Source organism: Metabacillus rhizolycopersici (genome assembly GCF_020075705.1).
The window spans coordinates 57672-173014 of the sequence record NZ_JAIQUM010000001.1 but is presented as its reverse complement, the minus strand read 5'-3'; the positions used below and the strand labels follow the sequence as shown (position 1 = coordinate 173014).

Sequence of the window (115343 nt, the reverse complement as noted above, 5' to 3'; positions counted from 1 at the left end):
TACGACATTTATCGGGACTGTAAGAGAATTTACCTATGGGAAGAGAACCCTATTACTGGAGTATCAAGCATATGAAAAAATGGCTGTGAAAATGCTAGAGCAGATAGGGTATGAAATAAATGAAAAATGGAATGATGCAAAAGTTGCCATCACTCATCGGATCGGTAAATTAGAAATCACGGAAATAGCTGTTGTGATCGCAGTTTCTACGCCACATCGGAAAGATGCATATGAAGCGAACGAATATGCGATTGAACGTATCAAACAAATTGTCCCAATCTGGAAAAAAGAAATATGGGAAGATGGTGAATCGTGGATTGGGGATCAACTGGAAAAAACATCATATCCAGAAGGGAAACCATTAGGAGTTGAAGAGAATGATTAAAGTATTATTATTTGCTCACTTACAAGAAAAGGTAGGGAAAGAGATAATAGAAATTGAACATTCACCGCTTACTGTGAAAGAGTTAAAGAACGAAGTTGCAACCAAATACGAGCTAGGATCATTGGAGCATGTGATGATCGCGGTAAATGAAGAATATGCACTTGAGGGGGATCTTGTTCAACCGGGTGATGTTGTAGCGTTTATACCACCTGTAAGTGGAGGTTAATCACGTTGCGGTCCTATTAACGGGCCGCATGTGTACTGAATTCTACAAGTAGAGAATCATAAATTAGTAAAAAGTATTTCGCGAAGATGTTCGTAGGGAAACAAGTAATAGGAAAATGCCGAAATTTTCGGGAGTGGAAAAAGAAGCCAAGGTAATATGGTAAATGCGAATTTAGTGACGTTTTTACAAAAAATGTGTTTGTAATTGACAATTGATGACAAATAATCTATAATAATAAAAGTGCTTATTAACGACTTCACTAATTATAGTGTAATGTGAATGAAATGTTTTCTGGATGTGACCTGAAAAAGGTCTTAAATAAAATCACAGACACGTTAAATCAATTCACACTGGCACGGACTAGGAGCCGTAAGGACGAAAGAGAGGTAGGGCTTTCGTTGTTTTGAGTTTTTGCAATTTCAATAATAGAATGAATGGAAAATAAATAGATAAGAAGTTTATCATGCATGAACAAGTAGTAAAACCCTAGCTACTAGCTCTTTGTAAATATTAAGAAGAGAAGGCTCGGGGATAACTGAATGTGAAAGCTGTGGTGACTCTCGCTATCTATCAGTAGGGGATAGAGAATCTCTCTACTGATGGGGAGTTTCACTTTATTTTTTATTAATAAATATGGAGCTAAGTAATTCACGTATTATAAAGATTATTCACTCCATACTTAGATATTCTCTATAATATGTGGATTCTTATTTACTAAATGTAAGTAACATATTAAAAAATCTTTGGAGGTTTCACTCATGAAAACTACTGGTACTGTTAAATGGTTTAATTCAGAAAAAGGTTTCGGATTTATCGAAGTTGCAGAAGGAAACGATGTATTTGTTCACTTCAGTGCTATTACTGGTGAAGGTTTCAAAACGTTAGAAGAAGGGCAAAAAGTTGAATTCAACATCGTTGAAGGAAACCGTGGCCCTCAAGCTGAAGACGTTGTAAAATTATAATAAGTATAGAAGACTGACTATTTTAAGCTAATAGTCAGTCTTTTTTTATTACTTAAGAAATAACTAGATTTTGTCCTATAGAGTAGATATAGCTTACTCCATTCTTATAGGTCAGTAAAACTCTACTAACAGTTGGTTATGCATTACTGCTCGCGTAGATTTTCAATCGGTACTTCTATTTCTGAAGCGGGATTATTGAGTGGGTAAATTCTAGCAGTTTTTAAATCTTCGTTAATGGATTGTATGTAAATTGCTTCATCTTGATAGCGAACGTTTGCTAGTTCACCTGATTGTGAAATTTCCTTCGCTCGATTTATGTCCATATCCCTAAGTGTCTCCTTTCTTAAAAAAGTGTTCTGGGCTGAGCCTACTTATTTACGATGTCCGTTATTGTGAATAATATACAAAAATGATTGTAAAAAATAGGAGGTGAAAAAGGACTAACTGCGAAAGTTAGTCCTTTTTGTGAAAGATAAGAAAGTATAAAATTTTTGACTTAGTTTTCGTGTCTAGCGCAAGCGTCCAGCCCCTCTTGGGTCTAAGCCACTCAGGAATTGAAGGTAAAGAACACCTTCTATTCCTGAGTGGCTTATGCTTGTGGGGTCCGAACAAGGCGCTTGCGCTTTTCTTATGAGAGTGATTTGTTCGTTAAAGTTGATTATTTTCAACGAGTTGATGACAATATTGTTCGATTTCCTTTACTTCATCTTCTTCCAATGCAAAGTCTAAGAATCGCCCAGTTGTTATTTCGATGAAATCATATTGGGCAATCTTTTCTTGTTCATTTTCTATTGCGTAAATTAGCTTAAGTGAGATACCGTGCTCACTAAATAGTTCGTCTTCTTCGTCGATTTCTAATGTTAGGAATATTTCATATCGATCACCGGAAAGAATGCCGAATGGATCCTCAAGTTTTTCAATTGTTGCTTCAATAATATTCATAATACAGTTACCTCTTTCTATAGAAAGCTATTAAATGATGACATGTTAACGAAGTGATGGGATCTATTTTGAACATGTCTGATTGATTGTGAATCAAAATCATTTAATTAGTATTATAGCGTTTTAAGGAAGACAAGCCAAATTTAATGAGGGTTTGTTGATCTTTGTTGGGAGTAATGGAATGAAAATGGGCACGGTACTTCAAAAATGACTGAAAGATCAATGGTTGTCTTTAAGGATTCTTGGGTAAATGATATACTCTTTTGGTGTTTATGATGAAGGATAAAATAAGTGTAGAATTATGTTTTGATTACACAGCTTGGCGAGCTATTTTTAATATCGTTATTAGGGCTTAATCAAGAGTGATTGGAGAGGTAGATATGATCAGAAAAGCGGAATTAAGGGATATTCAAGAAATTATTGAGATTGTTTTGGGAACGATACCGATCATGAGAGAAGAAGGGAGTGATCAATGGGACGATACATATCCATTAAGAAAGGATTTTGAACGAGATTTGCAGAATGGAAGCTTGTTCGTTTTTGAACATAATCAGGAAGTCGTTGGATCGATTACAGTTGATCAGATTCAACCGAAAGAATACGAAACGATTACTTGGACTCGAAATGAACCGGCTTATGTTTTTCATCGTTTAGCTGTAAAACTAGGTGCTAGAAAGCTTGGGGTAGCAAGTCAACTAATTGATTTTGCGGAAAAATATGCATTGTTAAAAGGTGTGAAGTACATGAGGATTGATACGTATTCTGTAAATCAAAAAGCGCAACAACTTTTTCTGAAAAAGGGGTACAAAAAAATCGGAGCGATGGAATTTCACGGAAAAGCATTTCCTTTTTACTGTTTTGACAAGGAATTAAGTGTCAATGATCGGCAAAAACCTGCTGATTTGCAGGGGATAGAAAGGAATTGAATCAGAAAACTAAAAAATAATAAGAAAAGCATAAGCGGCTTATTCGGCCTCGGGCAAATAAGCCGCTCAGGATCTTTGCCTTCAATTCCTGAGCGGCTTAGACTTAAGGGGGCTGGACGCTTGCGTTAGACACGGAAGCTAAGTTAAAAAAATTTATATTTTCTTATCTTTTAAAAAAGCAGGTATTCTCATGTGGTGAGGTGCCTTTTTTGTGTTGGGAAGCATGGGAATCGTACATGTTAGAAAAGTTATGTTAGATTATCTGACATAAAATAATCAGAAGTTTCATAAAATATGTTGACACATTAAAAATATCGTATAGAATAGTAAATAAATAAAGGGTGTTACATTTCCTCACATTCAACGTGAGAAAATAACGAAAGGGAGGAATTATGATGGATGCAATGTTTTTAATGAATAGTCTTTGGGTCATGTTAGGTGCAATTTTAGTTATTTTTATGCAAGGAGGATTTATTTTACTTGAGGCAGGATCTACTCGGATGAAAAATGCAGGCCATATTGCGGGGAAAACAATTTTTACTTTCGGTCTTGCATCATTAGTTTTCTGGGCAGTTGGATATGGCTTTATTTTTGGAGAAAATGCAAATTTCTTTATAGGATTATCAGATTTCTTCTATTCAGGAGCACAGGCTGAAGGAATGGGATTGTCAACATCCGTATTCTTTTTATTCCAATTAGCATTTGCAGGTATATCAATCACAATTGCGTTAGGTGGATTTGCAGAAAGGGCTAAACTGTCAGTTTATTTAATCTTCACTGTTTTATTCTCGGCTGTTGTCTATCCAGTAGTTGCACATTGGATTTGGGGTGGCGGTTGGTTAGCTGAACATGGAAAGCAAGACTTTGCTGGTTCTACAGTTGTTCATTTAACAGGTGCAATGGCAGCATTAGCGGCAACTATTCTATTAAAACCGCGTATTGGAAAATTTAATAAAGACGGTTCGGCAAATAGTATTCAAGGTCATAACCAAGTATTTACAGCTTTAGGGGTCATCGTTTTATGGATTGGTTGGTTTGGATTTAATGCAGGTAGTACTGTTGCAGTAGATGATGGTTTCTTCGGTTTTGTTGCCTTAAATACAAATCTAGCAGCAGGAGCAGGAGCGGTTGCGGCACTTATTATTTCATGGATGGTATTAGGTAAATCAGATATTCCAACAATGTTGAATGGTGCTTTAGCTGGGCTTGTAGCGATTACTGCATCATGTGCGTTTGTAGAAACTTGGGCATCGGTTGTTATTGGCTTCATTGCAGGAATTCTTGTATTCTACAGTGCTAGATTCTTTGAAAAGAGAAAAATTGATGATCCAATCTACGCATTATCTGTTCATGGTGTAGCTGGAGTTTGGGGAACATTATCAACAGGTTTCTTTGCAACACCTGAGCTTGCGACAGTGGGCTTACCAGGATTGTTTTACGGTGGTGGTTTCACACAACTCGGCGTACAATTAATGGGAGTCGTAACATCTGGTGCATTCGCATTTGTTGTATCTTTTGTGATTTTAGCAATTATGAAAAAGTTTATGAGCGGGCTACGTGTAACAGAAGAAGAAGAGGTTATGGGTTTAGATATCAGTGAACATGGAAGCTACGGATATCCTGAGGTATTTGCATCAAAAGATCAAAATGTTAGCTTATAAGAAAATGACTTGGCCAGATACACTCATTATGACAAAAGGTGAGGAAGTGTCTCACATGCATGGTGAATTTGATTCATATGAATCGATAAAAAAGTGGAAAGATGAGCATATCCACCAATTTGCATTAGATACAAAAGGGTTAAATGATTTTCATGATGAGATGATGAGGAGTGCTAGTAAGTTAGCACTCTTTCAGCTTGAAAAAGAGTTTGGTTTACCGCCATGTAAATACACATGGTTCGTTACGGGTAGTGGGGGCCGTATTGAACAAGGGATTATTAGTGATCAAGACCACGGGCTTATTTATGAGGAACATACAGAAAAAGCAAACCACTATTTTAAAAAGCTAGGTGAAGAGCTGTCAAAGGGGCTATATCATATTGGCTATCCGTATTGTGAGGGAAAGATCATGAGTTCAAACCCCATATGGTGTAAATCAATGGTTGATTGGAAGAGTCAACTTTTTCATTGGATGGAAGAAAAAAGTTGGGAATCGATTCGTTATTTGCAAATTTTTTATGATGCTCGTTGCGTTGTTGGTGAAAGAGATTATGTGAAAGAGCTAAAACGAACTATTTTTCATTATCAGAAACAAAATCATCAGCTATTACAGCGGTTTATGGATAATATTCAGCGTATTAAGCATTCTGTTGGTCCACTTGGTCAAATATACGTTGAGCAAAGTGGAAAGTATGAGGGGTGCATTGATATAAAAAAAGCTGCATTTTTACCCTATGTAAACTCGATAAGGTTTTTAGCGATAAAAGAGGGGTTAGTTGAGACGTCAACACTTGAACGAATCGATTGTCTTTGCGGAATTGACGCTTATAGGAAAGAGTTACTTCTTTATAAACGTAATTTTGAAATGCTTCTTGACTATAGATGTTATTTGTTTAAAAATGCAGCATCTTATGATGATGTCCATTACCTTGATATTAGAAATTTGTCAAAAAACGATCGAAGAAAAATCAAAAGTATATTAAGGGATGGAAAAAAACTACATCAATATGTTCAAGGAATCATGGTAAAGGGTGTTGATAAATGACATTTGACCCGTTTTTCTTTATGAAAGGTATTCAAGGGAGAATTGGTTCATCACAAAGCGGGCAAAGTCAGCAGCAAGTTGCATATTTACGACAATTACAACGTGAAATGAGAGTGGAAGAAACTCTTCACATTCCACTTACTGAATTAAACGTGATCATTTTTGACATTGAAACAACTGGTTTTTATCCAGATAAAGGAGATCAAATCATATCAATCGGAGCGATTGAAGTAAAAGGTGATGTAATAAATGAGAAAGAAACTTTTTATTCGCTTGTACGCACAGAAAAAATGCTTTCAGAAGAGATCAGTCAATTAACAGGTCTGACAGATCAACAATTACAAAATGCCCCGCAATTATCAGAGGTATTATTTCAATTTTTTCAATTCGCTCAAGACTATACGTTGGTCGCACATCATGCAAATCATGAAAAGATTTTTTTACAGCATGCATTATGGAAACAATTTCGTTCACCATTTAAGCATCGCTTAGTTGATATGTCCCTTTTATATCGAATTGCTGAACCGAATGTTAAGCTTATTACCCTTGAAGAGTGCTGTGAGCATTGTGGAATCCCTATTGTTGGTCGACATCATGCACTTTATGATGCGATGTTAACAGCGCAACTTTGGAGCACGTATGTAAAAAAGCTTCATGAAAAAGGTTGTGAAACACTAAAGGATCTTTATGAGCTTTTTACGAATGGTTAATAGGAAACTGAAAAAATCGTTTTTATTAAGGCTGACAAAATGAAGTGATTGAGATACATCACATTATTTTGTCAGTCTTTTGTGCTTGTTTAAGAAATGATAAAATTCTGTTTTTGTGACCAATTTCTTGAAAGTGAGACCTGAAGAATAAAGCGGATAATTGCAGGTGTGAGAACTAACTTATCTTTCGTTCCTGGTCATGCGAATGATTAGTCGCGAATGTATTGAAGTAAAAAACACATTCTATTCTTTACCGTCATATTCCCTCATCTTAATCAATGTTCATGAGCTTTTGTAACAATAATTTACACCATTTTACAATAATAGAACAATTTCTTGCAAAATCCTTTACATTCAATTTGTACAATTAAATAAGAGAAAAGCAATAGAGAAAAATTGGGAAGGTGGAAAAATATTGAGGAGAAAATTTAGGCGTTTAATGAAACGGAAATTATTTCACGGTGCTTTAGCAACAACTATAGTAGTTAGTGTAGTACCATTACCAGTACTTACTGATATAGTAAATGCTGAAGAGACACCTGTTACAATGGACGTAAGACTTTTGGGAACAACAGATATTCATGCTCATATTATGGATTATGATTATTATGCAGACAAACCGGTTAAGAACTTTGGTCTTGTTCGAACTTCCGCTTTATTAAAACAGCGTCAGGCAGAAGTGCAAAATAGCATTTTAGTCGATAATGGCGATTTAATTCAAGGTAATCCATTGGGGGAATATGTATTTAAACGAGGGTTAAGTGATGGACAAGTACATCCAATTATTACGGCATTAAATCTGTTAGATTATGACGCAGCAACTTTAGGAAATCATGAATTTAACTATGGACTGGACTTTTTAAACGAAACGATGGATGATGCTGAATTTCCGGTTGTAAACGCGAATGTTTTCCATGCTACTGATCAAGAGGATTATTATTTCGACCCTTATAAAATCGTTGAAAAAGAATTTGTTGATAATAAAGGTGAAGTCCATAAGCTAAAGGTCGGATTTACGGGATTTGTCCCACCACAAATTAATGTATGGGATAAAAAGCATTTAGATGGAAAGGTTGTTACGAAAGATATTTTAGAATCTGCTAAAAAAGTAATCCCTGAAATGAAGAAACAGGGAGCAGATTTAATTATTGTAATTGCTCATACTGGTGTTGATTCGAATGAAGGTGTTACTGGATCAGAAAATGCTGTTTTTGATTTAACAAAGCAGATTGCTGATATTGATGCGATTGTCTCCGGACACCAACACAATCTTTTTCCTGGTGATGCAAGATTTAATGGGCATGCAACAATCGATAATATTAAGGGTACAGTGAACGGTGTTCCGGTTGTTATGCCGAAAAACTGGGGTAGTCATTTAGGGATGATTGACCTTGAGCTAGAGTTAACAGATGTAATTGATGGCGATGAGGAATGGGATGTCGTTGATTCTCAATCGAAAGCAGAGCCGATTACAGGCGTGACTGAGTCTAATCAAGAAATGGTAGCAGCAGTAAAATCTGCACACGATTCAACATTGGAATATGTAAGAAAAAGTGTTGGAACAACAACTTCTCCAATCAATAGTTTCTTTGCGCTTGTTCAAGATGATCCTTCTATTCAAATTGTGACAGATGCTCAAAAATGGTATGCAGAAGAAAAATTAAAGGGTACTGAATATGAAGGGATGCCAATGTTATCTGTAGGTGCTCCATTTAAAGCAGGTGGACGAAACGGAGCAGACTATTATACAAACATCGCTCAAGGAGACTTGGCTATTAAAAACGTCGGTGACCTATATCTCTATGATAATACGGTTCAAATCGTTAAAATAACAGGTGCAGATGTAAAAGAATGGTTAGAAATGTCAGCAGGTCAATTTAATCAAATTGATCCAACAACAGCAGAAGAACAAAACTTAATTAATGCTGATTTTCCAACTTTTAATTATGACGTAATTGATGGAGTTACATATGAAATTGATGTAACAAAGCCAGCGAAATATGATGCAAATGGTAACGTTGTGAATAATGAAACTTCACGGATCAAAAACTTAATGTACGATGGGAGACCGATCGACGTAGACCAAGAGTTTTTAATTGTAACGAATAACTATCGAGCTTCTGGAGGTGGGAATTTCCCTGGGAAACTGTCTTCAAAGATCGTTGAACAGTATCCTGATGAAAGTCGCCAGGCAGTGATGAACTATATTCTTGAAAAAGGTGAGGTTAATCCTTCAGCGGATAACAACTGGCGAATTGCACAAATTTTCGGGGATGTAAATATCACATTTGAATCGTCACCATCTGCGCAATCATTTGCTGAGCAGTCTGAAAATATCGATTTTATCGAAACGTTAGACTCCGGATTTAGTAAATATTCATTGAATCTAAGCAAAGATGAATGGAATCTTACAATAATGCATACGAATGACACACACGCACATTTAGAGAATGTCCCAAGACGTGTAACAGCTGTTGAACAGGTTCGCTCAGCAACTGAAAACTCCATCCTTCTAGATGCAGGTGATGTATTCTCAGGTACTTTATACTTTAATCAATATTTAGGACAAGCTGATTTAGAGTTTATGAACTTAATGAAATACGATGCAATGGTACCTGGTAATCATGAATTTGATAAAGGTCCGAGTATATTTGCTGACTTTATTAAAAAAGCAGAATTCCCTATTGTAAGTGCTAATATTGATTATTCCAAAGACTCAAAGTTAAAGACCTTGTATAAAGATGAGGTGGGAAAACCTGGTGAAGGCGGTTCTATTTATCCAGCGACAATTTTAGAAGTAAATGGTGAAGAGGTTGGTATTTTCGGTCTAACGACTGAAGATACAGCAATCTTAGCGGATCCAGGTAAGGATATTGCTTTTGAGAACCATATCGAAAAAGCGGAAGAAACAGTTAAAATGCTTGAAAATGAAGGTATTAATAAAATCATTGCGTTAACACATATTGGCTATAATTATGATAAAGTTCTTGCCGAAGAGGTAGCGGGTATTGATGTGATTGTTGGTGGTCACAGTCATACATTACTGGAAGAACCTATTGTCTATAATGAGGAAACTGAACCAACAATTATTTTATCAGCTCAAGAAAACAGCTACTTCTTAGGTAATGCTGGTGTAACGTTTAATAAAGATGGTGTGTTGCAATCATGGGACCAGAATCTTATCGATCTTGATGCACAAGATGAAAATGGTCAGTATGTAATTGGTGATCATCCAGGAGCTTCTGCTCGTTTAGCTCAACTAGCTAAGCCGATTGAAGAATTGAAAAATAAAATCGTTGGTGAAACATCTGTCTTTCTGAATGGTGAGCGTGAAGATGTTCGAACAAAAGAAACAAACTTAGGTAACTTAATTGCAGACGGAATGCTTTGGCGAGCTCAGCAACAAAATACAGGGGCAACAATTGCAATTCAAAATGGTGGCGGTATACGTGCTTCCATCGAAAAGGGGAATATAACGCTAGGTGATGTCTTAACTGTATTACCGTATGCCAATACGATCGTTACGCTTGATTTAACAGGAAAAGAGATCATTGAAGCATTGGAGAATGGAGTTAGTCAAATTGAGGACATTGCCGGTCGTTTTCCGCAAGTAGCTGGATTGAAATTTGGCTTTGACCCGAATCAACCTGCTGGTAGTCGGGTGCACAGTGTTCAAGTACAAACCGAATCGGGATATGAAAAAATTGATTTAGATGAACAATACACTGTGGTAACAAATGCATTCATTGCAGATGGTGGAGATGGTTTTGCTTCGTTTAAAGCAGCTAAAGATGATGGACGCATGACCGAATTATTTATTCCAGATTATGATGTTTTCCAAGAATACTTAATTGAACTAGGGACTGTAGAACCTGAAGTTGAGGGGAGAATTACAATAGGGGCTGAACCAGTAGAGTCACCGGACGATAAAGATCAAGACAAGGATGCAGGTAATCTGAAACCTAATGAAGATCAAGAGAAAGATGATGAAAATAAAGAACCGATTGAAAATAGTTCTGATACGAATAATGGGTCAAATGATGATTCTAGTTCAATGGCGGATGGAAATGAATTACCAAGTACTGCTACAAATATGTTTAACATGATAACGGTAGGTTTTATCCTTGTCGCAAGCGGTGGTGTACTATATTTAGTAAGACGCAAACAAAAGCAGACTCAATCTTAAAGTAGATATCATAATTCTTGACAGCTTTGTAGACACAGCTTTAACTAGAATTGCTATCTCGAAAATGGTAAAAATGGTAGGTTAAAAGATTATCGAAAAGAGGCTAACAAAGCTGTTATCCTCTTTTCTTTTTTTAGGAATAGAAGCAAAATCCATTCTTTTTACTTAAGACTTTGGTATAATTTTCAATTGAGGGTAAAATGAATCATAGTCTGGGCTGATATGTGTAGGTACAATATCTGAGTAAGTTTTAAAAAAATGAACATCTTTGTGGGGGAAACGATCATGAAAAATAAAAAAAGAGTAATTTTGTCCACTTTAATCATCTTATTTATTGCTTTAGCTGGATGGGGTGGGAGTATCCTCTATACAAAAGGAGATTCAGCTGGAGTTAGAAATTCTACACTCACTCCTAATGTAGAGCAAACGAATGAAGAGAAAGATGGGGGCACTTCATCCAAAGTTATACATGAACCGACATCTAAAGATATCATTGTCTTTTCAACAAATGAATTTGAAAACGGTCATGTTTTTATTGAGGAATTTCATGGGTTTTATAATGATACATTAGGCTGGGGGAAAGCTAACACAGCCGATTACGATAAGCAACAAGCTACAGCGGTAAGGATTGTTGAACTGATAAAAAGTGCTGAAATTCAAAATGAACAATTAAATGGTGATTTTAAGCTCATTGAAAGCTATGCAAACCAAGTAATTGAATCTGATGACCCTGACTCGATGCTTAAGTTACACCGATTATTCCATGATTTAGATATTTATTTGAACGGGTATTCACGGGCCGATTCTTTTGGTGTAACAGAATTTAAGGGGATTTAACGTAGCAGGTTCTAGGGATTATCTCCAACTACATTTCGATAAATAAAGATAGGAGCAAGAAATGAACAAAATTCAAAGAGCTGATATTGAAGATGCGTATGAAATACTAGCTTTGCAAAAATTAGCATACATCAGTGAAGCAGAGATTCTTGGTGATTATACGATTCAGCCATTAACACAAACGTTAGATAGTTTAGCAAATGAATTTGATCGTAATCTAATTTTGAAGTATGTATCTGAAGGTAAAATTATTGGATCAATAAGGGCGAATGAGAAAAAGGGAACGTGCTACATAAGCAAATTAATGGTTCATCCAGATCATCAAAATAAAGGAATCGGGAAAGCGTTAGTGAGAGAAATTGAGCATGTCTTTGGTAATGTCCGCTACGAATTATTTACTAGTAGTCAGAGTAATAAAAACGTCTCTTTTTATGAAAAGCTAGGGTTTACAGGATACAAAACAGAAAAGCTTGCCACAGAAGAGACAATCTTTGTTTTTATGGAGAAATAGGCATAGAGAAAAATGAAAGAATTGGAGGCTGACGATGATGCGTCTGCCTCTATTTTATGCTCCAGGTAACACTTAAGACAAGTTTTGCGTTTAGGATTTACATAGATAAGCCTGCTAACATAATATCTAGACTTTCCTGATAAATTTCATCAAATTGTGAAAGTGGAAGAGGGTTAACGCCTTTGTCTAATTCTACTGTGTAGCCAGGACTTCTCCATTCTTGAAGGTAATAAAGTAGTTTGTTCATCACATAAAATTTATTTTTAAAACACTTGGATGACATGTCAACCAAGTGTTTTTTTGAAGTATATCCATTTATTATGATTTGGCTTATTCCGTATTGTTTGATTGTTGCTTAACCCCCATCACGCGCGTATTTCCCATCAACAGGACAACAATGGCAGCAATGGCGATTGGGAATAAAGCAATGAAAAAGGTAGTGGTAATCGAATCTGACATTGCATTTACGATTTTATCGAGGATGATACCTGGGATTTTTTCTCGTTCCCCTGATTGGAAAATCTGCTGTGGATCCTCAAGATTAAATGGCGATTGTCCAGTCGTTCCTTGCATCCCTTTAAAAGCGGTTGTAATTTTTTCAGTAAAGATATTATTTTGAATGACTCCAAAAATCGTAATCCCTAATGTCATCCCGAAGGAACGTAGAAAAGAGTTGGTAGAACTTGCTGTTCCCCGGTATCTTGGTTCTAAACCGTGAATCGATGCTGTTGGCAATAAAGAAAATGAAAATCCCACTCCAAATCCAACGATGACTAGATAAATCGTTAACAAGATACGACTTGTATCAGGAGTTAACGTGCCAAGCAGTAACATTCCAATGAAATAGGCTATGACTGAAATGATCATTAGGTTTCGGAAGCTTGTTTTCGTTTGGAAAATCCCACCGATTCCGCTCCCTACAACAGAACCGAGCATCATTGGCATCAAAATGTAGCCTGCATTTGTTGCTGAACCACCGTATATTGCTTGAACAAAAATCGGTATAAATACCGTTAAGATAATAAATGTACTACCATAAAGAAAGGCTAATATTTGGGAAGTGGCAAATAGTCTCTTTTTGAAAAGCCAAAATGGAAGTATTGGATCCTTCGCAAATTTTTCGGCAATGAAAAAGGCAATAATACAGGTTACAAAGACACTAATTAAACCTAAAATCTGTATGGAATCCCAAGCAAATTCACTGCCAGCTAACTCGAGAGCGAACATAAGACTTACGACAGCTAGAACAAGGGTAATTGCTCCCCACCAATCTATCTTCTGTTTCATATGGTTAGGAGATTCCTTGTAGTAGTGAAAAATCAAGTAGAAGGACACTAATCCGATGGGGATATTTACATAGAATATCCAGTGCCAGCTAATAAAATCGGTAATAAATGCGCCTAATAATGGTCCAAACACACTTGACGCACCAAACACGGCTCCAATGAGACCTGTCATTTTCCCTCGGTTTTCAGGTGGGAAAATATCAAATATAATCGTGAAGGCAATTGGCATTAAAGCACCACCGCCAATTCCTTGTATGGCACGGTAAATACTTAATTGCTCAATACTTTGGGCAATCCCACAAAGAGCGGAGCCGACTAAGAAAATGACCAGCCCGAAAATAAAGAACTGTTTGCGCCCGTACATATCGGAAAGCTTGCCAAAAATAGGCATTCCCGCCATTGTTGTGACCATGTAAGCAGATGTAACCCAGACAAATTTGTCAAAGCCCCCTAAGTCAGAGACGATTGTCCCCATTGCAGTTGCTACGATCGTATTATCCATCGCTGCCATTAAAATCGCCAACAATAATCCAGCAACAATGAAGCGTTGATTGGTAATCTGATTAATCATTTGTACTCTCCCTTCATTGAGGTTTATTTTTCATTAATTCTTGATCCTGCACTAGGGAGTTTTACCCCACTGATGGAAGCTTTGCTATATGTAATGGAAATTTGAAAGATTATTACTATATTGCTAATTTCCTAAATATAGAGACAATTTCAAGTGTAGGAGGGGAACTAGATCTTGTCAAGCGATAATAGATGTTAAGTACATAAGTGTGTTTCCGCTATTTATGAAGTAAAATAATCCTATCCATACAAAGCACAAATTGACAGGAACGAAGGAAGCTTCAATGGTAAAATTTCATTGAGGGGTTGAGCGATATGGCATTGGTTGAATCATTGCAAAAGGCGATAAACTATATGGAAGAACATTTACTAGACCAAATAACAATTGAAGATATAGCTAAACGGGCAGATGTAACATCGTTTCACTTTCAACGTGTATTTATGATTTTGACAGATTTATCAGTAGGGGAATATCTTCGTCGTCGCCGATTAACACTTGCAGCGCAGGAGTTGACTAGTACAACATGCAAAATTATTGACCTTGCTTATAAATATGGCTATGACACTCCTGAATCTTTCTCAAAAGCTTTTCGTAAACAACATGGCATATCTCCGACTGGGGCACGAAAAGGAATGGGAAAGATACAATCTTATAATCGGATATCGATACAGGTAAAGCTGAAAGGAGTAGAACCAATGAAATATCACATTATTGAAAGAGATAGTTTCCAAGTAATCGGAATAAAACGAGAATTTTCATGTGGTGCAGAGGATGCAGGTATCCCAGGAATTCCAGAATTTTGGGGTGAAGCAACTGAAAATGGTATAGTAAATCAATTGGTTCAATTAACCAACGGACAAATCAAAGGTCTATTAGGCATTACTGAAAATTTTAACGCTGAGAAGAATGTAGTCGACTATTGGATAGCGACAGAATATAGTGGGGACGTACCTGATGGGTTTATGAGTTATGACATACCCGCAGCAAAATGGGTCGTTTTTGAAGTGAAAGGTAAGGTCCCCTCCGCTATTATAAATGCATGGAAACAAATTTATTCAGAATGGTTCCCGTCTAACGGCTATGAACCAGCTAAAATCGCACCGATCGAGGCGTATATCGATTCTGATCTTGATAGCCCGAATTCATATAATGAAATTTGGGTTGCGATTAAATAATCTATGTAAATGCAGTGCTAGCTAAGTCACTTTTGCGTCTTGGTAGCATCACAATTTTGACCCGTAGTAAAGGAATTTTCATTATATTAGAGTAGATAGAAAAACGTAAACGATAAGTATGTATTAAAAATCACTGCTTAATGGTAGATCTATATAGTACCCTGTAAGGAGAAGAATAAGAAATAGAGGTGTTTATAAGTGAAAACAGTTCTAGTCATTGGCGGTGGTGTTACTGGTTTATCCGCCATGTTTGAATTACATAAATGGAGAAAAGCTACCCAATCAGATATGAGGCTTATTCTTGCAGAAGAGTCTGCTGAACTCGGTGGGAAAATTTGTACCGTAAAGGCAAGTGATTTTGTAGTAGAAGCAGGTGCAGATTCAATTGTAGCTCGTAAAGCGAATAAGATGACATTTATAGAGGAACTTGGTTTAGAGAATGAAGTCGTCTATAATGCCACTGGACGGTCGTTTATCTATACCGAGGGAGAATTAAAGTCAATACCGGTAGATTCAGTTTTCGGAATTCCCGCAAGTGTTGAATCCTTAGCAAAAAGTACGCTCATATCTGCTGAAGGTAAGGTGGAAGCGTTAAAGGATTTTTATACAAAAAATGAAACATTCACGAAAAACGATTCAGTCGGGTCGTTTCTCGAGCATTTTCTCGGTAAAGAATTAGTTGAAAAACAAATTGGTCCCGTTCTTTCTGGTGTTTACTCTGGAAAACTTAGCGATTTAACAATAGCTTCTACATTACCATATTTGCTTGATTATAAAGAAAAATACGGCAGTATAATAAAAGGGTTTGAAGTAAATAAGGAGAAATTTCAAAGCGGTGGCGATAAGAAGTTTCTTTCTTTCAAAGGTGGTTTAAAAACACTTATCGATGCTTTTGAAGAAAAGCTAGAAGAAGTTGAAATTTTAAAGAATAGAAAAGTAAGCAAAATTGAAAAGATGAACAATCGATATAACGTAACGTATATCAATGGAGAAATCGTAGAAGTGGATCATGTCGTCCTAAGTATTCCACATACAGCTGCGGAAAAATTACTAAATGATCAAGAATTAAGCAATGAATTTGCAAAATTGAAAAGCAGCTCACTAATTAGCGTATATGTTGGTTTTCGCATTCCTGATCGAATGCTCCCGAAGGAAGGGACAGGTTTTATAACGGCAAATAACGATGAATTGTCATGCAATGCCTGTACATGGACAAGTCGAAAATGGGAGCATACGTCAGAAAATCGAAACCTACTTGTAAGGCTGTTTTATAAAAGTAGTCACCCATCATTTGCAGCATTAAGAAAATTGGACGAAGAAGAACTGCTTCAAGTTGCACTTGACGATATTAGCAAAAGCCTTGGAATTACAGCTAAACCGATTGTCAGTGAAATAACAAATTGGTCTGATAGCATGCCTAATTATTTAATCAACCATCCTAAAAGCGTGGAAAAGCTTGAAAAAAAATTGGCAGAAACGTATCCAGAGGTTTTCCTTGCGGGCTGTTCATATTACGGCGTTGGTATCCCTGACTGTATTGAAAACGGTAAAATGACAGCGGAAAGAATCATTCAGAACTTAAAATAAAACAGGACATTTCAATTAGTGTTGTCCTGTTTTATGATGCATTATCCAGCGCGATTTTATTAAGTATATAAAACCAGAGAATCTAAAAAAACCTGCACGAAGATTAAAATCGTCGTGCAGGTTTTTGTATGTCAGTTTTTTTCTTAAGGTGTCTATGCAAACTGACTTTCGTCAGATATAATGAGTTGAGTATCTTTCAGGATATTACTATATATAGTGGGGGTTTAATATGAGTTCATTTTCACAACAAGCTTCAAAAGCAAATTTATGGAGCAGTTCTTTCGTTTTTGTCATGCTTGCGAATGCTTTATTATTTCTGTCATTTGAAATGTTACTTCCGACCTTGCCGCTTTTTGTTTCTAGTATCGGAGGGGAAGCAACACAAATCGGTCTAGTGACAGGAATATTTATGTTTTCTGCTATTTTAATTCGACCATTTGCTGGTGTTCTGGCAACACGAATTGATAAAAAATATCTGTTGCTTATTGGAGTTGCTATCTGCGCACTATCAACCGGAGCTTACTACCTGTCGTCAGGTGTATGGCCAATACTCCTTGTTCGAATGATTCATGGTATTGGTTTTGGTCTAGCTACAACGTATTTTACAACGATCGCAGCTGAAAATATTCCTAAGGAACGCCGTGGGGAAGGAATGGGCTATTTCGGTGTTGGTGAAACAGTGGCAATATCAGTAGGACCATTAATCGGTGTTAGCCTATTACAAGCATATCATTTCACAAGTGTATTTATGAGTGGTATGGCAATATTGCTTCTTGGGCTGTTGTTGGCTGTGTTTATTTCAAGAAAGCCTAGAATAACAAATGAGAGTAGCTTGAAAAAGGATGTAGCTATTTCATTTAAACTGATAGAAAAACGAGTACTGTTTCCATCGCTTCTAATCTTGATGACGGGAATTAGCGCAGGTGGAATTTTGTCTTTTAGCGCGTTATATGCGATTGAAAAAGGTTTCCAGAATGTTGCATGGTTTTTCTTCATCATAGCCGCCTCTAGTTTTCTGGTTCGATTGATTTCAGGGAAAATGTTTGACAAAATGGGACCTGGTCCAGTGTTAATTCCTTCCGCATTCATTACGATTGGAGGGCTTATCGTGTTAATTGTAGCTCAAAATGAGTTACAGTTTATTCTCGCTGGGTTCCTGTATGGATTTGGTTTTGGTGCAATTTTCCCTGCTCTTCAAACATGGTGCTTGAACTCGGTAGAGGAACATGAACATGAAAACGCCATTGCATCCTTTTTTAATTTTTTTGATTTAGGTATTGGTGGCGGTTCATTACTACTTGGTGTTGTTGCAGGGGCATTTTCCTATCAGGCCATATATTTTGTAGCAATAGGGGCCTACGTACTGTATTTACTTTTATATTTAGGTTACAGTGTCAGAAGAATGCGGATTATGAAAAATAGTGTGAGAAATAAAAATAAGTACAGTGCCTAAAATTTCCATTTTCTCAAGAAAGCAGGTAAACAATGAGCAAAGAAAAGATAAAAAAAATAGCGATTAAACACTTTAACCAGTATGGATATGAAGGAACAAAAATGGCCCAAATAGCGGAAGAAGTTGGGATGCGCAAGCAATCTCTTTCCTATCATTATCAGACTAAAAAGGAACTACTTCTTGAAGTGTTCAAAGAAGTCATTCAAGAAGAGCAAACGTTTGTCCGTAACTATTTCGATTCTACTCAAGATCTATCACTAGAAACCCAGTTATATACCTTTTTAAACGAACATAAAAACCGTTTTCTGACAAACCCTAATGTGGCGTTTTTGTATAATTTGTCATTCATTACGCCATTGGAAGTTCGTGATTACATTCTCTCTCATTTCCGATTGTACCTAGGAACTCTTAAAGAAGTGATCGGTGATTGTTTTGCCAAGTATGAGTTTCGCCTAAGCCCTGAAGAATGTACAATTGCATTCGTTACGCTACTAGACGGTCTAGACATTCAGTTAGTGTATGAGTCCAGTCAAACCTACGAGAAAGTCCAACAGATTGCTTGGGATATCTTCTGGAATGGGATTCAGGTATAGGAGAGTTATTGTACTTAAAGTAGCTGTTAAAATTGAATTACATTATTTAAAACGGTAGCATGACTTAACTAAGTTATGCTGCTTTTTACTGTTGAATAATCTTAGTCATCATTTTAACAGATAGAAACAATGCTTTTGGGATCAATGACTACACGATGCAAAGGTAGTTTTTTGTCGATTTACCTGCAATGCTAAGTAGAAAATACAATGACTTGTTCATTAATGTGGTATTATTTTTTTTATATGGGTAAATTCATTTAAAATTTGTTAAGGATTTGGTTATAGTAATTGTAGATTACTTAAGAATGAGGTTAGATGATGTCAACTAAAACAAAAGAGTCAAAAAAAATCGCTACGTATTCACTAATGTTAATGGGAGCAGGCTTTATTGCAACTATCCCATTTCAAGGTTCATTTTGGGTCGATTTAGTACAAGGTGGTTTTGAGGCCGGACTTGTTGGGGGATTAGCAGATTGGTTTGCAGTTACTGCATTATTTCGCCATCCACTTGGATTACGAATCCCACATACTGCACTACTGCCCAATAATCGTCAAAGAGTGACAAATGCACTTGTGAAAATGCTGAAAAATGACTGGCTTTCTAAAGAAAGTATTCAAGAAAAAGTAAAAAAGGTCCAATTTACAAATATGTTGATCCCGCTTGTAGAAAAAGAAATACAAAAGAGTGCTTTTAGAAAAGGTCTTATTGAATTGCTTCAGCAACTAATTCGGACGATTGATGTAGAAAAGATGACACCTTTCGTTAAAAATCAATTAAAATCGAATCTTTCTAAGATTGAAATGAGCAAACTTCTTGGATTAATCAGTTCACAGCTGCTAAATGAACAGTTCGATAAGAAAGCACTAGATTTTCTATTGAAAAAAGCTGAGAATTGGTTAAGCAAAGAACAAACGAGTCATCAATTAGGTACTGTTTCCATGAATATATTGGGGAAGATTGAAGTAGAAGGTATACTTCAGTTTGCACTCAAATCCATTCAAAGTATCCTTAATGAGGAAAAACTGGGGAATATTATCAAAAATCTATTATTAAGCGTTTTAAATAGTTTGAAACATGAAGAAGATCCTAATAGAAAAGCCTTAATTCAATACATACAGAAAGAAATACAAGGAATGAATGATAACAGGGAACTATTAGAGGGAGTTGAAAAATGGAAAGCTCAATTTCTTGATAATTGGGAGCCTGATCAAACAATAAAGGAAAGTCTACAACAAATTCAATTAAGTGTGTTAGAGCTCGTAGAAGATGAAACCTTTATTGATACGTACCTTATGCCATTAATTAATCACATTCTCGATAACCTAAAAGGAAGGAATGACCAGATTGATGAATGGATACGGAAACAAATAGCAGTGCTCGTTGAGAAAAATCATTCACAAATTGGCGATTTGGTACAAGAAAATTTAGATAAACTAGACAATGAAACCTTGACAAAGATGGTTGAAAATAATGTTGGAAAAGATCTACAATGGATTCGAGTTAACGGCGCTGTTTGTGGTTTTATCATAGGTATTTTCCTTACAGGGATACAAGCTCTATTTAGGATGGTATAATACTCTTTTAAATCGAACGTAAAATGGAGTGGTATTTTGAGTAAAGCTAAAAGTAAGGGTGGAACAGGTAGAGGAACAGACAAGAAGGGCTGGAATCGCTGGAAAGCAAGTGCAAATAGAGCAAAGAGTTTCAAACCATATAAAAGCAAAGGTACTAAAAATCGCGATGATAATACCACAAGTAATAATGAAAAGTGATGTCTCGGAATGAAAGTGAATGTAAGGAAGAAAAAGTAGAGTCCGTACACTTCAAGTATCATGCTTGGATTTTTCTAAGAAGTAAAGGTACAATATAATACGTCAATAATACGATTGATGAAAAAATATAATGAGTAGGGATAAATATGATTGCTAAGACAGAAGAAGATTTTAATGGATTGAAAGAAATTGGCAAGATTTGTGCAGCCATTAGAGATGAATTGGTACAAAGAACGATACCCGGAATAACGACGAAAGAACTTGATGATATAGCTGGCGAACTTTTTGAGAAGGCAGGCGCAGTTTCAGCTCCTAAAGGTGAATACGATTTTCCAGGTTATACTTGCATAAGTGTTAATGATGAAGTGGCACATGGAATTCCAGGAAAGCGTGTTATTCAAGAAGGAGATTTGGTTAATATAGATGTTTCTGGTTCCAAGAACGGTTACTTTGCAGATACAGGCATCTCTTTCGTAGTAGGCGAAGGAGAAGAAGTTTTAACGAAAATATGTGACGTTGCCAAAAAAGCGTTTGAAGCAGGACTGAAAAAAGCAAAACCAGGTTCCAAAAAAAGTGGAATTGGCAAAGCTGTATCTCAAACTGCAAGACAGCATGGCTTAACTGTAATTAAAAATCTTACAGGCCATGGTATTGGACGCACGATCCACGAAGCACCTGATCATATATACAATTATAATGATACATGGGATGATGAATTATTAAAAGATGGAATGGTTATCGCCTTCGAACCATTTATCTCAACACTAGAAGAGGAAGTCTACCAAAAAGATGACGGATGGACTTATGCTACAGATAAAAGTTATGTTGCTCAATACGAACATACGATAATTCTTACAAAAAATGGACCGATTATTGTAACAGAGTAATTGAATTGGATTGTAGTATAGAAAAACAATTAGCTGTAAAAAAGGGGTGCAAATTGCACCTCTTTTCATTATCTATTGGATACATCTGGTTTCTTCAATCTATATATTATTTCTGATACAAAAGTAGCTTTTGGAATCAAGGACCAAATTGATCATTATGATGATGGGCAACCAGTAGTAACTCGAAATGAAGCAGCATTAAACTTATATAAAAAATGCGATTTACAATTGATAGAGGACAAAAAGAACATTTGCTTTTCATTAACGGTGAATTTGTTGATGAATTCTATAGGTCAAACTTTTATCACAGATTAACTCGTTATAAAACCCTACATCAAGACTTCGAGGAGATGCTGAAGGAGGATAAGTGGTGGATATACAGCCCGTAAAAGCTAAGATAAGTCTAGTCTTATGAAAATAATCAAAACCCGAACCGTAGAAATTTGTAATGATATCCAGATTCGGGTGAAAATCCTAAAAAATATTTGTACGTGTAACGATCTCTATGCTATGCTTTCGAATATTTTTCAGCAATTCCTCTTCATTAATATGAACTAATTGGCGGTTCTTCATAATCCATTCACCGTTACACATTGACGACTCTACATTTTTTGACTGCATGCTGTAAACTAGATTAATTCGTTTTCCTTTGTTTGCAGTATTTATTTTCGTAAGCAATGGGCTATCTATAATTGTATACTGTATGACTACTTTTTATTTTTTAATTTAATTTTTATTTAAGTAGCTTTTAGTGGTAGTTCTGAACTCAACGAGAAAGAACAGAAAATACAGATAAATGGTTTCAATGATGCAAGAAGTATTCTTATTTAAATTATTTAAATTATTTGAAAATATTTTCATGTTGAACAATCCCTTCTTATCTGATTTATACTACCATCATACTTAGGGTTTCTTATAATGTCTTCTTTTGTGTTAGAATATCTTACATCGTTTTTGGAATTGGTTATTTACAATTGTAATTAGGTGAAAGACAGATTGATGGAAAAAAATAGTAGTTCCTCTAATTCTAAGACATTCACATTCACCACCTATAAGATTTTCAATTCATTCCGCCTTTGATTTTTCAAGCGATACTATCATCAAGTAGGAGTGAATGTCTGGAATGGGATAGATGCTCTAATACTTTCAGAAAACAGTGTCGAATTAATAAGGTACTATTTAGTTTTAAGTGTGGAAGAAAGAAAGTGCTGGTAGAAAGGTTAAGAGGTTTAGGTTATGAGGTAAGTGACGAAAGTGGGATCTTCAATACAATAAGTGATCAAAAAAGTGAGCTTTTAAGAATTGACGATTTTAAACAAAAGTGGTGATTGATATTGGTAAAATGGTGCTACTGGTCAGTTAGGTGGAATAGTCGTTCCTCGTAAAGTCATATCATCTAGACTAGTTTTGCTTTTACTAAGAAGGCTTTGTTCGGATTAGAAAATGTTCATCTTGCTACCGAGCATGCTGTAGCTGTTCAACAAGTGATCGGATAACTATGCAAACAAAAGAGCTAACGTCTCATAATGGAGTTGGATCTTCTTCCTGTAACATGATGAATTCAATCCTTTATTTAACCACAAAGAGCAATTATTCCTAATGCAGTGGGGGGATGACCTCATAAACTAAGTTACACTTAATTATTCATATTTTTGTTGTAGGTCTTTTAACCTTTTTATTTTGTAAAAAAATGAACCAAATAAAGAGGTTGTATTACCTTTTAAGAGAGAATAAATTTAAGAAAGGCTGCATTTTCTTATCAATAGTTGCTTTTGCCATTGCTATGAGGCGTAGATCGGATCCTTTCCGTCATCCCAAAGGAAAAATAATGATCGGTTAATCAAAATGTAAGGAGTGTAGCTCGAGGATTACACGAGGCTGGACAAGAGGTTTTGGGAATCGATATTAATGAAGAACGAGTTGAAGATGCTGAATTATTCGTTACTCGTGCAGTCGTGGCAGATACGACAGAAGAGAAAGCACTTATTTCAGTCGTGATTCGCAATCGAACATATTGACAGTGCTGCTACTAAAGGGACTAGGAGTGAAAAAAGTAATCGCGAAGGCATTAGGTAAGAATCATGGACAGGTTTTAGAAAAGGTAGGGGCTGATTGGATAATCTATCCTGAAAGAGATATGGGGGAACGTGTTGCAAATCAGCTCCTATCACCCAATATGCTGAACTATATCGAACTCTCAAAAGATTACAATATAGAGGAAATCATAATCCCTTCAAGAATGGCTGAAAAGAGTTTGCGGGAACTTGATATTCGTGCCAAATACAATGTCAGTGCCATTGTTAGAGAAGGGGATATCATCATTTCTCCTTCTCCAGATCAGAGTATTCATAAAGGCGATTTATTAGTCATGATTGGGAACAGAGAGGATTTAGCTGAATTTTCAAATTTAGAATAACAGTGTCCTGGAATAACACTTGATGATGTTGCCGGTAGAAAACATAATACCAATAGTAGGTTGCTTATTTCAGTTACGGATGAAATTATTTTAAATAATGATAACTCATTCATTAGTGAACAAGTGCTGCTGTAAATAGAGGCGGCTGAAGGAATTCTTAAATACCTTAAGCAAGGTTCACTCGTATAAATCGAAATGCCTGTTTAGAAATGATATGTCATTTTGTGAATCAGAACGATGTTAGCTATCAGTTCCTCAAAATACCGGGGAACTGATAGCTTTTTTGATGGAGATGAAAAATTATTACAAGCGAAAAAAAGAGAGTGTAGTAGTAAGTATAAGCTACTCAATATGAAATTGTCCTTTTAGATTATGGTTACATTACTAAGGTCAACTTTAGAACCTTTTAAAAAGTTATAAGTTAGTTTATCCATTGTCGCTCCATCAAAGGATATTTTCTTTAAATCGGAAGTTCGAAATTGAACGTTTAAGAGTCTTGAATTGCGAAATGACGCTTTATTTAATGTAGAGCTCTCAAAAATTGTTTGATTAAATGTTTCCCCGTCAAATATAAGACCAGCTAAATTACAGGTTTTAAAGTGGGTTTTGTCGTAAATACATTTATTAAAGGTGGCAGCTTTTAAGTTTGCTCCTTTGAATAAAGTACGAGTTAAATTAACGTTTTCAAAGATACAATTGTGTAAGTTACTGCTTTTAAAGGTACTATTCGTCAAATCGGAATGGCTAAGATCAGATCCCCTTAAATCACTGGAGTCAAATTTACTGTCGTGAACGGATACGGAGCGAAAGTCGCAATCCAGTAAGCGTTGCCTTGAGTAGTCCATTTGGACAGCCTGTTCTAGTTCAGTATATTGGAGATTAATTGACTCAACTAGTTCTGAAACTTCTCCTATGGAATCAATCGTTAGTCTGTAGGCTTCTTGATTGTTCAAACCATTTTGTTTATGATCATTGTATTTTTCCAATAAATTTTGCAATAGCTCTTCTTCAAGCTCCTTTGCAGTCTTCACATTTTTGTATGGTGCAAAAATAGTGTGGACATGTGCTTTTAGTTGTTCATTCATTTTATTATTCTCCTTCTCAAAGCAAACAATCTAATAGACGTTTTGCCTGCTCCCAATTTTTTTTGTTTTGATTGTAGGTGCTTTCTCCAATGGGTGTAATTTTATAATATTTCCTTCTACCGCCCTGATTTGCATCACCCCAATAGGAACTAATACATCCTTCTTTTTCCAGACGCTTGAGGCTTGAATACATCGTCGCTTCTTTTAATTCATATTGTTCACCGGAACTTGTGAAAATCAATTTACTAATTTGATATCCATATTTATCTCCATTAAGTAGTAGCTTTAAAATCATCGTATCGGCATGTCCGCGTAGTAGATCTGAGGATAGTTTTGATTCAACCAATACCTCACCTCCTTATGTATAATACAAAACACATTACTATGACAGTCAATGTAATATGGTGTGTAAGTAAGTTCTTATAGACAGTGTTGAGGGTATTGTTAGAGGATTGGGGGAAATCAGAACCTTGAAATAAGCGATAGTAAGTGATCTTTTTGTAGATAAAATGAAAATTTAGAAGATAAGCTTCCCTAGGATTGATAAAATAAAAAAACGCTGACCAATTGTTAGTCAGCGTTTTCCTTCAATGCTTATTAAGTAAGTAAAATTCCAAGTGGGCTTGTATCGTGGATCATATCTTGGAAATGAAAACTTGGAATAGGGAACATTGGGAAACCAACATATCCCGGGGATATGTCATACATATCAAAATAAATGATGAGCGTTTTATCTGCAATGTAATATTTTTGATTAGGCCCAATCCCTTTGAATGTACCTAAAAGTTGAATATTGCGTTCCTTTATTTGTGCTGTTATTAATTCATTTATTCGTTGCCGATATTGGCTGTTTGGTTTGAATAACTCATTTAGTTGATAGATTATACCTGTCTGAGTGTTTGTTGTGATGGAATCTAAAAACGTGACTGGATGAGCCAATGTGGGCATCGTAGCAAAGTTACTTAACGTAAGACTAACGATCCCACATTGATTATTTTTAACCTCATAGTCCCCAATCATTTCAGTTATGCCTGGTTGATAATATCCTTGTTGATTAACTTTGGAGAATAAATGGTACACTTTTTGATAAATCCGCTTATTTATCTTTTGTTGATAGGTCTTATTTGATAGCAAAAGTTGAGGATAATAAATGGATAGTTTAGGAGCGGGAATTGCTTTCGTCTTAATCGTTACAGGTAAACGCTCTTGTTCCATGATGATCAAATCCCTTTTTGTGAATATTATATTGTATTCAAAAAATGGGCGTTTGTTTCTTAATTTAAGGAAATAAAATGAGGGATATGTAAAACGAATTCGAGTATGAGTAGGATTATTTTGCAGTAATAAAGCATTTGATAAAAGTCATTGCTTTTCTTGCCTTTCAACGATATGGTTTGAGAGGAAGAATAATTTGCTGCTGTAAAGGATGGGAATAGATTGAATAATCAGAACGGGATGCCGGGATTTATATATACGTATGCATGTAGCGAGGAGGAGCGTTCGTTATGTCACATGGAAATGCGCATGCTTTTTGGCATTGAATCTCGCTTAAACATCATAAAAAGCTCAACGGAAATTGACCCGAGCAGAAGTCCCTTTATTAAGGAACGGCTTGAAGTGCTGTACGAAGGGGACAACTTATCAGATATTATGGAACAAGTTGAACAAATTCAATTAGGTGAAACGACATTTAGAGTCGTTTTCGTTAAGACGAATGATTTGGAAGGAACTGAAAAAGTAGAATATAAAGAAAGACTGAAGATTGAAAGAGATATTGGCTGGCGCATCAATGGAGAAGCCGATTTACATCATCCAGACCTAATATTTGGCATTACTCTTTTGGGCGGACGATGGTATTTTGGGAAGTATCGTAAAAGCGAAGCAATTTGGCTACGTCACTTGAAAAAACCACGCGAATATTCAACAGCACTAAGCACGCGCGTAGCAAGAGCAGTTGCCAATATCGCTGTTCCGAATCCTGATGGAGTCCGCGCGATTGATCCATGTTGTGGAATTGGGACGGTGCTGGTAGAAGCACTCTCTATGGGTATTAACATTGTCGGTCGTGATATAAATTATCACGTCACAAGCGGCGCGAGGGAGAACATTGCTCATTTCGGATTAGAAGGAGAAGTCACTCTAGGACCTATATCAGAAGTTTCGAAAAGCTATGATGTAGCGATTATTGATCTTCCATACAATCTGTATACACACGCAACACCAGAGGAACAATTTTCAATTCTAAAACATGCTAGACGCATTGCCAACAAAGTAGTAGTGATAACGATTGAAACGATCGATGATATGATTAGAGATGCAGGTTTTGAAATTACTGATCGTTGCGTCGCGAAAAAACAATTATTTTCTAGGCAAATACTTATTTGTGAATAGTACTTAGAGGGATTATAGTAATAAGCTAATAATCCATTCAAAAATAGAACACCTGATCGATGTACAAATACATTAATCAGGTGTTCCTTCACTTTAATGAATACCAAACTGTACGACCACGATAGTTCTTATTTCAACTTTGGTTTAAACGTTTTACAACACGTATCTGCAGAAAAATTCGCTTTTTCCTTTTGACTTTCAAAGCCAAATTCCTGAGAAAACTCTGTATCATATTTTGACTTATAATCCATGTCTATCGTGATTTTATTAGCTCCGCATATATTGCCTTCTGCATGAAAAGTACAATTTGATATAGAACAGCTAACTTCTACATTCGGCATAATAATCCTCCCAGTTATAACGAAAGATAAGAAAAGGAATGAAAGAGCCTGAGCCCTTCCTTTTTAAAAATTTTAGGAAGTCCTTCCCTACATAATTAGCTTGCCTCATATCGCTTGTCATTATTATGTCTTACATGTAATGTCAGGATTTTAGATGCAAAAAATAAAGGTATAAAAAATTTTATCACTGATTATCACTTTAAATAATGTTAGTAGGAAGGAAAGTATATCTTATTTGATATAACCTGGTAGTGAAAATATAATAACTTACATAAAGTAACTAAAAGGAGAATTCTTTTAGTGAAAAATCTGATTATTAAAACATAATGGGAGTTTTAAGAGTGGCCCTAATTGCTTCAATACGTAAATCCAATCATAAAAATCACACGAAATGGATTCAGTATGCTAGTGAACAAACAGTCGTATTTTCGATTTCAGATAGAAATATTAGCAATCAGTTTAATGCCCTTAGTTTAACTTTAGAAGAAATGAAAATAGCTAAAACGGTACAAAGTCTGATCAAAGAGAATGCACAAAATATCGCGAACAAATTTTATCAAGCGATGTGTAATATTCCTGAATACGAAGCAATTGTAACCACCTATTCAAATCAAGAGCGTTGGATTCAACATCATGGCCACTTCTTAGGGATGATGCTTGAAGGTCATTTTGATGACGCGTATATTGAAAAACTTCAACAATTAGCAAAAGCGCATCATGGAATCGGCGTTTTGCCACAATGGTATGTTGCTAGTTTTCAAATCTTGTTTCAACATATCCAAAGTTGTATATACGATTCAACGTCAAATGTAGAAGAGTTTTTTACGCTATCTAATAGTGTGTCTAAAATTTTGAATTTCCATCAACAAGTGATTCTAGAAGCATTGGAGAAAGTACATATAGAATCTAAGCAAGAGGAATTCAAAAAAATCAAAGAGGAATTAAAAGAGAGAATTTTTACAACGAGTGAGTCACTCGTTTCTATTACAGAAGAAACAAATGCTAGTGTAGAAGAATTACTTCAAAATAGTAAAAAAGTGAGTGAACAAGGACAGCAGACGGCCGAAAAATCAAAGACTAGCCAATTGCTTGCTGAAGATGGTCAGGAACAACTACATTTATTGGAGGAACAAATTCGAACAATTTATGAAAGTACAAAAGGAATGAAAAAGACGGTTGAAGCTCTTAACCAATTATCGTCTCAAATTATAGAGGTAGTTGGGGTTGTTGAGGGGATTTCAAGTCAAACGAATTTGCTTTCCCTCAATGCATCGATTGAAGCGGCCCGTGCAGGTGAGCATGGAGTAGGTTTTGCCGTTGTGGCAAATGAAGTAAGGAAGCTTTCTGAACAGACGAAAGAATCTGTTGAGTCAATCAAAGAATTCACAAAACAAATCACGGTGCAAAAGGATAATGTTAGCGCAAGTGTTCAAGAAGTAGAACGATTAACTGAAGATGGTAAACATAAATCAGCAATGACAAGGCAAGCTTTTGATCGAATTGTAAAAGCAGCAAATGAAAATCTGGTTACTGTTCAACAAACAGAATCTGATATTCAAAATCTTGTTAAAATTATTACAGAAATCGGGACAGCCACACAAAAAATTGTTCATTCTACTGAAAAATTAAACGAGGCTGCCCACCTTGCTTAGAAAATAGAGAAATAATCATGAATAGTTAAAAAGACAGTAGAAACAAACGACGGCACCGAAATAAATTGATTAATGGGAAAAAGAAGCTAATCACCTACTATATCTAGGTGACTAGCTTCTTTGTTTGTCTATGAAACAAGTGCACATCAAAATATTATAGGATTATATTTAAATAGATGTGATTAGTTAGGTATTACAAACCGTTATAGGCCATGCTATTATTCTAGTATTCAAGTTGAACGGTGCCTGATATTATTGGGATATAGGTATGATAAGTTGTAATGGAGATGATCGTATGGACATCACGACAGGTTTACTTTTATTGTTAATTGGTCTATTGTCAGGAGGGTATGGTGTCATAGTTGGTGCTGGCGGGGGATTTGTCTTTGTACCAGCATTGCTTATTATCTTTCAATATGACCCAAAAATTGCAGCAGGTACGGGCTTAGTCGTTGTATTATTAAATTCTTTATCTGGTATCGCTGGATATATCAAGCATAAAAGAATTGATTATAAAATTGGTTTGACACTTTCAATCGGTGCGATTCCGGGAACCTTTTTAGGGACATGGATTTTACAATATACCTCCTCAGATATGTATTATATACTGTTTGCAGGGGTGTTACTTGCCTTAGGAGTTTTCCTGCTGATAAAAAAGGCTCCTACTAATAAGGGAATTTTGGAAGTTACTACGAAACAAAAGGATAAATCGCTTGCTTATATTTTGATTGGATTGATTCTAGGGACCATTTCAAGCTTTTTTGGAATTGGTGGAGGCTGGCTACTCGTGCCAATTCTAATTTATGTTTTCAACATTGCTCCTCATAAAGCAACTGCTACATCACTTTTTTCACTATCACTTTATTCAAGCGTTGGTGTCATATCCCAAATTAGTTATGGGAATATCGATTGGAGCGTCGTATTTTGGGGCGGAGCTGGTGTAATAATTGGAGCGCAATTTGGTGTGCTTCTATCAAATCGTATTTCTGGAAGATTCATTATTCAAATGCTATCTATGTTATTAATAGCTGTTAGCATCAAGTTGTTTTTCATTTAATAAGGTATATGTGAACGGGCGTTTTTCCCTTACTTTGATATAATGAAATACTGAATCCGGTTAAAGGTGAGGATTATTCTGTGAATATAGAAAATTTAAGGGTTTTTTGTTTGGTTGTTGAAGAGGGAAGTATCAGTCAGGCTGCCCGCCTCAGCTTTGTTTCGCAACCAGCTGTTACAAGACAAATTCATCAGTTAGAAAATGTGTATGGAACACTGCTATTCGACCGTACAGACGGAAAGTTAAAATTAACGAAGGCAGGAAACGTACTCTATCCTTTTGCAAAAGAAATTGTAAAGGATTTTAACCTATCGAAGGAAACAATTAAACAAATCACCGGGAACTATGAGATGAAGCTTAGCGTTGGTGCTTCATTAACAATTGGTGAATATTTTTTACCTGAAGTGTTGGGTAGTTATAAAAAAAAGCATCCTGAAACAAAACTAATGTTGAATATCGGTAATACTCAAAATATTCTTGAGAAGCTATCAAATGACGTGATTGATATAGCACTTGTTGAAGGTGTAGTTGAAAATACAAGTTTTCAAACACAGAAATTTGCTGACGATGAATTGATTTTAGTATGCCCAATTGATCACCCTTGGAAAAATCGAACAGAAATTGATGTTCAAGAAATAACGAAAGAACATATGATTTGGAGGGAATCAACATCTGGCACAAGATTAATCGTCGAGGCCTCCTTAAAGAAATACGGTGTTTTAGACAAAATGGAAAGCTATATGGAACTCGGGAGTACCCAAGCGATTAAAAGTGCAGTTGAAGCCGGTTTGGGAATAAGTATTCTCCCAAGATTAACAGTTGCAAAGGAGTTAAAGCATAGGGAGCTTGCCGGAGTAAAAATTAGTGACGTTCAAATGAACAGAGATTTGTGGCTAGTACAAAAACCTCAGCGTTTTCGTAGAAGCAATGTTGATACATTTGTAGATTTCATTCAAGGAATGTCATAAAGTGAGACTCATCGGATGATTATGGGTAGTTACCTCCCACCTATCTTCGTTTTTGTTCTTGAATCTTGAGGCAGAGATCATACTGTCTGTTCAGAATGAGTTAACATTTTACAGTATAAAATACATAAAGGGACCAAAAGGAACATTTCTTTTTGGTCCTTTTTTCATATAAACTTTAAAAAAATTTGTGAAACTATTCCGAATTTCACTCGTATAAGTATATGAATACATAATTTGGAGGTTATTAACAATGGAACAAGAAACAGTTCAAGTGCAAAAGCCGTCATTATTTGGAATGATTTTTAGTCCCGGCGAACAGTTTGAGAGAATGAGAGAAAGGCCGGTTATTTGGTGGCCGTTAATTTTGGTGACAATCTTAATGACTGCCGTCGCTGTCCTCACTGCACTAGGTACGGATTATTCAGCTGTACCTGGGATGGAAATGTCTGCTGAAGATCAGGAAATGATGAAAATATTTGGAGCTGTCGGTGCAGGTGTAGCTGGATTTTTTGGTACGCCAATTAGTTTCCTTATTTTTGGGCTGATTTTATGGGGGATAGCAAAGATTGCAAAATCGAATGTCACGTTTAAACAAATGTTCTCATTAATGATTTTTATTAGTTTTATTACTATGATTGGTCAATTACTAAATCAGTTAATTATTTTGGCGATTGCTGGAGACCCAACAATTCTACTGACAAGTCTGAATAGCTTTGTTGGTGCCACTGGTATATTAGGAGCAGTATTAGGAACGATTGAAGTATTCTCTATTTGGTATTATATTCTTTTAGCATTAGGTCTTATTAAAGTAGCAATGTTATCGAAACCAGTAGCACTAACTATTACCATCATTTTCTTTGCCATTGGCATTGGCATTGCTGCCATTACTGGTGCTTTTGAAGGGTTGACGCAATTGTAATGAAGAAAAAGATATGGATATCAATAGGTGTAGTAGTTCTAATCCTTGTATTAGTCGGAGTAAATGTTTTTAGAACAATGGGGAAAGAAAATCTTACTGTAGAAACAGCGAAGGTTGAAGAACGTGAAATTACCGGGAATGTTATGGTTCCCGGGACACTTTCTTTAAGTCAGGAAGATTTTCTCTACTTAGAGCCTGAAAATGGAGAGATTTCTGAAGTGCTTGTTAAAGAAGGAGATCAAGTAGAAAAAGGTACTCCTTTATTACAATACGAAAACGAGCAGCTTCAATTAGAAAAAGAGCAAAACGCTCTATCTCTGGAATCAGCGTATTTACGAATAAATCAGATTAAAGATCAAATTGATGCCCTTGATGATAAGGAAAAGGATTTAGAAGATCAGGTTGGTGAAAAGGAAGCGGAAGAAACGGTTGAAGCTGAAAGAAATCAGTTAAATACTGATTTGAAAGTAGCTGATTTAGAGGCACGACAGGTCCAGCTCCAAAAAGAAACGATTGATGAGAAAATAGGGCAATTAGAAGTGAAAAGCAAAATTGTTGGAACAGTGCTTTCGGTTGATGAGGATGCACTCGCTGGTAGAGCACAAACACCAATTCTCCACATTGGAAAAGCGGATGAATTTGTTGTAAAAGCGACAATTTCAGAATATGACTCATTAAAAATAAAAGAAGAACAACCAGTTACACTTAAATCTGACGTTATTCTAGATAAAGAATGGAAGGGAACCGTTTCAAAGGTTAGCCTTTTGCCTGTGCAAACTGAAAATCTCATGGGGAATGAAGATACAGCTGTGCAATATCCGATTGAAGTAACCTTAGATAATCAAGATATTGAGGCAAAGCCAGGCTTTAAGTTAATCATGGATATTGAAACAGAAAAACGCAAGGTACAAGCGATTCCAGTGGAAGCTGTGAAGCAAGATGGTGAAGACTACTTTGTGTTTATTGTCGAAGAAGGAAAAGCTATTCGTAAAGACGTAAAGTTGGGTGCCACGAGTGATGAATTTATGGAGCTTACATCAGGATTAGAAAATGGACAAGAAGTGATTATCAATCCACCAGACAGCCTTCAGAATGGGATGGAAGTGAGTGTGAAATGATTGAGCTTACAGCAATCACAAAAAGCTATAAAGTTGGAGCGGAAACATTAGATGTATTACAAGACATCAATCTCACAATAAATGAAGGTGAGTTTGTGGCTATAATGGGTCCTTCTGGTTCTGGTAAATCGACATTAATGAATGTGATTGGTTGCTTAGATAATCCTACGTCTGGAATGTACTTACTAGATAAAGAGGATATTTCAGCTTACAAAGATGAAGAACTTGCAAAGGTGCGAAATCTATCGATAGGATTTGTCTTTCAGCAGTTCCAACTTCTGCCCCGTCTAACAGCATTAAAAAACGTAGAGCTCCCGATGATCTATGCGGGTGTAGGGAAAAAGGAAAGGGAAGAGCGGGCAAGACAAGCGCTCGAAAAAGTAGGTTTAAGTGAGCGGGTCAATCATTTACCAAATGAGTTATCAGGTGGTCAGAAGCAGCGTGTGGCGATTGCTAGATCGATTGTAAATGAACCGAAACTAATCCTAGCTGATGAACCAACGGGAGCGCTTGATAGTAAAACGAGCGTTTCAATCATGGAGCAATTTACAGCGTTAAATAAGGAAGGTACAACTGTTATTCTTGTCACACATGAACAAGAAGTAGCGGATTATGCCAAACGAATAATTACGGTTAGGGATGGGTTTATTCTCTCCGATGAAGAGCAGGTGAGATGAAAAAATGAGTTTACTAGAAAACATGAAAATGGCCTTAAGCTCTGTTCTTGCCCACAAATTGCGTTCGATATTAACGATGTTAGGGATTATTATTGGTGTCGCATCCGTTATTTTAGTTGTTGCTATCGGTCAAGGTGGGGAACAATTATTAAAATCGGCTATTACAGGTCCTGGTAATACAATAGAAGTTTATTATGAACCAAGTGAAGAAGAAATGATGTCAAATCCGAATGCATTTATGAACGCTGCTTTTACACAGGATGATGTCAATGCCTTAAAGGACATACCAGAAGTAAATAAGGTTGTTGCATCATCAACAGAATATTTTACAACAAGATTTCGTGAAGAAACCGCCGATACTAGTGTGTATGGGGTGAACGAAGCTTACATAGAAGTGAATAATTTACAAGTTCAGTCGGGTAGAAACCTTGTTGAGGCTGATTTTATCGGTGGGGCGCGGATTGGAGTGATAAGTGATAATCTAAAAACCGAAATGTTTGATGGTGATAATCCAATTGGAGAGGTCATTTGGGTAAAAGGACAGCCAATTGAAATTGTTGGTGTACTGGAAAAGCCAACAGGCCTATTTGCTTTTGGTGCCATGGAAGTTTACATACCTTGGAACACGTTTCGAGCATCATTCGGTAAAAATGATTACAATCAAATAACACTTCAAGCAATCAATTCTGACGTTATGCAAGAAGCTGGCGATAAAGCAACTAGTATGTTAAATGCAACACATAACACGGAAGACTCGTATAAAGTATTTAATATGGAAGAAATGGCCGCAGGGGTCGGACAGGTTACGACAATTATGACGTTAATCATCGGTTCTATTGCAGGTATATCATTAATCGTTGGTGGAATCGGTGTTATGAATATCATGCTTGTTTCTGTGACGGAACGAACGAGGGAAATTGGTATTAGAAAAGCATTAGGTGCAACGAAGAGGCAAATTTTGACCCAGTTTTTGATCGAATCTGTTACACTCACATTAATAGGTGGGATTGTCGGTATTATCTTCGGTGCAATTGCAGCAAATATCGTGTCTGTTTTTGCTGGATGGCCACCGCTTATTTCATGGCAAGTAGTTGTTGGTGGATTATTATTCTCAATGCTAATTGGAATCGTATTTGGGATGTTGCCAGCAAATAAAGCAGCACGCTTGAGTCCAATTGAATCACTAAGATATGAATGACAATAAAAGCTCCTTATTAGAGTACTACGATGATAGTAGTAACTTTGATAGGAGTTTTTTATTGCCAGAAATTTACAAAATTCTTGTACTGTGGATAAGCGCACGACATCCAGCGTAAGCGTCCAGTCCCTCTTGGGTCTACAGCCACTTTTGAATAGAAGGCAAAGTACGCCTTCTATTCAAAAGCGTCTTATTTACCCGAGGCTGATCAAGGCGCTTTCGCTTTTGTTCTTTTAAAATTTAGGAGTGATTCATTACATTTAAAAACATCTTACATCTAAATTGTGCGCTTGTTTTTTTAAAAAAAAAGAAATCCCAGAGAATAGGAAAAAGCTGATTTGATCGATAATAAATGATAATGAAATGAATCATGGTTGGTTATGATAGATTTTGATATTTTTTGATTGATTTTGAAGAGGAATGAAAGTATAATAATCAAGGAAGGGATGTTGTATTCGCTTACAATTTTCTTGGAGGTGTTTATTCTTGTTAACTTCTGAACGTCATCAACTTATTTTAGAACAACTTAAAGTAAAATATACGGTAAAAATTCAAGAGCTTGTCGATTTAACAAACTCTTCCGAATCAACAATACGACGTGATTTATCTCAATTAGAGGATGAAAAATATTTAAAAAGAATACATGGAGGTGCGTCCCTCCTACAAGGAAAACTTAGTGAGCCAACTATTAGTGAAAAATCAGCCAAAAACCATCATGAAAAGACAATGATTGCAAAGGAAGCTGCATCCTTGGTTGAGGAAGGTGAGTGCATCTATTTAGATGCTGGGTCAACAACACTACTGATGGTTGAGTTTCTTCCAGTAAATAAGGAGCTTGTCGTCGTTACAAATGGGTTAACGATTATTGATCCGCTTATGAAAAAGGGAATCAAAACCTATTTAATTGGTGGATATCTCAAACCAATAACTGGTGCTATGATCGGTCGTGGTGCGTTAGCTGCAATCGAGCAATACCGATTTGATAAGTGTTTTTTAGGAGTAAACGGAATTCATATTGAATTAGGGTATACTACACCAGATCCGGAAGAAGCTGCATTGAAGATGGCAGCTCTTCAGTTATCCAGGGAAAAATACGTTCTGGCTGATCATACAAAATTTGGAGAAATTTCATTTTCAAAAATTGCTGATTTATCGGAGGCAAAAATCATAACGGATGAAACTGAAGATAACGTTCTCCATCCCTATACACAAAATACAGCAATAAAGGTCGTGAATATATGATTTATACGGTGACATTAAATCCGTCAGTTGATTACATCGCAGAAGTTGCACAATTTGAATTAGGTTCCCTGAATCGTACAACTGCAGATGCAAAATTTCCTGGAGGAAAAGGGATTAATGTATCACGCGTGATGAAACGATTAGGTGTTGAATCTCATGCATTAGGATTTATTGGAGGCTTTACTGGTAAATTTGTTGAGGACTTTTTAAGGAATGAAAACATTCATACAAATTTTGTAAAGGTTTCTGAAGATACACGAATTAACATTAAATTAAAGACCGAAGTAGAAACAGAAATAAATGGACAAGGTCCTCGTATATCTGAAAATCAATTAGAAGAATTCCTTAAGGTTTTTTATAAGTTAGAAAAGGAAGACATTGTTGTGTTAGCTGGGAGTATTCCAGGAACATTACCAGCTTTAATTTATAAAAAAATAATGACGGTTTGTAAAGAGAATCAGATTAAAGTTGTTGCGGATGTTTCTGGAGATGCGTTAAAAGAAGTGATTGCCGAAAAGCCGTATCTTATTAAACCAAACCATCATGAGCTTGGGGAATTGTTTCAAACTGAAATTAAAACGACAGATGAAGCGCTTGAATATGGCAAGAAATTAGTTGAACAAGGTGTAAAGCATGTTATTGTTTCGCTTGCAGAAAAAGGTGCTCTGCTTATTACAGAGGATGATTGCTATGTTGCAAATGTACCACAAGGTAAAGTTTTAAATTCTGTAGGTGCAGGAGATTCAGTAGTCGGTGGTTTTATTAGTGCTATTGCAAAAAATAAAACAATGGAAGAAGCGTTTAAAATTGGTGTAGCAGCTGGTAGTGCAACAGCGTTTTCAATGGAACTTTGCACAACGGAAAAAATAGAAGAGCTATTACCTCATGTTCAGGTGAATAAGGTATAAGGGGGAAGAAAGTTGAGAATTACAGAACTATTAACAAAAGAAACGATTAAACTAGACGTAAAAGCAACCTCTAAAAACGATGTGATTCCAGAACTAGTTGAAGTATTGGATAAAGCCGGAAAACTTAATGATAAAGAAGAATACACACGTGCACTATTCGCTCGTGAACAGCAAAGCACAACAGGTATTGGTGATGGAATCGCAATCCCACATGCTAAGACTAATGCGGTTAAATATCCAGCTATTGTTTTCGGTCGTTCCCAAAGTGGTGTTGAATATGAAGCTCTAGATGGTCAACCAAGCTATTTATTCTTTATGATTGCTGCTTCAGAAGGGGCAAATAATACACACTTAGAAGCATTATCAAAACTTTCTTCCATCCTAATGAAACAGGAAGCAAGAGAACAACTCTTATCAGTCAATTCTGCAGAAGAAGTTTTAGCTATTATTGATCAATATGATGAAAAAGATGAAGAAGATGAAGACGTTGAAATAACAGGAACAAACAGCGGAAAAATCTTAGCTGTTACTGCATGTCCAACAGGCATTGCTCATACGTATATGGCAGCCGATGCGTTAAAGGAAAAAGCCAAAGAATTAAACCTAGCACTAAAAGTTGAAACAAATGGTTCAGGTGGTGTGAAAAATGCCCTAACTGCTGATGAGATTGAAGAAGCTACAGCCATTATTGTTGCAGCTGATAAGCAAGTAGAAATGGATCGATTTAAAGGGAAACACGTGATTATTGTTCCTGTGGCTGATGGTATTCGAAAAACAAAAGAGCTGCTAGACCGTGCTGTAAATCAAGATGCACCTATTTATCACGGTAGTGGCGAGGTGAAAAAGGAAGATCAGCGAAGTGGTGAACGAGCAGGGTTTTATAAGCATTTAATGAATGGTGTTTCAAATATGCTACCATTTGTTGTTGGTGGCGGTATCTTAATTGCCATTTCATTTTTATTCGGTATATATTCGGCAGATCCAAATCATGAATCGTATAATGCATTTGCTGCAGCGCTAAATACGATTGGCGGTGGAAATGCATTTGGGCTTATGATTCCAGTTTTAGCCGGATTTATCGCTTTAAGTATTGCTGACCGTCCAGGACTTGCACCAGGGATGGTCGGCGGATTTTTAGCTGCACAAGGTGGAGCAGGGTTTTTAGGTGGATTAATTGCAGGGTTTTTAGCAGGCTATATTGTTTTACTATTGAAAAAACTTTTATCAGGTATGCCTGCTTCATTGGAAGGGATTAAGCCAGTTCTTTTATATCCGGTGTTTAGTATTTTTACAGTTGGTATGATTATGTTCTTTGTTATTAATAAACCAGTAAGTGCTTTAAACGGACTTATTACGGATCTTTTAGGTTCGTTAGGAACTGGTAATTTAGTACTTCTTGGATTGTTACTTGGGGGAATGATGGCAATTGATATGGGGGGACCGATTAACAAAGCGGCCTTTACCTTTGGGATTGCGATGATTGATGCGGGTAACTTCGCACCACATGCTGCTGTAATGGCAGGAGGGATGGTTCCACCATTAGGAATAGCTCTTGCCACAACATTATTCCGTAATAAATTCACAAAACGTGAACGTGAAGCAGGTATTACTTGCTATGTGATGGGGGCATCATTTATTACAGAGGGGGCAATTCCATTTGCTGCGTCTGACCCAGGTAGAGTTATTCCTTCTGTTGCTGTGGGCTCAGCTATTGCAGGAGCATTAGCAATGTACTTTGGTAATGGATTACGTGCACCACACGGAGGAGCATTTGTTATACCTCTAGTAGAAGGAAACCCACTGCTCTATTTACTAGCAATTGTCATTGGTACAATTATTACAGCATTAATGTTAGGATTGCTAAAAAAACCAGTAAGTGAATAATTAGATTGTGTAATATAAAAGCTGACTTACGGCGATGGTGATTTCTCTCAAATGAGATCATGATTCGTTGAAGTCAGCTTTTTTGATCGAATTTGACTTTTACAGATATCGTTTGAAAAGATAGATTACACGCGTAAATTTTTAGGCTTGTTAAATTTTCTATTATAATAAATTCCTAATCCAATGATTAAAGGGGTAATGACGATTGTAGGTAAAAACCACAAAATAATACTAACAGATTCAACGTTTAAAAGCCTAGGAGCACCGAAGACAATAAAAGCGGTTAACGTTGAGATACAGCATGCAAGCATACCTGCAAAATGTTCAAACCACCAATGCATTTTTCTTTTGGGCTTTTGTAACCAATAGAATAAATGAGTAATGCCTAATACAATTCCCAAAATAGGAAACCATGATAACAATGGTATATGTTGAACAAATCCATAGATACTAATGCCAATTCCAGAAGTAAGTAACAATCCTGGGTAGGCAAGATCCAGAGGGTTTGTATGTGACTTTTTACGATTTTTAAACCGCAAAACCCTCAAACCATAGTAAGCAGATGCTGAGCTTAAAATACTAATAAAGATAAGAAACCAGGAAAATGATATAACCTCATCTGTTGCTAACGGATCGATAAAAATTCGAAAGAACCCCATATAAAAGGCACTTATGGCCACAACAATCATCCCATACACATAAATCCATCCAAACAAATGATGAAGCTTTCCACCTTTTTTTGTAAAAATTGGCACCCAAAATACAAAAAGAGCAACAAATCCTCCGAGAATATGTAAAACTCGTAAAATATTGAAAAGTAATTCCATTGCTATATTCACCTCCATTTCTCATATCATCTTTTTCTATACATTACCATTTTGTAGTATCATTTAAAAAAATTAAAGGGTTTTTATAAAAATTTAGCAAATAAACGGAATTATATAGGTATAATGAAAGAAGAGCATTAAAATAGGAGGACTATTATGTCACAAACTGAAGCAGAAACACCAAAATCAAAGATATGGGAATGGATAAAAGCAATTATTCTTGCGGTTGGGCTTGCAATGATTATTCGTATTTTTTTATTCGAGCCTTATCTAGTAGAGGGTTCTTCGATGGATCCAACATTAAAAGATGGTGATCGTCTTTTTGTTAATAAAACATTACACTTTATTGGAAAAGTTGAGGAAGGTGATATCGTTATCATTGATGGCGAAGAGGAAAAAATTCGCTACGTAAAACGAATTATCGGTCTACCAGGAGACACAGTAAGCGCCGAGGATGGTAGAGTATATGTAAATGGTGAAGAATTGGAAGAAACATATTTGAACAGTAATAAAGAAGAAGCGGAACAAATAGGAATGCTGTTAACTAGTGATTTTGAAGAGATTGTTGTTCCAGAAGGTAGTTATTTTGTAATGGGCGATAATCGACTAAATAGTATGGATAGTCGTAATGGTCTTGGATTAATTGATGATGATCGAATATTAGGGAAATCAGAATTTATTTTCTATCCATTTAGTCATTTCAGTAGAACCGAATAAGAACAAGGAAGCCGACTGTTTAAAATGGTCGGTTTTTAATTGCTTAGCGGAATTTATAAAATTCTTGTACTGTGGATAAGCGCCCGGTCCCTCTTGGGTCTAAGCCACTTTTGAATTGAAGGCAAAGTACGCCTTATTCAAAAGCGTCTTATTTGACCGAGGCTGATCAAGGAACCTACGCTTTTGTGACGTTCAGAGAAAAAAGTTTTACGATTTCTTTATAATTTCTTTATAATTTCTTTATCTTAGCTTTACACTCCAATGCTACTATTGAACTAGTTATTAAATACTACTCATTTCAAATGAGTTAGCTAGGAGAATATTTATGTCAAATAAAAAATGGCCAACGAATTTATCAATATCAGATAGCAACCCAATGCTATCTGAACAAAATAGATCGATTTTACGCCAAAGCATTGAGCCTTTTAATACAGACGGTCAGGTTGTTGCTTATTGGAAATTTTCAAAAGAATATGTGAAATCAGGCACAATTGAAACTGGCGATTTAGTTTTACAGGATGCCAGTGGAAATGGAAATGATCTTGTCATGCAAACATTTGGTGACTCTCGTTCAGTTGAAACAGAAAATATCTTGAAATGGTCCAATTCTACATATGGAAATGCTTCAAATGGTCAAAGTTTAGAGTTTGTTAATGATAAGCATGCTCCAGTTGGCTGTTACTTCAGTACGAGTGATAATGCGATGATTAATAAAGAAAAATTCAAAGAGGGTTTTACGATAGAGGCAATTGTAAAATTACCACCAAACTTTGAACCTAATAAGCATAGTTGGATGGGAATTCTGACTCGACAAGGACAGGCTTCAGCAATTAATAAATTAGCGGGAGAAAAAGAAATTCTTTCAACATTATCTATCTCAAATCTACGAGAAGTACAGTGGACAAGTCATCCAACAAATTTGAACGTTAATGAAACAAACTGGTCCTTTTCATTAGAAAGCAAGGAAGAGTGGTATTATATTTCGGTCGTTAATGATGGAAACCAAACAAAACTCTATGTTAATGGCATTACCGATTTTCGAAATACAGAAGCACAGGTAGTTGGGATCGACGCTGTTGAAGGATTTGGTTGGAATGTTGGTGCTTCTATGTGGTCAAATGAAATTGATACATTATTCTCGGGTAAAATTCAAGAAATCAGAATTACAAATAGAGCAATTAAGAGAGAAGGTTGGTTAATGAAAAGTAGTCAAGAGGGATATACGGCCAATGGTACAAATGAACAATTAGCGCTCATAACAGCTAGCAAGAATTATAATTTTCTTTTTTTACCTGATCCTCAAAAAACAGTTCGTTATCAGCCGGAAATTTTCTTTACGCAGATGGAATGGATAGCTGATCAAAAAGATAGTCATAACATTGCAATGACTGCCTTTCTTGGTGATATGGTGGACCAAAGTCATGCCCCAGAAGAGTGGATTGTTTCAGATTTAGGGGTAGAGATACTTGATAAACAGAATATCCCATATCTAGTGATAGCGGGGAATCATGACTACGGAATAGGCGACCCATATCTGATTTATTATGGACCAGATCGCTACTCAGAAAAGGAGTATTATAAAGGATCTTCTCCATCAGGCTTTAGTTCATATGGTATCATTGAAGCTGGAAGCTATCATTATTTATTCTTAATGGTTGATATGCAACATATGATGGAAGACATAACATGGGCAAAGCAGATCGTAAAGAACCATCCAAATCTCCCAACTATTTTGGTATCACATGAAATCCTTGCTATTGCAGGTGATGGAATTTCACCGCAGGATACGGATCGAGGAAATATGCTATGGAATGAACTTGTTAATGAATATGATCAAATCTTTATGACAGTAAGCGGTCATAATCACGGTTCTGTTCATCGTATAATGAAAAATGCAAACGGAAATAAAGTCATTCAAATGCTTGTCGACTATCAATCTAGTTTTGCTGGTGGAAATGGCTGGATGCGATTTGCTGAGTTTGATGAGGAAATGAATAAAATTAACTTTCGATCATACTCTCCTTGGGTAGAAAATCTACCAGAGGAAGAACGTACCTATTTTGATGTAAAACACTTGACATCTCCAAACGATCAATTTGAAATTGAAATTAATTTTAAAGAACGCTTTTCCTTCTATATTCAATCGTTAAGCTAATTTTCTTTGGGATGTAACATTTTATTTTTTTTATCGACTACTCTTTTGATAAGCAAAATTATAAAGGATGTGTCGAGATGAAAAAATTAACGCTTGTTGTATTAGCGCTACTACTTTCAGTGGTAGTAAGCGGATGTAGTAGCTCTACCGAAGACATCCAAACGGACAATTCAGTGCAAGAGTTGAAAGATCAAAGCGGTATGGAAGAAAGTAATGTCCAAAGCGCAGAATTAGAAAAAGAAGATGCGATACAAACTGAGAATTATGCTGAACAAGTCACTGATGACGTTGCAAAAGAGCAAACGGCTATGAAATCGAGCAAAGATGATCGAATGGTCATCTATACAGCAAATCTCTCGATACTTGTTAAAAGTTATCAAGATACACTAAATCTTGTTCAGCAGCAGCTTTCATCAATGAATGGATATATAGTTGAGTCAAATTCTTACGCAGCTGGTGAGGGAAATGCTCTCGAAGGGACAATCACCGTACGAATTCCACAAAATAAATTTGCTTCCTTTTTACAATCCGTTGAAAAAGGAAGTACAAAAATCGTAGATCGTTCAATTTCTGGTCAGGATGTCACAGAAGAATATGTGGACCTTGAATCGAGGTTAAAATCAAAGCAAGTCGTTGAAAAACGATTATTGGAATTTATGGAAAAGGCAGAAAAGACGGAGGATCTGTTAAAAGTTTCAACAAATTTGGCAGCTGTTCAGGAAGAAATTGAACAATTAAAAGGTAAAATGAACTACATAAATAATAAGGTAGATTTAGCGACAGTAACAATGAATGTGAAGGAAGACAAAGTAAACGTGCCAGCGTTAGAAAATGAAAATTTAAATACATGGGAGAAAACGAAGCAACAATTTATGAGCAGTGTGAATTTCTTGCTACACGCATGTTCGGCATTGATTATCTTTTTCGTAGGAAGTTTACCGGTATTAGTCGTATTGAGTGTCCTGCTGCTCATTATCATTTATTTTCTTAGAAAACGGAATAAGCGCAATCAAGGATAACCACCAGAACAAAGGGGAACAAGAAATCGCCATTTGTTTTTATGCTAAACTGTTATGGATACACCAATCGATTTTTAGATGAATCAGTATAGGATTACGGGGGAGTGTTTGGATGGATTCAAATTTTGTGTCAATTGCAAAGGGGAGAAACACGCACTGGCGATATCTTTTCTCGCTCCTGGTCATTTTAGCTTTTATGCTAGTGCTAGGAACAATCGTCTATGTAATAGCAGTCTTAGTAACAGGGCTAATTAATCCAAATCTAATTGATTTTGAAGACTTTGTCATATCAGATCCATTAGTTGATTTTTATTTATATCATGTCGTTAATATCATGACTGTTTTGGGTATGTGGATTGCAGCGAGAACGATTCTAAAAAGAAAGCTCATTTCCTTTATTACACCATATGAAAGGATAAATTGGTCAAAAATTCTTTATGGTTTCTGCATAGCATTTGGGTTGTTTGCTGTGTTTGCTCTAATAGATTATGCGATTTTTCCGAATGACTATCTATTTAATGACTTCGATGGAACAAGGTTTGCTTGGTTGTTGGTCGCATGCTTTCTATTAGTACCAATCCAAACGACCTCAGAAGAATTGCTATTTAGAGGTTTTTTATTGCAATGGGCTGGAAAGATAACAAAAAATCCGATTTTGTTAATGCTTATTATTGGAGGTATCTTCGGTAGTTTACATTTTGCTAATCCTGAAATGGAACACGGTGCATTTTGGGTAGCGATTGATTATTTAGCAATGGGTTTTATTTGGACCTATATTTCAATTAAAACGAATGGTTCAGAATATTCCATTGGTGCACATGCAGCAAATAATATGTTTTTATGTATCTTTCTTACAATGGAGGATACAGTAGTTGGTGAAATTCCCTCATTATTTGTTGTAACGAATGTTAATGCGATGCTCTCTGCACTTACGACTGTTGTGACAGGATTAATTTTTTTATTCATTGTAGTCCGAAAACATCGTAGAAGTTGTTAACTGTTAGAATAGACAGAGCCGTCAACTCCATTATTTTTACATAATGGAGTTGATTTGATATTGTTAGATAAACAATATTTGAAGGAAGCGGACGTGCACAAATGTAATGGCGAGTAACGTATTATCGTAATTAGAATGTAAGTGTGCTTCAGCAAATGTTTAAGTAGCTTTCATTTCTTTTCTATCAATTTCAGGCAAGAGTACCCTAATGAGTAGGGAGGGGTGAACTGCCTTTGTGCGTAGCAAAGCACTTGTTCACAGGGTGTAATATTCCTATACAGATTGTTCATTGACAACTGAACATAGAAGGTTGTGGAAGGTAAAGAAGCTCTTCCACGTAAAATGTTCAAACCAAATTAACAGCCGAGGCACACAATTGTGTGAAACCCAATAAGCTGTAAAAGAAGTCCCAACGGCAAGACCAATGGGATAGAGAGGTTGGGTGTTTATCACACACCATTTTGTCAACTCCACTAACGTTAAGCGTTCAGAAATGTTCGATACGTTAGAAAATTAAGTGGTGGGAGTATTCATTCGTTCATGCAAAATATCCTTAATAATCGAAGAATGAATAGCCGCCCACGCTTTCTCTCTGAAATGTAGAATGATGCTTACGACAAGTATCAGCAAATAAATGGTGATGAAAATGAAAAATGGTATATTTCCATCTTTAAATAAGAATTCTTGCAGCTGTTTTGAAAATAGTAATAGTACCCAAGGTCCTGAGGAAACTAAAACAGGTATCATCCCCATTCCCTTTTCCTCTTTTAACACACGGTAATAAACTTTTTCAAGTGTTGAGCTCTTTAAACTTCGATAAAATGTTTGGATCTCTTCTATTTCAGTTAATTCATCCAGTTCATCTAGTAACTGCTTGTTTTTAGTTGTTACTTTTAGTTTCAAATATAACTTATGTGCATCCCCGCGGGTTGAAAACATTGGGAAACCTCCAATCCATGAATAAATGATGAAAATATACCTAAAGTATTTGAGTGACTGGCAATAAACAATATGCCTTTTAGCACTTTGATAATACTTGTACTCGCCCATCAATCGCTTGAATATAGATTCGAAAATCCCTCCAAAACAGATTCTTTCTTTTACACTTAACAAATCGATTTAGAATTATACAGATGGAGTTTCAAAGAGGACATAAGCTGAGAGGTATAAAAAACAGTTGTTAAGTGTTATAATTGTCTTGATGTATAAAGTATTGGAGGATGTTTCATGATTCAAGTAACGGATGTTAGCTTACGATTTGGTGATCGCAAGCTTTTTGAAGAAGTTAATATTAAATTTAATCCAGGTAACTGCTACGGATTAATTGGTGCGAATGGTGCGGGGAAATCTACGTTCTTAAAAGTATTATCAGGTGAAATCGAGGCGCAATCAGGTGATGTTAGCATGGCTCCTGGTGAACGCTTAGCTATTCTAAAGCAAAATCACTTTGAATATGAAGAGTATGAAGTTCTTAAAACAGTTATCATGGGACATAAACGTCTTTATGAAGTAATGCAAGAAAAAGATGCTATTTATATGAAGGCTGATTTTACGGATGAAGATGGAATGAAAGCAGCTGAGCTTGAGGGCGAATTTGCTGAGCTAAATGGTTGGGAAGCAGAAAGCGAAGCAGCTATTTTATTAAAAGGCCTAGGAATTTCAGAAGATCTTCATGCGAAGAAAATGGCTGAATTAACTGGTGGAGAAAAGGTGAAGGTTCTTTTAGCACAAGCACTATTTGGCGAGCCAGATGTCCTACTATTAGACGAGCCTACAAACCATCTTGACATTCATGCGATCGGGTGGCTTGAAGAGTTTTTAATTAATTTTGAAAACACCGTCATTGTTGTCTCACATGATCGTCATTTCTTGAATAAAGTGTGTACGCATATTGCTGATTTAGATTTCTCGAAAATTAAGGTTTTTGTTGGAAACTATGATTTCTGGTATGAATCAAGCCAATTAGCAATGAAATTAGGTCAAGAAGCGAATAAGAAAAAAGAAGAGAAAATTAAAGAATTACAAAACTTTATTGCACGATTTAGTGCAAATGCTTCAAAATCAAAACAGGCAACATCTCGTAAGAAGTTATTAGATAAGATTTCATTAGACGACATTCAACCATCTTCTCGTCGCTATCCTTATGTTAACTTCACACCTGAGCGTGAAATTGGCAATGATGTATTACGAGTAGAGAGCTTGTCAAAAACAATTGATGGCGTAAAAGTGCTAGATAATATTAACTTTATCATGAATAAAGAAGATAAAATCGCATTTGTAGGCCGTGATGAAATCGCGATTTCAACACTATTTAAAATCTTAGCAGGTGAACTTGAACCTGATAGTGGAACATATAAATGGGGTGTGACAACTACACAAGCCTATTTCCCTAAGGATAATAGTGAATACTTTTCTGGTTCTGAAGCAAGTCTTGTGGATTGGTTACGTCAATATTCTCCAAATGATCAAAGTGAAAGCTTCTTACGTGGCTTCTTAGGGCGCATGCTTTTCTCTGGAGAAGAAGTATTGAAAAAACCAAGTGTATTATCCGGTGGCGAGAAAGTACGTTGTATGCTTTCGAAAATGATGTTAAGTGGTTCGAATGTACTTTTACTAGAAGAGCCAACGAACCATTTAGATTTGGAATCAATTACCGCTCTAAACAATGGCTTAACTGCATATAAAAGTGCAATGATTTTCTCTTCTCATGACCATCAGTTTGTTCAAACAATCGCAAATCGCATTATCGAAATATCACCGAATGGTATTGTTGATAAGCAAATGACGTACGATGAGTTCTTAGAAGATGAAAATGTTCAAAAGCAAGTAAAAGAATTATACGCATAAGAACTGTAAATGCTTTAGAACGATTAATACATGAGATAGCTTGTAATGATTATGATCATTATGAGCTATCTTTTTTCAATTAAAGAAGTACATGATTAATAATGCTGGATTTTACAGTTATTGTTAAGAAGGATTATTGGGGATTTTGAAGATTATTAAAACCTAAATATTAGCTTTTTTATGCGAAATTTCTTGCCTTATAAAAATATTATTTAATTATGATTGATTTCGAAACAGATCACAAATGTGCACTGTCCGTGAACCCCAGTGAACCCCAAAAAGGAGAATACGGTAACGAAAATCTCCCTAATATCTTCGTTAAATTGAACAAAAGCGTCCGATGGAAAAAGAGGGACAGAACATAAGAATCGTCTGTCCCTTAACAAATTTCATTCGGCTTGATTTTCCTCCATCAACAGTAGTTCCCTTTTTAACATTTGATGATCCAAATTTTCACCGATAAACACGAGTGTGTTTTTCATATTCATTTGTTCTTTTATATAAAGTGGCATTCCATATGAATATTGAAAAAGATACGTATCTTTTGAATGGGTAAAGGAGAGGTATCCTTTTATGCGGTAGATTGTGTCGGGCATATTCTTCAAAAATTGCTCAAATGATTCTAAATCAATTGGTTTTGAAAATGTATGGACATATGTGCGCATATGTAATGTATCATGAACATGTGCTTGCTCATGCGGTTTTGTGACATATCTCTTTCTCATTTTCATATGAGAAAGTGGAATGTTCGCATATTCAGTCATGAAGAGCTTACCATTTTCACTTAACGATTGTATTTCCGAAACAAGATTTGCCTTTTCACTTTCAGATAGGCTATCTACTTTATTTAAGAGGATAACATCAGCATGTTGAACTTGTTCTATTAATAGTTTTCTTAGTTGAATGCTTAGTTCAGTACGGTGTTGCCAGCGTTTTGTATCAATGATTGTAATGATTGATTGGACAGCAAGTTTTTCAGCAAAAAGAGGTGACATGCATGCGTCAAGAACTTCCACTGGGTGTGCAACTCCTGTTGTTTCAATGTAGATTGCATCAAGTTCATATTCTTGAAGCATGTTTTCTAGCTGGACCTCAAGCTGTCCTTGTATCGTACAGCATACACAACCATTTAGCAGCTCCTTTAACGGAGTTTCTTCAGGTACAGCGTTAGAATCAATGGAAACTTCTCCAAGCTCGTTCATAATGACAGCAATCTTTCGTTGTTGCTGTTTTTCTTGTGATAGAATATTTTGGAGTAAGGTTGTTTTTCCTGCTCCTAGAAAGCCGGATAAAATATAAATCTCTACAGGTTTCATTTAATGTCCCTCATTTCACACGTCATCAAAAAGGGGCCTGACAAGTGGAAACGGTCTGACCCCAACATGAAAATATTTTTGTTTTTAAAGTAAGCATCTAGCTTAAAGGGAAGCAAACTTCCAATGGAAGATGGGGCAACTTATTGGTTTAAAAAGCCCAAGTACCATTACGGAAGATTGCTTCAGTTGTTCCATCTGGTAATATACCATCAATGTCCATTTCAGCAGAACCGATCATAAAGTCAACATGTGTAATACTAGAATTTACGCCAACTTTTTCTAGCTCCTCACGTGACATCTTCTTTCCACCCTCAACACAAAAAGCATAGCCGTTTCCAATTGCCAAATGGTTTGAGGCATTTTCGTCAAATAATGTATTGTAAAAAAGGATTTCAGACTGGGAAATCGGTGAATCATGTGCAACTAATGCGATCTCTCCTAAATAGTGGGAACCTTCATCTGTTTCAACTAATTGCTTGAGTACTTCTTCACCTTTTTCAGCTTTAACATCAACGATACGACCATTTTCAAAAACAAGTGAAAAGTTATCAATTAAATTCCCACTGTAGCTTAGCGGTTTCGTGCTTTTGACAAAACCGTTTACACCATTACGTGATGGAACGGTGAACACTTCTTCCGTTGGCATATTTGCCATGAAGAAATTCCCTTTTTCATTTTCACTACCAGCGCCACACCAAGTATGAGTGTCATGTAGTTCAATTGTTAAGTCTGTACCTGTTGCTTTGTAATGAAGCTTTTTATATCTTTTACTATTTAAGTAATCAACTTTTGTATGTAAGGAGTCATTATGATCTTTCCATGCTTGTACAGGATCTGCTTGGTCAATCCGTGTTGTGCGGAAGATTGCTTGCCAAAGCTTTTCAACCTGTTTGTCTGCACTTTCATTCGGGAATACCTTTGCTGCCCATTCTTTTGAAGCAGCGGCAATAACTGTCCAGCTTGCTTTATCAGCTTGTAAATAGTTTCGATATTTTGTAAGGGCAATACCCGCGGATTTTGTTGAAGTAGCGATTCGTTTTGGATCAATGCCGCTTAAAAGATCGGGATCAGATGAAATAATCGACATAAATGCTCCATCATTCTCTGCTAACGTTTCTAAGCCTCTTGCTTTCCATTCTGGATAATCGCTTAATGCGTCTTCTGATGCAAGCTCAAATCGAGTTCTTGTAACAACGTCATCATGCCACTCCACGTACACATTCCGTGCACCAGCTTCATACGCCTTTTTAACAACGAGACGGACAAATTCAGCAACTTCTGTAGAAGCGTTGATTGTTAAATTTTGATCTTCTTGAATATTTACACCTACGCGGACAGCTAATTCAGCATATTTTTCTAAGTTTTGTTGGAAAGTAGACATAGTTTCATCCTCCTTGTTATTTATATACTACATTTTAAATACCTCCCATGAATGGGAGTTTATCTTTTTAGTTTATCAAAATTAAATAAAGAATGAAAAGATTAAGTGATAGAATCTATTCAAGGTGATGGAAAGTAATAGCGATCCGAATACTATGAATCATTTTATTGGAAAAGAATAGACGAATAAAGCATCCAAGAACCTTTTAGTAGAAGTTTCTTGGATGCTTATGTATGTCCATCTATGTCATAGGTGTCTTAACAAACTGATGAGCAAGTATAGATAAGATTACGATGTCCTTAAAACCACGCCTGTCTAGTTACTCACCTTGAACTTGGACAATTATATCATCATTCTGATCAGGACTTTCAGGCATGTTCGCAAGAGAAACACTCATCCCACCGACAATAATGATAGCTAATGTTAAACTAATGATAATGCGTCTGCTAAGATCTTTCACACTATAACCTCCCAAAATATTGATTTGTAGACAAAAGATTTGTGGGAAAATATCAATTCCAGCTTTTTTATGAATTCCGTTATTTCTAGTAAACCAAATCTAATTTATTCAAAGAAAAGTGTTTTAATGCTAAGAGATTATGTAAATTTTATGTAAATACGTTTATTCATTAAAAAAAGCCACGAATTGTGACTTGCATCGTGGCTTCTTAGTGTTTTTAGAATTTATAAGTTTAGGCTTCGAGAATTGTCCAGCTGCAGCGCCTTATTTGCCCGAAGCTGAACAAGGCGCTTGCGCTTTTCTTACTTATTTAGCTGATTTCATCAATTTGCTTATAACGGTCAATGATTTTCCCGTACCAATAGCAACACATTCTAATGGGCTTGGCGCTATATGAACCGGAACAACTATTTCTTGACTAAGCCATTCCTGAATACCTTTCATTAAAGCACCACCGCCAGTTAAGATGACCCCTCGATCAACAATGTCACCACTCAGTTCTGGCGGACAATCTTCGAGAGTAGCGCGAATGGCTTCTAAGATGTGTAAAAGGGATTCTTTCATTGCGTCCTGCATTTGAAATGAGGAAACTGTGATCGTTTTCGGTAACCCAGTCACTAAATCACGGCCGCGAATATCCATTGTTTCTTCTTCGTGTTTAACTAACGCGTAGCCTATTTCTATTTTCATTTTTTCAGCAGTTCGTTCACCTATTAGTAAATTATAATTTTTACGAACATATTGAATAATTTCCTCGTCTAATTGGTCACCAGCTATACGAATGGAATGACATGAAACGACACCACCAAATGAAATAATCGCTACTTCAGTCGTCCCACCACCAATATCGACAACAACATTTGCAGTTGGTTCATCGACAGGTAAATCTGCACCAATTGCAGCAGCTACTGGCTCTTCGATTAAGTGTACTTCTTTTGCGCCAGCACTTTTAATTGCATCTTGAATCGCCCTTCTTTCCACAGAGGTTGCACCTGATGGCGTACAAACGACAACAGTCGGCTTCCGAAGCGACATCCCAAGCTTTCGTGCAGCTATTTTCATAATATGTTTTAACATATCTGTCGTAATATCGTAGTCTGCAATGACCCCATCTTTTAATGGTCTAACTGCAATAATTTTACCGGGTGTTTTTCCAATCATATCTTTAGCTTCTGACCCTACTGCTAGAACCTTTTTTGTTACTTTATCAATCGCAACAACGGAAGGTTCATTTAGTATAATACCTTTATTTTTACTATAAACTAATATATTTGCTGTTCCTAAATCTATGCCAATTTCAGTAGTTGTTAACATCATGATAAAAAACCTCTTTTCTGCTCGCTTTTTTATAAAATTTGTAGAAGTGTGCTGTTTTTTGGGGGTTGTCATTAACCTGAAAACAGTTCGTTATCTGTTTGTCATATAACATGTAATATTTCTCAAAAAGGCGCAATCATGTAAATGATGATAATTAGTTGAAATCGAAATTTTGTAAAAAAGGTAAAACTCAAAATTGGAAGAATCGAAAATTGTCATATCTAATCATGCTATACTAGTAAGGAAGTAAAGATTGTTCGTTTACTAGATACAATAAAGGAACTAGGGTGATTACATGCTACAGCAAGCAGAGAAACAATTAAATGATTACTTCGGGTACTCTTCTTTTAGAAAGGGTCAAGAAGATATTATAAAGAGTGTATTAGCTGAAAATGATACATTAGCAATTATGCCGACAGGTGGCGGGAAATCGATTTGCTATCAAGTGCCGGCCTTGCTGATGGACGGGATTACGATCGTCATTTCACCATTAATCTCATTAATGAAGGATCAAGTAGATTCACTAACAAGTGTTGGGATCTCATCCACGTATATAAATAGTAGTCTTACTGTCAATGAATTAAATGATCGAATGTCAGAAGTAAGAGATGGCGTGTATAAAATTTTATATATTGCACCAGAACGACTTGAAACTCCATCCTTCCGTTCGTTACTTTTATCGTTAAACGTCTCGATGGTTGCAGTTGATGAAGCCCATTGTATTTCTCAATGGGGACATGATTTTAGACCAAGTTATCGCAGTATAAAAAAAATGATAAGCGATTTTGCAACAAGACCAATTGTCATTGCATTGACAGCAACTGCAACAAAGGAAGTTACGTCTGATATTTGTGATTTATTGGATATTTCTCCTTCAAATACTTATATAACAGGATTTGCAAGGGATAATTTAACTTTTAATGTAATGAAAGGTGAAAATAAACGAGATTATATTACAAGATATATAAAAGCAAATCATGGGCAGGCCGGAATTATTTATGCAGCAACACGGAAGGAAGTTGATGAACTATATCAATTTTTAAAAAAGAGCGGGATCAAAGTAGGGAAATATCATGCTGGCATATCAGAACAGGAACGTGCTGAGCATCAAGACCAATTTCTATTTGATCAACTGGAAGTAATGATTGCAACGAATGCGTTTGGGATGGGGATTAATAAGTCTAATGTTCGCTATGTCATCCATCATAATTTACCGAAGAATATTGAAGCCTATTATCAGGAGGCTGGTCGTGCGGGGCGAGATGGCGAAAAGAGTGAGTGTACCATTTTGTTTGCAGGACAAGATATCCAACTGCAAAAGTTTTTAATCGAGCAAACGTCGTTGAGTGATGAAAAAAAAGTGCATGAATACCAAAAGCTCCAACAGATGGTAGACCTTTGTCATACCGAAAAATGTATTCAAACATATATTATCGAATATTTCGGGGAAACTACGGCCCATGCTGATTGTGGAAAATGTATGAATTGCCGTGATACTCGTTCGAAAATTGATGTGACAAATGACGCATTAATGGTTTTTTCATGTGTAAAACGGATGGATGAAAGATTTGGTAAAACATTAGTTGCGCAAGTATTGAAAGGCTCGAAAAATAAACGAATTACGCAATTTGGATTTGGGAAGCTATCGACTTACGGATTAATGCAACAAAAAACGGAGAAACAAATTGTTGATTTTATCGATTTTCTCATAGCAGAAGGATATTTATCATTAACGAATGCACAATATCCAGTATTAGAGTTAAGTCAAAAAGCTAGGCAAGTATTAGTTGAAAAACAACAGGTCTTTAAGAAAGAACAAATGACAATCCAGGCAATTGATACAAATGATGAACTATTTGAAAAACTAAAGCAGGTAAGAAGAGAATTAGCTTCAAGTCTTGGTGTGCCTCCATATATTATATTTTCAGATAGTAGTTTAAAAGACATGAGTAGTAAATGTCCAACAACCGATGAAGAATTTTTAACTGTAAAAGGTGTTGCGAAGACAAAACTAGAACGATATGGTGAGGATTTTATTGCTGCAATCTGTGAATACATGAAGGTTGAGAGATCCATTCCGATCGAACGTGAAGTGATAATGGAAAAGCAACGAGTTGTAACAGATAAAGCTGCTAGTCATCTTACTAGCTATCAAATGTATCATGATGGTCAAGCAATTAAAGATATTAGTTTGGAAAGAGGTCTTTCAGAGATAACGGTTCAAAATCATCTGATTCGAGCTGTAGAAGAGGGAAATCCGATTGATTGGTCACAAATTTTTACTGCAGAACAAGAAGCATTAATCGTAGAAAAGGTTTATGAGCTAGGGACTGAAATGTTAAAACCTCTTAAAGAAGCCCTTCCAGATGACATCAGCTATTTTCAAATCAAAGCTTCAGTCTGTAAGCTCCAATTAGAAACGGCAAACAAATAAGACAAACAAAAAACGTTCATATGTGATAGGACTTAGTAACAACAATCATGAGTCCTATAACGATGAACGTTTTTGCTTTAAATTGAGATTCCTTCCCTCTAGAACTCCTATCCAATCTACCAACCCCAAACCATCGTAAAGGGTACCCCAAAAGAAATCCCTAAAATAATAAATAATCCATTTTTTTAAATACTAGGTTGTAATAGCCTTCGTGTGTACAATTATTAATCTTCAGATGAGTAGAAAAGTAATTGGATCAAGAATCCAAGCTAATGTAAATGACAAATACTAAAAATAAAACCGCCAAATCCTCCTAATGAGTACGGAAAAGGGATAGTAGATAAATTTTAATCCATACTTGTCCTCAGATAATTTTTCTATCTATTAATTTTACCACATTAAAATATAGTGGGTGTTTAGTGCAGATGAACCAACAGTATCTCCTATAGGAAGATACTGTATCTAGTGAAATGAATTTGATAAACGGGATGATAATTACTTTTTTGGAAATAATACCAAATGAAATTATACTCAAAGAATTAGATTAAGCAACTAACCAACTTATGGTCGGGTACTTAGTTAAGAAAGTGTCACATTATTCATAGTTGAATCATCCGCTTTATGCAAATTTGAGGATAAAAGGAGTTGTTAAAGAGTGGCAGAATTAGATGGCGTCTTACTCAGCAGGATGCTCACGACATTAACATTGGCGTTTCATATTATTTTTGCAACACTTGGTGTCGGAGTTCCTGTCATGATTTCATTAGCGGAGTTCATTGGAATAAAAAGAAATGACCAGCATTACAATCTTTTAGCTAGACGGTGGGCACGAGGCTTTGTTGTTACAGTTGCTGTAGGTGTTGTAACAGGGACAATTATTGGACTGCAGCTTTCCCTTCTTTGGCCAAGCTTCATGGAGGTAGCTGGACAACTCATCAGTTTGCCTTTGTTTATGGAAGTATTCGCATTTTTCTTTGAGGCAATTTTTCTAGGAATTTATTTATATACGTGGGATCGTTTTAAAAAGCCTATTTATCATTGGTTGTTATCAATTCCAATCTTTGGTGGTTCAATACTTAGTTCAATGTTCATTACGGTCGTTAATGCATTTATGAATACACCTCAAGGATTTACGCTAGAGGGCAGAACGTTAACAGGGATAGATCCAGTTGCGGCTTTTTTTAATCCAGCAGCACCAACGAAAATATTCCATGTCGCAACGTCGGCAATCATGACATCGACGATTGTTTTAGCAGCAATTACCGCGTTTATGATTTTGAAGGGGAGAAGAGGGGAGTATCACAAAAAGGCTCTCAAATTAACAATGGTTACCGGATTAATCTTTTCTTTTTTGACTGCTTTAGATGGAGATATTTCTGCTAAGTTTTTAGCTGAATATCAACCAGAAAAATTAGCAGCTGGTGAGTGGCATTTCGAAACAGAAAAGGGTGCGGACTTGATTCTTTTTGGTACGTTGAATGAACAAGGTGAGATAAAAAATGCAATCCGAATCCCAAAAATGTTAAGTTTTTTGGCGTATAGTGATTTTAATGCAGAAGTTACTGGCTTAAATGAAACTCCAGAAGATGAACGACCACCTTTAATCATTCATTATTTCTTTGACACTATGGTAACGATCGGATCGTATACGTTATTCATTTCACTTGTATTTGTTGTGTTAATGATATGGAAAAAGGGAGATCCGTTCAAAGCTTGGCTTTTATGGCCAATTGTAATAGCGGGACCTTTAGCAATTATCGCGATCGAAGCAGGTTGGTTTTATGCAGAGATGGGAAGGCAACCATGGATCTTAAGAGGCTATATGAAAGTAGCAGAAGCAGCAACCACGTCAAATTATGTATGGTTAATGCTTATTTTTTTCTTTCTTCTATATGGAGTGTTAGGCACGTTAACAATAATAGTGTTAAGAAAGATTTTTAAAAATAATCCTGCAGAAGCGGAACTTGAATTTAGATTTAAATCATAGGGGGGTGTAAAAATGGATATTCCGATCATAGGGATGACAGTTTTATGGATATTTTTATACGGTTATTTAATAGTTGCATCAATTGATTTTGGAGCAGGCTTCTTTGCCTTTTATGCGAAGTTTACAAAGCGTGATGATATTGTAAACAACCTGATAAGTCGATATTTATCACCTGTTTGGGAAGTGACAAATGTCTTTTTTGTTTTCTTTTTCGTGGGAATTGTAGGGTTTTTCCCGCAAACCGCCTATTATTTCGGCACTGCTTTATTAATACCAGGAAGCATTGCCTTAATCCTGCTAGCTATTCGTGGATCATTTTATGCGTTTGGAAACTATGGGTCTAAGGATAGTATGGTCTATACTTTTTTATACGGGGCTACAGGTTTGTTCATTCCAGCCTCGCTATCAACGGTATTAACAATTTCGGAAGGTGGATTTTTAGAGGAAAGGAACAATACTGTTGTTTTCTTAGCACAAGAACTCTTTACAAGCTTTTATTCGTGGAGTGTTGTCTTTTTAGCAATTGTTTCAGTTCTCTTTATCAGTGCTGCATTTTTAACATATTATTCAGCAAGAGCGAATGATCAGCCGGCAATCAAGCTCTTACGGAGGTTTGCCCTGATTTGGGCTCCACCAACAATTTTAGCTAGTTTACTTGTGTTTATTTCCTTGCAACGGCATAACCCACGGCATTTTGAAAATATGCTTGGAATCTGGTGGATGTTTGGTTTATCATTATTGTTCTTTTTGATTGCAACGTATCTTATTTATACTAAGAAAAATTATGGAACAGCATTTATACTTGTTATGCTACAGTTTTTCTTTGCGTTTTTCGGGTATGGGGCATCGCACCTACCGTATATTTTAGAACCTTTTGTAACAATTTCATCAGCTTACACGAATGAAACGATGGGTATGGCACTTGTTATTGCCTTCATCGCGGGACTTCTACTTCTTGTACCGTCACTTATTCTTTTAATGCGTCTGTTCCTATTTGATGCAGACTATGTAAAAGGGAATAGATAAGTTAACGAGTTGGCAAGTTGCATCTATTTGAGCCTCTGTTAAAAATAAAGAATATGTGGTACGCTTTTTTTTAGCTGGAAGTCTTTTAGAGTGTGCTTTTAAAAAAGAAGTCGTCAGCATTGAAAATGGCGACCCATGTTCTTTAGTAAGTGGAGGTTAAGTGATGAAAAAGGAATTTGCAGTGATTGGACTAGGTCGGTTTGGCGGAAGCATTTGTCAATCACTTAGTGAAGAAGGATTAGAAGTTATGGCTATTGATGTCGATGAAGATAAGGTAAATGAGTTTGCAAATATTGCTTCACATGCAGTTGTCGGTGATACAACTGATGAAACTGTACTAAAAAGTATTGGTATTCGTAATTTTGACCATGTCATAGTGGCAATCGGTGACAATATTCAAGCAAGTATTTTAACAACAATCATTCTTAAAGAATTAGGTGTAAAGGATATTACTGTAAAAGCGACAAATGATTACCACGAAAAAGTACTTTCTAAAATTGGTGCAGATCGAATTGTACATCCGGAAAGAGATATGGGGAGAAGGATTGCTCATAAAATTGTTTCGAATAATGTATTGGATTATTTAGAGCTTTCTGATGAGCATAGTATTGTGGAAATCGTTGCCAACCATCGTCTACATGGACATTCAATTATTGATTTAGATATTCGAGCGAAATATGGGATTAATATTGTAGCTATTAAGAGAAATAAAGATATTATTGTATCACCACAAGCAATTGAGATTATTCAGAAAAATGATATTTTAATTGTTATTGGCGCAGATGCAGATATCAGTCGATTTGAAAAAAGACTTTTAGGGGACTAATTGGAGTAAAAAAAGAGTGGGGAAGACGATTAAATCGTCACCTCACTCTTTTTTTATTGCTTAGCGAATTTCAAAAATTCTTGTACCGTGGCTAAGTGCGCGCTATCTAGCTCAAGCGCTTTTGTTGCATTAAACTTCCATAATAATTGGAAGGATCATTGGACGACGTTTTGTTTTCTCATATAAGAAAGGTGCGAGTGTATCTGTAATTTCGTTTTTAATTTCAGACCACTGGCTTGTACGGCGTTCCATAATTTTATTTAAATGTTTAGTGATGAGCGCTTGGGCATCGTTAATTAGGTCACCAGATTCACGCATATACACAAACCCTCGAGAAATAATATCAGGACCTGCAGAGATCTTGAAGTCTTTCATATTAATGCTGACAACGACAATGACAAGCCCTTCTTCAGAAAGAATACGTCGATCACGTAAGACAATATTTCCGATATCACCAATTCCGCTTCCATCAATATAGACAGAGCCAGATGGGATTTTACCTGCGATACTCACTTCATTATCGCCAATTGCTAAAACTTCTCCATTATCCATGATAAAGCAATTTTCTTTTTCGACACCACAGTCTACAGCAGTTTGTGCGTGTGTTTTTTGCATGCGATATTCACCGTGGATAGGCATGAAGTATTTAGGTTTCATTAAGCGTAGCATAAGTTTTTGCTCTTCTTGACTACCATGACCAGAGGTATGAATGTCACTCAATGGTCCATGGATGACCTCTGCACCAACACGGTATAGCTGATTAATTATTTTGCTAACGCTAATCGTATTACCTGGGATTGGTGAAGATGAGAAGACGACAGTATCTCCAGGGATAATTTGAATTTGACGATGAGTGCCGTTTGCAATGCGAGAAAGGGCAGCCATTGGTTCACCCTGACTACCAGTACATAAAATTGTAACTCGATGCGCTGGTGTACGGTTAATTTCATGTGCATCAACAAACGTATCTTTAGGACAATTGATATAACCTAATTCTTGTCCAATTTGAATGGCAGCCTCCATACTTCTTCCGAATACTGCCACTTTACGACCATTCTTTACAGCCGCTTCCACAACTTGTTGGAGACGATGGATGTTAGAAGCGAATGTAGCAAAAATAATCCGTCCGTCTTCTTTTCGGAAAATGTCATTAATGCTTTCACCAACACGTCTCTCAGACATAGTGAAATTAGGAACTTCACTATTCGTACTATCAGATAGTAAACAAAGAACACCGTCACGGCCAATTTCAGCCATTTTAGTTAAGTTTGCTGGTTCACCAACTGGTGTAAAATCAAATTTAAAGTCACCAGTATGTACGATATTCCCTGGAGGTGTTTTCACAACAATTCCATAAGCATCTGGGATACTATGTGTAGTTCTAAAGAAAGTAACAGATGTTTTTCTGAATTTTATGATGTCATCTTCTTGAATCTCGATCAATTTAGCTTGGCGTAATAATCCGTGCTCTTCAAGTTTATTTCTTAATAAACCTAAAGCGAGTTTTCCACCATAAATAGGAATGTTTACTTGACGAAGTAAATAAGGAATACCACCAATATGGTCCTCATGTCCGTGCGTAATAAATAAGCCTTTGATCTTATCTACATTTTTAGCTAGATAACTGTAATCTGGAATTACATAGTCTATTCCAAGTAATTCGTCCTCTGGGAACTTAATACCAGCGTCAATAAGGACGATTTCATCCTGGAATTGCACACCGTACGTGTTTTTACCAATTTCACCTAACCCGCCAAGGGCGAAAACGGCTACTTGGTCATTTTTAACAAATTTCATACCAATCAAATCTCCAATACTTTGTAGTTTTCACTTTGCTTTTCATATTCTAAATATGCTCCATCAACTGGTGAAACAAATTCGATATTATAAGGACGGTCTTTTAGTTTAGAACGAACTTCTCCCTCAGTAGCTGCTTCAATATATAAAGTAGTTGTTCTTTCACGCACAGGTACATCAGTATTTTTTTCTTGATAGTACACTTTGAAAATCATCTTCCAAATCTCTCCTTAACTTCCGTATGTTAGACTAACTTTTTCTATTATATGCGATATTTACGTTCAAGCCAAGCCTAGAGCCAAATGTGTTACATCTTATTTTCTATTTTAAATCATGTTTTTTACTGATTTTGAAAATAAAATGACCCTTTAACTGAAATTAGGCGTAACAAATCGATTCATTCCTGATTCAGGGACAGCATCCCCTCACCTTTATGCTGATGAGAATCAATCAAGTGAAGAGTGGGGAAAGTGCACATATTAGCAAGGAAAGGTCTTGATATATTCCGGTGCAAAGAGAGTTTGTTTTAAAGGCATGAAAAGTTATTAGGCAATCGTTTTCCGTTTTAAAAGGTTATTCCATTGTTTTCGAATTGTTTTTTTTATTCTTTTTAGCATGTTCAATTACCTCCTATTCTAAAAATACTCGCTAAATCTGCAAGGAATGGTTTTTGAGTGGAGAAACCGTACAATAGATAAACTTTCAACGATAGTATATGTATAAATTAATTTTGATTTACATGGAGATTCGTGGAAATTTCGCACAAGTTATTGTTCGGTGAGAATACCTCAACGAATAGGGAATAGGTTTAATCTTTTTTGTTTGAATTTTTGAGTGAGGAAAATAAGGTGGTTGTATTGGGGTCCTAAATGATTACTGCCCGTAAAATTTAACGTAAATCACGTCTTATACTAGAGCGACATTTGTTCAATAGTAAAGGCGTGATTTACGGAAATATTAAATCAACTAAATGGCCAAATTAACGATTAATTGCAATTGCGTTTTCAGGTTCTTGAAACGGGTTTTTTTCATCAATATGATCATAAAACATGATACCATTTAAATGATCAATTTCATGTTGGAAAACAACTGCAAGCATTCCTTTCAACCGGATATCAAGTAGTTCACCCTCTAAACTTGTAGCTTTAACACGAATCCGAGCATAACGTGGAACGATACCAGGAATTGCTCGATCTACAGATAAACAACCTTCTCCAGTTGCTAAAAAACTCTTCTCGATAGAATGACTAACAATTTTTGGATTAAAAAGAGCATAGCTATGTAAGACGTCCTTTTCATCTGCTACGTGAATCGCGATCATCCGTTTAGCAACATTAATCTGTGGCGCAGCAAGACCAATACCTGGACGTAATCCATACTTTTTAGATATTTCAGGTTCCTGACTGTTTTTAACATATTCAAGCATATCTACTAGCGTATTTTTATCTTGTTCTGAAGCTGGTAAGGCAACTTCCTCAGCTACTTTTCTTAACGTAGGATGACCTTCTCTAATAATATTCTCCATAGTAATCATGATGAAACACTCCTTTAAAATTGACAGACCATTTATCCCACATGAACTGGCAGTAATTCCAACACTTCTATAGTTTGTGATGAATCAAAGAAGCGCAGCATGCGGTAGGTACTAGTAAAAGCTAATGTAAATCTCAACCATCATCAGTGGGGATAAAGATAAGCACCTTACTAATTGAATTCACGCTTTATAATCAAAAAAAACTTAAAATATGTAGATAATGGTGCTGTAGAATTTGCAAATTCGTCTTTGCTTATGTACAAGAGAAAATAGAACAATAATTGATATATATAAGATTATAAAGGAAGAAGTTCGAAACGAAAAGGGTTCAGCAGGCCTACTGTCCAATTAGCAACAATTATACTAGTACAAAATGGGCAAAGGGCTAATAAATAAGTTTTTTTAACCTCCTGAAAGGTTAAAGTATACATGTTAGCCCTCTTTGGAGTAGTGAATTAACAACCTAAATAAGCTGCACCAACAATAATAAGTAAAATGAAAAGAACAACGATTAATGCAAAGCTATTTCCATGACAGTGAGTTGGAGCTGCATATCCGTATCCACAATGTTGTTCACAACCATAATTATACATATTTTACGACCTCCTAATGATTACGCCTTGGTGACGTATAATACACACTATGTAAAAAGGGCAGATATGTATAGTCAATCGCCTATTTCGTAATATTTTTTAGAGTGGTTCCCTTATTGTTAAGGAGGGACTGTTCGGATGAAAACGGGCAACTATTCTCCATATATCTTTTTTGTTGCTCCCATTGATTATCAGCCGTATTCGAAGATTAGATTAGTAATTTGTGATGGTCTAAAAATCAGACAAGTTCATATGATGTAATGTTGAGTACATAATTGTAGTGAGTAAAAAGTTAATTAAGTTTTTTTATTTGTAGGGAGATTGTAAAAATTGAAAGAACACCTTATAGTAGAAATTGTCTTATGCTTTTAGGGGGGAGATTTTTTGTTTAAAAAAGGGGAAAAGGAAATATTTCGAATTAGCTTAATTATAAGTTTATTATTTATCTTACTATCTGGTTGTTCAGGTCCCTCTCCAGAGGAAAATATTTATACGATTTTCGAGAAAGTTGTCACATTAGAGGATCCATTTAAAGAACAGCAGCAACCATTAAAAGAGCTAGAAAAGAAAGAATCTGAACTTTATAACGAGATTATGGATATTGGATTGAAAGATTTTGACAAGGTAGTAGCTTTATCTAACGAAGCCGTTACCGTATTAGAAGATCGTGAAACAAGAATTGAGGCTGAATATGAAAGCATTAAGGCTTCAAAAGAAGAATTTGAATTAGTAAATAAAGAAATTGAAAAAATAAAAGACGAAAAGCTGGCAGAAAAGGCAAAAGAAATAAAAACGACAATGGAGAATCGTTACTCTGCCTATGAGAGCTTATTTGACTCGTATAAAACGTCGATTTCATATGATAAAGAACTATATACAATGCTCCAAAAAGAGGATTTAACAATTGAAGAGCTTGAAGCGCAAATAAAAAAGGTGAATGATACCTATAAAATTGTCATGCAACAAAATGATGTTTTTAACGAGTTAACAGAAGAGTATAATAAATTGAAGATGGAGTTCTATGAAAATGCATCTTTAAATGTTGATGAAAGCAAATAGTATGTTTATAAAAACCCAATCGATGCGATTGGGTTTTTATAATTGTAAAAAACTTACTGAAGTTTGGATGAATATGAAATCGAATGACAAATGCAAGGATTTTCATTAACGAATTATTCTAATTTAGGTCTGTACTATAAACACTATTACAGAGAGAAAAATTGTAGTAGTACAGATTTGGTTTTTGATGTTGTTTTTAAAAAAGTTGCTGAACAGTCTTTAAAAAAAACCTTATACAAACTAATTGACGGACCATCAAACATTGGTGTAAACTAGGTAATGAATTAAATAACTGTGTATTAGTTAGTGCTTGAATTAAACTAATACAGTGTTAATTATATAGAGTCTTTCTACCATACATAGAGAAATTATGAAAGCATTCTCAAAAGAGGTAATAGTTAAGTAGGTTAGAATTCGAAAACGTTGTGTCAATTATCCTAATTTAGGGTACCCTATGGCTGTGTGTATTGGAATTCTCTTACTAAAAGACTAACTAAGTTCAAATGTATGAAGCGAGTAGATCTAAAGGGATAACTTGAAACTGTATATTTTACGTGAAAGTGCAGAATCAAGCTCGTGAAATATCTACAAGGAATGATACATTGAACAAACACTCTTAAAACAAGAAAGGAAGAGGTTATAAAATGGCTGCAAAAACAAAAAGCACTCTTGTTGACAGTAAGAAACAGTTTGACGCTATTTCTAAGCAGTTCGAAACATTACAAATTTTAAATGAAGAAGGTAAAGTCGTAAATGAAGCGGCTATGCCTGATCTTACTGATGAACAGTTAAAAGAACTTATGCGTCGTATGGTTTATACACGTATTTTAGATCAACGTTCAATTTCATTGAATCGTCAAGGTCGTCTAGGTTTCTATGCGCCTACTGCAGGTCAAGAGGCTTCACAACTTGCTTCACAATATGCATTAGAAAAAGAAGACTGGATTTTACCGGGATACCGTGATGTACCACAAATCGTTTGGCATGGCCTTCCATTATATCAAGCATTTTTATTCTCACGTGGACATTTCCATGGTAACCAAATGCCTGAAGGAGTAAATTGTTTATCTCCACAAATCATTATCGGTGCTCAAATCATTCAAGCAGCTGGTGTAGCTCTAGGCCTTAAAAAGAAAGGTAAGCAAGCCGTTGCAATCACATATACTGGTGATGGTGGAGCATCTCAAGGTGACTTCTACGAAGGAATTAACTTTGCTGGTGCATACAAAGCTCCTGCAATATTCGTTGTTCAAAATAACCGTTATGCAATCTCTACTCCTGTTGAAAAACAATCAGCAGCACAAACAATTGCTCAAAAAGCAGCTGCAGCTGGTATCGTAGGTATACAAGTTGATGGTATGGATGCATTAGCAGTTTATGCAGCAGTTCGTGATGCTCGTGAGCGTGCAATAAATGGTGAAGGTCCAACATTGATCGAAACGTTGACATTCCGTTATGGTCCACACACAATGGCTGGAGATGACCCAACTCGTTACCGTACAAAAGAAACAGAAAATGAGTGGGAAGTAAAAGATCCATTAGTTCGTTTCCGTAAATTCCTTGAAGCAAAAGGAATCTGGAACGAAGAAGAAGAAAACAAAACAATTGAACAAGCGAAAGAAGATATTAAAGAAGCGATCCAAAAAGCTGATAAATATCCAAAACAAAAAGTAACTGACTTGATGGATAATATGTATGAAGAAATGCCTTATAACTTAAAAGAGCAATATGAAATTTACAAAGCAAAGGAGTCGAAATAAGCCATGGCACAAATGACAATGATTCAAGCCATCACTGATGCATTACGCGTAGAGCTAAAAAATGATGAAAACGTCCTCGTTTACGGAGAAGACGTTGGCGTGAATGGTGGCGTCTTCCGTGCGACGGAAGGACTTCAAAAAGAATTCGGTGAAGATCGTGTATTCGATACTCCTCTTGCAGAGTCTGGTATCGGTGGTCTTTCAGTCGGCCTTAGTTTAACTGGATTCCGTCCAGTAATGGAAATTCAATTTTTCGGTTTCGTATATGAAGTAATGGATTCATTAAGTGGACAATTGGCACGTATGCGTTACCGTTCTGGTGGACGTTGGACAGCCCCTGTTACAATTCGTTCTCCATTTGGTGGGTTCGTACATACGCCAGAGCTTCACGCTGATAGCTTAGAAGGTCTTGTTGCACAACAACCTGGATTGAAAGTTGTTATTCCTTCAACACCATACGATGCAAAAGGACTATTAATCGCTTCAATCCGTGATAATGATCCGGTTGTTTTCTTAGAGCATATGAAATTATACCGTTCATTCCGTCAGGAAGTTCCAGAAGAAGAATACACAATCGAGATTGGTAAAGCAGATGTGAAACGTGAAGGTACTGACTTATCAATCATTACTTACGGTGCTATGGTACATGAATCACTAAAAGCTGCAGAAGAACTGGAAAAAGAAGGTGTTTCTGTAGAAGTTGTCGATCTTCGTACAATTAGTCCATTAGATATTGAAACAATTATTGCTTCTGTAGAGAAAACAGGTCGCGCAATCGTTGTTCAAGAAGCGCAAAAACAAGCTGGTATTGCTGCTAACGTTGTTGCTGAAATTACAGATCGTGCAATTCTTAGCTTAGAGGCACCAGTACTTCGTGTTACAGCACCAGATACTGTATATGCATTTACTGAAGCTGAAAATATTTGGTTACCAATTTATAAAGACATTATTGAAACAGCTAAAAAAGTAATTAATTTCTAATACTATACCTTGCAAAATAGAGTTAATTAACAATCCAATTGGAGGTTGAGTGAATTGTCATTCGAATTTAAACTGCCTGATATCGGTGAAGGTATCCACGAAGGTGAAATCGTAAAGTGGTTCGTTAAGGCTGGAGACAAAGTTGAAGAAGATGATGTCCTACTAGAGGTACAAAATGATAAAGCTGTTGTTGAGATTCCATCACCAGTTAAAGGGACAGTTACTACGGTAAATGTTGAAGAAGGAACGGTAGCAACAGTTGGACAAACTATTATTACATTTGATGCACCTGGTTATGAAAACCTGAAATTTAAAGGTGATCATGGTGATGATGAGCCGAAACAAGAAGAAAAAGTAGAAGCACCAGTAGAAGAAACAGCTGCAGCTGGACAAGAAGTTGAGGTTGATCCTTCTAAACGTGTTATTGCTATGCCTACTGTTCGTAAATATGCACGTGAAAAAGATGTTGACATCCGTCAAGTATCTGGTAGCGGCAAAAATGGACGTGTATTAAAAGAAGATGTTGACTCATTCTTACAAGGTGGCGGTGTAGCGGCTACTCCAGCTCCTGAGCAAGCAACTTCTGTAGCAAATGAAGAAAAACCGGCTAAACCAGCTGCTGTTCAAGCGATTCCTGAAGGAGAACTTCCAGAGACTCGTGAAAAAATGAGTGGAATTCGTAAAGCAATTGCAAAAGCAATGGTTAATTCGAAACATACTGCTCCACACGTAACATTAATGGATGAAGTTGATGTTACAAACTTAGTTGCACATCGTAAACAATTCAAAAATGTTGCAGCAGAGCAAGGTATTAAATTAACGTATTTACCATACGTAGTGAAGGCTCTAACTTCAGCACTTAAAAAGTATCCAGTGTTGAATACATCACTTGATGATAAAACAGATGAAATTGTTCAAAAACATTATTACAATATTGGTATTGCTGCTGACACTGAAAAAGGTCTGCTTGTACCAGTTGTGAAAAACGCAGAACGTAAATCTGTTTTTGAAATTTCAGATGAAATTAATGGACTTGCTACAAAAGCACGTGATGGTAAGCTTGCTCCTAATGAAATGAAAGGTGCATCTTGCACAATTTCTAACATTGGATCTGCTGGTGGACAATGGTTTACTCCAGTTATCAACCATCCAGAGGTAGCAATCTTAGGTATCGGACGTATTGCAGAAAAACCAGTAGTTAAAGATGGTGAGATCGTAGTTGCGCCGGTTCTAGCTCTATCACTAAGTTTTGACCACAGAATGATCGATGGTGCTACAGCTCAAAATGCTCTTAATCACATCAAGCGTTTACTTAATGATCCACAATTAATTTTAATGGAGGCGTAATCGATGGTAGTTGGAGATTTCCCAATTGAAACAGATACTCTAGTCATTGGAGCAGGCCCTGGCGGATATGTTGCAGCAATCCGCGCTGCTCAATTAGGACAAAAGGTAACAGTAGTAGAAAAAGGTACTCTTGGAGGAGTTTGCTTAAACGTAGGTTGTATTCCTTCAAAAGCAATCATTGCAGCCGGTCACCGTTTTGAAGAGGCTCAACACTCAGAAGATATGGGGATTAAAGCTGAAAATGTAACGGTTGATTTCGCAAAAGTTCAAGAATTTAAACAAGGTGTTGTGAAAAAACTAACTGGCGGTGTCGCTGGATTACTAAAAGGTAATAAAATTGACGTCGCTTATGGTGAAGCTTATTTCGTTGATAACGAAACAATTAAAGTTATGGATGAAACAAAATCACAAACATACAAATTTAAAAACGTAATCATTGCAACTGGTTCACGTCCAATTGAAATTCCAAGCTTCAAATATTCGAAGCGTGTAATCGATTCAACTGGTGCGTTAAACCTTCAAGAGCTTCCTAAAAAGCTTGTTGTAATTGGTGGAGGCGTTATCGGAATCGAGCTTGGAACGGCTTATGCAAACTTTGGTACTGAAGTTACTTTCATCGAAGCATCTGATGACATTTTAGTAGGTTTTGAAAAGCAAATGAGCGCTCTAGTTAAACGTGGCCTTAAGAAAAAAGGTGCTGAAATTCATACGAAAGCTTCAGCTAAAAGCGTTGAGGAAACAGATACTGGCGTAAAAGTAACATTCGAAGTAAAAGGCGAAGAAAAAACTATTGAAGCTGATTATTTATTAGTTACAGTTGGTCGTCGTCCAAACACTGATGAACTTGGTTTAGAGCAAGTTGGTGTTGAAATGAGTGAAAGAGGTATCATCAAAATTGACAAGCAATGTCGCACAAATATTCCAAACATTTTCGCGATTGGTGATATCGTAGAAGGTCCTCAATTAGCTCATAAAGCTTCTTATGAAGGAAAAATTGCTGCAGAAGTAATTGCTGGAGAAAAAGCTGAAATTGATTATTTAGGAATTCCTGCCGTTGTATTCTCTGAGCCAGAATTGGCAACTGTTGGATATACAGAAGCATTAGCAAAAGAAGAAGGAATTGAAATTGTCGCTGCTAAATTCCCATTTGCTGCTAATGGACGTGCGTTATCAATAAACAGCACTGACGGTTTCTTAAAACTTGTTACTCGTAAAGAGGATGGTTTAGTCATCGGTGCTCAAATTGCTGGTCCTAGCGCTTCTGATATGGTTTCTGAATTAAGTTTAGCAATTGAGGCGGGTATGACTGCTGAAGATATTGCTATGACAATTCATGCTCACCCAACTCTTGGTGAAATTACAATGGAAGCTGCAGAAGTAGCTATTGGTACTCCAATCCATATCGTAAAATAATGTAAATAGTGAAATAAATAAGCTTTAGCCCTCGATCAAGGGCTAAAGCTTATTTTTTTATATCAGAATTTATAAGTTTTGGTTTCGAGAATTGTCCAGCGCAAGCGTCCGGACCCTCTTGGGTCTAAGCCAATCAGGAATTGAAGATAAAAACACCTTCTATTCCTGATCGTCTTATTTGCCCGAGGCTGATCAAGGCACTTGCGCTTTTCTTAAGTAAAAAACATTAGCTTCTTGTCGTAGTGATTTTTTAGAGGGAAGAATTAAGCTAGTATTCAATTTTCTATTAAAAATTGAATACTAGCTTAATTACATAACATCATTAAAAATAATTTGAGACCACGATTTGAGTTCATTTATTCCCTTTATTGAGCCAGTGCATGAACGATAGGTTCAATAATTTCCGCCTTAGTTAAAACAGCGCCTTCGATTTGGACGACAACCTCCTCTTTTTCAATAACAAGGAGAGAAGGATAAATATCGACTTCATACTTTTTATTATCATTCTTCTCAGAAATCACCTTCATGTTTTGGAATTCTTCAGGGAACTCTTTTTTAATATCTAGTAATGCATCATAGTAAACTGCTTCACGATCAATATTAGCAACATCAGAATAAAATAATAGCTGTATATCTTGTATATGTTCTTCATCGCTTCCATCAGATGAAAAAAGCTTATTATCACATGATGTGAGTAAGATAATTGATATGATGAAGGCAATGAGTACTAGTCTTTTCATCCTTGCCCACCTCTTTTGATAAATAGTAACTAGGTCTAATTCAATATTTATTTATCCCGGTCTTATAACGGACAGTAAAACGCCTATCCAAGGTTTCGAATGCAGCATACACGGATAGTGATGGGATGAAGAAAAACTCAAAAATGGAAGTCCAACTTTATAAAGTATAGAAGGAATTTCATATGTCCTTTATGTTAAATTACACCTATTTTATCATATTAATTGAATTTTCTTCCTGTTGTTATCTAATTGTTACACAAATGAAAAATAACTAGATTTTCTACATAAAGTATGGAAAATGAAATAAAAAGCAGGGGATTTTCGGAAATTAGAATTCGTCAAAAAGGAAGAGAAGGAAATGAAGGAAGTTTCACGATTTTGTTGCATAACCTTAAAGTAAGTATTGTGAGGGGGAGTAGGTGATATGAAATTTTCGTGGAGTTTGGTTTATTGTTATCATTTCATTTTATGGAGTGGATATAGTATTGTGCGTTGGTTGTCGAATAAAGACAGTCTAATGGCAAAATCGATCTTACTTATCCTCTTTTTCTATTTATCTTATCTTCTTGCTTTTACACAATTAAAAACAAGAAAGCGAGCAATCATCATTTCATTATGTTCGCTTTTGCTCTTTGCGTTAGGTCAACAATTGTTTCGCTTATTTTTTTATCCAATTCTTAACTGGTGATAAGGCTCCTTCTGATGAAAGTCTCGCTTCATTCAATCGAGATTTAAGCTAAAGATTGTAAGTAAGCTGAAATTTCAAGGATAAAAAAGAAAACAGAAATGGTCAAAATTTGGACAAAGCATCCATAGAGGGAACATAAGTGTTACATTAGTTGACGTGTTTTGACTATAGAATGTTCTTTTATCCAGAAAAATAAATAAATGTGTTATACAAATTAGTACTTGACGGATCTATTGTGACATATTATTATAAAGGTAACAAATAATTAATCGCTTTCAAAGATTGGGAGAATTTGAGACTGATAAATTTCATAATTGAAAAGGGGTATTAAAATGGGAACAATCGTATGTCAAGAATGCAACACTACAATCGGTCATATTGAAGTCGAAAAAGTGACAACATTTTATGGGAAATGCGATCATCATGAATGCAATGAAGTAGTTAAGAAACTACAAGCAGAGGTTGATTAAGGGGTTTTAATATAGGGAATAAAGGGGAAACAAAGCACGCGAATAATTCATTCGCGTGCTTTGTTTTTTGTTTGGAAAATTATAAAATTCTTGTACTGTGGATAAGCGCACGACATCCAGCGTAAGCGTCCGGCCCCTCTTGGGTCTAAGCCGATCAGGAATTGAAGGTAAAAAACACCTTCAATTCCTAATCGGCTTATTTGCCCGAGGCTGATCGAGGCATTTACGCGCTTATTTAATAGCGCGGTGCTCTTTAATTACTTTAATCTTTTTAAAAGTTGGGTCTTCGGTTCCTTGGACTGGCAACCCAGCTTCTAAGTTTTTCGTAATATAGGTTAAGTTCTCCTCGGTTATGATCTCACCTGGAATGAAAATCGGTATACCAGGTGGATATACCATTACAAATTCAGCAGTTACTCTTCCGGCAGATTCCTCGAATGGAATATCTTCTGTCTCTGAATAAAATGCATCGCGAGGCGTTAATGCTAATAGAGGGATATCAGGCAATAAAATGTGTGCTTTATTGTTTAGTTGGCCATTCTCTATTGGGAACTCATTTGATAGCTCTTGAAGGGCTTTAATTAGTGTATCGACATCCTCCTTCGTATCCCCGGGTGTAATAATACATAAAATATTATATAGGTCAGATAATTCAACTTCTATTTGATACTTTTCACGGAGCCATTTTTCAACGTCATAGCCCGTTATTCCTAATTTATAAACTGGAATAATTAATTTTGTCGGGTCATAATCAAAAGTTGCTTTTGTGCCAAGGATCTCTTTTCCAATACAATAGATATTTTCGATTTCATTTATTTTTGCTCTTGTGTAATTAGCTAAGTTAATTGCTTTTTCAATTAATTCATGACCTTTAGTTGCTAGTTGTTTCCTTGCTACATCGAGTGAAGCTAATAACAAATAAGAGGTAGAAGTAGTGGTCAACATACTAAATATCGATTGCACTCGCTGTGGAGACACTAGTCCTTCTTTAACATTCAGTATTGAGCTTTGTGTCATGGAACCTCCAAGCTTGTGAACACTTGTTGCTGCAATATCTGCACCAGCCTGCATTGCGCTTAAAGGTAATTCTTCATGGAAATGAATATGAGCACCATGTGCCTCATCAACTAATACAGGTACATCATAGGAATGAGCAATTTCAACAATCTTCTTTAAATTACCAGAAACCCCAAAATAAGTTGGGTTAATAACAAGAACTGCTTTAGCATCAGGGTGTTGCTCTAGAGCAGTTTCAACAGCATCTATTGTTATTCCGTGTGAGATTCCTAGATTTTTATCAATTTCAGGATGAATAAAAATAGGAATTGCTCCTGAAAAAACGATGGCCGACATAATCGATTTATGTACATTACGTGGCACAATAATTTTATCTCCTGGTCCACAAACGGCCATAATCATTGTCATAATCACTCCGCTTGTACCTTGAACAGAAAAGAAAGTATAATCTGCTCCAAATGCTTCTGCTGCAAGGTCCTGAGCTTGTTTAATGATTCCTTTTGGTGCATGTAGGTCATCTAAAGGTCCGATATTGATTAAATCGATTGATAATGCATGATCGCCAATAAAGTTTTTAAATTCAGGATCAATTCCTGCACCTTTCTTATGTCCTGGAATGTGAAATTGAATTGGATTTTTTTTAGCATGGTTAATTAAACCAGTGAATAATGGAGTTTCATGTTGTGGCAATGTCGTTCCCACCTTCTTTTTCTGTATTTTTTTGTGTCTTTATTTTGCTCTTCATATTCTACAAAATGTGCATGTACAAGAGATACAACAGATGATCTATCGTATGAATGATAGTATCTCGATTTTATACTAATTGTAGTAATTGAACCAATAATGGATTTCAATTATGTCGAAATTTGTATTTTTATTAAAACAAATGAATTATACCGTTATCAATTCAGACAGTCAACAAAAATAATAGACAATCTTCCATCTAAAATTCTGCAGAATCGAAAGCGGAGGCGTTCGCAAATAGGTGGAGAAAATAAATGCTTGCGATTAAAAAATTCAGGTGGTTTCGAATAACTTAAGGATGATATTAGTTGAGTTTCTAACAAACAATAGATATATGATGGTAAAATAGACAAAGGTTTTGCATGGGGAGGTCAGGAAACTGGACTAATCACTGACATACCATTAGTATATAATCTACAATAAGGAAGCTTAGAGAAGCTGAGTCCATTCGAAAAGAGTGGATATCGTATATGAAGTGCTTCTGTGAAGAGAGCGAGGAGTATGATAGTATGGATTACCAATATCCGATTTTAATCGATTGGAGTACGGAAGAAACAGTTGATGTCATTGCATTTTTTGAGTGTATTGAGAAAGCTTATGAAAAAGGAATTAATCGTTCGAGGTTAATGGATGCCTATCGCAGGTTCAAAGAAATTGTTCCAAGTAAAGCAGAAGAAAAAAAGATTTGCAACGAATTTGAAGAGGTAAGTGGATATTCATCCTATCGTGTCGTGAAAAAAGCAAAGGAATCTGAAGATGTCCTTACAATAAAAATGTAGAAAATGAAAAATGCGTCCAAGCTCAAGTTGAGTCTGGACGCATTTTTTGTGTCGCTTTATTCAAACGAAAGCTTATAGATTGGGATAAGTGTCTCAAAGGTTTCACGAATAAATCGGACCAACTTGTCACCGTCTTGAACCATAGGATCATCTGGAGAGAGATGGCGGCCAATAAGGAATTCAGCTTTTTTAACGTCTCTGAATCGTTCTAAAGAGCTTTTTAAGTCAATTTCATTTATTGGTTTAGCATCTTTTTTTGTATGATCTAAAGAAACATAGAAATGATCTGGAACTGTTTCTGTAATATAGTCGAGCTTATTTAGGAAGTTTTTCGCCATATTTTCTTTATTTGGTAATTCGTAAATAAACGCGAGCCAGATAAAGAGGTGGTCATCAAATAATCCTACTTGAAAATGTGGATGCTGTTTGTAACCGCGTTTATTGGCAGCGATGGCTAACCACGTATCCTTAGGGGGGTTTATTGTTCTTCTTAAATGCTTAGCAATATGCAAATACATCTCGTTTTGTAACGATGAGCTTAAATCTGCTGTTAAAACCTCGCCAATTACTTTAAATTTAGGTTGGATTCTCATGCGAATTGCTTCCATTCGCTCCTCAAGACCATCTATTGTAAATGTATTGAAATCTCTTCTAGTAAAACCTTCACATTTCATAAAATAGTTCCTCCTTACATCAAAACATTACGTTTTTAATTGTTGAAATTAAAGTATATACGAATAAGCATCCGTTAGCACAATGGTTTGCTTTCTAATTATAGATTTTGATCAATACCTGTGTATACAACTAAATAGAAAAATAGGTGAATGCACAATTTCATTCCGATAGTTCCAACTTTTTTTAGACGCACATATTATATAAAAAACTATTAAAAATCTTTAAGTGAATCTTTGAAATCGTTTTATCCTATTTTTACTAGGCAGATAACCCCCGCCTCAAGATTCAAATGTAATAAAGAAGATAGGTTGTGGAAACTGCTCGTAAAGATTAAGGGAAGTCTTATTTTATAAATACCTAGTCAAATAAAAAGAAAGGGGCGGTAGAAAGATGAAACAAACTGTGAAATCAAGTGGTCAAAAAATTATGAATAATAGGCTCGCGGTGTTAAGACTAGAATTGGATTACGAATTAGCCACCCTTTATGAAGCAATGCAGAATAAAGATAAAAGGAAAGTGACAGAATGTAAACTGAAGTTAGAAAAGTTACGTAAAGAGTGGATGAAACTTCATGCATAGAAGAGGATGAGTAAAACTACAAAACGAACCTCGGAGGTTCGTTTTTATCTGCGCGGTAAACTGTGTCATACTTGCATTCCTTAAATTCAATACAGTATCCTTTAAGAGGAAGAGTAACTTTTACATAGAAATGGGGTTGCATGATGACGAATTGGAAGCACATTGATCAAAACGCGAAACGGTGGATAGCTGAGGCAGGAGAAAAAATTAGAAATTCCTTCGATTCCGCACTTTCCATTCAATACAAATCTAATCCTAATGATTTAGTGACGAATATGGATAAGGAAATTGAACAATTTTTTATCGAGAAAATACAAGAAACCTATCCTGATCATCGAATTTTGGGTGAAGAAGGTTATGGTGATGATGTTACTTCTTTAGATGGTGTATTGTGGATTATTGATCCGATAGACGGTACAATGAATTTTGTTCACCAACAACGTAATTTTGCAATATCTATAGGTATTTACGGTGATGGAATCGGCTATATAGGATTAATTTACGATGTTGTACATAATGAACTATATCATGCCTTTAAAGGTGAAGGAGCATATATGAATGATATCCCTTTACCAAAGCTTGATAAAGTAAATATTGAAGAAGCGGTAGTTGGCATAAATCCCGTGTGGGTAACAGAAAATAAACGAATCGACTATAATCTTATCGCTCCAATCGTACAAAAAGTTCGTGGAGCACGCTCATATGGATCTGCTGCACTTGAATGCGCCTATGTTGCATCGGGAAGATTAGATGCTTATTTAACGATGAGGTTAGCGCCTTGGGACTTTGCAGCCGGTCTAGTGTTGATTGAAGAAGTAGGGGGAGTAGCGACAACACTAAAAGGTGAAAAGCTTGATCTTCTTTCGAAAACTTCCTTCTTTGTTGGTGAAAAAAATCTACACGATCATATTATTAAGGAATACTTAAATAGGTGACGAAATTTTCGTCTGAAAAGTTAGAATCTGATGATTTAGAATTTTTAAGACTACTAATAATCGCAAGCGAAGAGTGGCAAAATGAAGAATGTGGTGTAGAAGATTTGCAATCGTACCTATTCAGCTACTCAATGTACAATGGCGAATGGAGAATTTGGTCAATAGATCATAAAAAAGTAGGTGCTAGCTACGTATTGGAATGGTCCCCGAGTAATGAAAAGCCATGGGTAGGCACAATACTAGTCCACCCTAGTTATAGGATGAAAGGGATAGGGAAAAGGATTCTAACGGAGATTGGAAACAAATTACGTCATAAAGGTCATAAAGCACTGTTTGCAGGATGTCCAATTAGGCAGGATTTATGGTTACAATTTCTCGGTAAATGTGGCTTCGAACAATTCAAGGTTGAAATGGATGAAACAACTAAAAGAGAATTTATGATAACGGTTAAGCCTTTAAAATAAGGAAAAAATTTTTCACATTCTAACTGGCAGTAAACCCCTACCACAAGATTAAGGAAATATCAGAAAAGAGAGGTGGGGGGATCATTGCTAGGAGAAAGTAAGGTAAGTGTCGCTTTATCATTTTGAATTGTTTTTTCGTGTAGTTTAGGTTCAACAACATCAAGGATCAAGCCGTTCACAAAATTAAGGGGAAAACTTTATTTTGTGAACGGCCTATAATCTTAAGGATGTTGAAGATGCTTCAACTCACCCTATTCCAAAATTCCTTTTTCCCGCAATTTTTTTTTTCATTATGAAGCCTGTTGCCATTACAGCATTTAATCCGATAATTGCAAGGAGGATTCCGAGTATACTCCGTTCACCTACTGCAATTCCAATACCTATCATACAAGTTGCAGCAAAGAAAGCTAATACAATAAAAATCCATTTACCTAGCCTCATAAAATCGACAACTCCCAACTAATTTCAAAAAAATTGTGATACTACCTTTAGTTTACATAAAAGTTTAACACTTTTCTAGATTGTTTATGGTATAATATCGAAGGAATTTTTAATTTAAAACGATGTTCAATCGAATACTGCGAAAAGTCTTACCGTATTTCTTATTAATAGTATGGAAATCCTTTTAGTAGAGCCTATTTGAATATACATTTTAGGAGATGAAAGTGTGAAATTACGAAACGATATTCGCAACATAGCCATTATTGCCCACGTAGACCATGGGAAAACAACATTAGTAGACCAGCTTTTACACCAATCAGGTACATTTCGTTCAAACGAACAAGTTGCAGAACGTGCAATGGACTCAAATGATATTGAGCGTGAACGCGGGATTACAATCTTAGCAAAAAACACAGCCATTAATTATAAAGACACTCGCATTAACATTATGGATACACCAGGACATGCTGACTTCGGTGGTGAAGTAGAACGTATCATGAAAATGGTAGATGGAGTTCTACTTATTGTTGATGCTTATGAAGGCTGTATGCCTCAAACACGTTTCGTTTTAAAGAAAGCATTGGAGCAAAATTTAACACCAATCGTTGTTGTTAATAAAATTGACCGTGATTTTGCGCGTCCAACTGAAGTTGTCGATGAAGTAATCGACTTATTCATTGAGCTTGATGCTAATGAGGAACAATTAGAGTTTCCAGTCATTTTTGCTTCAGGAATAAATGGAACAGCTAGTCTTAGTCCTGATCCTGCCGATCAAGAGGAGAATATGGAAGTTCTATATGATTCAATTATTAAGCATATCCCAGCACCAATCGAAAACAGAGAAGAACCACTTCAATTCCAAGTTGCGTTACTTGATTACAATGATTATGTAGGCCGTATTGGAATTGGAAGAGTCTTCCGTGGCACAATGCAAGTAGGTCAGCAAGTTTCCTTGATGAAAATTGATGGAACGATCAAGAACTTCCGAGTTTCGAAAATATTTGGATTCCAAGGCTTAAAGCGTATTGAAATTGAGCAAGCTGTAGCAGGTGATCTTGTAGCGGTTTCTGGTATGGAAGATATTAACGTTGGTGAAACGGTTTGCCCTGTTGAACACCAAGAAGCATTACCAATTCTTCGTATTGATGAGCCGACATTACAAATGACTTTTGCAGTGAACAATAGTCCATTTGCTGGTCGTGAAGGTAAATTTGTTACTTCTCGTAAAATAGAAGAACGCCTAATGTCACAATTACAAACAGATGTAAGCTTACGTGTTGATCCGACTGCATCTCCTGACGCTTGGATTGTTTCTGGACGTGGAGAACTTCATCTTTCAATCTTAATTGAAAATATGCGTCGTGAAGGTTATGAACTGCAAGTTTCTAAACCAGAAGTTATCATTAAAGAAATTGATGGTGTAAAATGTGAGCCAGTTGAACGTGTGCAAATTGATGTACCTGAAGAACATACTGGCGGTGTGATGGAATCAATTGGTGCTCGTAAAGGTGATATGATTGATATGATCAACAATGGTAATGGTCAAGTTCGATTAATCTTCAATGTGCCTGCACGTGGCTTAATTGGTTACTCAACAGAATTTATGTCTTTAACTCGTGGATTCGGAATTATAAACCATACATTTGATAGCTACCAACCAATGCAAAAAGGTCAGGTTGGAGGACGCCGTCAAGGTGTACTTGTTTCTATGGAAAATGGAAAATCAACGACTTATGGTATTCAAGGAGTAGAAGATCGCGGAATTATCTTCGTTGAAGCAGGTGTAGATGTATATGAAGGTATGATCGTAGGAGAACATACTCGTGAAAATGATCTAGTAGTAAATATTTGTAAAATGAAACAACAAACAAATATCCGTTCAGCTAATAAAGATCAAACAAACAGTATGAAAAAACCACGTATCATGTCATTAGAGGAAGCACTTGAATACTTGAATGAAGATGAGTATTGTGAATTAACACCTGAGTCAATTAGACTTAGAAAGAAAATTCTTGATAAAAACGAACGTGAAAAAGCAGCTAAAAAGAAAAAGCTTGCTAGTACTAACTAATAGCAAAGTTAGTAAGCGATGTAACAGAACACGATGTTCATCGCTCTGACTGCGCTCGTAAATCTTATGGAACAGGTGGGGTTAACTACTTGTAAAAATCTGTTCCTATTATCTCTATATAAGAAGGCTGATTCTACTTAAGAATAGAATCCTCAAAGAACTGTAATTTGAGGTCATTCTACTCTTTAGAATCAGCCTCTTTCCATATATGCCCACACATAGTAGAATATGTGTAAGGAGGAATAAAAATGGATATAACAGAAAGACTATCTTTTTTTCCAAGCTTATATAATGTAATAGAATATCCTAAGGTAGGTATGTGGATGCTTTATATTACAATTCTCCTATTATCGATCCTCGTTTATAAGCTCGGATTTGCTAAAAAGCTACCGATTTTAAAATCATTGGTTATTTATCTTTTTTTAGCGTTTGGTTGTACGGTGTTAACATTTTTAGGAATATTCTTACCGGTAGCGGAGGGTTTGGTCGTTGCTGCACTTATTTTAATCATTTATAAAGTAAGACTTTACCAATCAAAGAAAGAAGCAAAATAAATTAAATGAAACAAAGGTTCTGATCATATTTTAGAACCTTTGTTTCTCGTCGTTTAGGAAATTATATAATTCTTGTACTGTGGATAAGTGCACGAAATCCAGCGCCTAGCGCCTCTTGGGCCTACAGCCAATCAGGAATTGAAGGTAAAAAACACTTTCTATTCCTGATCGTTTTATTTGCCAGAGGCTGATCAAGGCGCTTGCGCTTTTGTTCTTTAGAGAACCTAGGAGATAGGTAGTGGATAAAGAACCCCTTATGATGGTTGTCTCGCTTGGAAACATAATCTTTAAGTTTACCAAGTATCTTCAGCTTTTTTGTCTTGGTATAATTTGAATTTGCCAGTTGCAATGCGTGCATTTGTTCTTATCTCAATCCGTTCATTACACGTAGTACACATATACGTATGTATCGGGCGATTTCTTAAACGCTTTGCGATTAGTGTTTCATCTTCGATCGTCTCAACTTTGTCACAAATAACACATTTCACTCTCATATTGCACCTCTAACAATTAGTGTAGCTACATCTATTAGGCTAGTAACCATAAAGTATGCCACTTGGTTATTAGTATATCACGTCTTTTAAAAAAATCAGAAATAATGTTAATAGTTGGAACAGAATTTAAAAAAAAGGTATGATAAGAGTATAGCGGAAGGGAGGACTCATATGACGAATAAGATAGAAACTTATTTGGTTGATTCATTATAATTCCGCAAAAAAAGCTTTCATATTTTTTGAACTATCGAGAACGAAAGTGTTAGAGGCGTTGAAGAAACTTGCTAAGAAGGAACAAAAGGACTGTCACAAAGGTTTTGGTTATTTCGAATAAAACAATTTTGTTTATTTATTATTTGAACTAAGTAAATTTGATCAAATCGTTAAAGTGTGACAGTCCGATTATTATTTGTCTTTATGACCGTTTGATTGATCTTGTTGTTCTTTTTCTAACATTTGTTGTTCTTCTTTATTTAATTGATCTTTACTCTGTTCCGTAGGCTGTTTTTCTTGGTTATCTAGAATTTCACCTGGGACTTCAGGTATTATACGACCAACAATAGCAGCTAATTCATCAAGTATACCGATAATGGGGCGACCTTCTCTAATTTCACGTCCCATTTCACGGAGTCGGACATTCGTATCTGCATCTGCAATGACAACAGCTCTAGCGCCATAAGGATCATGCATTAGACTTTCTGCAACAGAGTATTTTATTGTTTCGACCTTATTGCGATCAAGATCAGAATTCACATCAATTCCAACAACAGCGTAATTACCTAAGACAACTGCTGTAGCATCATTAACTTCAGGTATTTCATTTGCTAGTGTAACGAGATGCTCGGAAATTTGTTGACCTGTTTTTCGATTAACATGTTGATCAACACTATTTTCCACATTCATAGGTGTACCAACATCATTTGACTGATCAGTTTTGGGCGCACCTTGATTGACTGTACAACCTGAAAGCGCAAATACTGAAATGAACAGTACAATGAATAAGTATTTCATGAAAAATCACTCCTTAAAAGTTAGGATCAATTTGTATGAAGGTCTTGAATCTGGGTTTTTATCTTGCTTTTTAATTTTATTGTCTAATAAACCTTCTATCTTTATTCATTCTTTCATATATTTTAGCAACGCTTCATTCACAGCTTGACTTGTTTTTCACTACCTAAATGTTTCACTCCAGAAAAAAATAGCAGCGGAGTAGGAGGCGGAGGTTTGAGGAAGATTTATGTTCTAGACACAAATGTATTGTTGCAAGATCCGAATTCAATTTTTTCCTTTGAAGAAAATGAGGTAATTATCCCAGCAGTAGTGTTAGAAGAGGTGGATTCAAAAAAACGTTACATGGATGAAATTGGTCGTAATGCAAGACAAGTTTCTAAATTGATAGACCAATTAAGGGAAACAGGGAAATTACATGAAAAAATACCTTTACCAAATGGTGGATCATTACGAATTGAGTTAAACCATCGATCTTTTCATCAACTGCAAGAAATTTTTGTTGAAAAAACAAATGATAATCGAATTTTAGCAGTAGCAAAAAATTTGTCATTAGAGGAGCAGACGAAGGAAAATGGCCGAGCTGTCATATTAGTAAGTAAGGATACGTTAGTTCGGGTCAAAGCAGATGCAATCGGACTAATAGCAGAGGATTTTCTAAGTGATCGAGTGGTAGAAATTGATCATATATATACAGGCTTCCTTGATTTGTATATTAGCAATGATAATTTAAATCGATTTTATGAAAAAAATGAATTGATCCTTTCCGAATTAACAAACCACCCTTTTTATCCGAATCAATTTGTTATTATGAAGGATTCGTTGGGAGGATCATCTTCAGCGATAGGGAAAGTAGATCACTCTGGAAAAAAAATTCAGCGACTCGTTTTTGATCATGATCATATTTGGGGGATTCGCCCACGAAATGTTCAACAAACGATGGCGTTGGAGTTACTTTTGAGAACAGATTTGCCATTAGTGACTCTTATTGGAAAAGCAGGTACAGGTAAAACATTACTTGCACTTGCGGCGGGTCTTATGCAAACTGAGGATTTGGGTACGTATAAAAAATTGCTAGTTGCAAGGCCGATTGTGCCAGTAGGAAAAGACTTAGGTTTTTTACCAGGTGAAAAGGAAGAAAAGCTAAGACCATGGATGCAACCAATTTTTGATAATCTAGAGTATTTATTTAACACAAAAAAACCAGGGGAACTTGATGCCATTTTAGCTGGTATGGGCTCAATCGAAGTAGAAGCACTCACGTATATTAGAGGTCGAAGTATACCTGATCAAATCATTCTTATTGATGAAGCACAAAATTTAACAAAGCACGAGGTTAAAACAATTTTAACCCGTGTAGGCGAGCGCAGTAAAATCGTGTTAATGGGAGATCCAGAGCAAATTGATCATCCCTATTTAGATGAATATAACAACGGACTCACTTATGTAGTTGAAAAGTTTAAGGATCAGCCGATTGCAGGTCATATTCGACTGGTAAAGGGCGAACGTTCTGGTTTAGCACAGCTTGCTGCCGATCTACTCTAAGGAATTCGTACAATCATTCTAAATTAGCATGTGCGTACTATATTTTATAGCTGGAGATCGGATCATCATACTAAAGTACTGGGTTTTTTGTTCTATTATAGGAAACTATAAAATTCTTGTACTGTGGATAAGCGCACGACATCTAGCGCAAGCGTCCGGCCCCTCTAAGATCTAGCCACGCATGATGAAGGTAAAGTACACCTTCTTTCATGCGCGTCTTATGCTTGCCTTAGGCTGATCAAGGCGCTTGCGTTTTTGTTCATAAAAAAGGGAATGACTTTAAAAGGTCACCCCCTTCTTCAAACGAAAGCTTTCTTCTTAAATTACGCAAATCTCTTTTATATTCTTTATTGGATTGGAGGCATTTGAACCATCCCCAAAATAAAGATGGATAGGCCCATCTTCTTGCAGTGGCTTTCCTTTTAAACTAAACCCTAAGATGATTTCATATGCTTTCTCGAGCGGTACTGTCACCGGCTCGTCAGCTGTAATAAATTGAACCATCGTTGCATCTTCTTGAATTTCTGCATTTTCAAGAAAAGGTTTAAATGGAATACCGAAAGTTCCATTTAATACTTTCTGTTTTTTGAAGGTACGTTCAGTTTTTAAAGTAGGGGGGACAATCGCTCCTTCTATAATTTCCCGATCCCAATGCTTAGATACTGACTTCGTATATTCTTCAAGTTCGTCTTTTGCTTCTTTCTCTTGTGTAAAATAAGTAGTTAGATCCACTTTTCTATCATCGAAAATCCAAACACCTGGATCCAATGTGATCTGAAAGTTCACTTTACCGTTGATCATGATTATTGAATTCATAATTTTCACTCTCCTACAACGCAAGTATAAACTTTTATCTAAAATTTGTCACATTATATGGAAAAAGATAGTGTGAAAATGAGCTTTATCAATGATGAATGATGAATGATTTTAATTGAAAGAAATGGTTTGCACTCTTTGTCCTTGCAATTTTAATGATTAGGCATTAATATAAATAGTAATAATAGGGTAATCGCTCGGAAACGGAGGGATTAAGTTGGCGTCTGATATCGCTATTGATCATCGTGAAAAAGCACTTGCAGTACTAAAGGCAGATGCTGATAAGATCATGAAATTGATTAAAGTCCAGATGGACAATTTAACGATGCCTCAATGTCCTCTTTATGAAGATGTTTTAGATACACAAATGTTTGGCTTATCTAAAGAAATAGACTTCGCTGTAAGGTTAGGATTAATAGAGGCTCGTGAAGGAAAAGAATTGCTCGATTCACTTGAGCGAGAGTTGTCTGCATTACTTGATGCATTTACAACCAAATAAGTAACCAAAACTCAAACTAAGTGTAATTATGTTTGAGTTTTTTTTATTACTGTAGATTAATGTGCTTCATTCCCTTGAGAATGGAGGATTCATTTGAAAAAGAAACTTTAATTGAATTAAATAGTGAGATGACAAGTTGGATTTTTGATTGTGAAAATAATCGTATCCTTATTTAGAACCATTTTAAAGGATTTTACTATTTTGAAGGCGAAGTTATAGTAAAATAAAGAGCAGCATAGAATTACCTCATGTTAAGATAAGGAAGAGATAAAAATGATAAAAAAAATTCTAAAATCATATGATTATTCGTTAATATTAGCTGTGATTTTATTGTGCGTATTTGGATTAATTATGGTCTATAGTTCTAGTATGATAACGGCTGTTGCACGTTATGAAGTAGATGCTGATTATTTTTTTCAGCGCCAAAAGATAGCATTACTAGTTGGTGGTATTGCGTTCGTTGTTATGATGATTTTTCCATATCGTGCATTTCTAAATAGCGGTATTTTGAAGATTATTGTATTTGGATCACTTGGATTATTGGCTTCGTTATTCTTTATTGGTACTGTAGCTGGAAATGCTAAAAGTTGGCTCAGATTCGGAGGAATGAATCTACAGCCAGGTGAATTTGTAAAGCTTAGTGTGATTATTTATTTATCAGCCGTTTATGATAAGAAACATTCGTATATAAACGAGTTTGGTCGAGGGGTTTTACCACCGTTAATTTTTACAGGTCTAATTTGTTTTTTTGTGATCATTCAACCGGATTTTGGTACAGCATTTATTATAGCGCTGATCGCTATCTGTATGATTTTATGCTCTGGAATGGCGATAAAAACGATTGGTAAGTTGATCTCACTTGTCATTGTATTCGGAATCTCAATGATACCATTTATCATTTGGAAAGGTGATAGCATCTTTAGTGAAGAGCGGCTAAGTCGCTTTACAGGTTTTACCGATCCATTTGTCAATGAAGCTGATTCTGGTTGGCAGCTTGTTAATTCGTTTTATGCAATTGGTTCAGGGGGGCTTACAGGCTTAGGTTTAGGACAAAGTGTTCAGAAATACGGCTATTTACCTGAATCGCACACAGATTTTATTATGGCAGTGATTGCTGAAGAATTAGGGATATTCGGTGTGATGTTTGTATTAATTCTACTTTCATTTATCGTACTAAAGGGTTTTTCAATTGCACGTAAATGTCAGGATCCTTTTGGTACTTTATTAGCTGTCGGTATCTCGAGCATGATTGCTATTCAAGCAATGATAAATTTAGGTGGTTTAACAGGCTTAATCCCAATAACAGGTGTGCCATTACCATTTGTTAGCTATGGAGGCTCGTCCATCCTTTTATTACTAATTTGTATGGGGATGCTTGTAAATATTTCGATGTTCACAAATTATCGAGATTCTTATCAAGAGCTATCTAAGCGAGAGAAATCGAATGCTGGAGTAGTGAGACCAATGGAAGGAAAACGCGATTCTTTAATGCGTTAAAGAGTAAAATAATTATGTTGCGTTTTTGTTGAATGTGTTATACTTTTTTCATATCTAATTTAATCATGACAATTAAGGGGGATTTAGATGATGGAAAGGAAGATTCACAAACTTTTAGTTGCTAACAGGGGAGAAATTGCAATACGCGTATTTCGGGCTTGTAACGAATTAAATATTCGTACAGTTGCGATTTATTCAAAAGAGGATTCAGGATCATATCATCGATATAAAGCAGATGAGGCATACCTTGTAGGTGAGAATAAAAAGCCGATCGATGCTTATTTAGATATAGAGAATATAATAGAAATTGCGAAAAAAAATCAAGTTGATGCCATCCATCCAGGATATGGCTTCTTATCAGAAAATATTCATTTTGCCAGAAGGTGTGAAGAAGAGGGACTTATCTTTGTTGGTCCTGAAACTAAGCATTTAGACATGTTTGGTGATAAAGTGAAGGCACGTACTCAAGCAGAGTTAGCAAATATTCCAGTGATACCCGGAAGTGATGGGCCAGTCCATAGTCTCGATGAAGCGATGAGATTTGGTGAAGACTTTGGATACCCCTTCATGATTAAAGCCTCATTAGGTGGCGGTGGAAGAGGAATGAGGATCGTTCGTAGTGAGTCTGGTTTAAAAGAAGCATATGAACGTGCAAAGTCTGAAGCTAAAGCTGCATTTGGTAATGATGAGGTGTACGTAGAAAAATTCATTGAAAATCCAAAACATATTGAGGTACAAATTTTCGGGGATCATGAAGGTAATGTTGTCCATCTTTATGAACGGGATTGCTCGGTCCAAAGACGTCATCAAAAAGTTGTAGAAGTAGCTCCAAGTGTGTCACTTACAGAGGAGTTAAGAAAAGAGATATGTGAATCTGCTGTTAAGTTAATGGATAATGTTAAATATTTGAATGCAGGAACAGTTGAATTTTTAGTTTCTGGTGATCAATTTTATTTTATTGAAGTAAACCCGCGTGTACAGGTTGAACATACGATAACTGAAATGATTACAGGAATTGATATTGTTCAAACCCAATTATTAATTGCACAAGGTTATTTACTTTCTAGTAAGGAAATCGGGATTCAATCACAAGAACAAATTAGAACGAATGGGTATGCAATTCAATCCCGTGTAACGACAGAGGATCCACTTAATAACTTTATGCCTGATACAGGAAAGATTATGGCCTATCGGTCAGGTGGTGGATTTGGTGTTCGTTTAGACGCTGGGAACGGTTTTCAAGGTGCAGTAATTACACCACACTATGATTCATTATTAGTGAAGCTTTCAACTCAAGCTTTAACATTTGAACAAGCTGCATCTAAAATGCTCAGAAATTTAAGGGAATTCAGAATTCGTGGAATTAAAACAAATATTCCATTTTTGGAAAATGTCGTTAAACATAAAGACTTTTTATCTGGAGAATATAACACATCATTTATTGATTCAACACCTGAACTGTTTGTCTTCCCAAAACGTAAGGATCGTGGCACAAAAATGCTTACATATATAGGGAATGTGACTGTAAATGGTTTTCCTGGGATTGGAGAAAAGAAAAAACCCGTTTTTGATAAACCTGTTATTCCTAAAATAAAATATTCTGATGAAATGCCAAGTGGAACAAAGCAAGTTTTGGATCAGCACGGTGCAACAGGGCTTGTTAACTGGATTAAGGATCAAAAGCAAGTTTTATTAACTGATACGACATTTAGAGATGCGCATCAATCGTTGCTTGCTACACGTGTCCGTAAGACAGACATCGTACAAATCGCTGAACCGACAGCGCGATTGGTTCCAGATCTTTTCTCATTAGAAATGTGGGGCGGAGCTACCTTCGATGTTGCTTACCGCTTCTTAAAAGAAGATCCGTGGGAACGACTCTTAACGATTCGTGAGAAGGCTCCTAATGTGCTTTTACAAATGCTACTGCGTGCTTCAAATGCTGTCGGCTATAAGAATTATCCGGATAATGTGATTAAAGAATTCGTTGAAAAGTCCGCACATGCCGGCATCGATGTCTTTAGAATCTTCGATAGTCTTAACTGGGTAAAAGGAATGACGTTAGCCATTGATGCGGTTCGTGATACTGGAAAAATTGCAGAGGCTGCGATTTGCTATACAGGTGACATTCTAGATCCATCTAGGCAAAAATATAATCTCGATTACTATAAGGATTTAGCAAAAGAACTTGAACAATCTGGGGCCCATATATTGGCTATTAAAGATATGGCAGGGTTGTTAAAGCCACAAGCTGCTTATAACTTAATTTCAACATTAAAAGAAGCGGTTGATATTCCGATCCATCTGCATACACATGATACAAGTGGAAATGGGATTTTCACTTATGCTAAAGCTATTGAAGCAGGTGTTGATATAGTGGATGTGGCAGTTAGTTCAATGGCTGGCTTAACATCACAGCCAAGTGCAAACTCACTTTATCATGCATTAGAAGGTAATGACCGCCAACCAAATATCGATATCCATTCGTACGAAAAATTGTCTCAATATTGGGAAGGTGTTCGTAAGTATTATGCTGATTTTGAAAGTGGTATGAATGCACCACACTCTGAAATTTACATGCATGAAATGCCTGGAGGACAATATAGTAACCTTCAACAACAAGCTAAAGCAGTTGGACTTGGGGATCAATGGGATGAAGTAAAAGAGATGTACCGTCGTGTTAATGATCTATTTGGGGATATTGTAAAGGTTACGCCTTCCTCAAAAGTCGTAGGTGATATGGCATTATTTATGGTGCAAAATAAGTTAAATGAAGATGATATTTTTGAAAGGGGAGAAGCGTTGGATTTTCCTGATTCCGTTATTGAGCTGTTTGAAGGATATTTAGGTCAACCACACGGTGGATTCCCGAGAGAATTACAGCGAATCATCTTAAAAGGTCGTACACCATTTACGGATCGTCCAGGAGAGCGACTTGAGCCTGTTCAATTCACAGCTATGAGAGATGAACTTTACCATAGTTTAGGAAGACCGATAACAAGCTTTGAAGCAATAGCAAATGCACTTTATCCGAAGGTATTCTCTGAGTATATTAAGACGCGGGAAGCATACGGTGATATATCTGTCTTGGATACACCAACATTCTTATATGGAATGAGGTTAGGTGAAGAAATTGAGGTGGAAATTGAACAAGGGAAAACGCTAATTGTTAAACTAGTTTCAATTGGTGAGCCTCAAGCCGATGGCACACGTATTATTTATTTTGAACTAAATGGACAACCACGTGAAGTTGTTATCAAGGATGAAAATATTAAATCTACGGTTGTGACAAAGGTAAAAGCGGATCATGCTAATGAAGAACAAATTGGTGCGTCAATGCCAGGAACTGTCATTAAAGTTCTTGTCGAAAAAGGCGAGAAAGTAAATAAAGGTGATCACCTCATTATTACAGAAGCGATGAAAATGGAAACAACTGTTCAAGCACCGTTTGCTGGTGTCGTAAAAGGGATCCACGTTTCTGATGGAGAAGGAATTCAAACAGGTGATTTATTAATAGAAGTGGGGAAAGAATAACTAGAAAAGGACTGACAACAATTGTCAGTCCTTTTTCATCGTCGCTTAGGAAACTATAAAATTCTTGTACTGTGGATAAGCGCACGACATCCAGTTCCAGGTCCTAGACGCTCTTGAACAGAAGGTAGAAACACCATCTATTCAAAAGTGTCTTATTTGTCCGAGGCTGTTTAAGATGCTGGCTGAAAATAAAAAAGGAATAGTGGAGCAATTTTCATTTAAAAATGATTTTCCAAAGAATTAATAGTAAGTTTATGTTAAAATAGAAAAGATTGGAATAATAATACTTGAATGAATATCGTTTATTTGTCATAATTTTGACAAGAAAATTTCACGATTTGTTCACATATAAATTGGGAATTGTGAGTTAATTTTAAGAAGATTGTTTTTTATTTAACATTTCTTTAGTATCATAGGATATAGAAAAATAGCGGGATGGAACCGCAAACATATTTTTTCATTGTAATTAAATTAGATTGGTTTATTTATATGTACTTAACATATAAAATTTTTCTCTAATCTACTAAATTTTATCTTGACACAGCTTATTAATCATTTCTATAGAATGATTGTATGTTAAGGAGGTAAGAAATTGGCAAATTCAAAGGTTTTGAATGAGGCCACAATGAAACAGCGGCAAGAAAAAAAACGTGAAACATCGTTTTGGAAGGATTTCCTAGCCCTTATTAAAGTAGGTATAGTTAATTCGAATGCAATTACAACATTCACTGGTATATGGTTAGCTTTATATTTTAATGGGAAAGGTTTTTTTGCTAATATAGATATTGTCTTATTTACAGTTATTGGGTCATCTTTCATCATTGCTGGGTCCTGTGCTATTAATAACTATTATGACCGGGATATTGATCATTTGATGGAAAGGACAAAGGAAAGACCGACCGTTACTGGAAAAATGAATCCGCTTCAAGCATTATGGATAGGCCTTTTTCTACTAATAATCGGCTTTGTTTGTATGCTGATGACAACGGTAACGGCTACTATAATATCACTTGTTGGAGTCATTACATATGTCTTGTTATATACAATGTGGTCAAAGCGGCTGTATACGCTTAATACGATAATTGGAAGTATCTCTGGTGCTGTTCCACCCCTGATTGGTTGGGCGGCTATTGATGCTAATTTAAATGTAATAGCATGGGTTTTGTTTTTAATAATGTTTATCTGGCAGCCGCCACATTTTTTAGCACTTGCTATGCGAAGAACCAAAGAATATCGTGCAGCAAACATCCCGATGCTTCCAGTTGTACATGGATTTGAAGTGACGAAGCGACAAATAATGGTATGGATTATTTGCTTACTTCCACTACCATTTTATTTATATGAATTAGGAATTGGCTTTCTTGTTTTAGCAACCGCTTTAAATATTGGTTGGATTGCAATTGGAGTTAAAGGTTTTAGAAATAAAGATATAGAAATGAAATGGGCAACCAAAATGTTCGTTTACTCTATTAACTACCTAACAATCTTATTTGTTTCAATGGTGCTTTTTACCATTGTTTAATATTGAAATTCTTTCTTAAAAAGAATTTATTTATAAATGGTCCCTGAATGAATTATTTTTGGGAATTTAAATTAATGAAAGAGGGGTTTGATTGAGCTATGAGAAAAAGGCTGACGAAATGGCGTCTAATTCCATTATTAGCAGTATTGACGCTTGTCTTAGCCGGCTGTGGTGAACCGTTTCTTTCCACGTTGCAGCCAGCGGGTGAAGTAGCGGATATTCAGTATGACTTGATGGTATTAAGTACTCTCATCATGGTTGTAGTCATTGCAGTCGTAGTAGTAATCTTCATTTATGTTGTCCTTAGGTTTCGTCGACGTAAAGGTGAAGAAAACAATATTCCTGTACAAGTTGAAGGGAATCATAAGCTAGAAATCATCTGGACAGTTATTCCTATTCTTTTACTGATTGTTTTAACAGTTCCGGTTGTAACGGCAACATTCAAACTTGCTGAAGTGGATGCAATTGAAGATGAAAACCGTAAACCAGAAGAGGCAATCGTCGTTAATGTAAAAGCAAATCTTTATTGGTGGGAATTTGAATATCCAGACTATGGAATTGTAACAAGCCAAGATCTAATTGTTCCAACAGATGAAAAAGTATACTTTAACTTAATTTCCTCTGATGTAAAACACTCATTTTGGATTCCAGCCATTGGCGGTAAAATGGATACAAACACTGAGAATGTGAACAAAATGTGGTTGGAATTTGACTCCGATAGAATGGATCAGGTTGATCCTACTGGATATTTCTATGGGAAATGTGCCGAGCTATGTGGTCCGTCACATGGTTTAATGGACTTTAAAGTAAAACCGCTTCCACGAGCTGAATTTGACCAATGGATCTCGGATATGGAAGGCGCAAAGGTAGTGGCTACGTCTGATGTAGCAAAGCAAGGTGAGCAACTATTCGAGGAAAAGGGATGTATCGCCTGTCACGCTGTGTCTCCAACAGATGAGAGACCTGCTGCAGCAAGAACTGCTCCTAACTTAGCTACATTCGGAGAACGCGCACGTGTTGCAGGGATTCTTGAGCATAATGAGGAGAATGTTCGTGCTTGGTTAAATGATCCTGAAACACTCAAGCCAGGAAACAAGATGACTGGAACATATCCAAAACTATCTGATCAAGAGTTAGACGCTCTAACAGAATACTTAATGGAACTAAAAGTCTCAAACAAGTAAATAATATATGATCGAAATGAAAAGGGAGGTAACACTGTGAGTACGTTAACTCAGAAAAAAGGGGCCGGTGCGGTAATTTGGGACTATTTAACGACAGTTGACCATAAGAAAATCGCCATCCTTTACCTGATAGCCGGTGGCTTCTTCTTCCTTCTTGGTGGATTGGAAGCTTTAATAATCCGTATTCAGTTAGCTATACCGAATAATGACTTTGTAACTGCCGGTTTTTACAACGAAGTAATGACAATGCATGGAACAACGATGATTTTCCTAGCAGCAATGCCGTTATTATTCGCATTAATGAACGCTGTAGTACCATTGCAAATTGGAGCTCGTGACGTTTCATTTCCGTTTTTAAACTCCTTGGGTTTTTGGTTATTCTTCTTTGGAGGCGTATTCTTAAACTTAAGTTGGTTTTTAGGTGGGGCACCAGACGCAGGTTGGACTTCATATGCATCTTTAGCGGTAGAATCACCTGGTCATGGAGTGGATTTTTATATATTAGGACTACAAGTATCGGGTTTAGGTACGTTAATTGCCGGGATTAATTTTCTTGCGACAATTATCAATATGCGTGCACCTGGAATGACTTACATGCGTATGCCATTATTTACATGGACTACATTTGTAGCATCTGCACTTATTTTATTTGCATTTCCAGCATTAACAGTAGGTTTGGCGTTACTAATGTTTGACCGATTATTCGGTACTGCATTTTTTGATCCTGCTTTAGGTGGTAACACGGTTATTTATGAACATTTATTCTGGATTTTCGGACATCCTGAGGTTTATATTTTAATCTTACCTGCGTTCGGGGTATTTTCAGAAATTATACCTGTATTTGCAAGGAAGCGTCTTTTCGGATACTCCTCTATGGTATTTGCGACAGTATTAATTGGATTTTTAGGCTTCATGGTTTGGGCCCACCATATGTTTACAACTGGTTTAGGGCCGATTGCAAACGCAATCTTTGCGGTTGCGACAATGGCAATTGCAGTACCAACTGGTATTAAAGTTTTTAACTGGCTATTTACGATTTGGGGCGGTTCAATTAAATTTACATCTCCAATGATTTGGGCTGTTTCCTTTATACCATCCTTTGTTATGGGTGGGGTAACAGGAGTTCAATTAGCCGCAGCGCCAGCTGATTATCAGTTTCATGACACGTATTTCGTTGTCGCTCACTTCCATTATGTTATTATTGGTGGTGTAGTATTTGGAATACTGGCAGGTTCAATATACTGGTGGCCAACAATGTTTGGAAAAATGTTGGATGAAGTAATGAATAAAATAACATTTGTTCTTTTCTTCATCGGATTCCATCTAACGTTCTTTATTCAGCATTTCATTGGCTTAAACGGTTTGCCTCGTCGTGTATTTACATATCTGCCAGGGCAAGGTTTTGATACAAGTAACTTTATTAGTTCGATCGGTGCTTTCTTGATGGCAGCAGGGACAATTGTTTTACTTATTAATATTATCTATACATCAATTAAAGGGGAAAAAGTTGGGACAGATCCATGGGGTGATGGTCGTACACTTGAGTGGGCAATTTCATCACCACCACCAGAATACAACTTTAAACAAACTCCACTAATTCGTGGATTAGATCCATTATGGATTGAAAAAATGGAAGGTAAGAAAGAAATGACACCAGCAGAACCACTTGCTGATATTCATATGCCTAATGGTTCTATCTTACCGTTCATTGTGTCTCTTGGATTATTTATCGCTGTGTTTGGATTAATGTACCGTGAAGATTATGGATGGGGATTACCGGTTATTATTGTAGGTTTCCTTATCACATTCGGTGCCATGTTCTTCCGTTCTATACTTGATGATCATGGATATCATATTCATAAAGAAGACTTAATTGATGAAGATAAAGGAGGGAGAGCATAATGGCACATGTTGAAGAAAAATTAACAGCGGAAAATTTTCCAGCGGCGCCTGAAAAAGCTACCCTCGAAGGCAAAAATAAATTTGTAGGATTTTGGTTGTTTTTAGGTGGAGAAACTGTCTTGTTTGCGAGCCTTTTTGCTACTTTCTTGGCATTGAGGAATTCCAACGCGGGTGGCGCAACAACACAAGAGATGTTTGAGCTTCCGCTTACTTTCGCAGCAACAATGCTCCTTTTATTTTCGAGTATAACGAGTGTATACGCAATGTACCATATGAAGAACTATAGTTTTGGAAAAATGCAGCTATGGTTAGGTATAACAGTACTTCTAGGTTTAGGTTTCTTGATTTTGGAAATTTATGAGTTTTATCATTATGTACATGCATTTGAATTTACAATTCAAAGTAGTGCACTTGGTTCTGCTTTCTATGTTTTGGTTGGAACCCATGGATTGCATGTGGCATTTGGGCTATGTTGGATAACGACGTTAATTGTTCGTAATTCAAAGCGTGGATTAAGCTTGTATAACGCACCTAAATATTATGTGGCTAGCTTGTACTGGCATTTTATTGACGTAGTTTGGGTGTTCATCTTTACAGTTGTATATTTAATGGGAATGGTGGGATAAAATGATGGCAAAAGGTCATAATTCAGCAACCCAAAATATAGACTTAATATATCGTCGTAAGAAAAATGCAGAGGAAATGAAACATCAAGTAGTATCTTTTGCAATGATGATTTTCTTTACTATTGTTGCATTTGTCGCTGTGGGGTATGAAGGAATTGGCGAATGGTTTAAAGTGCCATTTATCCTTTTATTAGCAGTGGTTCAGGTTATTTTCCAGCTTTATTATTTCATGCATATGAGTCACAAAGGGCATGAGGCTCCAAAATTCTTCTTGTTCTCAGGTGTTTTTGTTGCAGTGTTAACGGTTTTAGCCCTTGTTACAATTTCTTGGTGGTAATTAATGAAGATGAGCAATTGGCTATTATGCTAGTTGCTCGTTTTTATTTATCACATTCTTTACAGGCAGCACTACCCTTACCTCAGGCGTCAAGTGAAACATGGAGATAAGTTGTGAATATCTGTCCGTATAGATATAGGTAAGTCCTGTTTTATATTAATGAGTGGTTGCGTTTTAACTTTGTCATAATGTGATATGAAATGTATAATAATGATGAAAGACTAGGGTGAGGAGCTGATTAATAGATGGGCTTTGATATATTTGGATTTCGGGCATTATGGAGTCCTTATTATATGGTAATTTTGCTTGTAATAACAGTTTTGTATTTTATGATCATTGGGCCATGGCGCTCTAAATTCAAAAATAGTATCCCAGTAACAACGAAACAACAAATTTTATTTGTATTAGGCATTGTGACTCTATACATAAGTAAAGGGAGTCCAGTTGATTTATTAGGTCATATTATGTTTAGTACACATATGATCCAAATGGCTATTTTATACTTGGTCGTCCCACCTTTCCTTATCCTAGGGATTCCAGAATGGTTATGGAAGACAATTATTTATCGTCCTTTCATTAAGCCAATAGTGAGATTATTTACTAAACCGATTATTGCACTTCTTATTTTTAACGGATTATTTTCAGTTTATCATTACCCTTTGGTGTTTGATTTTGTGAAAACCGATCCGCTCTATCATGCAGCGATGACAACTATCATCTTTATTGGTGCTATGTTTATGTGGCTTCCGTTATTTCTTAATACATTACCAGAGTGGGAAAGACTTACTGGTATTAAACGAATTGGTTACATCTTTGCAGATGGTGTTTTATTAACGCCGGCCTGTGCATTAATCATTTTCGCTACAGATCCTTTATATGCAACTTATTCTGAACCGCAAGCTTGGATGAATGCCCTTGCGTTATGTGTACCTGCTGATATGCTTTCTGGATTAAACTTAACTGGTCCTGATATGTTCAACATCCTACCTTTATTAGAGGATCAACAATTAGGTGGGGTGATTATGAAAATCATCCAAGAAATCGTTTATGGAACAATTCTAGCCTATGTCTTTTTCCAATGGGCGCGGAGAGAGCGTCAAAATGATGAGCTTAAGAACGATTTTTCCCCAGAACCAGCAAAATGAAACCTTTCGTTTACTGATTAATCAGTAGTTGCTATTCATTTTAAAGAAACAATTTCCTAATCATCGGTGAATCATTAGCTGATATCTAGGCAATCTTATGGATTTAAACATATTTACAAGGTGGTTTAGAATAAAATGTTCTAAGTCACCTTTTTTAATTGCTTAGGAAACTATAAAATTCTTGTACTGTGGATAAGCGCATGGCATCCAGCGCCTAGCCCCTCGAGGTCATAAGCCGCTTTTGAATTGAAGGTAAAGTACGCGCCTTCTATTCAAAAGCGTCTTATTTACCCGAGGCTGAACAAGGAGTTTACGCTTTTCTTATGATGACAAAAATCAAAAAGAGGGGAGAGAATGGTTTGATTGAGATTTTAACAAATCGACTAATGATCATACCCTGTTCACTTGATATCGCCAAATCATTGGTGTTTCATCGAAAGGAGTTAGACAAACAGTCACCAATTGAATTTCCTATTTGCTGGCCATCTGCTTTTGTGAAAGGCTTTCTTCCGCTCTATATTGAAAACTTGGAGTCAAAGGAGAAGAAAAATGATTGCGGGCTATGGCTAATTATTTTGTATGAAGAGAAACGAATAATTGGTGATATTTTAATGCAAGGGAAGCCCTCTAAGGAAGGTATGGTAGAATTGTGTTATCATGTGGATGAAAAGCAGGTAGATGAAACAATAGCGTTTGAAGCAGTGGATGCATTCATTGATTGGTTAACGTATCAAAAGTTTGTAACAAAAGTAGTAATGGAGTGTGAGGTAGCACAAGAACGATCAATTAGACTTTTTGAAAAGCTAGGAATGCTTTGTACGGAAAAAGAAGGTCGTTTTTTAATGTGGGAAATTCAAAAGAAAGATTTTGAATGAATTATTTTCATTTGTACTATTCAATTATGAAACAGGAGAAATATGGTGGATGGTGGATTCCTTTCAGCCACTATCCATTAATAGGAGTGTATGTTTGCAGTGATTAAAGTTATAACGAATGAAAATTATGACAAAGTCCTTAAATTATCAGAATACGCATTCCAGTTTACCATTGGCGATGGTGAACTAGAAGCGTATAAACGAAAACTAGATAAGCAGTATATTCTTGGCGAATTTGACAATGATGAACTAAGATCGAAGCTCCATATTTATACATTCGAAACCATGATTCAAAATCAAGTGTTTAAGATGGGAGGAGTTGCTTCTGTTGCGTCTTGGCCTGAATCAAGAAGAAATGGTAAGGTCAAAATGCTACTTCAGGAGAGTCTTCATTGGATGAATGAACAGGAATTCGATATCTCGTATTTGCATCCATTTTATGTTCCTTTTTATCAAAAATTTGGTTGGGAACTAATCTGTACAGAGAAAACGTATACGATTCAAAAAGAAGATTTAACATTTATACATAGTCAAAATGGGAAAATGATTAGAAAAACAAAAGATGACGCTCTTCCTATTTTAATGAGTTTGTATCGTAGATTTATTGAGATTCATAATAGTATGCTAATCCGAGATAAAAGTTGGTGGATGGATGTCGTTTTAAAAAAGGGGCAGCATGTTGTTATTCACGTAAATGACGATAACGAAGAAGATGGTTATATGATTTATTCCATAAAGGATCGTGAATTAATCGTTCATGAAGTAGTTGTCTTAAAAGAGTCTATTAAAAAAGATTATTGGAATTTCATATGTCAACACGATTCAATGGTTTCAACAGTAAAGTGGAAAACATATGAACAAGATCCCCTGTCCTTGTTACTACCAAACCCTAGGGTTAAAACAGAAATTCACCCTTATTTTATGGGGAAAATCGTAAATGTAAGTAGGTTTTTGGCGAAATATCCATTTTACATCAAGGGTGACAAGCCACTCATTCTTCATCTGTCAGATCCAATATGTCATTGGAACAATGGAACTTTTTTTCTAAAGGGAGAATCAATCCAGGTGTTTCAAAAGGAAAAAGGCAGTTGTGTGAATCCACCAAATAGAGGTATAAGAATGGATGTAGGTACGTTAACATCGGTGTTATTAGGTCATAGTGATCCGAAGCACCTTTTTGAGTTTGGAAAAATTCAAGGTGAGGAAGAGCAAGTAAATCTTTTACTTGATATGGTTTCGCAAGTGAAATCATCCATCTTATTTGACTTTTTCTAAACGGTATAGAATGGAACGGTTTTTCAAAGAATTGATGAACGTTAAGAATTAATTCCCACAGCGCCCACCTTAGAGTCCTTGGTGAATCAAAGAAGGAAGGTGGAGAAACTGCCTATAAAGATTAAGGAAAGTCTCGCTAAAACTATCAGTGAAGGATAAAGAAAATCCGCACTGATGGAAGTCTTTCTTTCTGTATTAAAATAGAAAAGCGAATCCTCCTTGTTAAATTGAGTTCGCTTTTTTAATGTTCTTATCGTTTTTCGAAAACTATAAAATTCTTGTACTGTGGATAAGCGCACGATATCTAGCGCAAGCATCCGGCCCCTCTTGGGTCTACAGCCACTCTGAATTGAAGGGAAAAAACACCTTCTATTCAAAAGCGTCTTATTTGCCCGAGGCTGATCAAGGCGCTTGCGCTTTTTGTTTTTATTGTACCATTTGTATGGCTTCAGATACCTTAGATAAGAGATTCTTACTAGTGTTTACGACGTCATCAGGAAAGTACTCACCTTCACCATATTCAACGCCATGTGGGTAATGATGCTTACCTAAAATAGGAGTGATCATTTTAACAACTGCATGGCGACCATCAATTTCACCTTCTACAGCATAGGCTTGCACACGAAGATAGTAAACATCACCTTGCTTTTGAATTTTACGATCAAAGGTAACTCGTTCATAATCCCATTGACCAGCTAAAACAAATCCAATATTCTCCATTATTACGCTTAAACGATCGAAGTCAATTGTCACATCTTCTAATCCGGTTGTTTCTAATTTCATATGTAAATCCCTCCTATTAAAGCCTTTTCATCATATCTATTATAGCTGAAAAACCCTAAAAAAATAAGAGTAATTTCCATCATTTGGTCTTACTTTGATGATAAAACAACTTTAAGGTAAAAACTTCAGAATATCCTAACGAACAGGTGCAGAAAATAGTGTTACAGAGCAACATAATTAATAAAGGAAGACTTCCATCAGTGGTGATAATGTAATTCTCCACTGATTGGAGTTTTACATAATAAAAGGGGATGATAAATGATGCAAACAGTAAAAGATATTATGACTACTAATGTAGAGTATTGTACGCCACTTGATAACGTATATGAGGTGGCTGTGAAAATGAAGGAGTTAAATGTTGGAGCAATCCCTATCGTTGATAATCAAAAGTTGATTGGACTAATCACAGATCGTGATTTAGTTTTAAGGGGGATTGCAGAGAAACACCCTGGTTCTAATCAAGTAACGAACGTAATGACTGATCAACTGATTACTATTGAATCAAATTCTTCTCCACATGAGGCTGCAGACTTGATGGCTAAACACCAAATAAGACGTATCCCTGTAGTTGATAACGGAAAACTTGTGGGGATGATTTCATTAGGGGATCTATCGACACATACGATAACAGGCAACGCAGCTGGAGAAGCGCTATCGAATATCTCTGAAACATATTGAAAATAAACATATAGACACAGAATGATTTTTATCCCATTCTTACTGGGGAGTAAAACCCTTACCTAATGATACTAAAGCAAAAAAGCAAGTAGGTAAGGGATAACTTTCCGTTTTTCCCTCATTAACAAGCCTTAGTACCCACAATAGTTCATAAAGGAATCGAAATTATATATGTGAGTAGTAAACGACTTAGAGGATTCAATTGATTGATATTTGTAAAGAATGTGAGATATTAGGGTTTTAAAGGTGTAATTACACGAATTTTAGGCAATTTCGTTCGTATTGTTAGAAAACTAAGGTAATTTATACTATACTACGATTAACGGGATTTCTAGTTGGAAATACTAGCAATACTACTTTTCATAACAAATAACTAGAATATCAATGGGGAGTTTTCATATAATGATAGGAAAAAGAGTAGTGATGGAGGGGTTTTGACTGCGTGTTTTCATTCGAACGGTTATTATATTTTTAATCATTATTATAAGTTATACATTATTTATGTATTTTGGACAATATACTCCTAACGAAAAACATGAAGAAGAAGATATCCAAATTTCTAATGAAGCATTGACTACAGAAAAAGAATCAAAGATTGCTGATGAATCGGATAAATTGCCTGAAGCAGGAATTTTGTCACTTATGGATAAATCGTCAGAAGAAATTACGGCTCTGTTTGGAGAACCTGACCGAATTGACCCTTCAGCATATGATTATGATTGGTGGATCTATCAACAAGCAGATAACCAATATATCCAAATTGGAATATTAAATCATAAGGTTGTGACTGTTTATGGTATTGGTAATGGGGTGAATGTAAGCCCATTTAAAATTGGACAACCAATACAAGAAGTATTTAAAATTGCACCTGTTTCATCAAATTTATCGCTAAATTTCGATGGGAATTCTTATCGGTTTGAATTTTCAGAAGAGGATATGAACACAAGGCCAACAGTAAAGGTTGGTGATGTATTTGTACAACTATATATCGACAAGTTTGACGGGGTGTTATCAAGTATTCGTGCACTAGATTCAGAAACGTTTATTAAGCAACGGTCTTACGAAGTTACGTATCGAGGGGAGTTAATAAAAGCTAAGAAAATTACAAATGAAAAATGGGACGGGATAGAGGACGGTGTTGAGAAACAGATATTATCGATAACAAATATTATCCGTACTAGACATAATATTAATTCAGTTACATGGGATGAAGAAACATCACAAGTAGCATTTTTACACAGCGAAGATATGAGACTGAATAATTATTTTTCGCATGAATCACCAAATGGAGAAACGTTAGTAGACCGACTAGCTAAATTTGATGTGAAATATAAAATGGCAGGAGAAAATATTGCAGCACAATATGTAGATGGGATTGCAGCTACTGAAGGATGGTTAAATAGTAAAGGACACCGCGAAACACTGTTAAATGGGGAGTTCACACATTTAGGCGTAGGTGTAGATGGCTTATATTATACACAAAACTTTATCTCGAATTAACTGATCGTCTTTCCTTGAAGACGAAAATTTTACTACTTTAAACATGAAAACAATAAGTGAAAAGTGGAAGTAAGTTGACTGGTTTATGGCAAGAATGAAGCTTGTAACTACACTTTATTATGTGTAGGGGAAGTCACGAAGCTTTTGGTTACACTTACACTTGAATAAACCATTTTCGTTCATTTTAAAGATGTAAGCTGACTGTAAATTCATAGTCAGCTTTTCTTTATCCTATAAAAGTCAAGGTAAGTTTCATTTTCATGATGCTTGGAAAACTGAGACTATTTCACCTTCCGATATGCACGTCTTTCAGCGTATTCATAACAAAGTGAACAAACGAAGATTTTTACGCCATCGTCATTAAAATAAATTTCTCCAATTTTACTCGTTTTTTTACAAATCGCACAATGTTTTTTGAAAAAGAAGCTTTTCATAACCTCCACCAACCTTTAGCTCCGATTAATAATAAAAAAGCTAGCTGTGCTATGTGCAATAAGAGTTCCGTCGTCTCTGTAAACTCGACCTTCAGTGACTACTGTTTTGTTTCCCTTGTGAATGATATCGGTCGTGCATACTAATTCTTTTCCGACACCAGGGGCTACATAATTAATTTTCATTTCACTCGTAACGACAGTTTTGTCAGGAGGAAGTATGTGATGGACAAGGCCTCCCATTGCTGAATCAAGTAAAGTTGCTGTAATACCACCGTGGACAATTGTTAATGCATTTTGAATGATAGGGGTGTTTGGTATTTTAATTGTAAACTGGCCATTTTTGAATTCACCTTCAGCGTGGAGAATTGCATTTATATACGAATTCTTTTCATGATATTGCTTTTTTTTTAATCCAGTCAAAATGAGTTCAAGAACATATTGGTCTTCTTCGAGAGCGTCTTGTAATACCTCATTGGTTAATCGTAATAGCTCGTCTTTTGTCATCTCCCTAACACACTCCTTTAGTCAGTAATATTTTACCAAAATTTTCGTGACTTTTTCAATTGCTATTTTAATAGATAAAATCAATTTTCTTATTGTTTAGCGTGAATTATAAAATTCTTGTACTGTGGATAAGCGCATGACATCCAGCGCAAGCGCCTAGCCCCTCGATTGGCTTATGCTCGCCTTAGGCTGATCAAGGCGCTTGGGCTTTTGTTTTTTAAATTGGGCGAACATTTAAAGTGTTTTTTCGATATGATATCGTAGGCGAATGTATCGAAGAGGTGAAAAAAATGAAAGCAAAGAAAAACCATCCATCTGTTCAACAGTTTAAAGAGTTTGTTAAGGAACATCCGAAGTTGGTGCAAGAGGTCAGAAAGGGTAATAAAGAATGGCAGGAAGTGTTCGAGGATTGGTATTTGCTTGGAGAGAACGATGTAATTTGGAAACAATATAAAAATATAGCTGAACAAAATGATGATGAAAAAAAATCCGATTTTATGACTCAAATGTTATCAGCAGTGAAAAAAATGGATGCGAACACTGTAAACCATCATATTTCGAATGTAAGCAGTACGATTTCAACGATTCAAGGTCTTTTCAATCAATTTGGTTTAACAAAGGGTTCAAGTCAAACTTCCTCAAGTAAAAGTCAACAACCTTTTTCTTTTAGAAAAGATTGATTGAAATAGGTGGGGCTTTCTGCCACCTATTTTTACTGTGCATGTAATTATTTAGACGATGTCGTAATTGGAGGGGCTGTATGCGAAAAGAAATTCAAGAACAAATTCGTTCCAATAAAGAATTGCAGCAATTTATTCGAGAGCAACCTCAATGGTTTCGGAAGCTTTCTAGAAATCCTAATGATTTAGAATCGTTAGAAATGGAAATGATGAATTATTATCAAAAGACAATTCCACATAAAGTACAGCAATTTTCAAACTCGATACAAATGGCATCAATGATGATTGGGATGTTTCAAGCAATGAGACAACAAGATTAAAACGACTTGGAAACCAAGTCGTTTTAATCTTAGTGCTACATAATCGTTAAGGAGTTAGTTTTACCTAAAAAATATATTCATGATTTGATACATGGTTGTGAACAATAGGGAAATAGGAGGCGAAAATGATGATGCGGTTAGTCGTTTTTTGTTTAATGTTTATTGTCTTGGTTGGTTGTGTAGGGGACAAGCCAAGACCAAAGGGGACGGTAGAAACCATTCCCCTTCAAATTACGAATGTTTCAAAAGATGTCGTTGAAGTTATCAGTCAGCAACAAAATCATTCTTTGAATGTCAAGCATCATGTTCGTGAACAGGATGTATATATAGAATGTTTTATTCCTAATTTTTTCTTTAAAGAAAAGGGAGGAAGTAAAGTAAATGGTGAAGGTCATATAATAGTTTATATAGATGGTAAAAAAGTTAATGACATGTATACTGCAGCATTTATGGTCAAAGGATTGGATAAAGGGATCCACGAAATGACAGTAGAGGTCGTTCATAATGATTCAACAAGTTATAATCTGAAAAAAACATGGGATGTCACGATTCAATAATGTTCTAGCAATGTAAGCTTAAAGGTATAGCAAAAGTTATTTGTTTGATAATATATTATGCCTAGAATTTTTCAATTTCCGTTATTCATGGTAAAATGAGTAACGGAGGTGCAAATACTCTATGTTTGCTACAATTGAAAGCATGTTAATACTCGATGAAGCAGAAAAACTTGCTAGCTTTGTACTTCAATCTGAGCTAGCAGATGAATATCGTCGAAGTTTTCATATATTAAAGAATGATAAAGAAGCTCAACAGCTAATTGCTCAATTTTCGAAAACGAAGGACTTATACGAAGATGTTCAACGTTTTGGTAAATATCATCCAGATTATCGGAAAATCTCAAAGGATATGCGTGACATTAAAAGAGAGCTCGATTTAAATGAATATGTATCGAATTTTAAAAGGGCAGAAAATGAACTCCAATCATTGTTAGATGAAATTAGTGTTCAGGTGGGTCGCGCAGTATCAGATTATGTAAAGGTTCCGACAGGTAATCCATTCTTTGATTCAGGGTCAAGTTGTGGTGGAGGATGTAGCTCTGGCGGGGGATGTGGCTGTAAAGTTTCATAAAACGAGTCGGAAATGGCTCGTTTATTTTTTTTGATGAATATTGTTAGAGATCAACTTTTTTGCTAGACTTTAATTGAAAAGGTTTACTGTTATAATAGTGATTTTTTAAAACTAAAGTGAATATTTCATCAGTGGGGGAATCCTGTACGATTGGTCGGGGTTCACGGGTTGCTGAAAAATCAAACAAAGTAGTCCGCCGACGCCATTAGTCTGCGTTAATTAAGTTTAATTCTTTACGATAGTATAAGCTACTTTGTATTTAGATTCCTCTAAGGTTTTAAGTGGGGTTATACTGCAAGTTAATCTGCGATATATAAGGAGATACATATTATGGTTGAAAAGCGTCAAGGGATAGCCGTTTGGCTCCATTCATTAAAGCATATCAAAATGCTGAGAAAGTTTGGAAACGTCCATTACGTTTCCAAACGATTAAAATATGTTGTATTATACTGCGATATGGATTTGGTAGAGCGAAATGTACAAAAGCTTTCATCCTATTCGTTTGTAAAACATGCTGAGCCATCTTATAAACCTTATTTAAAACTTGAATTTGAGTCAAAGGTGGATAAAGCAAAAGAATATGATTATAAAATTGGATTATAATCGGATATAGTTATTGTCAAAACGATTATATAAAAGGCTTACCATGAGGACGAATGACATGTAAATGTATTTCGTTTTCTAGATGGTAAGCCTTTTTTCGTCTTCGTTTAGGAAACTATAAAAAGTAGAAAGACGCTAACCGCGATGTCACTTAGTCAAAGCACTATGTATCAGTTAGCATTTTGTAAATCTACTTATTGCAATGGTGGGAGATAATGATTTAATCGTAATATCCCAATTAAATATTGATAATAAAGTTCAAGTTCCTTAAACATGTTAGAAGGTTTAACTTCAATCTGAATGATTTTTTTATTTAAATGGGATTCTAGTTCTGTAAATAATTCAAATCTCTTATTTGCTTTGACATTTGGATTTGGGATACCTTCCCGGCAAATATACAAAGCTTGGAACTTCCCTGGATCAGTCGGCTCCATGATAACAACTAGAGATGAAACATCACGATTATTTACTTTTGAATGTAAAGCAATCAGCTTCGATACACGGTGTTTATTAGCCTTAGCTGTCTCGATAAGTTCATATATATCAGAATAACCTTCACCTAACTCAATAAATCGTTGAATCATAAAATGTCCTCCCTGAAACGATAATGGAAATAAGATACCCTAAAGTGTGGTAGAGCGAAAAAACAGTACAGACATAATCAATTTTTCACTATACCATGAACAATAATAAATGAGAAGGAAAGGTTTTGGAATAATAAAATGAAGTTTAAACAATACCATTGTATCCTAGGCTGGAGCTGGATGTCGTGCGCTTATCCACAGTACAAGAATTATTTTATAGTTATAAAACAAAAAAACCTACAGATAATCTCTGTAGGTTCCTTCAATACCTTTTAGTATATAAAAGGTTGAAGGCAAAGGGAGAGGAGAAACCGGAGGAAGAACTTATGGGGAAACGTAAGTCTTCTCCGCGGTTGGCAACAACATCAACGAATCGATGTTGTTACTAATCATTATCACCAATCGGATTTTTCATATACATAAAACAATAAAAAAAATTAACAAGTGTTTACGAAGGCAGTTCTCAAGCGACGTTGTTTGCCGAAAATACAACTGAATGTAAAGAGTGAATTTTTAAAATTGTAAGTAAATAAATATAAAATATTGTATCAGATGGAAAGGCTGTGGTACGATTAAGTGAAACTTTTTCCGCAATAAAAGATAGTACAGCTTTGACGGATGGGAGTTTCACTAAATTGAGACAAGGGGACAAATTACAGTAACTTATTAATCGTAGTGTAATGTAAATTAAAAAGTCGTGGTGAATGAAATGAGAGTAGTGTCAGGAAATTATAAAGGTAGATCATTGAAAGCAGTACCGGGGGTAAGTACACGTCCAACAACTGATAAGGTAAAAGAAGCGATATTTAATATGGTGGGGCCATATTTTGAAGGTGGCGTTGCCTTGGATTTGTTTGCAGGTAGCGGTGGTCTAGGTATTGAAGCACTAAGTCGTGGGATTGAACGATGTATTTTTGTCGATCGAGAATCTAAGGCTATCCAAACGATACATAAAAACCTTGAAGTCTGTCATGCTATAGAGGCATCTGAGGTTTATCGAAATGATGCTGAACGAGCATTAAAAGCGATTATTAAACGAGAGCTACAGTTTCAGTTAATATTTTTAGATCCTCCCTATAAACAACAAAAATTGAAAACGCTTATAAATGAAATTAGTGAAAATAGATTACTAAGAAAAGACGGGTTTATTGTAACTGAGCATGGATCGGATATTCAATTGCCTGAAGAGATTGATCAATTGATTCAATTAAAACATGAAACATACGGGATGAGTTCTATTACAATTTATAGATATAGTCATAAAGGGGAGGAATAAAAAATGGGGAAAATTGCGGTGTGTCCAGGAAGTTTCGATCCAATTACATATGGGCACCTAGATATTATTACAAGGGGAGCAAAGGTATTTGAACAGGTATATGTTTGTGTACTAAACAATTCATCGAAGAACTCATTATTCCAAGTTGAGGAGCGGTGTGAATTAATTAGAGAAGTAACGAAACATATTCCTAATGTAGTGGTTGAATCCTATAACGGATTGCTTATAGATTATGTTCATGAAAAGAAGGCGCAAACGATTTTACGAGGTCTACGAGCTGTTTCAGATTTTGAATATGAAATGCAAATTACCTCAATGAATAGAGTGTTAGATGAGAATATTGAAACGTTCTTTATGATGACACACAATAAATATTCGTTTTTAAGTTCCAGCATTGTAAAGGAAGTAGCAAAATACAGAGGCAACATTTCTGAGTTAGTTCCTGAAGCAGTAGAAAAGGCTTTAAATAAGAAATTCATTGATGCCTAAAAGGTGAGGGAGTACCTCACCTTTTTTATAATATCACCAGAATTTATAAGTTTTGACTTCGAGAATTGTCCAGTGCAAGCGTCCGGCCCTCTTGGGTCTACAGCCACTTTTGAATTGAAGGCAAAGTACGGCTTCTATTCAAAAGCGGCTTATTTGCCCGAGGCTGAACAATAAACTTAATTTGTTTTAGTAAATACATTTCTCTTGCCGTATAGGTAGATATAGATGATCAATGACAGGATTGTAATGAGAGGACCTATTTGAATTAGCGTTTCCCAATATGCTTTTGCCCAATCAGGGCTATTACTTATTATGAAGACAGGGAGTTCAGTAGACTGGTTTGATTGCAAATTTAGATAAAGCGGTTTGAATAAAAGGAATGCAAATATAGACGAATAAATACCTTGAAGAATTCTCGCACTAAAAAAAGGCTTAAAACGAATATCTGTATCTGCTAAAATACTTGCGACTTGTGCTTGAATGGATAACCCGCCAAAGGCTAAGATAAAACTTGCGATCATTACCTTATCTAATAAATCGGCCGTTGATTCACTAACAAGCTGATTTCCTAACGTTATTTCAAATATGCCAGCTATAAGTGGTCTGCTTAAATCTGTGGCGATATGTAGGAGAGCCAAGATGACCGTAAAAACACTGGCAATCATGTCTGTTATTTGCATAAGTGCTAATACCTTATTAAATACAGAGAAAAGAATGATAAAACCACCGATCATAAGTAGTGTTTGAATGGAAGAAACAACGGCATCTCCAAGCATTTTTCCGATGGGGCGCGATTCAGATATCCTTGTAGAATGAAGCTCTCTGAAGGCTACCTTTATCGAAGGGAAGCTTATGTTTTTCTTTTCGAAAGTCTGCGTTTTTTCTGAACCACCGTAAAATCTCATTGTTAAACCGACACATAAATTACCTAAATAATGGGCTGCGGCTAATAAAATACCGAGAGATGCATTATTAAAAAAACCGACGGCAACAGCTCCGAAAATAAAAAGTGGGTTTGACGAGCTTGTAAAGGATACTAAACGTTCTGCTTGTATGGCCGTTATTTGTTTTTCAATTCTGAGTCTAGCCGTAAGTTTCGCGCCTGCTGGGTTTCCTGAAGCCATTCCCATTGCCCAAACAAATCCACCAACCCCAGGTACGCGAAATATCGGTCGCATAAGTGGTTCTAACAGTACCCCAATAAATTTCACAACTCCAAAACCAATAAGTAATTCTGATACAATAAAAAAAGGCAATAAGGATGGAAAAACAACCTCCCACCAAATCGTTAAGCCCCTAATTGATGCTTCAAGTGACTCTTTTGGATTAAGGATGATGGCGAGAGTAAGACCAACGATAAAAACAGCCAAGAAAATGGTTTTAAGTTTCGAAAGACTCAAAATTTGATGCCTCCTAAACATGCGGGTCAAAATTTTATTGCTAACAATTTGGATTGAAACAGCTTATCCAATCACATAAAAAATAAAAAATTGCACAGCTGCAATTCGCTCAACATTCAGTTTCAGTGTTCTTGACGAAGACTAAGACCATAGAGGACGTGAAATTGCGTCGTTACAGTAATTAATGACGCAGTTGAAACAGCTTTTAGTTTTTAGCTATACATGAATCGACAGGGGAATTACCATTTATTCATGCTCACCTAATTTGTTCTTGCTTAGGAATTTATAAAATTCTTGTACTGTGGATAAGCACACGACATCCAGCGCAAGCGTCCGGCCCCTCTTGGGTCTACAGCCGCTTTTGAATTGAAGGCGAAAAACACCTTCTATTCAAAAGCGTCTTATGATATGCCTGAGGCTGATCAAGGTGCTTGCGCTTTTGTTCGTGGTGCATCCGTTTTTGATGTACAAACCTTAATAGTTTAATATACGAGAATAGGTGGGCGATTTAGACCATAAGAATGACATATACCTATGATTTAATTGAATAAATTATGTGAAGTAGCTGATGAATTGGCTGATTCATTCATTTTTAAAATTTTTCAAATAGAGAGATGCTTAGTAAAAGGAGGGATCATCTTGACTAAGGAGCCGAAAATCGGACTTGCGCTTGGATCAGGTGGTGCAAGAGGATTTGCTCACTTGGGGGTATTAAAGGTATTACGTGACGAAGGGATTCCGATTGATTTCATCGCGGGTAGCAGTATGGGAGCGCTTGTTGGTTGTTTTTATGCATCAGGATTAAGCATTGAGAGGATGGTTCAATTTGCATTAGCCTTTAAAAGAAAGTACTATTTAGATTTTACTGTTCCTAAAATGGGATTTATTTCAGGTAATCGACTAAAGGAACTAATTCGATTATTTACACATAGAAAAACGTTTGAAGAATTAGACATACCAGTTGCTGTTGTCGCAACAGATTTAAATGAGGGAAAAAAGGTTATTTTCAAAGAAGGTCCAGTAGCTGATGCGGTGAAGGCGAGTATTTCCATCCCTGGTATCTTTGTTCCAGAAAAGATAGACGGGAAATTATTAGTTGATGGTGGTGTTATTGATAGAGTCCCTGTATCGGTTGTTAAGGAGATGGGGGCGGATATTGTCATTGCAGTTGATGTTTCTCATGTTAAGCGTAATGAAGATATTACATCTATCTATGATGTGATTATGCAAAGTCTCGATATTATGCAAGATGAGCTAGTTCATCATCGAGAAATTGCTTCAGATGTTATGATTCGTCCGCATGTTGAGCAGTATAGTTCCCGAGCTTTTACTAATATTAAGGAGATAATTGATATTGGTGAACAGGAAACCTTGAAGCATGTTGTGAAAATACAGACAATGATTGCAAAGTGGAAGGAGACAAACGAACTTGAAAGGTAAGACATTTTTACGGACGATTATTTTGTTAGTCGTGATTGTACTAATTTTATCCTTTATCAAACTTCCTTTTTATGTGACACAACCAGGAATGACATCAGAGCTTGAGCCGATTATTGAGGTTGAAAATGGGTTCAACGATGAGGAGGGAAGCTTTTCCTTAACAACGATTCGGTTTGGAAGAGCAAATCCATTAACATATATGTGGGCGAAACTACATGATTTTTATTACATTCAACCTCTTGAGGAGATAAGAAGAGAAGAAGAAACGGATGAAGAATATTTTAAAAGACAATTACATATGATGGAGGCTTCACAGGAATCGGCTATAACCGTTGCGTATCAGAAAGCAAATAAACGCGTCGATTATCTTTTTCATGGGATATATGTTGATGGAATTGTAAAAGACATGCCAGCAATGGAGGTTTTAAAGGTTGGCGATCGTATTTATAAAGTTGATGATATCGAATTTCAAACCGCAGAAGAGTTTATTGATTTCGTTGGTCAAAAGAAAGAAGGAGAAGAAATAACAATCTCCTTTGAAAGAGAAGGCAAACAAAAGCAAGGTAGCCTAAAGTTAACAGCCTTTATTGACGATCCAGCTAAAGTTGGTATCGGTATATCGCTGACTACTGATCGAGAATTAATTGTAGAACCTGACATTAACTTAGATACAGAGGATATAGGAGGTCCTTCAGCTGGTTTAATGATGTCTCTTGAAATTTATGGTCAGCTTACAGAAGGAGATTTAACAAAAGGCTATTCAATTGCAGGAACAGGCACAATTAATCAATCAGGAGAAGTTGGACCGATTGGAGGGATTTCTCAAAAGATTGTTGCAGCAGATAAGGCAGGAATGGATATCTTCTTTGCACCAAATGAAAATGACCAATTGACTTCAAACTACAATGAAGCAATAAAGGTTGGGGAAAAAATAAAAACTGATATGCAGATTATACCGATCGATTCATTTGATGATGCTGTGAATTATTTAATGAATCTTAAAGAGAAAGGATAAGTCTTTGTATCCGGTTTAACCACTTCCTCCTTTATTTACTTACCTAAAAGGTAGAAGTTGTTTCTGTTATTCATCCCAACGTAAATGTAAGTCCCCCACATTTACTCTTGAGTGATGGTGGGGGATAACTGTACGTAAATGATCTGGTAAGTCTAGCTACCTATCAGAAGGGGATAATGAAACCCCCGCTGTTTGGAATCGCATATTAAAGCCTAATCGGGGGTGTTGCATATTCAGCTTTTAAAAGCTTTGAACGAAGCGGCTCTTCAAAAATCATATTATAGGTGTTAGTAGCTTTAATATCTAACTCTAACAAAGGGTGCCTGAAGGTTGCAAGTTTGGAAATTATCGGAAGTTCTATTTGCTTTTTGATTGAACGTAAATATTCTTGTCCTTTTGAAGACATGCCTAATAATCTAATATATGGGGCTGTTTGGCTATCATTTATAAAACTCATTTGCTGTTTCGTTGTTTTCGTTAATATATGCGTGCATAATCTCTGAAGTCTTGTCCACGTATAACGTTTCGTTTTGATTCTTTCCATAAAATCTTGAAAGCTCTGAGCATGTAAGATGTTTTTTTTAATTCTGTTTTCTAAACCTTCCTCAACCTCGTAAATCGTGAGCAAATCTTCTTCAGTCATCGTCATAATAGAGTACTTTAACAAGTGAAAATACTGCTCCCAATTGTGTAACAGTCCTTTTTCCATTTTATATTCATTTAGGATTTGAAAAGTCACACTCGGGACATAATTTGTAATATCTCCTTCATTTGAAAAAATTGATTTTCGAATACTAGTAGCACTGGCAATCGTAGGAGAGACAAAGTTTTGCTCGTGATACCCTGCAGACGTACGTTGGATTGTAAATGGTTTCATTTGTGCTTGTTGTTCACGAATGGATTTTACATAATGAAAACCAAGAATATTATTTGGTAATGATAAATCTAGAATTTCCTTTCCATTTGTTAACTCTTGAAAAGCATTGGTTAATGCTGTTGGATAGCTTACACCTGTTTTTATCTGTTTTTTTATCAGTTCATCATATTGCTGTTTGGATTTATGTAGAAATTCATTTGCACCTAGGAATGAAGAGATTTCTCCTAATTCACTACCAAAGCATAATGACTGACATTTTAATGCCTCTAATATGGAAACTGCCCCGTTTGCAAATGTATTTGCTTTTTGTGTAGCAAAAGCATAGGGCAATTCGATAACTAAATCAATACCACAATGTAATGCCATTTTTGTTCGTTCCCATTTTGAAATAAGGGCAGGCTCACCTCTTTGCAGAAAGTTGCCACTCATGACAGCAATCACTACATCGGCATTTGTTTCTTTTTTAGATTCAGCTAAATGATAAAAGTGTCCATTATGAAATGGATTATATTCGACTACAAGACCTAGAGCGTTCAAATTATCACCATGTTTCTTATTAAGATGTTGCTATCATTATAGGGTATACGCATCAATCTATAAACATTACTTAGGATTGAATCATAAAAAAATTAGCCTATTTTTATAAAATAGTGCAAAAAACCTTGCAAAGAAGCATTTTGATGATTAAAATAAGGATTGCTCTTTACGGAATGGCATCGTGAAAATCCCATAAAGTGTGATGTAACCGCTCGTTAAAATGGGATAGATGTTGTGTAAAAAAGCGATAATCAAGTATACTAAGTCTGTAAAGAAAAAATATTGACAAATATTATTGCGAAGGCTATAATTACCTTTGTTGCCTCCGAGGTGAGACATGTTGAAATGGACAATTAGTCAACTACATCAATTGCAAAGCAAGGGATTGAAGATTGAAGAAGAAATCGATTTAAGTGAACTTGTCACAAGTCATCAAGACATTCGTGACATTTCGAAAGTTTACGTTAGTGGAAGAGCTGATATTAGTTCAACAAAAGTTACATTCCATTTATCAATTTCCGGTTCAATGGTTCTACCATGTTCTCGAACATTAGTGGATGTTCAATATCCATTTTCAATTGATACAACAGAAACATTTTTACTTAAACCAGCAGCTTATGATACGGAAGATGATTATAATCTTATAGATGGTGATATAGTTGATTTAACACCAATTATTATGGAAATCATTCTATTAGAAATTCCGATGCAGGTATTCTGTGATGATGTAAAAAATGAAGAAGGAGCTGCTCCACAATCTGGTAATGACTGGGAGGTTATCACTGAAGATGACCAGAAGAACAAGGTTGATCCACGATTGGCAGGACTAGCGAAATTTTTCGAAAACGAAGAAAGTTAATTTATTTAGCTTGATACACAAAAGAAACCGGTTTATCCGGATTCAATTCACAATGTAATGCTCTTTAAGGAGGTGGGAATAATGGCTGTACCTTTTAGAAGAACTTCTAAAACAAGAAAAAGACTACGTCGTACGCATTTTAAATTACAAGTACCTGGTATGGTAGAATGCCCAAGCTGCGGTGAAAGCAAACTTGCTCACCGTGTATGTAAAGCTTGTGGAACATACAAAGGCAGAGATGTTGTAAGTAAATAATTAATTACAACAACAACAAAGAAAGCGTGAGGATCAATTGATCCTCACGCTTTTATTTTGTTGTAGGAAACTATAAAATTCTTGTACTGTAGATAAGCACACGACATCCAGCGCCTAGCCCCTCGGGGTCATAAGCTACGCCTGAGGATGGTCAAGGTGCTTGTGCTTTTGTTCTTGCCAAAAACAACATAGGTCAAAAGATAAGCAGAGAGCACAGACATTATCCTTGCTCTGATAAATGGATTTACTTTGAGTAGCGGTTGGGAAATTTCGACTACCTGTGATATACGGATCACGAAACGAGTTATGAATATACGGTTTATCCAAATGCATAGATTATCTTAAGGCTAGTTAGATCTAAATTTTAGCTTTGTAAAAAAAAATTGACCTTTTCGTCATGATAGACGATGGATACATTCTATTATAAAATGACTTAATTGCCCTAAGCAGAATAAAGTGTAGATCTTTTTCTGGTACGTAATAGATTGTATTTAGTCTATCTTTTCTACTAGTTGCATATGTATAGAAAAAAGTGACTACTGGAGGGATTATAGATGACTACTACGCGTCAAGATGCTTGGACAAATGATGAGGATTTATTATTAGCAGAAGTTGTTCTTAGGCATATACGTGAAGGGACAACTCAACTTGCAGCCTTTGAAGAAGTAGGGAGAAAGTTATCAAGAACAGCTGCTGCTTGTGGGTTTAGATGGAATTCTTATGTTCGTAAACAATATAAAACTGGTATTGAAGTCGCGAAAAAACAAAGAAAAGAGCTTAGAACACTTCCTCAGCAGCCGGAATTAGAGAAAGAATTAGAAAAAGAATTTAATGTTCACGAGGAAGTAGAGCAACCAAGTATCCATTCAAAAAATACGATAAAAGATCTTATATCTTTTCTTCAACAATATGAAGAGGCACCTCCAATACTAGAGGTTCAGCAAGAAAATAAACAGTTAAAAGACAAAATTAGTGAGCTAGAAAATACAATCATTATCCTCCGACAAGAAAAGGTAACACTTTCTAGGAACTTGGAAGTGATTGAAGATGATTACCATGCTTTAATTGAAATGATGGATCGGGCTAGAAAAATGATATTAATACAAGAGGATGAAAGAAATAGGAAGGTGAAATTCCAAGTAGGTAAAAATGGGAATTTAGAAAAGGTGGAAAAGTAGTGAATAGGTCTGGTTAGTAAACGAAGATCTGTCTTGATATTTATCTCATTCTCAACAGGAGGAAAACCCAACTGATGGAAGTCTCGCTTCATCGTCGATTAATATTGACTATGTGGTAATTTCCATGTCTACGAGGGAAATTGTAGAAAACGTATTCAAGATAAACGGTCCGAAAAGGCTATGGAAGGCATTGATTTGAGAGATTAATTGTTACCCCAAATCGCGTAGGATGAGCATGTAGAGCCATTATTCGAATTTATATCAGAGAGCAGCACCCTAATTAGTACCTTCGATTAGGGTGCTGCTTATTTTCCATAAATTAGACAAGGTGCAATTAGGTCACTTTTCAATTAAGACTGATTACTTGTACCAGAGGGATGCCAAACTAATGGATTTTCTCCTTTATCACGGTCCATATCGTATTTAACTAACTCAAACTTCATCTTAGACCAAAAATCACCTGATTTCACACGTGGGTTTGTTTTAATTGGCAAACGAAACGATTTCGCAAACTCTACAAGTGTCTTACCGTAGCCCTTCCCTTGGTAATCGGATAAAACTTCGAGTTTCCATAACTCTAAATAGTCCTGCTTAGGCGTGAAGTATTGATCAAATCTTTTATCGACACGATATAGGCTCATTCGTGCTACTAGCTTGTCACCATAATAAATGCCATAGAATGGAGAATCACTATTGTTTTCAATCATGTTCGATTGAAAATCCTCAAGCATTGATAGCTCTTGTATACCATATTCTCTAAACTTCTTAAATTCTTCTAATGTTTTATAATTCACTAATAATCTTTCAACTTTTAACAAAGCTAATCCCCCCTGATACAAATAATTCGTTTTAGCTTAAGGAATATTTTGATTGGAGCGGAAATAACGATACTATGATTATAGCATGGGAACTGGATGAAAGTAATGTAAAATGCTATGCGCTTACATTTTTTCTGTTTGATAAATCATAACCCTTTTTTTGAAAAGTAGGCAAAAGTCTAGTGTAGACGGCGCTTCATTTGA

The 115343-nt window shown here is 36.0% G+C and carries 106 protein-coding genes and 2 pseudogenes (1 of these 108 only partly in view); 77 read left to right on the top strand and 31 right to left on the bottom strand.

The window, feature by feature from the left end; translation table 11 throughout:
- The 3 genes from K9V48_RS00805 to K9V48_RS00795 form a co-directional block, all read left to right on the top strand.
- Positions 1–385, top strand: partial view of a molybdenum cofactor biosynthesis protein MoaE gene (locus K9V48_RS00805; RefSeq protein WP_224135995.1) — the 3' portion only. It extends 89 nt beyond the left edge of the window; only the last 385 of its 474 coding nucleotides appear in the window; its start codon lies beyond the left edge, outside the window; it ends in the stop codon at positions 383–385.
- Positions 378–611 (top strand): molybdopterin converting factor subunit 1, encoded by a 234-nt coding sequence (gene moaD / locus K9V48_RS00800; protein WP_224135992.1) that lies wholly within the window; start codon positions 378–380, stop codon positions 609–611. Before K9V48_RS00805 ends, moaD begins: the two co-directional genes overlap by 8 nt.
- Before the next feature lie 758 nt (positions 612–1369).
- The gene (locus K9V48_RS00795) at positions 1370–1573 is read left to right on the top strand and encodes a cold-shock protein (protein WP_066330721.1); all 204 of its coding nucleotides are present in this window, start codon (positions 1370–1372) and stop codon (positions 1571–1573) included.
- A 143-nt stretch (positions 1574–1716) separates the two neighbouring features.
- Here K9V48_RS00795 and K9V48_RS00790 read toward each other — a convergent pair whose 3' ends face one another.
- Both K9V48_RS00790 and K9V48_RS00785 read right to left on the bottom strand, forming a co-directional pair.
- A complete protein-coding gene (locus K9V48_RS00790) occupies positions 1717–1896 on the bottom strand; it encodes an H-type small acid-soluble spore protein (RefSeq protein ID WP_224135990.1) in 180 nt (59 codons plus the stop codon).
- Positions 1897–2221: 325 nt separating this feature from the next.
- Entirely contained in the window at positions 2222–2515 is a 294-nt protein-coding gene (locus tag K9V48_RS00785) for a DUF6509 family protein (RefSeq protein WP_224135988.1), read from the bottom strand.
- 380 nt (positions 2516–2895) lie between these two features.
- Here K9V48_RS00785 and K9V48_RS00780 point away from each other — a divergent pair, with 380 nt between their 5' ends.
- The 7 genes from K9V48_RS00780 to K9V48_RS00750 all read left to right on the top strand — a co-directional run bounded on the left by K9V48_RS00780 (position 2896) and on the right by K9V48_RS00750 (position 12391).
- Positions 2896–3441, top strand: a complete 546-nt coding sequence (locus tag K9V48_RS00780) for a GNAT family N-acetyltransferase (protein WP_224135986.1) — start codon at positions 2896–2898, stop codon at positions 3439–3441.
- A 395-nt stretch (positions 3442–3836) separates the two neighbouring features.
- Positions 3837–5102, top strand: a complete 1266-nt coding sequence (locus tag K9V48_RS00775) for an ammonium transporter (protein ID WP_224135985.1) — start codon at positions 3837–3839, stop codon at positions 5100–5102.
- On the top strand, positions 5089–6147 hold the full coding sequence (locus K9V48_RS00770; protein ID WP_224135983.1) for a DUF294 nucleotidyltransferase-like domain-containing protein: 1059 nt from the start codon (positions 5089–5091) through the stop codon (positions 6145–6147). Before K9V48_RS00775 ends, K9V48_RS00770 begins: the two co-directional genes overlap by 14 nt.
- On the top strand, positions 6144–6857 hold the full coding sequence (locus K9V48_RS00765) for an exonuclease domain-containing protein (RefSeq protein WP_224135981.1): 714 nt from the start codon (positions 6144–6146) through the stop codon (positions 6855–6857). The genes K9V48_RS00770 and K9V48_RS00765 overlap by 4 nt, the downstream gene beginning before the upstream one ends.
- Before the next feature lie 439 nt (positions 6858–7296).
- Positions 7297–11043: a bifunctional 2',3'-cyclic-nucleotide 2'-phosphodiesterase/3'-nucleotidase gene (locus tag K9V48_RS00760; protein WP_224135979.1), complete on the top strand. Its 3747-nt coding sequence runs from the start codon at positions 7297–7299 to the stop codon at positions 11041–11043.
- 285 nt (positions 11044–11328) lie between these two features.
- Positions 11329–11880 carry a hypothetical protein gene (locus K9V48_RS00755; protein WP_224135977.1) on the top strand — a complete coding sequence of 184 codons (552 nt, stop codon included), beginning with the start codon at positions 11329–11331 and terminating at the stop codon, positions 11878–11880.
- A 61-nt stretch (positions 11881–11941) separates the two neighbouring features.
- A complete protein-coding gene (locus K9V48_RS00750; RefSeq protein ID WP_224135975.1) occupies positions 11942–12391 on the top strand; it encodes a GNAT family N-acetyltransferase in 450 nt (149 codons plus the stop codon).
- A gap of 97 nt (positions 12392–12488) precedes the next feature.
- Here K9V48_RS00750 and K9V48_RS00745 read toward each other — a convergent pair.
- A pseudogene (locus K9V48_RS00745) lies at positions 12489–12623 on the bottom strand (peptidase M14); the annotation flags it as partial.
- A 98-nt stretch (positions 12624–12721) separates the two neighbouring features.
- Positions 12722–14248 (bottom strand): MDR family MFS transporter, encoded by a 1527-nt coding sequence (locus K9V48_RS00740; protein ID WP_224135973.1) that lies wholly within the window; start codon positions 14246–14248, stop codon positions 12722–12724.
- A 314-nt stretch (positions 14249–14562) separates the two neighbouring features.
- On the opposite strand from K9V48_RS00740, the gene K9V48_RS00735 reads away from it, so the two are divergent.
- The 8 genes and pseudogenes from K9V48_RS00735 to K9V48_RS00700 all read left to right on the top strand — a co-directional run.
- Positions 14563–15423, top strand: a complete 861-nt coding sequence (locus K9V48_RS00735) for an AraC family transcriptional regulator (RefSeq protein WP_224135971.1) — start codon at positions 14563–14565, stop codon at positions 15421–15423.
- Between the two features lie 198 nt (positions 15424–15621).
- Positions 15622–17010, top strand: coding sequence for a protoporphyrinogen oxidase (locus tag K9V48_RS00730; protein WP_224135969.1), 1389 nt, complete (start codon positions 15622–15624; stop codon positions 17008–17010).
- A 229-nt stretch (positions 17011–17239) separates the two neighbouring features.
- Positions 17240–18463 carry an MFS transporter gene (locus tag K9V48_RS00725; RefSeq protein ID WP_224135965.1) on the top strand — a complete coding sequence of 408 codons (1224 nt, stop codon included), beginning with the start codon at positions 17240–17242 and terminating at the stop codon, positions 18461–18463.
- A gap of 32 nt (positions 18464–18495) precedes the next feature.
- Positions 18496–19056, top strand: coding sequence for a TetR/AcrR family transcriptional regulator (locus tag K9V48_RS00720; RefSeq protein ID WP_224135963.1), 561 nt, complete (start codon positions 18496–18498; stop codon positions 19054–19056).
- 318 nt (positions 19057–19374) lie between these two features.
- Positions 19375–20631, top strand: a complete 1257-nt coding sequence (locus K9V48_RS00715) for a DUF445 domain-containing protein (RefSeq protein ID WP_438803852.1) — start codon at positions 19375–19377, stop codon at positions 20629–20631.
- A gap of 36 nt (positions 20632–20667) precedes the next feature.
- Positions 20668–20829: a DUF3934 domain-containing protein gene (locus tag K9V48_RS00710; RefSeq protein WP_224135960.1), complete on the top strand. Its 162-nt coding sequence runs from the start codon at positions 20668–20670 to the stop codon at positions 20827–20829.
- Between the two features lie 146 nt (positions 20830–20975).
- Complete coding sequence (map, locus tag K9V48_RS00705; protein WP_224135958.1) at positions 20976–21716, top strand: type I methionyl aminopeptidase; 741 nt, start codon at positions 20976–20978, stop codon at positions 21714–21716.
- Between the two features lie 1853 nt (positions 21717–23569).
- Positions 23570–24132, top strand: a pseudogene (locus K9V48_RS00700) (potassium channel family protein); the annotation flags it as partial.
- Between the two features lie 365 nt (positions 24133–24497).
- Here K9V48_RS00700 and K9V48_RS00695 read toward each other — a convergent pair.
- From K9V48_RS00695 to K9V48_RS00685, 3 genes are all read right to left on the bottom strand, one after another.
- The gene (locus tag K9V48_RS00695; RefSeq protein WP_224135956.1) at positions 24498–25217 is read right to left on the bottom strand and encodes a pentapeptide repeat-containing protein; all 720 of its coding nucleotides are present in this window, start codon (positions 25215–25217) and stop codon (positions 24498–24500) included.
- A 16-nt stretch (positions 25218–25233) separates the two neighbouring features.
- A complete protein-coding gene (locus tag K9V48_RS00690) occupies positions 25234–25563 on the bottom strand; it encodes a PadR family transcriptional regulator (protein WP_111615152.1) in 330 nt (109 codons plus the stop codon).
- 251 nt (positions 25564–25814) lie between these two features.
- Entirely contained in the window at positions 25815–26432 is a 618-nt protein-coding gene (locus tag K9V48_RS00685; protein WP_224135954.1) for an RsiV family protein, read from the bottom strand.
- A 240-nt stretch (positions 26433–26672) separates the two neighbouring features.
- Between K9V48_RS00685 and K9V48_RS00680 the strand changes: the two genes are divergently transcribed.
- Positions 26673–27608 carry a TRM11 family SAM-dependent methyltransferase gene (locus K9V48_RS00680; RefSeq protein WP_224136105.1) on the top strand — a complete coding sequence of 312 codons (936 nt, stop codon included), beginning with the start codon at positions 26673–26675 and terminating at the stop codon, positions 27606–27608.
- A 128-nt stretch (positions 27609–27736) separates the two neighbouring features.
- Here the strand turns inward: K9V48_RS00680 and K9V48_RS00675 are convergent, their stop codons facing one another.
- The gene (locus K9V48_RS00675) at positions 27737–27949 is read right to left on the bottom strand and encodes a DUF1540 domain-containing protein (protein ID WP_224135952.1); all 213 of its coding nucleotides are present in this window, start codon (positions 27947–27949) and stop codon (positions 27737–27739) included.
- A 341-nt stretch (positions 27950–28290) separates the two neighbouring features.
- Between K9V48_RS00675 and K9V48_RS00670 the strand changes: the two genes are divergently transcribed.
- The 10 genes from K9V48_RS00670 (at position 28291) to K9V48_RS00625 (ending at position 39572) form a co-directional block, all read left to right on the top strand.
- Positions 28291–29601 (top strand): globin-coupled sensor protein, encoded by a 1311-nt coding sequence (locus tag K9V48_RS00670; protein WP_224135950.1) that lies wholly within the window; start codon positions 28291–28293, stop codon positions 29599–29601.
- A gap of 295 nt (positions 29602–29896) precedes the next feature.
- Positions 29897–30658, top strand: coding sequence for a sulfite exporter TauE/SafE family protein (locus tag K9V48_RS00665; protein WP_224135948.1), 762 nt, complete (start codon positions 29897–29899; stop codon positions 30656–30658).
- An 80-nt stretch (positions 30659–30738) separates the two neighbouring features.
- On the top strand, positions 30739–31626 hold the full coding sequence (locus tag K9V48_RS00660) for a LysR family transcriptional regulator (RefSeq protein WP_224135946.1): 888 nt from the start codon (positions 30739–30741) through the stop codon (positions 31624–31626).
- A gap of 250 nt (positions 31627–31876) precedes the next feature.
- Positions 31877–32545, top strand: coding sequence for a YknW family membrane protein (gene yknW / locus K9V48_RS00655; RefSeq protein WP_224135944.1), 669 nt, complete (start codon positions 31877–31879; stop codon positions 32543–32545).
- Positions 32545–33663 carry an efflux RND transporter periplasmic adaptor subunit gene (locus K9V48_RS00650; protein WP_224135942.1) on the top strand — a complete coding sequence of 373 codons (1119 nt, stop codon included), beginning with the start codon at positions 32545–32547 and terminating at the stop codon, positions 33661–33663. The genes yknW and K9V48_RS00650 overlap by 1 nt, the downstream gene beginning before the upstream one ends.
- Positions 33660–34340, top strand: a complete 681-nt coding sequence (locus tag K9V48_RS00645; RefSeq protein ID WP_224135940.1) for an ABC transporter ATP-binding protein — start codon at positions 33660–33662, stop codon at positions 34338–34340. The genes K9V48_RS00650 and K9V48_RS00645 overlap by 4 nt, the downstream gene beginning before the upstream one ends.
- A 4-nt stretch (positions 34341–34344) precedes the next feature.
- Positions 34345–35538 carry an ABC transporter permease gene (locus tag K9V48_RS00640; protein WP_224135937.1) on the top strand — a complete coding sequence of 398 codons (1194 nt, stop codon included), beginning with the start codon at positions 34345–34347 and terminating at the stop codon, positions 35536–35538.
- A 486-nt stretch (positions 35539–36024) separates the two neighbouring features.
- A complete protein-coding gene (locus tag K9V48_RS00635) occupies positions 36025–36780 on the top strand; it encodes a DeoR/GlpR family DNA-binding transcription regulator (RefSeq protein ID WP_224135935.1) in 756 nt (251 codons plus the stop codon).
- Positions 36777–37688 carry a 1-phosphofructokinase gene (gene pfkB, locus K9V48_RS00630; RefSeq protein WP_224135933.1) on the top strand — a complete coding sequence of 304 codons (912 nt, stop codon included), beginning with the start codon at positions 36777–36779 and terminating at the stop codon, positions 37686–37688. Before K9V48_RS00635 ends, pfkB begins: the two co-directional genes overlap by 4 nt.
- 12 nt (positions 37689–37700) lie before the next feature.
- Positions 37701–39572 carry a PTS fructose transporter subunit IIABC gene (locus K9V48_RS00625; RefSeq protein ID WP_224135931.1) on the top strand — a complete coding sequence of 624 codons (1872 nt, stop codon included), beginning with the start codon at positions 37701–37703 and terminating at the stop codon, positions 39570–39572.
- Positions 39573–39697: 125 nt separating this feature from the next.
- On the opposite strand, the gene K9V48_RS00620 is transcribed toward K9V48_RS00625, so the two are convergent.
- Positions 39698–40399, bottom strand: coding sequence for a DUF2306 domain-containing protein (locus K9V48_RS00620; RefSeq protein ID WP_224135930.1), 702 nt, complete (start codon positions 40397–40399; stop codon positions 39698–39700).
- A 156-nt stretch (positions 40400–40555) separates the two neighbouring features.
- Between K9V48_RS00620 and lepB the strand changes: the two genes are divergently transcribed.
- The 4 genes from lepB (at position 40556) to K9V48_RS00600 (ending at position 45287) form a co-directional block, all read left to right on the top strand.
- Positions 40556–41116 (top strand): signal peptidase I, encoded by a 561-nt coding sequence (lepB, locus tag K9V48_RS00615; RefSeq protein ID WP_224135928.1) that lies wholly within the window; start codon positions 40556–40558, stop codon positions 41114–41116.
- A gap of 325 nt (positions 41117–41441) precedes the next feature.
- Positions 41442–43271 (top strand): LamG-like jellyroll fold domain-containing protein, encoded by a 1830-nt coding sequence (locus K9V48_RS00610; RefSeq protein ID WP_224135926.1) that lies wholly within the window; start codon positions 41442–41444, stop codon positions 43269–43271.
- A 77-nt stretch (positions 43272–43348) separates the two neighbouring features.
- Complete coding sequence (locus K9V48_RS00605) at positions 43349–44290, top strand: DUF4349 domain-containing protein (RefSeq protein WP_224135924.1); 942 nt, start codon at positions 43349–43351, stop codon at positions 44288–44290.
- Between the two features lie 112 nt (positions 44291–44402).
- On the top strand, positions 44403–45287 hold the full coding sequence (locus K9V48_RS00600) for a CPBP family intramembrane glutamic endopeptidase (protein WP_224135922.1): 885 nt from the start codon (positions 44403–44405) through the stop codon (positions 45285–45287).
- A 513-nt stretch (positions 45288–45800) separates the two neighbouring features.
- Here the strand turns inward: K9V48_RS00600 and K9V48_RS00595 are convergent.
- Complete coding sequence (locus K9V48_RS00595) at positions 45801–46226, bottom strand: hypothetical protein (RefSeq protein ID WP_224135920.1); 426 nt, start codon at positions 46224–46226, stop codon at positions 45801–45803.
- A 288-nt stretch (positions 46227–46514) separates the two neighbouring features.
- Between K9V48_RS00595 and K9V48_RS00590 the strand changes: the two genes are divergently transcribed.
- On the top strand, positions 46515–48134 hold the full coding sequence (locus K9V48_RS00590; protein WP_224135918.1) for an ABC-F family ATP-binding cassette domain-containing protein: 1620 nt from the start codon (positions 46515–46517) through the stop codon (positions 48132–48134).
- Positions 48135–48523: 389 nt separating this feature from the next.
- Here the strand turns inward: K9V48_RS00590 and K9V48_RS00585 are convergent, their stop codons facing one another.
- From K9V48_RS00585 to mreBH, 4 genes are all read right to left on the bottom strand, one after another.
- Positions 48524–49450 carry a CobW family GTP-binding protein gene (locus tag K9V48_RS00585; protein ID WP_224135916.1) on the bottom strand — a complete coding sequence of 309 codons (927 nt, stop codon included), beginning with the start codon at positions 49448–49450 and terminating at the stop codon, positions 48524–48526.
- A gap of 148 nt (positions 49451–49598) precedes the next feature.
- Entirely contained in the window at positions 49599–50831 is a 1233-nt protein-coding gene (locus K9V48_RS00580) for an aminopeptidase (RefSeq protein WP_224135914.1), read from the bottom strand.
- 319 nt (positions 50832–51150) lie between these two features.
- Positions 51151–51291 carry a protein YkpC gene (locus K9V48_RS00575; RefSeq protein WP_181455788.1) on the bottom strand — a complete coding sequence of 47 codons (141 nt, stop codon included), beginning with the start codon at positions 51289–51291 and terminating at the stop codon, positions 51151–51153.
- Positions 51292–51597: 306 nt separating this feature from the next.
- Positions 51598–52605, bottom strand: coding sequence for a rod-share determining protein MreBH (gene mreBH, locus K9V48_RS00570; protein WP_224136103.1), 1008 nt, complete (start codon positions 52603–52605; stop codon positions 51598–51600).
- 298 nt (positions 52606–52903) lie between these two features.
- Here mreBH and recQ point away from each other — a divergent pair, with 298 nt between their 5' ends.
- From recQ to K9V48_RS00550, 4 genes are all read left to right on the top strand, one after another.
- Positions 52904–55042, top strand: coding sequence for a DNA helicase RecQ (gene recQ, locus K9V48_RS00565; protein WP_224135912.1), 2139 nt, complete (start codon positions 52904–52906; stop codon positions 55040–55042).
- Positions 55043–55697: 655 nt separating this feature from the next.
- The gene (locus K9V48_RS00560) at positions 55698–57029 is read left to right on the top strand and encodes a cytochrome ubiquinol oxidase subunit I (RefSeq protein ID WP_224135910.1); all 1332 of its coding nucleotides are present in this window, start codon (positions 55698–55700) and stop codon (positions 57027–57029) included.
- 12 nt (positions 57030–57041) lie between these two features.
- Positions 57042–58055: a cytochrome d ubiquinol oxidase subunit II gene (locus K9V48_RS00555; protein ID WP_224135908.1), complete on the top strand. Its 1014-nt coding sequence runs from the start codon at positions 57042–57044 to the stop codon at positions 58053–58055.
- Positions 58056–58218: 163 nt separating this feature from the next.
- Positions 58219–58881: a potassium channel family protein gene (locus K9V48_RS00550; RefSeq protein WP_224135906.1), complete on the top strand. Its 663-nt coding sequence runs from the start codon at positions 58219–58221 to the stop codon at positions 58879–58881.
- Between the two features lie 129 nt (positions 58882–59010).
- On the opposite strand, the gene rnjA is transcribed toward K9V48_RS00550, so the two are convergent.
- From rnjA to K9V48_RS00530, 4 genes are all read right to left on the bottom strand, one after another.
- Positions 59011–60678 carry a ribonuclease J1 gene (gene rnjA, locus K9V48_RS00545; protein ID WP_224135904.1) on the bottom strand — a complete coding sequence of 556 codons (1668 nt, stop codon included), beginning with the start codon at positions 60676–60678 and terminating at the stop codon, positions 59011–59013.
- 5 nt (positions 60679–60683) lie between these two features.
- A complete protein-coding gene (locus K9V48_RS00540) occupies positions 60684–60893 on the bottom strand; it encodes a DNA-dependent RNA polymerase subunit epsilon (RefSeq protein WP_224135902.1) in 210 nt (69 codons plus the stop codon).
- A gap of 764 nt (positions 60894–61657) precedes the next feature.
- Positions 61658–62212 carry a peptide deformylase gene (def, locus tag K9V48_RS00535; protein WP_224135900.1) on the bottom strand — a complete coding sequence of 185 codons (555 nt, stop codon included), beginning with the start codon at positions 62210–62212 and terminating at the stop codon, positions 61658–61660.
- A gap of 455 nt (positions 62213–62667) precedes the next feature.
- Complete coding sequence (locus K9V48_RS00530) at positions 62668–62805, bottom strand: YjcZ family sporulation protein (RefSeq protein ID WP_224135899.1); 138 nt, start codon at positions 62803–62805, stop codon at positions 62668–62670.
- A 384-nt stretch (positions 62806–63189) separates the two neighbouring features.
- On the opposite strand from K9V48_RS00530, the gene K9V48_RS00525 reads away from it, so the two are divergent.
- From K9V48_RS00525 to lpdA, 5 genes are all read left to right on the top strand, one after another.
- Positions 63190–63864 carry a YkyA family protein gene (locus K9V48_RS00525; protein WP_224135897.1) on the top strand — a complete coding sequence of 225 codons (675 nt, stop codon included), beginning with the start codon at positions 63190–63192 and terminating at the stop codon, positions 63862–63864.
- A gap of 644 nt (positions 63865–64508) precedes the next feature.
- Positions 64509–65624, top strand: a complete 1116-nt coding sequence (gene pdhA, locus K9V48_RS00520; RefSeq protein ID WP_224135894.1) for a pyruvate dehydrogenase (acetyl-transferring) E1 component subunit alpha — start codon at positions 64509–64511, stop codon at positions 65622–65624.
- A gap of 3 nt (positions 65625–65627) precedes the next feature.
- Positions 65628–66605, top strand: coding sequence for an alpha-ketoacid dehydrogenase subunit beta (locus tag K9V48_RS00515; protein WP_224135892.1), 978 nt, complete (start codon positions 65628–65630; stop codon positions 66603–66605).
- A gap of 54 nt (positions 66606–66659) precedes the next feature.
- The gene (locus K9V48_RS00510; RefSeq protein ID WP_224135890.1) at positions 66660–67952 is read left to right on the top strand and encodes a dihydrolipoamide acetyltransferase family protein; all 1293 of its coding nucleotides are present in this window, start codon (positions 66660–66662) and stop codon (positions 67950–67952) included.
- Positions 67953–67955: 3 nt separating this feature from the next.
- Complete coding sequence (gene lpdA / locus K9V48_RS00505) at positions 67956–69365, top strand: dihydrolipoyl dehydrogenase (protein ID WP_224135888.1); 1410 nt, start codon at positions 67956–67958, stop codon at positions 69363–69365.
- Between the two features lie 365 nt (positions 69366–69730).
- Here lpdA and K9V48_RS00500 read toward each other — a convergent pair whose 3' ends face one another.
- Entirely contained in the window at positions 69731–70105 is a 375-nt protein-coding gene (locus K9V48_RS00500) for a hypothetical protein (RefSeq protein ID WP_224135887.1), read from the bottom strand.
- Positions 70106–70529: 424 nt separating this feature from the next.
- On the opposite strand from K9V48_RS00500, the gene K9V48_RS00495 reads away from it, so the two are divergent.
- Together K9V48_RS00495 and K9V48_RS00490 are read left to right on the top strand one after the other, a co-directional pair.
- Positions 70530–70793 carry a hypothetical protein gene (locus K9V48_RS00495; protein ID WP_224135885.1) on the top strand — a complete coding sequence of 88 codons (264 nt, stop codon included), beginning with the start codon at positions 70530–70532 and terminating at the stop codon, positions 70791–70793.
- Between the two features lie 332 nt (positions 70794–71125).
- Entirely contained in the window at positions 71126–71263 is a 138-nt protein-coding gene (locus K9V48_RS00490; RefSeq protein ID WP_224135883.1) for a GapA-binding peptide SR1P, read from the top strand.
- Positions 71264–71494: 231 nt separating this feature from the next.
- Here the strand turns inward: K9V48_RS00490 and K9V48_RS00485 are convergent, their stop codons facing one another.
- Complete coding sequence (locus K9V48_RS00485) at positions 71495–72970, bottom strand: aminotransferase class I/II-fold pyridoxal phosphate-dependent enzyme (RefSeq protein WP_224135881.1); 1476 nt, start codon at positions 72968–72970, stop codon at positions 71495–71497.
- Between the two features lie 563 nt (positions 72971–73533).
- On the opposite strand from K9V48_RS00485, the gene K9V48_RS00480 reads away from it, so the two are divergent.
- A complete protein-coding gene (locus K9V48_RS00480) occupies positions 73534–73803 on the top strand; it encodes a UPF0223 family protein (protein ID WP_224135872.1) in 270 nt (89 codons plus the stop codon).
- Positions 73804–73859: 56 nt separating this feature from the next.
- On the opposite strand, the gene K9V48_RS00475 is transcribed toward K9V48_RS00480, so the two are convergent.
- A complete protein-coding gene (locus tag K9V48_RS00475) occupies positions 73860–74477 on the bottom strand; it encodes a YktB family protein (RefSeq protein ID WP_224135870.1) in 618 nt (205 codons plus the stop codon).
- Positions 74478–74868: 391 nt separating this feature from the next.
- Between K9V48_RS00475 and K9V48_RS00470 the strand changes: the two genes are divergently transcribed.
- The 3 genes from K9V48_RS00470 to K9V48_RS00460 all read left to right on the top strand — a co-directional run bounded on the left by K9V48_RS00470 (position 74869) and on the right by K9V48_RS00460 (position 76456).
- Positions 74869–75057, top strand: a complete 189-nt coding sequence (locus K9V48_RS00470; RefSeq protein ID WP_111615113.1) for a YkzI domain-containing protein — start codon at positions 74869–74871, stop codon at positions 75055–75057.
- A gap of 140 nt (positions 75058–75197) precedes the next feature.
- Positions 75198–75992: an inositol monophosphatase family protein gene (locus K9V48_RS00465; RefSeq protein ID WP_285871992.1), complete on the top strand. Its 795-nt coding sequence runs from the start codon at positions 75198–75200 to the stop codon at positions 75990–75992.
- Complete coding sequence (locus K9V48_RS00460) at positions 75989–76456, top strand: GNAT family N-acetyltransferase (protein WP_224135867.1); 468 nt, start codon at positions 75989–75991, stop codon at positions 76454–76456. The genes K9V48_RS00465 and K9V48_RS00460 overlap by 4 nt, the downstream gene beginning before the upstream one ends.
- A 246-nt stretch (positions 76457–76702) precedes the next feature.
- Here the strand turns inward: K9V48_RS00460 and K9V48_RS00455 are convergent, their stop codons facing one another.
- Entirely contained in the window at positions 76703–76897 is a 195-nt protein-coding gene (locus tag K9V48_RS00455) for a DUF5325 family protein (protein ID WP_224135865.1), read from the bottom strand.
- A gap of 226 nt (positions 76898–77123) precedes the next feature.
- On the opposite strand from K9V48_RS00455, the gene typA reads away from it, so the two are divergent.
- Positions 77124–78968 carry a translational GTPase TypA gene (typA, locus tag K9V48_RS00450; protein ID WP_224135863.1) on the top strand — a complete coding sequence of 615 codons (1845 nt, stop codon included), beginning with the start codon at positions 77124–77126 and terminating at the stop codon, positions 78966–78968.
- Between the two features lie 248 nt (positions 78969–79216).
- A complete protein-coding gene (locus tag K9V48_RS00445) occupies positions 79217–79522 on the top strand; it encodes a YlaH-like family protein (protein WP_224135854.1) in 306 nt (101 codons plus the stop codon).
- A 293-nt stretch (positions 79523–79815) separates the two neighbouring features.
- Here the strand turns inward: K9V48_RS00445 and K9V48_RS00440 are convergent, their stop codons facing one another.
- Positions 79816–80016, bottom strand: coding sequence for a YlaI family protein (locus tag K9V48_RS00440; RefSeq protein ID WP_224135852.1), 201 nt, complete (start codon positions 80014–80016; stop codon positions 79816–79818).
- A gap of 405 nt (positions 80017–80421) precedes the next feature.
- Positions 80422–81027 (bottom strand): YhcN/YlaJ family sporulation lipoprotein, encoded by a 606-nt coding sequence (locus K9V48_RS00435; protein WP_224135850.1) that lies wholly within the window; start codon positions 81025–81027, stop codon positions 80422–80424.
- Positions 81028–81240: 213 nt separating this feature from the next.
- On the opposite strand from K9V48_RS00435, the gene K9V48_RS00430 reads away from it, so the two are divergent.
- Positions 81241–82569: a PhoH family protein gene (locus K9V48_RS00430; protein WP_224135848.1), complete on the top strand. Its 1329-nt coding sequence runs from the start codon at positions 81241–81243 to the stop codon at positions 82567–82569.
- A 318-nt stretch (positions 82570–82887) separates the two neighbouring features.
- Here K9V48_RS00430 and K9V48_RS00425 read toward each other — a convergent pair whose 3' ends face one another.
- A complete protein-coding gene (locus K9V48_RS00425; RefSeq protein WP_224135839.1) occupies positions 82888–83385 on the bottom strand; it encodes a molybdopterin-binding protein in 498 nt (165 codons plus the stop codon).
- A gap of 217 nt (positions 83386–83602) precedes the next feature.
- On the opposite strand from K9V48_RS00425, the gene K9V48_RS00420 reads away from it, so the two are divergent.
- The 11 genes from K9V48_RS00420 (at position 83603) to K9V48_RS00370 (ending at position 97781) form a co-directional block, all read left to right on the top strand.
- The gene (locus K9V48_RS00420; protein ID WP_224135837.1) at positions 83603–83884 is read left to right on the top strand and encodes an Fpa/YlaN family protein; all 282 of its coding nucleotides are present in this window, start codon (positions 83603–83605) and stop codon (positions 83882–83884) included.
- A 273-nt stretch (positions 83885–84157) separates the two neighbouring features.
- Positions 84158–85381, top strand: a complete 1224-nt coding sequence (locus K9V48_RS00415; RefSeq protein ID WP_224135834.1) for an FtsW/RodA/SpoVE family cell cycle protein — start codon at positions 84158–84160, stop codon at positions 85379–85381.
- 87 nt (positions 85382–85468) lie between these two features.
- Positions 85469–88915 carry a pyruvate carboxylase gene (pyc, locus tag K9V48_RS00410; RefSeq protein WP_224135832.1) on the top strand — a complete coding sequence of 1149 codons (3447 nt, stop codon included), beginning with the start codon at positions 85469–85471 and terminating at the stop codon, positions 88913–88915.
- A gap of 592 nt (positions 88916–89507) precedes the next feature.
- The gene (cyoE, locus tag K9V48_RS00405; RefSeq protein ID WP_285871987.1) at positions 89508–90437 is read left to right on the top strand and encodes a heme o synthase; all 930 of its coding nucleotides are present in this window, start codon (positions 89508–89510) and stop codon (positions 90435–90437) included.
- Positions 90438–90535: 98 nt separating this feature from the next.
- The gene (gene coxB / locus K9V48_RS00400) at positions 90536–91621 is read left to right on the top strand and encodes a cytochrome c oxidase subunit II (RefSeq protein ID WP_224135831.1); all 1086 of its coding nucleotides are present in this window, start codon (positions 90536–90538) and stop codon (positions 91619–91621) included.
- Between the two features lie 36 nt (positions 91622–91657).
- Positions 91658–93523: a cytochrome c oxidase subunit I gene (gene ctaD / locus K9V48_RS00395; RefSeq protein ID WP_224135829.1), complete on the top strand. Its 1866-nt coding sequence runs from the start codon at positions 91658–91660 to the stop codon at positions 93521–93523.
- Positions 93523–94149 (top strand): cytochrome c oxidase subunit III, encoded by a 627-nt coding sequence (gene ctaE, locus K9V48_RS00390; protein ID WP_224135827.1) that lies wholly within the window; start codon positions 93523–93525, stop codon positions 94147–94149. The genes ctaD and ctaE overlap by 1 nt, the downstream gene beginning before the upstream one ends.
- A 4-nt stretch (positions 94150–94153) precedes the next feature.
- Entirely contained in the window at positions 94154–94486 is a 333-nt protein-coding gene (ctaF, locus tag K9V48_RS00385) for a cytochrome c oxidase subunit IVB (protein ID WP_224135825.1), read from the top strand.
- 245 nt (positions 94487–94731) lie between these two features.
- The gene (gene ctaG, locus K9V48_RS00380) at positions 94732–95631 is read left to right on the top strand and encodes a cytochrome c oxidase assembly factor CtaG (RefSeq protein WP_224135815.1); all 900 of its coding nucleotides are present in this window, start codon (positions 94732–94734) and stop codon (positions 95629–95631) included.
- Between the two features lie 359 nt (positions 95632–95990).
- Positions 95991–96506: a GNAT family N-acetyltransferase gene (locus K9V48_RS00375; RefSeq protein ID WP_224135813.1), complete on the top strand. Its 516-nt coding sequence runs from the start codon at positions 95991–95993 to the stop codon at positions 96504–96506.
- A 99-nt stretch (positions 96507–96605) separates the two neighbouring features.
- Positions 96606–97781: a GNAT family N-acetyltransferase gene (locus tag K9V48_RS00370; protein WP_224135811.1), complete on the top strand. Its 1176-nt coding sequence runs from the start codon at positions 96606–96608 to the stop codon at positions 97779–97781.
- A 426-nt stretch (positions 97782–98207) separates the two neighbouring features.
- Here the strand turns inward: K9V48_RS00370 and K9V48_RS00365 are convergent, their stop codons facing one another.
- A complete protein-coding gene (locus tag K9V48_RS00365) occupies positions 98208–98564 on the bottom strand; it encodes a YugN family protein (RefSeq protein ID WP_224135809.1) in 357 nt (118 codons plus the stop codon).
- 261 nt (positions 98565–98825) lie between these two features.
- Here K9V48_RS00365 and K9V48_RS00360 point away from each other — a divergent pair, with 261 nt between their 5' ends.
- Together K9V48_RS00360 and K9V48_RS00355 are read left to right on the top strand one after the other, a co-directional pair.
- Complete coding sequence (locus tag K9V48_RS00360) at positions 98826–99242, top strand: CBS domain-containing protein (RefSeq protein ID WP_224136099.1); 417 nt, start codon at positions 98826–98828, stop codon at positions 99240–99242.
- Between the two features lie 438 nt (positions 99243–99680).
- Positions 99681–100742 (top strand): CAP domain-containing protein, encoded by a 1062-nt coding sequence (locus tag K9V48_RS00355; RefSeq protein ID WP_224136097.1) that lies wholly within the window; start codon positions 99681–99683, stop codon positions 100740–100742.
- A 449-nt stretch (positions 100743–101191) separates the two neighbouring features.
- Here K9V48_RS00355 and K9V48_RS00350 read toward each other — a convergent pair whose 3' ends face one another.
- Positions 101192–101680: a PaaI family thioesterase gene (locus tag K9V48_RS00350; protein WP_224135807.1), complete on the bottom strand. Its 489-nt coding sequence runs from the start codon at positions 101678–101680 to the stop codon at positions 101192–101194.
- Between the two features lie 290 nt (positions 101681–101970).
- Between K9V48_RS00350 and ylbD the strand changes: the two genes are divergently transcribed.
- The 5 genes from ylbD (at position 101971) to K9V48_RS00325 (ending at position 104411) form a co-directional block, all read left to right on the top strand.
- Positions 101971–102360, top strand: a complete 390-nt coding sequence (ylbD, locus tag K9V48_RS00345) for a YlbD family protein (RefSeq protein ID WP_224135805.1) — start codon at positions 101971–101973, stop codon at positions 102358–102360.
- 80 nt (positions 102361–102440) lie between these two features.
- The gene (locus K9V48_RS00340; protein ID WP_224135803.1) at positions 102441–102680 is read left to right on the top strand and encodes a YlbE-like family protein; all 240 of its coding nucleotides are present in this window, start codon (positions 102441–102443) and stop codon (positions 102678–102680) included.
- Positions 102681–102805: 125 nt separating this feature from the next.
- Positions 102806–103237: a hypothetical protein gene (locus tag K9V48_RS00335; protein WP_224135801.1), complete on the top strand. Its 432-nt coding sequence runs from the start codon at positions 102806–102808 to the stop codon at positions 103235–103237.
- A gap of 121 nt (positions 103238–103358) precedes the next feature.
- Positions 103359–103808: a YlbF/YmcA family competence regulator gene (locus tag K9V48_RS00330; RefSeq protein WP_224135799.1), complete on the top strand. Its 450-nt coding sequence runs from the start codon at positions 103359–103361 to the stop codon at positions 103806–103808.
- A 330-nt stretch (positions 103809–104138) separates the two neighbouring features.
- A complete protein-coding gene (locus K9V48_RS00325; protein WP_224135797.1) occupies positions 104139–104411 on the top strand; it encodes a YlbG family protein in 273 nt (90 codons plus the stop codon).
- 194 nt (positions 104412–104605) lie between these two features.
- Here K9V48_RS00325 and K9V48_RS00320 read toward each other — a convergent pair whose 3' ends face one another.
- Positions 104606–104995, bottom strand: a complete 390-nt coding sequence (locus K9V48_RS00320; protein ID WP_224135796.1) for a DUF7147 family protein — start codon at positions 104993–104995, stop codon at positions 104606–104608.
- Positions 104996–105704: 709 nt separating this feature from the next.
- Between K9V48_RS00320 and rsmD the strand changes: the two genes are divergently transcribed.
- On the top strand, positions 105705–106271 hold the full coding sequence (gene rsmD, locus K9V48_RS00315) for a 16S rRNA (guanine(966)-N(2))-methyltransferase RsmD (RefSeq protein ID WP_224135794.1): 567 nt from the start codon (positions 105705–105707) through the stop codon (positions 106269–106271).
- Between the two features lie 3 nt (positions 106272–106274).
- Entirely contained in the window at positions 106275–106760 is a 486-nt protein-coding gene (gene coaD, locus K9V48_RS00310) for a pantetheine-phosphate adenylyltransferase (RefSeq protein WP_224135792.1), read from the top strand.
- A gap of 176 nt (positions 106761–106936) precedes the next feature.
- On the opposite strand, the gene ylbJ is transcribed toward coaD, so the two are convergent.
- Positions 106937–108160, bottom strand: coding sequence for a dipicolinic acid transporter SpoVV (ylbJ, locus tag K9V48_RS00305; protein WP_224135790.1), 1224 nt, complete (start codon positions 108158–108160; stop codon positions 106937–106939).
- A gap of 639 nt (positions 108161–108799) precedes the next feature.
- On the opposite strand from ylbJ, the gene K9V48_RS00300 reads away from it, so the two are divergent.
- Both K9V48_RS00300 and K9V48_RS00295 read left to right on the top strand, forming a co-directional pair.
- On the top strand, positions 108800–109600 hold the full coding sequence (locus K9V48_RS00300; protein ID WP_263432675.1) for a patatin-like phospholipase family protein: 801 nt from the start codon (positions 108800–108802) through the stop codon (positions 109598–109600).
- Entirely contained in the window at positions 109590–110615 is a 1026-nt protein-coding gene (locus K9V48_RS00295; RefSeq protein WP_224135788.1) for a SepM family pheromone-processing serine protease, read from the top strand. The genes K9V48_RS00300 and K9V48_RS00295 overlap by 11 nt, the downstream gene beginning before the upstream one ends.
- A gap of 205 nt (positions 110616–110820) precedes the next feature.
- Here the strand turns inward: K9V48_RS00295 and K9V48_RS00290 are convergent, their stop codons facing one another.
- Positions 110821–112029: a nucleotidyltransferase gene (locus K9V48_RS00290; RefSeq protein ID WP_224135786.1), complete on the bottom strand. Its 1209-nt coding sequence runs from the start codon at positions 112027–112029 to the stop codon at positions 110821–110823.
- Positions 112030–112369: 340 nt separating this feature from the next.
- Between K9V48_RS00290 and K9V48_RS00285 the strand changes: the two genes are divergently transcribed.
- The 3 genes from K9V48_RS00285 (at position 112370) to K9V48_RS00275 (ending at position 114321) form a co-directional block, all read left to right on the top strand.
- Entirely contained in the window at positions 112370–112888 is a 519-nt protein-coding gene (locus K9V48_RS00285) for a YceD family protein (RefSeq protein ID WP_224136093.1), read from the top strand.
- 81 nt (positions 112889–112969) lie between these two features.
- On the top strand, positions 112970–113143 hold the full coding sequence (gene rpmF, locus K9V48_RS00280; RefSeq protein WP_066335963.1) for a 50S ribosomal protein L32: 174 nt from the start codon (positions 112970–112972) through the stop codon (positions 113141–113143).
- Between the two features lie 554 nt (positions 113144–113697).
- The gene (locus K9V48_RS00275) at positions 113698–114321 is read left to right on the top strand and encodes an RsfA family transcriptional regulator (protein ID WP_224135776.1); all 624 of its coding nucleotides are present in this window, start codon (positions 113698–113700) and stop codon (positions 114319–114321) included.
- 350 nt (positions 114322–114671) lie between these two features.
- Here K9V48_RS00275 and K9V48_RS00270 read toward each other — a convergent pair whose 3' ends face one another.
- Entirely contained in the window at positions 114672–115139 is a 468-nt protein-coding gene (locus K9V48_RS00270; RefSeq protein WP_224135775.1) for an N-acetyltransferase, read from the bottom strand.
- Between the last annotated feature and the right edge of the window lie 204 nt (positions 115140–115343).

Coding starts and splice junctions, on each gene's coding strand:
- moaD (WP_224135992.1), top strand. CDS start 378: ATGATTAAAGTATTATTATTTGCTCACTTACAAGAAAAGGTAGGGAAA.
- K9V48_RS00795 (WP_066330721.1), top strand. CDS start 1,370: ATGAAAACTACTGGTACTGTTAAATGGTTTAATTCAGAAAAAGGTTTC.
- K9V48_RS00790 (WP_224135990.1), bottom strand. CDS start 1,896: ATGGACATAAATCGAGCGAAGGAAATTTCACAATCAGGTGAACTAGCA.
- K9V48_RS00785 (WP_224135988.1), bottom strand. CDS start 2,515: ATGAATATTATTGAAGCAACAATTGAAAAACTTGAGGATCCATTCGGC.
- K9V48_RS00780 (WP_224135986.1), top strand. CDS start 2,896: ATGATCAGAAAAGCGGAATTAAGGGATATTCAAGAAATTATTGAGATT.
- K9V48_RS00775 (WP_224135985.1), top strand. CDS start 3,837: ATGGATGCAATGTTTTTAATGAATAGTCTTTGGGTCATGTTAGGTGCA.
- K9V48_RS00770 (WP_224135983.1), top strand. CDS start 5,089: ATGTTAGCTTATAAGAAAATGACTTGGCCAGATACACTCATTATGACA.
- K9V48_RS00765 (WP_224135981.1), top strand. CDS start 6,144: ATGACATTTGACCCGTTTTTCTTTATGAAAGGTATTCAAGGGAGAATT.
- K9V48_RS00760 (WP_224135979.1), top strand. CDS start 7,297: ATGAAACGGAAATTATTTCACGGTGCTTTAGCAACAACTATAGTAGTT.
- K9V48_RS00755 (WP_224135977.1), top strand. CDS start 11,329: ATGAAAAATAAAAAAAGAGTAATTTTGTCCACTTTAATCATCTTATTT.
- K9V48_RS00750 (WP_224135975.1), top strand. CDS start 11,942: ATGAACAAAATTCAAAGAGCTGATATTGAAGATGCGTATGAAATACTA.
- K9V48_RS00740 (WP_224135973.1), bottom strand. CDS start 14,248: ATGATTAATCAGATTACCAATCAACGCTTCATTGTTGCTGGATTATTG.
- K9V48_RS00735 (WP_224135971.1), top strand. CDS start 14,563: ATGGCATTGGTTGAATCATTGCAAAAGGCGATAAACTATATGGAAGAA.
- K9V48_RS00725 (WP_224135965.1), top strand. CDS start 17,240: ATGAGTTCATTTTCACAACAAGCTTCAAAAGCAAATTTATGGAGCAGT.
- K9V48_RS00720 (WP_224135963.1), top strand. CDS start 18,496: ATGAGCAAAGAAAAGATAAAAAAAATAGCGATTAAACACTTTAACCAG.
- K9V48_RS00715 (WP_438803852.1), top strand. CDS start 19,375: ATGTCAACTAAAACAAAAGAGTCAAAAAAAATCGCTACGTATTCACTA.
- map (WP_224135958.1), top strand. CDS start 20,976: ATGATTGCTAAGACAGAAGAAGATTTTAATGGATTGAAAGAAATTGGC.
- K9V48_RS00695 (WP_224135956.1), bottom strand. CDS start 25,217: ATGAATGAACAACTAAAAGCACATGTCCACACTATTTTTGCACCATAC.
- K9V48_RS00685 (WP_224135954.1), bottom strand. CDS start 26,432: ATGGAACAAGAGCGTTTACCTGTAACGATTAAGACGAAAGCAATTCCC.
- K9V48_RS00680 (WP_224136105.1), top strand. CDS start 26,673: ATGCCGGGATTTATATATACGTATGCATGTAGCGAGGAGGAGCGTTCG.
- K9V48_RS00675 (WP_224135952.1), bottom strand. CDS start 27,949: ATGCCGAATGTAGAAGTTAGCTGTTCTATATCAAATTGTACTTTTCAT.
- K9V48_RS00665 (WP_224135948.1), top strand. CDS start 29,897: ATGGACATCACGACAGGTTTACTTTTATTGTTAATTGGTCTATTGTCA.
- yknW (WP_224135944.1), top strand. CDS start 31,877: ATGGAACAAGAAACAGTTCAAGTGCAAAAGCCGTCATTATTTGGAATG.
- K9V48_RS00650 (WP_224135942.1), top strand. CDS start 32,545: ATGAAGAAAAAGATATGGATATCAATAGGTGTAGTAGTTCTAATCCTT.
- K9V48_RS00645 (WP_224135940.1), top strand. CDS start 33,660: ATGATTGAGCTTACAGCAATCACAAAAAGCTATAAAGTTGGAGCGGAA.
- K9V48_RS00640 (WP_224135937.1), top strand. CDS start 34,345: ATGAGTTTACTAGAAAACATGAAAATGGCCTTAAGCTCTGTTCTTGCC.
- pfkB (WP_224135933.1), top strand. CDS start 36,777: ATGATTTATACGGTGACATTAAATCCGTCAGTTGATTACATCGCAGAA.
- K9V48_RS00620 (WP_224135930.1), bottom strand. CDS start 40,399: ATGGAATTACTTTTCAATATTTTACGAGTTTTACATATTCTCGGAGGA.
- lepB (WP_224135928.1), top strand. CDS start 40,556: ATGTCACAAACTGAAGCAGAAACACCAAAATCAAAGATATGGGAATGG.
- K9V48_RS00610 (WP_224135926.1), top strand. CDS start 41,442: ATGTCAAATAAAAAATGGCCAACGAATTTATCAATATCAGATAGCAAC.
- K9V48_RS00605 (WP_224135924.1), top strand. CDS start 43,349: ATGAAAAAATTAACGCTTGTTGTATTAGCGCTACTACTTTCAGTGGTA.
- K9V48_RS00600 (WP_224135922.1), top strand. CDS start 44,403: ATGGATTCAAATTTTGTGTCAATTGCAAAGGGGAGAAACACGCACTGG.
- K9V48_RS00595 (WP_224135920.1), bottom strand. CDS start 46,226: ATGTTTTCAACCCGCGGGGATGCACATAAGTTATATTTGAAACTAAAA.
- K9V48_RS00590 (WP_224135918.1), top strand. CDS start 46,515: ATGATTCAAGTAACGGATGTTAGCTTACGATTTGGTGATCGCAAGCTT.
- K9V48_RS00585 (WP_224135916.1), bottom strand. CDS start 49,450: ATGAAACCTGTAGAGATTTATATTTTATCCGGCTTTCTAGGAGCAGGA.
- K9V48_RS00580 (WP_224135914.1), bottom strand. CDS start 50,831: ATGTCTACTTTCCAACAAAACTTAGAAAAATATGCTGAATTAGCTGTC.
- mreBH (WP_224136103.1), bottom strand. CDS start 52,605: ATGTTAACAACTACTGAAATTGGCATAGATTTAGGAACAGCAAATATA.
- recQ (WP_224135912.1), top strand. CDS start 52,904: ATGCTACAGCAAGCAGAGAAACAATTAAATGATTACTTCGGGTACTCT.
- K9V48_RS00555 (WP_224135908.1), top strand. CDS start 57,042: ATGGATATTCCGATCATAGGGATGACAGTTTTATGGATATTTTTATAC.
- K9V48_RS00550 (WP_224135906.1), top strand. CDS start 58,219: ATGAAAAAGGAATTTGCAGTGATTGGACTAGGTCGGTTTGGCGGAAGC.
- rnjA (WP_224135904.1), bottom strand. CDS start 60,678: ATGAAATTTGTTAAAAATGACCAAGTAGCCGTTTTCGCCCTTGGCGGG.
- K9V48_RS00540 (WP_224135902.1), bottom strand. CDS start 60,893: ATGATTTTCAAAGTGTACTATCAAGAAAAAAATACTGATGTACCTGTG.
- def (WP_224135900.1), bottom strand. CDS start 62,212: ATGATTACTATGGAGAATATTATTAGAGAAGGTCATCCTACGTTAAGA.
- K9V48_RS00530 (WP_224135899.1), bottom strand. CDS start 62,805: ATGTATAATTATGGTTGTGAACAACATTGTGGATACGGATATGCAGCT.
- pdhA (WP_224135894.1), top strand. CDS start 64,509: ATGGCTGCAAAAACAAAAAGCACTCTTGTTGACAGTAAGAAACAGTTT.
- K9V48_RS00515 (WP_224135892.1), top strand. CDS start 65,628: ATGGCACAAATGACAATGATTCAAGCCATCACTGATGCATTACGCGTA.
- lpdA (WP_224135888.1), top strand. CDS start 67,956: ATGGTAGTTGGAGATTTCCCAATTGAAACAGATACTCTAGTCATTGGA.
- K9V48_RS00500 (WP_224135887.1), bottom strand. CDS start 70,105: ATGAAAAGACTAGTACTCATTGCCTTCATCATATCAATTATCTTACTC.
- K9V48_RS00495 (WP_224135885.1), top strand. CDS start 70,530: ATGAAATTTTCGTGGAGTTTGGTTTATTGTTATCATTTCATTTTATGG.
- K9V48_RS00490 (WP_224135883.1), top strand. CDS start 71,126: ATGGGAACAATCGTATGTCAAGAATGCAACACTACAATCGGTCATATT.
- K9V48_RS00480 (WP_224135872.1), top strand. CDS start 73,534: ATGGATTACCAATATCCGATTTTAATCGATTGGAGTACGGAAGAAACA.
- K9V48_RS00475 (WP_224135870.1), bottom strand. CDS start 74,477: ATGAAATGTGAAGGTTTTACTAGAAGAGATTTCAATACATTTACAATA.
- K9V48_RS00470 (WP_111615113.1), top strand. CDS start 74,869: ATGAAACAAACTGTGAAATCAAGTGGTCAAAAAATTATGAATAATAGG.
- K9V48_RS00465 (WP_285871992.1), top strand. CDS start 75,198: ATGATGACGAATTGGAAGCACATTGATCAAAACGCGAAACGGTGGATA.
- K9V48_RS00455 (WP_224135865.1), bottom strand. CDS start 76,897: ATGAGGCTAGGTAAATGGATTTTTATTGTATTAGCTTTCTTTGCTGCA.
- K9V48_RS00445 (WP_224135854.1), top strand. CDS start 79,217: ATGGATATAACAGAAAGACTATCTTTTTTTCCAAGCTTATATAATGTA.
- K9V48_RS00440 (WP_224135852.1), bottom strand. CDS start 80,016: ATGAGAGTGAAATGTGTTATTTGTGACAAAGTTGAGACGATCGAAGAT.
- K9V48_RS00435 (WP_224135850.1), bottom strand. CDS start 81,027: ATGAAATACTTATTCATTGTACTGTTCATTTCAGTATTTGCGCTTTCA.
- K9V48_RS00425 (WP_224135839.1), bottom strand. CDS start 83,385: ATGAATTCAATAATCATGATCAACGGTAAAGTGAACTTTCAGATCACA.
- K9V48_RS00415 (WP_224135834.1), top strand. CDS start 84,158: ATGATAAAAAAAATTCTAAAATCATATGATTATTCGTTAATATTAGCT.
- pyc (WP_224135832.1), top strand. CDS start 85,469: ATGATGGAAAGGAAGATTCACAAACTTTTAGTTGCTAACAGGGGAGAA.
- coxB (WP_224135831.1), top strand. CDS start 90,536: ATGAGAAAAAGGCTGACGAAATGGCGTCTAATTCCATTATTAGCAGTA.
- ctaE (WP_224135827.1), top strand. CDS start 93,523: ATGGCACATGTTGAAGAAAAATTAACAGCGGAAAATTTTCCAGCGGCG.
- ctaF (WP_224135825.1), top strand. CDS start 94,154: ATGGCAAAAGGTCATAATTCAGCAACCCAAAATATAGACTTAATATAT.
- ctaG (WP_224135815.1), top strand. CDS start 94,732: ATGGGCTTTGATATATTTGGATTTCGGGCATTATGGAGTCCTTATTAT.
- K9V48_RS00365 (WP_224135809.1), bottom strand. CDS start 98,564: ATGAAATTAGAAACAACCGGATTAGAAGATGTGACAATTGACTTCGAT.
- K9V48_RS00360 (WP_224136099.1), top strand. CDS start 98,826: ATGCAAACAGTAAAAGATATTATGACTACTAATGTAGAGTATTGTACG.
- K9V48_RS00350 (WP_224135807.1), bottom strand. CDS start 101,680: ATGACAAAAGACGAGCTATTACGATTAACCAATGAGGTATTACAAGAC.
- ylbD (WP_224135805.1), top strand. CDS start 101,971: ATGAAAGCAAAGAAAAACCATCCATCTGTTCAACAGTTTAAAGAGTTT.
- K9V48_RS00340 (WP_224135803.1), top strand. CDS start 102,441: ATGCGAAAAGAAATTCAAGAACAAATTCGTTCCAATAAAGAATTGCAG.
- K9V48_RS00335 (WP_224135801.1), top strand. CDS start 102,806: ATGATGATGCGGTTAGTCGTTTTTTGTTTAATGTTTATTGTCTTGGTT.
- K9V48_RS00330 (WP_224135799.1), top strand. CDS start 103,359: ATGTTTGCTACAATTGAAAGCATGTTAATACTCGATGAAGCAGAAAAA.
- K9V48_RS00325 (WP_224135797.1), top strand. CDS start 104,139: ATGGTTGAAAAGCGTCAAGGGATAGCCGTTTGGCTCCATTCATTAAAG.
- K9V48_RS00320 (WP_224135796.1), bottom strand. CDS start 104,995: ATGATTCAACGATTTATTGAGTTAGGTGAAGGTTATTCTGATATATAT.
- rsmD (WP_224135794.1), top strand. CDS start 105,705: ATGAGAGTAGTGTCAGGAAATTATAAAGGTAGATCATTGAAAGCAGTA.
- coaD (WP_224135792.1), top strand. CDS start 106,275: ATGGGGAAAATTGCGGTGTGTCCAGGAAGTTTCGATCCAATTACATAT.
- rpmF (WP_066335963.1), top strand. CDS start 112,970: ATGGCTGTACCTTTTAGAAGAACTTCTAAAACAAGAAAAAGACTACGT.
- K9V48_RS00275 (WP_224135776.1), top strand. CDS start 113,698: ATGACTACTACGCGTCAAGATGCTTGGACAAATGATGAGGATTTATTA.